The following is a 115,343-nucleotide window of genomic DNA, read 5'->3' as shown; positions in this document are numbered from 1 at the left end:
GAGGATGGCGTTGATGCCGGTCAGTTGGTTGAACATGGCCAGCAGGATGGCGAAGATTATTGGCTTCTTGTGCTGCGCCCACGACAGCCTGGCTGAGGTCTTGGCGTCGGCAGCAGTGAATTCCGCGACGGCCGCCGAGGCATCGGCGACGCCTAGCTGGGTCAGGCTGGCAACGGCCTCTTCGATGCGGTTCTTGGCGGCCAGCCAGCGTGCGCTTTGCGGAATGGCGAAGAGCAGGATCAGGAAAAGGGAGGAGGGGGCTGCGGCGATGCCGAGCTTCCAGCGCCATACATCGTCGCCGCCGATCAGCGACGCGACGGCGAAGTTGCTGACATAGGCCATCAGGATGCCGAAGACGATGTTGAACTGAAACAGCCCGACCAATGCGCCGCGCCGGTTTGCCGGCACGATCTCGGCGATATAGACCGGCGCCAGGACGGAGGATCCGCCGACCGCCAGGCCCAGGACGAAGCGTGAGATGACAAAGGTGTTGAGATCGGGCGCCAGTGCGCAACCGAGCGATGACACGACATACATCAGGCCGATGATGCGTAAGGCATCGCGGCCGCCAATGGCGTCGCCCAGCCGCCCCATGAACAGGGCGCCGACAAAGGTCCCCCACAGCGCCACCGATACCGCCCAGCCTAACCCTTGCGCATCGAGTGCAAAGACGGTGCGGAGCGAATCGGTGACGCCGGAAATGACGGCGGTATCGAAGCCGAACAGGAGTCCGGCCAGGGACGCAATCGTAACGCTCTTAAGGTTGACCTGAGCCATATGTTTCTTCCCGTGCTTATTTCTTATATTTGGAAGAAGTATTCGGCTCAGATCGCCCTAAAGTCAAATCGCGGGTTCTCGCAAAGCGCGCGCGGCCTCCACCATGTTGACGAGCGCCGGTTTGACCTCGTCCCATTTGCGGGTTTTCAGGCCGCAGTCAGGATTGATCCATAGCTGCACGTCGTCCAGCCGCTGGCGCGCCAGCGACATCAGTTCCACCATTTCGCTGACGTCCGGCACACGCGGGCTGTGGATGTCGTAGACGCCAGGCCCGATCTCGTTCGGATACTTTTTCGACTTGAAGACGTCGAGCAGTTCCATTTTCGAGCGCGAGGTCTCGATGGAAATGACGTCGGCGTCGAGCGCCGCGATCGAATCCATGATGTCGTTGAATTCCGAGTAGCACATGTGGGTGTGGATCTGGGTTTCGTCGGCGACACCTGAAGCGGTGAGGCGGAACGCGTCCCCCGACCAATCGAGATAGTGCTGCCAGTCGCGGCGGCGCAGGGGCAGGCCTTCGCGCAGTGCGGCTTCGTCGATCTGGATCATCTTGGCGCCGGCGGCTTCCAGGTCCTCAACCTCGTCGCGGATGGCGAGCGCAATCTGGCGGCAGCTTTCCGAACGCGGTTGGTCGTCACGGACGAACGACCAGTTGAGGATGGTCACGGGACCAGTCAGCATGCCCTTTACCGGCCTGTCCGTCAGGGATTGCGCATATTTCCACCATTCCACCGTCATGGCCCTGGGGCGCGACACGTCGCCGAACAGGACCGGCGGGCGGACATAGCGCGAGCCATAGGATTGCACCCAGCCGTGCTTGGTGAAGGTGAAGCCCGACAGCTGCTCGCCGAAGTATTGCACCATGTCGTTGCGTTCGAATTCGCCGTGCACCAGCACGTCGAGCCCGACCTCTTCCTGCCAGCGGATGGCGCGCTCGGTTTCTTCGCGCAGGAAGATTTCATAGCTGGCATCGTCGATCTGGCCCTTGGCGTGGGAAGAGCGCGCCTGGCGGACCTCAGCTGTCTGCGGGAAGGAACCGATGGTCGTCGTCGGGAAGGCCGGCAGGTTGAAGCGCTGACGCTGGACGGCGGCGCGGGCGGCAAAGGCGCTCTTGCGTTGGGTGTGCTCAGCTGTGACAGCCTTCAGGCGGTTGTCGACGGCGCGGTCGTGGACCTTGCGGGAGTTCCTGCGCGCGGCGGCGGCCGAGGTCGATTGGTCGAGCGTGTCCCGCACGCTTTGGCGTCCTTCGGCCAGGGCCTTCGACAGGGTGTTGAGTTCGCTCATCTTCTGGACCGAGAAGGCCAGCCACGAACGGACATCGCCATCGAGCGCGTCTTCCTGGTCGAGGTCGATCGGCGTATGTAGCAGCGAGCACGACGGCGCCAATTGGAAACGCCCTGCGCCATGAGCAGCGATGACGGGTTCCAGCGCGTCGAGGATTTTCGCGAGGTCGGCGCGCCAGATGTTGCGGCCGTCGATGACGCCCAACGACAGGACGAGGTCTTTTGGCGCCTTGGCGAGGACGGGTGCCAACTGCTCGGGGGCGCGGACGAGGTCGATATGCAGTCCGGCGACGGGCAGGGCGACGGCGACATCGAGGTTTTCCTCCAAGGCGCCGAAATAGCTGGCGACGAGGATTTTCAAACCCGGTACGTCGCGGGCAAAGGCGGCATAGGCCTTTTGCAGCGCGGCCGCGGTGGCGACATTGCCGTCGAGCACAAGGGCGGGCTCATCGATCTGGACCCACTCGGCACCGGCGTTCTTAAGACCCTTCAGAATCTGGACATAGACCGGGATCAACTGATCAATTAGCGACAGTGGATTAAAGCCTTCCGGCCCCTTGCCGAGACGCAGGAAGGTCACCGGCCCGACCAGGACCGGACGCGTATTGTGGCCCAGTGCCCTGGCTTCGAGGAACTCATCGACCGGCTTGAAGGATTTCAGGCTGAAGGTCTGATCGGCCGTGAATTCCGGCACCATGTAGTGGTAATTGGTGTCGAACCACTTGGTCATTTCCTGGGCAGGGACGCCATGACCGGAATGGTGGACGTGGCCGTGCGCGCAGGTTTCGGCGTGGCCTTTCTGCGATCCTCTGGCCATGGTGAAATAGGTGTCGAGATCGGCCTTATCGCCGTAAATGGCCGGGATGGCACCGACCATCAGCGACGTATCGAGCACGTGGTCGTAGAGCGAGAAGTCGTTCGACGGAATCATATCGACGCCGTGCGCTTCCTGACGCGCCCAGTTGAGCGCCCGCAGGCGCTTGGCTTCGGCCAGCAAGGCTGCCTGATCGGACTTGCCCGACCAATAGCTTTCGAGCGCGAATTTCAGTTCGCGCTTCAGGCCGATGCGCGGTGTCCCCAGTGCAGCGACTGGAAATTGTGATTTTGACACGATGGTCCCCGTAGGATGATCGGCCGGGGAGCACGGACACACGTCAACGGTCGCGCCCCGGAAATGAGGCGCGTGAGAACGCACGCCCGTGGCCCTCCGCCCGGGATGGATATTTGTCTGCGGCAGGTCTCCTGGCTTACGGGTCATAGCGTCTATCCGCCTTCTCAGGAGGAACCGTGTCAGGGTTCCGCCCAATGGCATTATGGATATTGGCTCACCGCTCACAGTTGCGGGGGCAGCGCCGGTCTTGAACCGGCTTCCCTCTTAGCTCTCCGCCAAGCGACGGACAGAACCACGGACACGATAGTGATAGGTTATGCGTTACTGCCCGTCAAGCATCATATAAAGATATCTTTATATGATTATATGTATGTGTTTATCGCATGAGGCCGGTCATATCAGATCCTCCAGATGGAGTGCGGCGAGGCCGGCTTTATTCCGGCGGCGGGTCAAGGTGATGCCGACATCGGCGAAGCGTCCACCGATCGGAGCATGGGGCTTGTGAACGGTTACCTTGACAATCTCGATCGCCTCAAAGCGCGTGAGCAGGGTGGTCGTCAGGTGTGAGGCCAGGGTTTCGATCAGCGACCACGGCTTGCCGGTAATGATGGCGCTGACGCACTCGTGCAACTGTTTGTAACAGACCGTGGCGTCTATCCGATCCGACGTGACAGCGGCCATGGTGTCGAGCCACCAATCGACGTCAACGACGAAAAGCTGTCCGTCGCGGCGCTCGAAGTCGAGGACACCGTGATGCCCGTGGGCTTCGATACCGTGCAGGAAGACGTGATCTAAGGTCATGCATGGACCTTAGACCTCAAAATATCGAGTCGTCAATAATGATATAAAGATATCTTTATATCATTATGTGGTGCGGGCATTTCCTCTTCAAATTCGATAGATGCGTTCCGCGGTGGTAGCGAACAGGGCGGCGCGATCGGACGCGCTGAAGCCGGCAGTGATGTCGTCATAGGCGCGCAAGGCGTACGAATAGGAATTGAACAGCTTGTCGGTCGGGAAGTCGCTGGCAAAGGCGCAGCGCTCCGGGCCGAAGCGATCGATGGTTTCTAGCACCGGGCCGCGCATCGACTGTGCTGTCCAGCCACGATCGACAAAGCCAAGGCCGGAAATCTTAACGGCGGCGTGCGGCAGTTCGGCCAGCTTGCTCATGCCTTCCCGCCACTGCGTCAGGTCGGCGTCGACCGGCATGCCCATATGGTTGAGGATGACCGGCGTGTCGGGGTGTTGTTTGGCCAGTTCATAGGCCTGGATCAGCTGGCCGGGATAGATCTGCAGGTCGAAGGACAGCTTGTAACGTGACAGCAACGTATACCCGCGCGCAAATGCCGGGTCGTCCAGCAGGTTGCGCGGCGTATAGGTGCGCTTCGGGTTTTCGTGCCAGTTGATGATGTGGCGGATGCCGCGGACATTGCGGCTTTCGACGTGCTGGGCCAGCAGTGGCTCGACGTCCGGATCATTCAGTGCGGCAAAGGCGACGATGGCGTTGGGAAAGCCCGTCTCATCGGCAAGCGATTGCAGCCAGCGCGTTTCGTTGAGGGCGTCAGACGCGGCCGCGCCGGCGTCGATATGGACGACCTTGTCGATCTTGAAACCTTCAGCGTCGGCAAAGTAGTCGCTGAGGACATAGTCTTTCGCGATCGGCTCGACGCTGCCGTTCGGGCCATCATCAGAAAAGGGTGGGGTCAGCCAGGCATAGGACAGACGGTTCAGTTGCCACAGATGGATGTGAGCATCGACAAAGCGCTGGATAGCCATGGGGTTTCCTCTTTTTCTTCCCTGGATAGTGGAAGGCCGGAAGAGGGGATCGGCGTTTTGGGTGACGTGTTTTTGCCCCTCACCCGGCCCGATGGGCCACCCTCTCCCTGCAAGCAGGGAGAGGGGACTTGTTTAGCAGGTCGTCCGGCCGCCACAGCCCTCAAGCAGCGAAGCGGTAGGGCGAACAAAAAATGTCTGGTGGACGACGACTAATAAGTCGTCCGTCCTCCAGACGTGTCGAACACAGAGGCCGTCGTAAACGAGCACTCTTCCGACGCCATGAAGGTGACCATGGTCGCCGATTCATCGACAACGCCCAGACGGCCCATCGGGATCTTGGAGCGCATATAGTCGACCTGGCTTTGCGGCAGTTGCGCCAGGATCGGCGACTCGAAGGTCGCCGGCGTCAGCGCATTGACGATGACGCCCTTGGTCGCCAGTTCCTTGCCCAGCGACTTGGTGAAACCGATCACGCCCGCCTTCGATGCCGAATAGGCCGAGGCGTTCGGATTGCCTTCCTTGCCGGCGACGCTGGCAACGTTAACGATCCGGCCATAGCCGTTTTCCAGCATGTACGGGATAATCTCACGGTTGCAGTAGAACAGGCCGTTGAGATTGATATCCATGACCTTCAGCCACGAATCGACCGGGAACTCCCACACCGGCACGGTGGCGCCGGTGATGCCCGCCGAAGCGATCAGGATGTCGATCTTGCCGAGGATCTCTGCCGACGTTTTGGCAGCGGCAGTGACCTCTTCAATCTTCGACACGTCCAGCGCCACAAAACCGGTGGCGCCGACGTCGCTGGCTGCGGCTTCCACCGCCTCGGCGTTCAGGTCCCACAGGACGACCTCGCCACCTTCGGCGATGATGCGCGCGGCCGCAGCCTTGCCCAGTCCACCTGCGCCGCCGGTGATGACGGCGCAGCGATTATCAAAACGACCTGCGTAAGCCATTAGCCCAGGATCTCCTGGCCTTCGAGGCTGAACGGCACCACGGTCTGGCGCTGTTCGCCCAGCTTCGAAATACCGAGATGCATGGTGTCGCCGGCATTCAGGTAGATCGGGTTCGGCTTCTTGCCTTCGCCGACGCCCGGAGGCGTGCCGGTGATGACCAGGTCACCCGGTTGCAGGGTGATGAAGCGCGAAATGTAGCTGATACAGTGCGCGACGTTGAAGATCAGCGTCTTGGTGTTGCCGGTCTGCATGCGCTGACCATTGACGTCCAGGAACATGTCGAGGTTATGGACATCGCCGACTTCGTCGGGCGTGACCAGCCACGGGCCGGTCGGAGCAAACGTGTCGCAGCCCTTGCCCTTGACCCACTGTGTGCCGCGTTCCTTCTGGAAGGCACGTTCCGACACGTCGTTGACCAGCACGTAGCCGGCAACGTGGCTGAGGGCTTCGGATTCTTCGACATAGCGGCAGGTCTTGCCGATGATCAGGCCCAGCTCGACTTCCCAGTCCATCTTGGTCGCGTCGCGCGGCTTCATGACCTCATCGTTCGGGCCGGTCAGTGAGGTGACGGCCTTGGTGAAGAAGATCGGCTCGGGCGGAACCGGCAGGTTCGATTCGGCAGCGTGATCGGCATAGTTCAGGCCGACGGCGATGATCTTGCCGATATTGTTGACCGGCACGCCATAACGCGGCTGGCCTTCGACGACCGGCAGGGCGCTGATGTCAGTGGCGGTCAGCTTGGCCAGCTGCGACAGACGCACGGTATCCGGCGTCAGGTCGGAGACGACGCCCGACAGGTCACGGATGCGGCCGTCGCTGTCGACGACGCCTGGCTTTTCCTGGCCCTTGGGGCCAAAACGGCAGAACTTCATGGGGAGGGTCCTTTGGATAGTGCTGCACCGGAGGCGACAGGCGCTTCCGGTGCAGAAAATGATTAGTGCGTGTACGGGCGGTGAAGCTTCACGTCGGGGTTCAGTTCCACACCGAAGCCCGGCTTGTCCAGCTTGTTAACGTTCAACCGGCCATTTTCCGGCACCGGTTCCCCCAGCAGCTGCGGGTGGAACATGGGTGCTACGTGATCGGCCTTGGGCGCCATCATCAGGAATTCGGCAAACGGCGAATTGTGACGGGTGATGACGAAGTGATACGAATAGACCGATGAGCCATGCGGCACGACCATGACGCCGCGCGTGTCGGCCAGGGCCGAGATCTTGAGCAGCTCAGTCACGCCGCCGCACCAGCCGACATCGGGCTGGATGATGTCGCAGCACTCCATTTCCAGCAGCATGCGGAAGCCCCAGCGCGTCGCTTCGTGCTCGCCGGTGGTGACCAGCATGCCGGGGGGCACATTCTTCTTCAGTTGCTGATAGCCCCAGTAGTCGTCCGGCGAAATAGCCTCTTCGATCCATTTCAGGCCGTACTCATGGCACTTGTGCGCCAGCTTCGTCGCATAGTTGACGTCGAGCGCCATCCAGCAGTCGTACATCAGCCAGAAGTCTTCGCCGCACTTGGACCGCATGTCGGCGATCAGTTCGACATTCTTCTTCAGGCCTTCATCGCCTTCGATCGGACCGTGATAGAGCGGCAGCTTGCCGCCGATAAAGCCCATCTGCTTGGCTAGGTCGGGACGGGCGCCGGTGGCGTAGAATTGCAGCTCGTTGCGCACCGCGCCGCCCAGCAGCTGATGCACAGGTTCCTGACGCAGCTTGCCCATCAGGTCCCACAGTGCGAGATCGACTCCCGAGATTGCGTTCACAACCAGGCCCTTGCGGCCATAATATTGCGAGCCGAAGTACATCTGGTCCCAGATTTTCTCGTACTCGAACGGGTTGCGGCCTTCCAGGAAGCGCGCGAAGTGCTTTTCCACCATATAGGCCGCCGGTTCGCCGCCGGTCGTCACCGCGAAACCCGTGGTGCCGTCTTCGCATTCGATTTCAACGACCAGGGTGCCCAGAACGTTGATGCCAAAGGACTTTCGGCTTTGGCGATATTCAGGATAGCGGCCCATCGAGGTGGCGATGTGGTTGTCGATCCAGTGGCCTTCGCCCTGATCGTGATAGTCGGCGCCACCGCCGCCTTCGCCTCCCTTGATAACAGACGCTCTGACTTCTCTGATCTTGGGATTTTTCATGACGGGCCTTACGGTCTTTATGACTTCGAATGATCGATAGTGATTGGTATTTTGATTGTCAATGATCTAAATTCGTTATATAGCCTGATTATACGGCGAATCCACGCCGTAAATTACGCGAAATCGCAATTTCGCGCAAAGATTAATCCCAAATTTCGGACCTTCGTCGCGTATAATGGCAATCAGACAATCGGCCCTGCATCCACTGCGGCGCACCGCCGGGGAAGGTTCCCTTGCCGGGGCGCAAACCCTGTTGCGCGGCCTCGACATTATCAAGGCCGTATCTCAAACCGGCATGAACCTGCCGCAGCTGTCAGAAGCTGTAGGCCTTACGCGGTCGACGACGCACCGTCTGGCCGCGACCCTGGTCGAGCAGCGCTTTCTGAACTTTACGCCGCGCGTCGGTTATAGCCTGGGGCCAAAGCTGCTGGAGCTCGGCCATCTTGCGGCGCGCCAGATCAGCCTGCCGCGCTTGGCGCACGATCATCTGGTCCATCTGGCGCAACAGTCGGGCGACACGGTCCATCTCGGCATCCTCGATGGCGACCGCGCGCTCTACTTAGATAAGGTCACCGGCCGCCGCCGCATCGAAATCAGCTCGCATATCGGTGAGCGCCAGCCGCTGCGCTCGACCGGCCTCGGCAAGGCGCTGCTGCTAGACGAACCCGACAGCGCGCTGCGCGAAATCTATGCGCGTGAAGCGCCCGACTGGCCGAACTATGGCGTCAGTGAAGCCATCTGGATGGAGCGCATGCGCCACTACCGCCAAGCCGGCTATGCCTTCGATCTCGAAGAAAACGAAGACCGCATCCGCTGCGTCGCGGCGCCCATACGCGATGCTGCGGGGACCATTATCGGCTCGATCAGCGTATCGAGCGCAGCCCAATATATGGACGATGCCCGCATGAACGGGCTCGCCACTCAGGTACTCGATACCGCACACGCGATTTCCGCCGAATTCGGCTGGACCAAGACAACAGACTAAAAAGGGAAGACGGAAACCATGCTGCTCGAAGGACAGAAGGTATTGATCACGGGGGCGTCGCGCGGCATCGGCCGGGCGACGGCGATCGAATGCGCAAAGCATGGCGCCGATGTCGCGCTCAACGTCTTTAATGACGATGAGATGGCGCAGTCGCTGGTCAGGGAGATCGAAGCGCTAGGCCGCAAGGCGGTGGTATTTGATGGCGATGTCGCCGACCCGGCGTCGGCGCCGGCCTTTGTCGCGGCTGCGGTCGCGGGCCTGGGCCGAGTCGATGCCTTTGTCTCGAACGCGGGCATCTGCCCGTTCCACAGCTTCCTCGACATGCCGCAGGATGTGTTTTCGCGCACGCTGAACGTCAACTATACCGGCGCCTATTTCATGTGCCAGGCCGCAGCCCAGCAGATGGTCAGGCAGGGCAAGGACGCTCAGGGCCGCGGCGGCGCGATTATCGCCATTTCGTCGATTTCGGCGCTGGTTGGAGGGGAACTGCAAACCCACTACACGCCGACCAAGGCCGGGGTGCACTCGCTGATGCAGTCGACGGCGATTGCACTGGGTAAGCACGGCATCCGCTGCAACTCCGTCATGCCCGGCACTGTCGCCACCGACATCAACAAGGACGACCTCGCCGACCCGGCCAAGCGCGCCTACATGGAAACGCGCATCCCGCTTGGCCGCCTGGGCCGTCCGGATGATATCGCCAAGGTCGTCGTCTTCCTGGCTTCGGACCTGTCGGGTTACGTCACGGGCGCTTCGGTTCTCACGGACGGCGGCTTGTTTGTGAATCTGCAATAGATCTGTAACCTGAGCACATAACAAAATAGAGGGGAGGACAGAATGACACCTAATCCGTTGATCGGCGTACTGTTTCACTGGCTGGGGGGCCTCGCTTCGGCCAGCTTCTACGTGCCCTATAAGCGCATCCGCCTGTGGTCGTGGGAAATCTTCTGGCTGACCGGCGGCATCTTTTCCTGGGTGTTCGCACCCTGGCTGTTCGCCTCGATCCAGACCAAGGACCTTTTGGGGGTTCTGGGCTCCGCTTCGCCTGACGTGCTGTGGGCCTGTATCGGCTGCGGGGCGCTTTGGGGCATGGGCGGCCTGACCTTTGGTCTCACCATGCGCTATCTCGGCCTCAGCCTCGGCATGGCTGTTGCACTCGGCCTGACGACGGTCATCGGTACGCTTGGGCCACCGCTGTTCAATGGCACATTAGGTGATGTCGCCTCCAAACCCGGCGCCGTCTATACCTTTATCGGCATCGCCGTCGTGCTCATCGCCATCGTCGTTGTCGCCATGGCAGGTCATCGCAAGGAGATCGAACTGCCCGGCGAAAAGGAAGGTTTGAGCGAATTCAACCTCTCCAAAGGCCTGCTTGTCGCGGTTTTCTGCGGCGTCATGTCCTCCTTCTTTGCCTTCGGTCTTGAGCGCGGCACGCCGATCAAGGACGCCAGCCTGGCCGCTGGCACCGGCCCGCTGTGGGCCGGCCTGCCGGTGCTGTGCGTGGTGCTGATCGGTGGCTTCCTGACCAACCTGATCTGGTCCGGCTATCTGATCATCAAGAACAAGAGTGCCGGCGAGTGGGTAGGCCGAGCCAAGGAGCCAGGCACGAAGATCCCGCTGCTGCTCAACTATGGTCTTGCAGCGCTGGGCGGCACGCTGTGGTACTTCCAGTTCTTCTTCTACACCATGGGCGAAAGCCAGATGGGCGCCTACGGCTTCTCGTCGTGGACACTGCACATGGCCTCGATCATCCTGTTCTCGACGCTCTGGGGCTTCGCGCTCAAGGAGTGGAAGGGGACGTCGGTCAAGACCAAGGCCTTTGTGTGGACAGGTATCCTGGCCCTGGTGGCGTCCACCGTCATCATCGGCTATGGCAATATGCTGGCGGGCTAATCCCTATTTCTCCTCCCTGTCGCGAAGCGATGGGGAGGGGGACCGCCAGCATAGCGCAGCGGTGGAGGGGATGCCTCTGTCCGTAGTACCCCCTCCGGCCTATACAAGTTACGACCCAAATGATCATTGCCTCCCCGACTGACTATCGCGAAGCCGCCCGGCGCAAGTTGCCGCCCTTCCTGTTCCACTATCTCGACGGTGGTTCCGGCGCGGAGCAGACGCTGAGCGCCAATGTCGCCGACCTGAACAAGGTGGCCCTGCGCCAGCGCGTGCTGAAGGGCTCCGAGACGCTCGATCTGAGCACCGAATGGTTTGGGCAAAAATATAACCTGCCGATCTGCCTGGCACCGGTCGGCCTGACCGGCATGTACGCCCGGCGCGGCGAGGTCCAGGCAGCCAAGGCGGCCACGGGTAAGAACATCCCCTTCATTCAGTCGACCGTCTCGGTCTGCTCGCTGAAGGAAGTCGCCAGCCAGGTCAACAAGCCGATCTGGTTCCAGCTCTATGTGCTGAAAGATCGCGGCTTCATGCGCGATGTCCTGCAACGCGCTAAGGACCTCGGCGCAGCTGCGCTGGTCTTCACCGTCGACATGCCGGTTCCGGGCTCGCGCTATCGCGATCCGCATGCGGGCATGAGCGGTCCCAATGCGGAAATCCGCCGCATGATCCAGGCGGTCATGCACCCGGAATGGGCCTGGGATGTCGGTCTGCACGGCACGCCACACGACCTTGGCAATATCTCGACCTATCTGGGCAAGGCGACGGGCCTGGCCGACTATATCGGCTGGCTGGGCAATAATTTCGACCCGGGCATTTCGTGGAAGGACCTGCAATGGATCCGCGACGAATGGAACGGCCCGATGATCATCAAGGGCATTCTCGACGTCGAGGACGCCCGTGACGCCAAAAGCTTCGGCGCTGACGGCATCGTCGTGTCGAACCACGGCGGCCGTCAACTCGACGGCGCCCTGTCGTCGGCGCGCGCCTTGCCGGCCATTGCTGCGGCAGTGAAAGGCGACCTGACCCTCTTTGCCGATGGCGGCGTGCGCACCGGCCTTGATGTCATGCGTATGCTGGCGCTCGGCGCCGATGGCGTGCTCCTGGGCCGCGCTTTTGTCTATGCGCTGGCAACGGCTGGCCAGAAGGGCGTCGAGAACCTGCTGGCCCTGCTGGAAAAGGACATGCGCACGACCATGGTGCTGACTGGCACCCAGTCCCTGCGCGAAGTCGATTCCTCGATCCTCGCCGATGCTCGCTGATATCCGCGATTTCGGCGCGACGGGAAATGGCACGGTCGATACCGATGCCATTCGCGCCGCCATCGCCGCTTCCGACAAGATCATCTTTCCAGCCGGCCGGTATTTGAGCTTCTCTGTGCCTCTGCGCAGCGGCGTCCATATCCACCTGGCCGAAGGCTGCGTCTGGGAAGCCGCCGATCCGGCCATCCACGGCGGCGTCTACGACGAAGCCGAACCCAATCCGCACGATCTGTGGCAGGACTTCGGCCACAGCCATTGGCGCAACAGCCTGATTTCGGCTGTCGATGTCGAGAACATCCGCATAGATGGCCCGGGCCTGATCGACGGGCGCGGTTTGACCCGCGAAGGGCCGGGCTCGCGTTGGCGCAAGCAGGCGGGCGAGTTTCCGCTCAGTATGCGCCACCTGTCGGCCGAGGAAATGGCTATCCTGTCGCCTGAGGTCTCGGCCATGGCGGGGCTTGGCAACAAGACGATTGGGCTGTGCCGGGCACGCAATGTCACTTTGCGCGACTTCACTATCCTCAACGGTGGCCACTTTGCCGTGCTGGCGACCGGCGTCGACGACCTGACGATCGAGAACCTGTTTATCGACACCAATCGCGACGGGCTGGATATCGATGGCTGCCGACGCGTGACGGTGCGCGGCTGCAAGGTCAACACGCCCAATGACGACGCGATTGTGCTGAAGGCCGGGCATTCCTTAGGTCAGCCGCATCCGACCGAGGATGTGCTGATCGCCGACTGTTTCGTCAGTGGCTTTGACGAGGGCACGCTTTACGATGGTACGCGCGGCCGCACCCAGCAGCTTGCGCCCGATCAGGATCGCGTCACGGGCCGTATCAAGCTAGGCACCGAATCGGCTGGCGATTTCCGCCGCATCCGTATCTACGATTGCACCTTTGAACGTTCACGCGGCTTGGCGATCGAAACCGTCGATGGCGGCACCATCGAGGACGTTGTGGCCGAGCGCCTGACGCTCAACGAAATCACCACGGCGCCGGTCTTCCTGCGCGTCGGTGCCCGCCTGCGCGCGCCCGAAGGCGCGACACCAGGAGCCATCCGCAATGTCACCATCCGCGATGTGACGGCCGAGGGCATCTTGGCCGACTACAGTGCCCTGATCATGGGCCTGCCCGGCCACGAAATCGAAAACGTGCGGCTGGAAAACATCCACCTCAGCTATGCCGGCGGCGGCACTGACGAAGACGCCGTGCGCGATCCCGGTGACCTCCCTGAATCCTACCCCGAACCTTCGATGTTCGGCCGCACACCGGCATACGGCCTCTGGACGCGACATGTGCGCGGATTGTCGCTGTATAATGTCGAGATGACGACAGTGACACCAGATGTGCGCCCTGTGGTCGTTCATCAGAACACAAGCTTCAAGGACTAAGCGCAGATTGTTCGTGTTCGTTCGTGCGGTTCGTGATTTTAAGATTTGACCACGAACCACACGAACAGACACGAACAACATATGAAAACGGCGGAGCATCGAATGCCCCGCCGTTTTTGTTTTTAGGCCTTCTTGGGCTTGCGCCCCCAGAGGTATTCCCACTTCCAGCCGGTCAGGTCCTCGACGATCTTTTTCGATTCTTCCGACTCGGGTTCGGTTTCACCGGCACGAAGGCGTTCGACCTCATGGACCAGCACGGCGTGGGTCCTGGCGTTGAGCTTGAAGTTCCACGACGCCCAGGCGCCCAGCACCATCATCAGGACCGGGCCGCCGACGAGAACCAGCACGATCGCCTGGATGGCTTGCGGTGTCTGGACGATGAAATCGGTGGCTTCCTTGGGCGTGGCGACGTAACCGCCGGCGCTAATGGCCCAGCCGGTGGCGATCAGGGCCAGCGATTGGGCGGCCTTGCGCGTGAAGGTCATGACGCCGGCAAAGATACCTTCGCGGCGCTGGGCGGTCACCGCCTCATCGACGTCAGGCAGATAGTTATAGACCGACCATGGCACGAAGTTGAGCGTGCCCCGGCCAAGACCGGCCAGGACGATCGGCACGAACAACCAGAACAGGACGCCGAAGTTCGATTGGCTGAACGACAGTACCAGGTCACCGTTGAGCGGCGCCAGGCCGTCGGCGAAGCCCGCTGGCTGCGTGAGGTAGAAGCCAGCAAACAGCAGGACCGAAGCGATGACGAAGCCGATCGCAATCCGGTAAGCCATGGTCGGCCCCGTGCGGATGACGACCTGGATGGCGACCATAACCGAAATCAGTTGGGCAATGTACATAGTAGTCATCATGCCGGCGATCATGGACGTCGTATCGTCCTTGGTCATTGCTGCGCCGGCCGCCAGGACCGTGGCGACGAAGATCGGGAAGGCAGTGTTGAAGATATCCTGCGACAGGTAGCCGCCGAGATAGATGCTGAGGTGCTGGCGGAAGGCCTTCAGACGCAGGGTCGAGAACAGATCGCCGAACATCTTGAACGGAATGAGCAGGGCGGTCTTCAGCGACAGGCGCTCGCCCTTATGGGCCAGTTCGTCGTCGGTATAGGGCCGTTCCCACGAAAACAGCACGACGAGAATGACGACAATCGAGAACAGCACGCCGAATATGGACGCCATGATCAGGAAGGTGTCGGGCGAATTCTTTCCGCCCATATTGTCGATGATCAGTTTCGGCAGGTAGGAGGCCAGGATGGCCGACGACTGCGCGATGATCATCCGGGCGCCGGCGAACTTGGCCTTCTGCTTGTAATCCTTGGTCATTTCCGCGGCCAGGGTTTCCCATGGAATGAGGAACATGGTGTAGACGAATTCGAAGAAGATGAAGGTCAGCAGGTAGTACCAGAAGGTCTGGCCGGTCACGAAGATCAGGGCGAACGACGGCAGGAGCGGGATGGTGATCATCAGGAAGATTTTGCGACGCCCGATCTTCCGTCCAATCCAGGTGTGGCGCAGATTGTCCGAAATATAGCCGATCAGCGGACAGGTGATGGCTTCCAGCAGGCGCGGCAGGCCCAGGATCAGGCCGGCTTCGACGGCCGAAAGGTCGCAGAAGGTCGTGAAGAAGTAGAACAGCCAGCCGGTAATGACGGCTTGCGCGCCCGCACCCAGCATATCACCGGAGCCCCAGCCCCAGTGATTGACCCAACTGATTTTACGCTCCGCCACTGGCGTTACTCCCCTTTATGATTTCTCCTCCGCACACGGTGGGGAGGTGGCGCGCTTGTCGCGCCGGAGGGGGTATGACTGAAAGCGGATACCCCTCCACCGCTTCGCGGTCCCCCTCCCCACCCTGTGGGGAGGAGAGGGAACGACGAACCTCCCCATCGTGAGCGACGGGGAGGGGAGATTTAGATAAACCGGTACATGAACTCCGTCATGGTCAGCAGCGCCATGGCCTGGCCGAACGGCATGCTGGTCAGCGGGATGTCCTTGTATTCCTGGATCGAGTTGAACACCGGTGTGCCGAACGACACCTGGGTCAGTTCCCCGGCGTCTGAGATATGCGCACGGACAGCGCGGGCGCCCTTCAGGCCAATCTCTTCGTAGTCGCGCGAGATGTAGCCTTTGCGGACGGCCTTGAGGATGCCATAGGCGAAACCAGCGGACGCTGCGGCTTCTTCGTAAGACGTTTCGTCATCGAGGATGGTGCGCCACAGGCCCGACGGCGCCTGGACCTTCGCCAAGGCCGCGACCTGGGCTTCCAGTGTGTCGATCAGGAACTGGCGCACGGCGTCGTCCTTCGGCAGATCCAGCAGCTCGATGAATTCCGGGATGACGATCGTCACCCACGAATTGCCGCGGCCCCACAGGGCGTTGGCGAAGTTATGCCGGCCATCGAACGTCCAGCCGTGGTACCACAGGCCGGTCTTGCGATCGGTCAGGTACTTGATGTGGATCAGGAACTGACGCTTGGCCTCTTCGACATAGTGCGGGCGGTTGAGCAGCAGGCCGATCTTGGCCAGCGGCATGACCGACATCATCAGCGTGTCGTCCCAAAGCTGCTGATTGTTCACCGAGTTGTAGACGATGTGCTGGAAGCCGCCTTCTTCGGTACGCGGCAGGTCGTTCATCACCCATTCCGCCCAGACGTCGAGATAGGGCAGGTAGCGGCGGTCGCCAGTGCGCTCATAGAGGTAGGCGAGCGTCAGGAAGGGCGCGACCGTATTGATGTTGCGCGACGGCATGCCTTCCTTGAAGCGGTCTTCGAACCAGTTGACCATGATGTCCCAGGTCGCCTGGTCGCCGGTCAGCTCCCACACCTTGTACATGCCATAAAGGCCGACGCCGTGGGTCCACTCGAAGCCGTGCCAGCTCTTGGTGTCGATCACCCGTCCGTCTTCGAGACGCAGCAGGAACTGGCCGTTTTCGTCGCGGATATTAACCAGATTGTCGATCAGCCGGTGCGAGGCATCGAGGATATCGTTGCGATCGGCGCCCAGCGTTGCCGTCTGGTGACGCAGCAACGGATGGATGCGGTCCGGATGGGGCGGGGTGAGGATCTGGTTATTCATCTGCGTCTTGGGGAAGGGGACGTTCATGAGAGTACTCAAGCAGGATTAGCGTTGCAAATTGGTAGGCGAGGGCACGATTTCGAGCGGCACACCGCCGCGCACGGCGTTCATGACGACCAGCTTGATCGGCTCAAGCGCATTTTCGGGCTTGCCGTCCGAGGTGACAGCCAGGGCGATCGTGTTCTTGCCGTTCGGGTTGAGGATGCCGGCCGGCAGGACGAAGGTGCGCTGCGGGCCGATGTGCGAGATAAAATTGCCCATGTTCCAGCCATTGATAAAGATCAGGGCGCGCATGTGCGGGGCGGACTGCGGCTTTGACGGATCGCCAAATTGCAGGCCCAGCTGGATGTCGTGGCCCTTGGGCAGGTCAAGCGGCAGTTCGGTCTTCAGCCAGTAGGTGCCGGCTTGGGGCGGGGCATCGGTCGGCTTGGCCGGCGTCCAGCCGGTGGTGTCGGGCTTTGCGCCATAGGGCAGGTGCCAGCCGACGCGTTCGCCATAAAGACCGCCATTGTTCATCGGGCCGCGCACCAGGTCGGCGATGCGCTCGCCGCCCTTGTTGCCCTGGATCTTCCAGGCGATGGGCGTCTTGGGCACCGGATTAGCGACGGGCGAACCGCTGAGGATCGCACTGATCAGGCCGCGTGCCTCCTTGTGCTCATCGTCGGCTGCCAGATCCCAGTTGTGCGAATTGTTGCGCACCATGACCGACAGGACGTGGTTGCCCGGCTTGAGATTGGCGGGCAGGGTGAACTGCGCCTTAGCCGTGGTTTCCGGGCGCGGTTTGCCCGAAGGCACTTCCGACTGGCCGATAAACTGGCCGTCGAGCCAGACCTGCAGGATACCCGACCCGCCGCCGCCGTAGTGGACGTCGAGCGTCTGCGGGACTGTGTGGGCGGTTTTCTTGCCGGCCTTGACCTCGAAGCGGCCGCGATACCAGACGTCGCCGTGGTGGAAGCCATACTGGCTCATGTCGAGCACGGGCTCACCGGCCGGCGGGGCGGTGTTCTTGGTGGCGGTCGTGGTCGTCAGGTCGGCCTTGCGCCAGTCGCTGTCGTCGAAATCGGGCTTGGCTTCGGGCGAGTCTTCGCGGCGTAGCCACTGCGCCTGCATCAGGTCGGGCAGGTTTACGGCTTCCGGACCCGGCACAGCCGCCGACGTAATGCTGCCGTCAGGATTGGCTGTGAAGGCCAGAGCCTGGCCGTTGAAGGTCAGGGCCGTAAAGGCTTTCGGCGACCAGATGTCGATCGTGCTGTCGGCCGAGGTATCGCCGGTAAGCGCCAGGGTCGTGCCTTTGAACTCGGCTTCGCGGATCAGCGCGTTGGTGCGTTGCAGAACCGCGCCCTCGGGCGTCTTCTGCTGCCAGAACTTTTCCGCCGAGGCGTCATCGCCCAGGAAAAGCAGGAGATCGGGCTTGCCACCGCCGGAGATGCGCAGACGGATCAACCCCGATTGCTTATAGTTCAGGCGCAGGTCGCCTGACTTCTTGTCGTAGACAGTGGTCGCCGCACCCGCCAGAATCTCGACCTTGGGCTTTTTCGCATAGCGCAGGACCGTTTCGCCGTCTTCGCCGGGACGGCCGGTAAAGATGGCGATGTCGCGCTTGCCCTGTTGCAGGTGGGTTTGCAGGTCCGAGGTCGAATAGACCAGGTGCTGACGTTCCAGCGCATAGGCCGCCACCATCATGCGGGCGTCCTGGCCGACAAGGCGCAGGTTTCCGGCCTGTGGCAGCTTATAGGTGCCGTCGTTGGTGGTCAGGGTGAAGCCGAAATCATCGGTCGTCACGGCATTCGATGGATTGTGGACGGCAAAGACCAGATGGCCTTCGCCACCGGCGCCGACGCTGTGCACCAGTTGGACATTCGGGTTGGTCGAGGCGATGTCAGGCCCCTTGTCGAGGTGCGTAATCAAGGGCGCCGCGGCCTGGGCGAACTGGCCCATCTGCTTGAGCTGCCAGGCCTTGGGGCGCAGGGCGCGGGCTTCGGTGATGCCTGAGCCGTAGTCATACGACGTAAAGACGACGCTGGCCGGCAGCCAGCCCCATGAGGTACCGCCTGCGGCCATATAGACGTTGTGGATGGTCAGACCGTTGACCAGGCTGGAGCCGTAAAACAGCCGCTGATATTCGGTTCCGATGCGCTTGGCGGTGCACTCATAGGTGCCGACACTGCCCCAGTAGTCGAACCATCCGCTGCCGATTTCGGCGGCAAAGCCCGGTGTCTTGGGCGAAGACAGGGCGCCGACCTTGGTGATGCCATCGGCCGCAGGCTTGGGCACGCCATGGATGCCCCAGTTGGGCACGATGTTCGGCTTGCCGACCTCGCCCTTGTCGGTGCAGCTTCCGCCCGGATAGCCGTCGAACGCATAGAGGTCGGTCGGTCCTTGGACTGCCCACGGTGCGGTCGATTCCGGCGGCGTCCAGTTGGGCAGGCGGCCTGCGGAGTTGTGGAACAGCGGCACGGTAATGCCGTCGGCGCGCGCCTTGTCGGCCAGGTACTGCATGTAGCGCTTGCGGGCATCGGACGTGTCGCCCAGCTCGTTTTCCAACTGGAAGGCAATGACATTGCCATTGCCTTCGGTCAGCTGGTGGCGCGCGACGATGGCGTTGATCTGGGTCTGCCATTCGTCGACGGCGGCGATATAGTCCGGGTGATCGGTACGCGCCAGTTCCGGCTGACGGTTGAGCCAGCCCGGGAAGCCGCCGCGCGTCAGTTCCGCGTTCACGTACGGACCCGAACGGATCATGATGTAGAGGCCTTCTTCCTCGGCCATTGTAATCACGCGTTCCATGTCGCGGATGCCGGTGAAGTCGTAGGAACCCTTTTCGCCGGTGTGATACCCCCAGTCGAAATAGAGGGCGACGCCGTTATAGCCGGTCGCTTTCAGCTTTTGCAGCAAGTCGCGCCATAGCGACGGCGAGGGCAGGCGGAAGGGGTGGATTTCGCCCGACCAGACGATGATGCGCTCGCCATCGACCTTCAGCGAATACTTGTCCCAGGTGATTGTCTTGCCGGCCTTGGGCGCGATGATCTGGTCGATGCGCGCGGTCGGCTCATTGATGACGGTGAAGTGGCGGACGGCGCCTGAAACGCCGCCTAATTTTTGCTTGGCTGTCCAGGTCTTCAGGCCGTCGAAGCTGTCGGAATACCAGTAGTCCTTGGTGCGGTATTCGTCGAAATAGATGCGCCAGCCGTCCTTGCCGTCTTTCTTGATCGGCGTCAGGGCCGGGCCTTCGATCCAGTCGCCCCAGCCGGCCCAGTTGCCGGTTTTCTCGATCGTCCACGGACCGGTCAGCGAGGTTGCTGTCGCCAGCTCGAGCGTCTTGTCGGTCTCGTTCTTGGTGATGGCGACGTATTTGCCGCCGTCCTTGATCGTAAAGGTGTCGATGTGGTTGTTCTCAAGGCCCTGCATCGGCTGCGCAGCCGTAAAGCTGGTCAGGGTCGCGTCGGTAGCCGTCAGGACGTGCGGGGCAAACGGCCCCTTGGTGCCGCCTTTCGAGAGCGAGACGACGATATGCACCTTGCCATCCGTGTCCTTGAACCATTCCGGCGCCCAGACATTCGTCAGGCCGGGCAGGTCTAGGTGTACGTCCTTCAAGTGTTCCCACGACCGCAGGTCCTTGCTGCGGGCGATGCCGAAGGTCTGGCCGTCCCAGCCGGTGGTGTAGACTATATAGTATTGGCCGTCGTCGGCGCGCAGGATCGACGGATCGCGCAGCAAACCCTTGGCCGGCTTGTAGGTTTCGACAGCCAGGGTGGTGAAGGTCGCGCCATCGTTCGAAGTGAACAGGCTGAGCGAATTCTGTGACGTCGCGTTGAACGCCGACATCAGATAGGTCGTCTCGCCCTTCGTCGACACCACGGGGATGCGGCCGCCCGGTACCGCGGCGCCGGCCTTTTGCTGGTTGGTCAGGCCCAGCGTGTCCATGAAGGCATCGCCACTTTGCGTGCCGTCTTGCGAGCTTTGGGTGAGGGCAGGCGTTGCCGTCAGGCACAGAACCGCAGCCAGGGTTATAAGTCCCGCACGCGTATTGCCCAGACTTTTCATCCGCATCCCTGCCTCACCTGATTTCGTTAATTGAATTTGACATTGACAGTGTGGGATATCAATGAAAAATATCAACATCAATCACAAATATCGCGATTTGCGCATATAAAGGCCCCTAAATCGATCATGTTCGATCAAAAATCTATGGTCGCGTTGGCGGCACTCTTAATCGCGGCGACGGGCGCTTCCGCGCAAACCGTCACGGATCCGGCCTTTGTTACGCCGGTTGCGCCTGCTTCGGCCGCGTCGGCAAATTCAAAGCCCGCTGCCCCCGGCGACTATGAAGTCACTGTGGCCCTGCGTGGCACCGGCGGCAAAGCTGCTATCTGGGCCGAGGATCGGCGCTTGATGCTTGCGCCCGTGGCGCTCAAGGCAGGCGAAACGAAGAGCGTCAAAGTCATCGTCAATGTTCGCAATCCCTACCTGGCCCAGGCCGAACAGGACGCAGCCAAGGGGCCGAAGGTCGGCCTGCGCGGCACCGAAGACAAGGACTTCAACTGGGATGATCAGTTGACGGTGCGGGTAACCGGCGCCGAACTGACCGGTTTCGAACTGGCGCCTGTGAGTGCCCGCCGCATCCTGTTGGCCGGCGACAGCACCGTCACCGATCAGAACGGCAGCGACTACGCCTCGTGGGGCCAGATGCTCCCGCGCTTCCTCGATGCTAGGCTGTCAGTCGCCAACCATGCCCGCAGCGGCGAAACGATGAAGTCTTTTGTCACTTCGCTGCGCTGGGACAAGCTGCTGAGCGAACTGCGCACCGGCGACGTGGTGCTGATCCAGTTTGGCCACAACGACGAAAAGAAGCAGTGGCCGCGCACCTATGCCGCTGCTGATGGCGCCTATCCGGCCTGGCTGACGGCCTTTGTTGCCGATGTCCGCCAGCGCGGTGGCCAGCCGGTTCTGGTAACGCCGGTCGCACGGCGTGCCTTCAAGGACGGCAAGATCGAGAATACCCATGCTGGTTACGATGCAGCTGTGCGCGCAACGGCGAAGCAGTTGAATGTGCCGCTGATCGACCTGACCGAAAAGACGACGCGGATGTATGAGGCCTTGGGGCCGGACGTGTCGCCGCTGGCGTTTGGCAATAAGGGCGCCGACAAGACGCACCACAACGGCTATGGCGCCTATACCATCGCCTGCTATGTGGCGAAGGAACTGACGGGGTTCAAAGAGCTGAACGTCGGCGCGGCTGCCGATGTGCCGGCCTGTTCGCCCGACAAGCCGCAGTATCCAAAGACCTTTCCGATTACACTGCCTTGAGGTTACCCATGCAGACCCATGCCTTTACCATGCAACTGAAGCCCGGCTTCGAAGCTGAGTACCAGCGCCGTCACGACGAGATCTGGCCGGAGCTGTCGGACCTGCTGCATGAGGCGGGGGTGTCGGACTATTCGATCTTCCTCGATGAAAAGTCGTTGGTGTTGTTCGGCGTTTTGAAGCGGACGGACAATCATACGATGGACGATCTGCCAAATACGCCGCTTATGAAGAAATGGTGGGCCTATATGGCCGACGTCATGGACACCAATCCGGACAATTCACCGGTCGCGGTGGCGCTGAAGCCGGTGTTTTATATGGCTTAAGTAGCCCCTCGCCCCTTTTAATGGGGGAGGGTGGGCCAGCTTGCCGGACCGAGTGAGGGGTAATTGGACGAAGATGCGCGTGCGGAAAGCGTTGTAACCCCTCATCCGGTCAAGCAAGCTTGACCACCTTCTCCCCTCAGGTGGGGAGAAGGGATTAGGTCGCAATCTCAGATATTTAGATTTAAGCTGCGGCGGCCTGATCAGCCTTCACAATCCGCACGTCGATATCGTGCGCCTTCAGCCAGCGCACAGCGTCCTGCGAAATACCATCGTCAGTAATCACCACGTCGATCTGCGACAACGGACACACCGATAGTGAGGCCGGGGCGTCGATCTTGCTCGAATCGGCCAGGACCACCACTTCCGAAGCGCGCTCCATCAGCCGGCGCTCGGATTGGACCAGCAATGTATCCGTCTGCATCAGGCCATTCTTGGTCAACGCCTGACAACCAATAAACATACGGGCGGCCGCAAAGTGCTGCAGGATGCCGTCTTCGTACGGGTTCAAAATAATCCCCTGGTCGCGGAACAGCTCACCGCCCGGCAGGGTCACTTTTACCCGCGACCGTTCCAGCAGGCATTGCAGGATCGGCACGGACGTCGTCAGCACATTGTAGGCTTCGTCGTTCATCATCGACGCCATCATCCAGGTCGTCGTGCCGCCATCAATGATCATCGACAGGCCGGGCGTGATGTAGTCGAGCGCGGCTTTTGCGATGGCGCGCTTGGCGGCGGAATTGGCGATGACGCTGTCCGAGAAGCTCGATTGGCCGCGCAGGCCTTCCGAGCGGCGTTCTTCACGGCCACTATAGAGCTTGCCTTCGGAACGCATGGCGCCACCGCGCACACGCAGCAGATGTCCCAGCTCATGCAGTTCGTTGAGATCGCGGCGAATAGTGGCCGGCGATACGCCCAACCGTTCCGTCAGTTCGTCTACCGAGGTTACGCGCTCACTGCTGAGTTCGTCGATGATGCGCTTCCAGCGGTCCTGAAGATGCATGAATTACCCTATTGTTCGTCCTCAATCACACGAAAACGCTTCCATGTGATTGCTCTTGATCGAATCTTATAATGTGGAATTTATCGGCTGTCGATAGCCCTATATTCACAAGCAATCAAGCGGCAACGGGCGTGCCGCAGGCTTGCAGCCAAAGATCGCGATAGGCGCGAAATTCGCTGGACAACAAAGGATGGACCTGACGCAGGCGCAGGCGCGGCAAGGGCACTTCGTCACGGAACGCCAGTGCCGAAGCGCCGAGCGTCACAGCCGAAACCGAAGCCGTACACACGACCGGGCCATCGTGCAGGGCGGCGATCAGCCGGCACAGCAGGGGATTGCCCGCGGCCATGCCTTCGATGACCAGGGCGCGGCCCGACTGGATCATGCTGAGGCAGGTGATGCTGAGCAGCGCCTGATACATGATGCCAAGCGCCGCGCGCGCCTGGGGGGTATCGTCCCGCAGGCCGCGGATTTCGCCGCGCATGTGCGGGAAGGGGCCGCCGGCCTCGAGAAAGCTTGGCAAGGCCAAAGCCGATTCGCGCATGATCGCATCGAGCACGCTGGCGTCGACCTGTTCGTTGGCGCCATTGGTGATCGTCTGGTAGGCGCGGCCGCCCATGAAGCGGGCGCAGGGCACCGGACGGCCGAAAACGTCAACGGCGCCCATGCAGTCGCGATCGGCCTGAAGATTGTCTAGGCGGCCGTCGGGCGCCATGGCGATAAACCAGGTACCGGTCGACAGCATGGCCGGCGGCTCGTCATTGTGCCAGCCTGACAAAAGCGCGGCCAGGGCCGAATTGCTATCGTGGACGCCGACGCAGACGCGAGTGCCTGCGGCCAGGCCGGTGGCGCGGGCGACCTGAGGCCGGAGCATTCCTGCCGTTTCCCACGCACCGCGCATGGCCGGAAAGCGTTCGGCCCAGCCTTCGTTGCGCGCCAGGGACGAAAAGCCACCGGTCGTCGGCGACCACAGGTCGGTATGACACCCCAGCGTGCTGATCTCGCTGACCAGCGCGCCGCTCAGGCGCCACGTCCAGTATTGTGCGTAAGGCAGGATCCAGCGCACGCGGGCAAACTGCGCCGGATCGCGGCGGCTGTGCCAGTAAAGCTGCGCACCAAGGTTCATGCCCTTGGGCAGGCGCGGCGACAGAGTTTCATTGAACAGCGGACGCGCCAGCTCATAGGCGGTGACCATGGCGGGGGGGATGGCTGCTTCGTAGTCCTGGATCGGCATCACCAGGGCTTCGTTTTCATCCAGAAATGCGCAGGCGGCGCCGTGCGCCACCGGCATGATGCGATCGATCCTGTAGTCGGACAGGCTTTTCAGCTGCGTCAGCAGCCACTCGAACAGGGTGTCGGTGTCAAAGGCGTCATAAAGGGATGTGCGCAGTGTCGGCGTTGCGGTGCGGCGATCTACCAGAATCTCGCCGCCGGGCGTGACAACGCTCAGCTTGGCAAAGCTTTTACCGATATCGAAGACAGCACAATTGCCCTGCCCCGTGTCCTTAACGTTTCCCATCTCCGCGACCCTTCGAGTCTTGGCGATTAATCAGCACTGTTGTTTTGACCGATAATGATTGAAAGTTGTCGATAATCGCTGTATCGTCGTTTCCAAGCATCAGGACTGTTGTTCCAAAGATACTACAATAGGCAGTGGGGTTATTCAATGAGCTTGTCGCAGGAGGCGTTGATCGGTCGGATCGAATCCGGACCGAAGTCCCGCGCACCGATTCTGTACAGGCCTGCGAACCGCTGGGACGATGCTGTCGCGCAAAATATGGGCGAAGCGGAGCTGCTGCTGTACCGCTCGAACCTTCTCGGTTCGGATCTGTCGGTGACCAATTTCGGCGGGGGCAATACCTCTGCCAAGGTGGCGGGCGTTGATCCGCTGACCGGCGAAGCTGTCGAGGTCCTGTGGGTCAAGGGCTCGGGCGGCGATCTCGGCTCGATGAGCGCCGACGGGTTTGCCACGCTTTATCTTGATCGCGTGCGCGGGCTTGAGCGGCTCTATCGCGGCCTGGCCTATGAAGATGAGATGGTCGGCCTGCTGCCGCACTGTACCTTCGGGCTTAACCCGCGTCCGGCCAGCATCGATACGCCTCTGCATGCCTTCATCCCCTTCAGGCACGTCGATCATCTCCATCCCGATGCGGTCGTGGCAATAGCAGCGACAGTCGAATCGGAAGCCCTGACCCAAGAGATTTACAAGGGCGAGGTGGGCTGGCTCGGCTGGCAGCGTCCGGGCTTCGACCTCGGCCTGCGTATAGGTGAAGCGGTCCGCGCGCATCCGCACTGGCGCGGCCTGGTGCTGGAAGGCCATGGCCTGTTCTGCTGGGGGGATACGGCGCGCGATTGCTACGACACCAGCATTGAGCTGATCGGCATCGCCGCCGACGCCATCAATGCCCGTGCCCAGGCTGTAGCGCCGGCGATCCCCGACCAAGACTTAGTGCTTAAGGCGATCACAGCATTGCGCGTCGAGCTCAGCCGTACGCAGCTCAAGGTTTGCGAGATTATCAGCGGCGCCGATATCCAGGCGTTTTTGTCGTCGCCAACCCTTCTGGCCGAGGCCGCCAAGGGCGCAGCCTGTCCTGACCATTTCCTGCGCACCAAGCCATGGCCGCTGATCCTCGATCCTGAACGGCTGCTGGGCGAAGGCGCGGAGGACTATCTGACAGGCGCCGTCGAGGCCTATCGTGATCGTTACCGCGCCTATCACGCCCGGTGCCGTCACCCGGATAGCCCGGCCGTGCGCGATCCCGATCCGGTCGTCGTGCTGATCCGCGACACTTGCGCGCTTGCCTTTGCGCCTGACCGGACGGCCGCCCGCATCGCCGGCGAATATGTCCGCAATGCTGCCAATGTCGTGCGTGGCGCGATGGCGCTCGGCCGCTATCAGGCGCTTGAAGACCAGGAGATGTTCGATATCGAATACTGGCTTCTCGAAGAAGCCAAGCTGAAACGCCAGCCCAACCCCGGTCCTTTCGTCGGTCAGGTCGCCTATATCACCGGCGGCGCCGGCGGCATTGGGCGCGCTGTCGCCGAGCAAATTCTCAAGGGCGGCGGCTGCGTCATGCTGACCGATATCGACGAGGTGCGGCTGGAGGCGGTGCGCGCCGACCTGACGCGCAGCCATCGCGCCGACCTGATCCGCACCTTTGTCAACGACGTCGCCGACGAAGCCGCGGTGCGCGCCTCGTTCGATGCCTGCGTCCTGGCGTTTGGCGGCATTGACATCCTGGTCGCCAATGCCGGCATCGCCTCGGCGGCACCGATCGCCGACACTTCGCTCGACCTGTGGCAGGCCAATTTCCGCGTCCTGGCCGAAGGCTATTTCTTGCCGAGCCGCGAGGCCTTCCGGTTGATGAAGCCTCTGGGCGGCGCCATTGTCTTTGTCGCGTCGAAGAACGCCCTGGCGGCCTCGGCCAATACAGCGGCCTATTCGGCAGCCAAGGCAGCCGAGCTGCAACTGGCCCGCGTTCTCGCACTGGAAGGCGCGCCGCACGGTATCCGCGTCAATGTCGTCAACCCGGATGCTGTGCTTCAGGGCTCGTCGATCTGGACTGGTGAGTGGCGTCAGCAGCGCGCCGCCGCCTATAATCTGAGGGACGACGAGCTTGAAGAATTCTACCGCCTGCGCAGCCTGCTGAAGCGCTCGGTCCTGCCGCAGGATGTCGCCGAAGCTGTCGTCTTCCTGGCCGGAGCCGGAGCCGCCAAATCGACCGGTAATATCCTTAATGTCGACGCGGGTAACGCCGCCGCGTTTACGCGGTAACACCAAGCCGCACTAAACCTTTGGTGATTTGACTAAATCCCTGAGCCGTGGCCAAGTATGGCCTTAAGGTCCATAAGAGACCGAGTAGGGTATGTTAAGGGAGCAGGGCAGATGGGTTACGTCGCCATCGACCAGACGGCGCTGGGTATTCCGCGGGATGTGATCGACAAGGACAATGCGCGCCTGATGGATGCGCACCTGGCTGATTATGACGCCCTGGCGGTACGGCTTGCGCGTTCCGGCATCGATATCGAGGACATCGTCCAGAAGCTGTTGACCCTCGAAGTCGGCCTGCCGAGCTGGGGTATGACGTCCGGCGGTACGCGCTTTGCCCGTTTTCCGCTGGCCGGTGAACCCAACGACGTCTACGAGAAGATCGAGGACTGCTCCGTCGTGCAGCAACTGACCGGCCTGACGCCGCGCGTGTCGCTGCATTTTCCGTGGGATACGACCGAAGATTACGTCGCGCTGCGACAGTTCGGCGAAGCGCACGGCGTAGGTTTCGATGCCATCAACTCCAACACCTTCCAGGACCAGGCCGGCCAGAAGCGGTCCTACAAGTTTGGTTCGCTCAGCCACGCCAACCCGCAGACGCGCCAGCAGGCCATCGACCACAATCTGCAATGCATCGATATCGGCCGTAAACTGGGCTCGAAGGCGTTGACCGTGTGGATCGGCGATGGCTCGAACTTCCCGGGCCAGTGCGAATTTACCGATACGTTGGAACGCTATCTCGAATCCCTGCGGTTTGTGTACGGTGAGCTGCCGCACGACTGGCGGCTGCTGATCGAGCACAAGATGTACGAGCCCGCGCTCTATTCGACCGTCGTCCAGGACTGGGGCACCAGCATCCTGTGCGCTCAGGCTTTGGGCGAAAAGGCGCAGTGCCTGGTCGATCTCGGCCACCACGGTCCGAATGTGAATATCGAGATGATCGTGGCGCGCCTGGCCCAGTTCGGCAAGCTGGGCGGCTTCCATTTCAACGACTCGAAATACGGCGACGACGATCTCGACTCGGGCTCGATCAACCCGTTCCAGCTGTTCCTGGTGTTCAACGAGCTCGTCTCGGCCGAGCGCCGCGCCAAGGGCGGATACAATCCGTCCTACATGATGGATCAGTCGCACAATGTCACCGATCCGATCGAGAGCCTGCTCAATTCGGCGCGCGCCATCGCCGGCGCTTACGTGAAGGCGCTGATCGTCGACCGTGAGGCACTGAAGGGTTATCAGGCCGACAATGATGTCATCATGGCGCACAATTCCTTGCGCCTGGCGTTCGAGACCGACGTCCGTCCAGCCCTGGCCACGGCGCGGATGCGCAGGGGCGGGGCCATCGATCCGATTGCCTGCTACCGTGCGGCCTCTTATCGTGCGCTCAAGGCGGAAACGCGGGTGTTCAATCCGAATCTCGGCGGCGGGATCGTGTAGGGATTTCCTCGAAATCCCCTCTCCCCGCTTGAGGGGAGAGGGTTAGGGTGAGGGGTTTACGAACGATGACGCGCAAGCTACCAGCTTGGGTAACCCCTCATCCGGCTCAGCAAGCTGAGCCACCTTCTCCCCTCACGTGGGGAGAAGGGAAGTAAGGCGACCTCATGATGCTCGACCGACGTGAAATGATCGCTGCCACGCTTTGCGCTGGAATGGCGGCAAGTTTGCCCGTTCGCGCAGCCGGCGATATAATCTACCGCAACCCGCTCGCGACACCGGCCGACATCAAGGATTTCCAGCTCGAAGGCGAAGCCCTCGTCGATTTCGAACTCGGCCGCATGCGCCTGCGCAACAAGCTGTCGGCCGACCAGGGCCAGGCGTCCAACTTTGTCTTCTGGTGCCCGGAAGTTTTCCCGGACAATGTCGAGATCAGCTGGAATTTCTGGCCGATCGAGGAGCCTGGCCTGTGCATTCTGTTCTTTGCGGCGCGGGGCTTGCTGGCCGGCGGCGGAGATGCGCACGTGCTCGACAAGCGGCTGAAGGCCCGCTCCGGCGTCTATGACCAATACACCCAGTCGGACGTGTCGGCGCTTCAGATCGCCTATTTCCGCCGGCGTTGGCCGGAAGAACGCGCTTTCCACCTTTCCAACCTGCGCCGTGCGCCGGGGTTTGAGCTTCTGGCGCAAGGTCCCGATCCCCTACCTGACGTCAAGGACGCCACGCCGCCTTACCGTATTCGCGTGCGCAAATCGCCGCGTGGCGTGCGCTTTCTGATCAACGATCTGCCGGTCGTATCCTGGGACGCCAAGCCGGGTGAAGCCGTTCCGGGGCAGGGGAGCATTGGCTTCCGCCAGATGGCGCCGCTGATCGCCGCTTATTCCGACCTTGAAGTCCGCAAGCTCGGCTGATCAATAATGCGCTAATTTGATTGATTTTGCGGCGGCCTGTCGTAAGGTTGGGTTCAGCACGTCTAAGACTGTGCGTCAGCGAGGAACCTATGAAGGTCGCAATGTCGTTTATCGGCGCCTGCCTGGCGCTGACCGCAACCAGTGTCCTTGCGCAGGAACGCCCGCTCCTCCACCCCTTGTTCCAGGACCATGCTGTTCTGCAGCGCGACCGGCCGTTGAAAATCCACGGCTGGGGTGCGCCCAAGACGCAGATGACCGTGACCTTTGCCGGCAAGCCTTATAGCGCCAAGGCAGGTAAGGACGGCGCCTGGTCGGTGACCCTGCCCGCCATGCCTGCCGGCGGTCCCTACGATCTTTCGGTCAAGGCGACGGACGGCCAGGCGGCTGATCTGCACGACCTGCTGATTGGTGACGTCTTCCTGTGTTCCGGCCAGTCGAATATGCAGTTCGCCGTCGCCCAGTCGCGCAACGCCGCCGACGAGATCAGCAAGGCCGACACACCGAATATCCGTCACCTGCACGTCGATCGCCGCGGATCACCGCGCCTGCTCGATCTGCCGCTGACGCCAATCAAATGGGTGACCGCCAGCCGTCAGACCGCTCCGGACTTTTCCGCCGTCTGCTACTTCTTCGGCCGCGAGATCGAGAAAATCCAGAACGTGCCCGTCGGCTTGGTCCATTCCAGCTGGGGCGGGTCGATGATCCAGGACTGGCTGCCGTCCGAGGCACTCAAAAAGGTCGGCGGATTCGATGAGAACCTGAAGCTGCTCGACGCCTATGCCAGAGACCCCAAGTCGGCGGAACAAACCGTCTTTGCCGGGACTGCGATGTGGGCCGAAGCCAACGATCCCGGCACGAAAGGTAAGTGGCATGCGGCAGATCTCGATGACAACAGCTGGGGCGATGTCTGGCTGCCGCGCATCTGGGAAGACCAGGGCCGCGACGACCTGAATGAGCTCGATGGCGCCGTCTGGTTCCGCAAACATGTGACGCTGACGGCCGAACAGGCGGGATCGACCGCGACGCTCAATCTGGCCACGGTCGATGAGCGCGACTTGACCTTTGTCAATGGCGTCAAGGTCGGTGAAACGCTTGGCCCCGCGATCAAGCGCGCCTACGCTATCCCTGCAGGCGTGCTGAAGGCTGGCGACAATGTCATCGCCGTGCGCGCCATCGATGAAAGCGGCGGCGGCGGTCTGCGATCGACGCCCGAAGAGGTTTTCCTGGCGCTGGGCGCGGACAGGCTGCCCATGGCCGGGACGTGGAAATACAAGGTCGCAGTCGATTTCCGCAACGGTACTGCGCACCCACCGTTTGTGCCGTGGGTGCCGACGCGCGGCAATGCCAACCTCTATAATGCCATGATCGGCCCGGTGGAGACCTATGGCTATAAGGGCGTCCTGTGGTTCCAGGGCGAACAGAATATTGCTCAGGCCCCGCTCTACGCGAAACTGCTGCCGGAGATGATCAAGGGCTGGCGCCAGCGTACCGGTCAGCCCCTGCCGTTCCTGATCACGCAACTGACCGGCTATGGCGCCATGACGGCCGAGCCCGGCCAATCGGGGTTTGCCGAAATCCGCGAGGTCCAGCGCCTGACCGCAAAGGCTCTGCCGCAGACCGGGCTGGCTGTGACGATCGACCTCGGCAATCCGCGCGACATCCACTCGCCGGAAAAGCAGGAAGTGGCACGCCGCTTAGTGCTGGAAGCCAACCGTGTCATCTACGGCCAGACCGGACCGGCTTCTCCGTTGCCGCTGTCGGCGACGCGCGAAGGCGGAGCAATCCGAATCCGATTTGAAAATATCGGCAAGGGACTGATCAGCTATTCAGGTGCGGCGGTGCTCGGTTTCGAAGCGTGCAATGAAACCTGCGCCTTTGTGCCTGCGAAAATCGACGGCGACACCGTCGTGCTGGATGCGCCCGTTGACACCGCGCGCGTCCGTTATGCTTGGGCGGGAACGCCCATCATCAATCTTTATAACCGGGACGGGCTGCCGGCGAGTCCGTTCGAACTCTCAGTAAAATAAGGAAACGTCCATGAACAAACGCGACTTTCTGTTAAGTGCCGCCGCCTTGGGCGCCATCGCCGCCATGCCCGCTGCCGCCGCCGAACCGGCAAGGCCGCTGCCCAGGGATTTGGCCAAAGACTGGATAGACAAGGATACCGGTCATCGCATCGTGCGTATCTCGGAAGAGGACGATTCCAAGTCGCTCTATTTCCACGACAACGCCTTTACCGCCGACGGCAAGTGGATGGTCTATGATTCACCGTCGGGCATCATGAAGGTCGATCTCGGCACCTGGAAGAGCACGATCCTGGCGCCCGGCAAGGCGTGGCGGACGCTGATGGTGTCACGCATCAAGTCGATACTCTATGCCCGCAAGTTTTCGTTGAGCGCCGACGGCAAACCTTCCGGCCAGGAGATTGCCGCGATCGACATGAACACCGGCAAGGTTACGACCATCGCCAAGGACATCAAGGGCGGCATAACGACCGTCAATGCCGATGACACCCTGCTGGCCGGCACCTGGGCCGAGCGCAATTACGACCTTCAACCTGGGCCCAAGGTCGCCGGCACCGACGGCGGCTATAATGCGGTAGGTCCCGACGGCAAGCCTTTGAGTTTCGCCGCCGCCAAGGAGGTCCGCATGGCCGACCGCCTGGCGCAAAACATCCCCATGGAGGTGTTCACGCTGAATATCCAGACCGGTGAGCGCAGGGTGGTAACGGCCTCGACCGACTGGCTGAACCATGTCCAGTTCTCGCCGGCCGATCCACACCAACTGATGTATTGCCACGAAGGGCCGTGGCACAGTGTCGACCGCGTCTGGACGATCCGCACCGACGGCTCGAATAAGCAGAACGTCCACAAGCGCTCCATGAACATGGAAATCGCCGGGCATGAGTTCTTCAGCTTCGACGGCCAGCACGTTATCTACGACCTCCAGACGCCGCGCGGCGAAGACTTCTGGCTGGCGACCTATGACCTCAAGACTCACAAGCGCATCTGGTATCACATGGATCGCGACGAATGGTCGGTGCACTTCCAGATTAGCCGCGACGGCAAGCTTTATGCCGGCGACGGCGGCGACGAGGAGATGGTCGCCAAGGCGAAGAACGGCAAATGGATCTATCTCTTCCGGCCGGAAATCATCGAGGACCTGGGCGTTTCGGCGCCAAATGCCGCCGACCTTGTCCGGCCGGGCGTACTGCGCGCCGAGAAGCTGGTCAATATGAAGACCCACGACTACCGCACCGAGCCCAATCTACAGTTCACACCAGACGGCAGATGGCTGATATTCCGGTCCAATATGCACGGACCGATCCATACCTATGCCGTGGCCATCGATAAGACGGCTTGATTGATATTAATCAATTTCGATCATCCGGTCGACTTCGGGGCCGTCACAATTGACCGCTGTTTGTCCAGCAATTGGGCAGACGGCGGTCATTTGCATTAAAGATATTGAGTTTCCTATTAGATTTTTAAAATTTGAATTAAATCAGCAATTTGCCAATTTATCTCATTATTTGAAATGGTTGGCATTGTTTGCGGTAAGTCATTGCTGTGGCGCGAAATTTGGCAAAGTCGTGTCATTTGTGTGATTTTTTTACTACGGACGCGGCGTGAAATGATCAAAAGTCGCAGTGTGCATGCGCAAAAAGTCACCGTTCTGATTGACTTGTCATTATCAATCACGCAAGCATAATCATCAAAGTCCACCGGTATCCCGGTTTCCTGGCCGTAGTCCGTTCATGTAACGGCCACGTACGGGAACGGGGACGGCGTTCGAACCAGAAATAAGGCCTTAAGGCCGCTTCAGGAGGAGTATCAAAGTGATCAGGGGTTCTAACAAAAATTATTTTGCTAAGTATCTGCAGGGCACAACGGCCCTGGTGGCGCTTAGCCTCGTTGCGTTCCCGGCCGTGTCGTTCGCTCAGGACGCAGCGCCGGCTGACCCGGCCGCCAGTAATGACGACGCCGTTGTCATCGTCGGTACGCGTGCGTCCCAGCGTTCATCGATCGATCGTAAGAAGCGCGCCAAGACGGCGACCGACTCGATCGTCGCGGAAGACGTCGGCAAGTTCCCGGACAGTAACATCGGTGAAGCCATTTCGCGTATCGCCGGTGTGGCGCTGAACCGCGGCGAATTCAACGAAGGCGTCGATGTCTCGTTGCGCGGCAATTCGTCAGACGTGACCAACGTCGAGATCGACGGCCTGGGCGTCTTGGAAAACTCGACCACGGGCGGCCTGTGGGCCGGCGGTAGCGGCCGCAGCAAGAACTTCCAGGAGTTCCCGGCGGACATGATCAAGAGCGTCGATGTCGTCAAGGGCTCGACTGCAGCCATGACCGAAGGCGGTCTGGGCGGATCAATCATCATCAAGACTCGTACGGGGCTCGATTTCAAGAAGCCTTACGTCTCGTTGAGCGTGCGTGAGTCGATGAGCTCGATCAACGAGCGCTGGACGCCGTCGATCAACTTCGTCGCCGCCCGCAAGTTCATGAATGACCGCCTGGGCATCCTCGTCAACTATTCCCAGTCGACCGTCCAGAATGATGGCCACTCGATCGAAAACTCGACCAGCACCAATGCCGGCCTGTTCCGTCTTGCTGACTTCGACAATTCGCCGGAAAAGACCTTCACGTTCAACAAGGATCTGGTCCAGCACTCTTCGGCCAACACCACCTTCGCCAACAGCTCCGCCTTCACCAGCGGCCCCTTCTCCGGTCAGGCCAAGACGCCGACAACACTGGTTGGCGCCTCGGGCGCGGCCCAGACCAAGGCGGACTGTTATGCCTGGTTCCCGGCGATTGACGGCAACACGACCTCATCTGCGCAACGCGTTCAGGAACTGCAGACCTGCCTGAATCAGTGGAACGACTATACGCCGTCGCTGGTTCGCTATCTGGTCAAGCGCGACACCGAGCATCGTACGGCACTCGATCTCCGGGCTGACTATCGCCTGACTGACAACATGACGATCTTCGGCAAGGTGACCTACACCCGCCGCGACGTCGACAATCACCAGCTGACCTACACACGCGGCACGGTGAACGTAAATCCGACGACGGTTACAACGCCTAGCTACAACGGCCGGACCTTCACGGACACGACGACATTCCCGCGCCAGCGTTCGGCCGTCGCCGGATCCGGCTACTACCTCTATGACGGCGTCAGCCAGGGTACTGTCCTGTCCAACGCGACCAACACCGCGGAAGGCAGCCGTTATGTCCGCGGCCAGGTTGTTAACATCAATCCGGCCAGCATCACGGTCGACGCCAGCCACCACCTGACCAAGTTCGACATCTCCGACGGTGTGGCGGGCATGGATCAGATCCAGAATACCAACGACTGGAAAACCATGATGCTGTCGGGCGGCGGCAACTATAAAGGTGAAAAGCTGAACGTCGACTTCGTTGTTGGCCGCAGCCACACCGAATACAGCCGCTACGACCGTCGCATGGGCTTCTCGTATAGCTATGGTCCGGCCACCTTTGAACTGAATCCGGGTACCGGCCTGTGGAACATCACTCCATCCGTTTCTTATGACAGCACGGATCCGTCGCTATACGTCAAGATGAACGCCCAGACGACGGGTCAAACTGCAGTTCCAGCGGGCGGTGCTGTTACCTTTAACAGCGCTGGTACGGTGTTGACTGCCGGGCCTTCGGGCTTGAATCCTAACGCGCTGGCTAACTACACAGCCGCGCAGCGTCCGTGGGTCAGCCCGACCATCGGCTTGCAGTACTCGCCGAAACTCCAGGAATCGAATGAAACGACGATCCGTCTGGACGCTGATTACGATGTTGCGGACAGCCTGCCCCTGATTACCAAGGTGTATGCCGGCTTCAATATGCGTGAGTTCGACCAGAAGGCCTGGGCCGGTGGTGCTTATACCGTGTCGCCTGCGATCAACCGCAACTCGGCGGGACAGGCGCTGGCTTATACGGACCCCGCCTACGTTAAGCCGATCGTCGTGCCGGACTCGACCTTCCGCGGCACGATCCGCGCCTGTGACGATACCCGGTATGGTACGGGCGCTACGGCGGCTCCTGCCGGCGCCGAGTCCTGTAATTACGGCTATGTTCCGTTCAATGACCTGGCCAACAATCAGGAAGGTGTATACACCCTGACCCAGGGCGATCTGACCGGCATTATCGGTCAGGTGCTGGTCGATCCGTGGAACCAGTTCTACAACAGCTATCCTGACCGTGGAAACCTGCTTGACGGCTGGACCCAGATCGATGTTGAGAAGTTCTTCAGCCTGATCTCGGAATCGTCCACGGGTAGCCGTTACGCGGCGGGCGGCGATCCGCTGGGCAAGTACAATTTCGATTGCCTGAAGGTTTGTACCGGCAGCGACGGCAAAGAATACACCATGCCGTATTCATTTGCCTGGGAACGTAACACGGCCGCCTACTTCATGGCGGATTTCGAAGTCAACCTGCCGTGGACCATGCGTTTTGACGGTAACGGCGGTTACCGTTATATCCGGACCGATACCCGCGGCAACGGCTTCATGACCTTTACGGCCATTCGCAAGACGACGGCCTTCAATTCTGCCGACCCGAACAACGCTGCTGGCATCGTTTCGGCCAGCGTCACCAAGCAGGTGGCGATGGAAGGCACGACTGAAGACTGGACGCCAAGCCTGAACCTGAACCTGTGGGGCTTCAACGACAAGGTCGTCGCCCGCTACAACTGGGGTGAAGTCATTGCGCGTCCGCCTCTGAACCGTCTGCTGCCGTCGGGCACCTGTACCTGGGACCAGCGTGACATCGACAACGGCGTCACCAACGACTGTACGACGATCGGTAATCCGGAACTGCTGCCGTACGAGTCGCTGAACCAGAACTACAGCGTCGAGTACTACCCGAACCGCGACACCATGTTCTCACTGGCCTACTTCAAGAACAAGATCATTCGCGGCGCCCCTGTAAGCCAGAGCGCCACGGGCAAGATTCTTGAAGGCACGGGTGCGGTCGATCCGCAAACCGGCGCGTCGCTGGAAGACGTGAATTTCGTGTACCCGACCTGGGTCAATGGTCAGGGCCTGAGCCGCAAGGGTCTCGAGGCTACGGCTAAAATCGCCTTCACCTTCCTGCCGTGGCGCCTGAAGTACCTTGGCTTCGACGGCAACTACGCCAAGATCGAGTCGTCGCTGACCAAGTCCGGTTGGTACGACCTGCTGACGGGGGCATCTCTGCCGCCGCAGAACGAGCCGTCCTACTATTATAATGCCTCTCTGTGGTATGACGATGGTACGACGACCGCGCGTATCGCCATTCAGGGCCGCGATCAGATCTTCGACTGTATCGCCAGCGGCGCCTGTGGTACCAGCAACAACAACTTCCCGAACCCATCGGAAGGCCGCATTACGGTCCTGCCGTATAACCCCGGCTCGCCCAACTTTACGGAAAAGCAGACCTATATTGACTTCAAGATCACGCACAAGGCCACCAAGGAACTTGAGCTGTTCTTCGAAGCCCGTAACGTCAACAATGAGCTGATTGTTCAGTCCCAGGGCGAGTTCAACAACTACTCCGACGGCACGAAGAGCGTTCTCGCCAACAAGTGGCCGGGTTACCGGATCACTACCGGTGTCACCTTCCGCCGCTAATCGCAGCGAAAGGCCATGGCTTGAAGACCGCCGTCCGGGAGACCGGGCGGCGGTTTTTTCTTGAAGTGGTGTGATCGAAATTGGCCAACTGTGATTAAAGTTGAAAAGTTTTTGCGCCGGGTTCAGACTGCTTCTGCGTTCAAAGCGTATCAGGTTCAGGGAGGCGATCAGCCATGACTTCCACCATAAACGCGACCCGCCGGGGCATACTTGCGGCCGGTTCGGCGCTAGGCGCGTTGTCGGTAACCACCACTGCCAATGCCGCAAAGCCTGCGGTGTCGCCTCCGGTGACCGAGGCCGTCTGGCTCGATGGAGCAGCGCCCGCTCATATTGATGGTGTGACCTTCGGCGTGCCGTGGCCGCAGGGCGCGGTCAAGGCCAATGCGACCTTTGCGCTCGGCGATCTGGCCGTCCAGTCGTGGCCACTGGCAACCTGGCCCGACGGTTCGCTGAAGTGGTCGGGGCATGCGGTCGCCGCGACCGAAGCGCCGGCGAAATCCTACACGCTTTCGGCTGGCAAACCGGCCGCAGCGAAAACGCCGCTGACCGTCACCGAGAACGGTGATGCTTTTACCATCACTTCCGGGGACGTCGCCTGGACCGTGCCGAAAACGGGCAAGGCGCTGATTTCCGGCGCCACGCGCGGCGGAAAATCCGTCATGGGTGCGGTGACGCTGGCCGCGCTCGCTCAGGACGCGGCATCGCTGGAAGACAAGCCGAGCCTGACTCAGACGGCCTATGAGGGTGTCACCAAGACGGCGGTGCTTGAGCAAAGGGGGCCGGTGCGCAGCGTTATAAAAATCGATGGTGTTCACTCGGGCAATAGCCGCGAGTGGCTTCCGTTCAGCGTCCGTCTCTACTTCTATGCCGGCTCACCGTCGGTACGTATCGTCCATAGCTTCATCTTCGACGGCGATCCGCAGAAAGATTTCATTCGTGGGCTGTCGGTGCGCGCGGGCGTGCCTATGACGGACGAGATGTACAATCGCCATGTCCGCTTCTCAGGGCAGGAAGATGGCATCTGGGGCGAGGCCGTACGCTCGCTGACCGGCCTGCGCCGCGACGCCGGCAAGACCGCCAAGGACAACCAGATCGCCGGCAGGGCGGTCAACGCTGCCGATATCAGCCCGCCGGTCACCAAGGGGCTGAAGTGGATTCCGGCTTGGAGCGACTTCACGCTGTCGCAGGCGACCGCCGATGGCTACACCATCCGCAAACGCACGCTGGAAGGTCACGCCTGGGTGCCCGCGGCCGGCGACAACCGCGCCACGGGGCTCGCTTATGTCGGTGGAGCAGGGGGCGGCGTCGCCCTTGGCATGAAGGACTTCTGGCAGCGTTGCCCGTCGCGTCTCGACATCCGTGATGCCGCCAGCGACGAAGCTTCGGTCACAGCCTGGATGTGGTCGCCGGATGCGCCGGCCATGGACATCCGTCCCTTCCGCCCGGTCTGGGGCATGGAGGCCTATGCCGCCCAGAACGAAGGCCTCGACATCACCTATGAGGACTACGAACCCGGCTGGGACCAGTCCTACGGCATTGCCAGGACGACCGAGTTCACCCTGTGGGCGCTGGACGCCACGCCGGCCCGCGACCGCTTCGCCGCCATGGCGCGTAACGTGTCGCAAAGCCCGTTCATAACCGTGTCGCCCGAGCGCTTGCACCAGGCCGGTGTCTTCGGCGAATGGAGTCTGCCGGATTCTTCAACACCGGTGAAGGCGGCCATTGAGGCAAAGCTGACCCATCTGCTTGACTACTACATCGCCCAAATCGACCTCCACCGCTGGTACGGCTTCTGGGACTATGGCGATGTCATGCACACCTATGACGCAGACCGCCACGTCTGGCGCTACGACATCGGCGGCTTTGCCTGGGACAATTCCGAGCTGTCGACCGACATGATGTTCTGGATGGCTTACCTGCGCTCTGGCCGCGCCGACGTCTTCCGGCTGGCGGAGGCGATGACGCGCCACACCGGCGAGGTCGACGTCTACCATATCGGACCCTATCGCGGTTACGGCACGCGTCATGGCGTCCAGCATTTCAGCGATTCGTCCAAACAGGCGCGCGTCAGCCAGGCAGCTTTCCGCCGCTACTATTATTACCTGGCCGCGGATGAGCGCTGCGGCGACCTGATGCGCGTCCTGGCCTATTCCGATGACGCCCTGACGCGCGTCGATGTCGCGCGCAAGACCGGCCGGGTCGCGCCCCAGGATCCGGAAAAGATGAAGCTGACGCCGCATTGCAGCTTCGGCACCGACTGGGGATCGTTCACTGCCGCCTGGCTGACGGAGTGGGAGCGTACGGGTGAGACCAAGTGGCGCGATCGCATCGCCAACGGCATGCGGTCGATTTCGAAAATGAAGAATGGCTGGTTCACTGGTGGCGCGCCTTTTGACGTCAAGACCGGCACCTTCATCGATCCGGGCGACAAGATTGCCTTGTCGCACCTGAACGGTGTGTTCGGCGTCTTCGAAATCCACATGGAGCTTCTGAAGCTGATCGACATCCCGGCCTACAAGGCGGTGTGGATCGACTACTGCAAGTACTACAACGCCCCCGAAGCCGAACTGACGGCACGCCTCGGCCGTCCGCCCGGGCCGCGTAACCTGCGCGACGCCCATTCCCGCTTCACGGCGTACGCCGCGCGCGAGCTGAAGGATCCGAAACTGGCTGCGCGCGCCTGGGAGGAGTTCCTCGACGGCTGGCGCGGGCGATCGAGCACCGAGTTCACCACGCAGACCATCAAAGGTCCGAATGTCCTGCACGAAACGGTTGAAGACGTCAGTGTTTCGACCAATGCCACGGCGCAGTGGGGGCTGGCGGCGATCGAAAACCTGGCCATTAATGGCGAAATTGTGGAGACAGCCGGAGCTAAATATCTTAAGAGGTAAATGTCCGACAATTATAATATGGGAGTTTACATGCTTAAAACGCTGACCGCCGCCGCGGTTTCGGTTTTGCTGTTTGCCGCCTCTGCCGCATCCGCAGCCACTCTGAACGCTGAAGCCACGCTCAAGGCCGACCAGCCCGGCCCCAAGATCGACAAGTACGTCTATGGCCAGTTTTCCGAACACCTCGGCGCCGGCATCTATGGCGGCGTCTGGGTGGGAGAAGACTCCAAGATCCCGAACGTGCGCGGCATCCGCACCGACGTCGTCAATGCGCTCAAGGATATCAAGGTCCCGCTGATTCGCTGGCCGGGCGGCTGCTTCGCCGACGAATATCACTGGCGTGACGGCATCGGCCCACGCAATCAGCGTCCGTCGCGCAAGAACAACTGGTGGGGCGGCTCGCCCGAAAGCAATCAGTTCGGCACGCATGAATTCTTCGACTTCGCCGAACAGGTCGGCGCTGACGCCTATCTCTCGATCAATGTCGGTTCGGGTGACCCGACCGAGATGCGCGAGTGGATCGAATACATGACCTCGCCGGGCGACGATACGCTTGCCCAGGAACGCCGCAAGAACGGCCGTGACAAGCCGTTCAAGGTGCCGGTGATCGGTATCGGCAACGAGACCTGGGGCTGTGGTGGCGGCATGACGCCGGAATATTATTCCAACGAATACCGCCGCTTCAATGAATTCTTCCACAAGGGCACGGACAATCCGGCGCTGCGTATCGCCGTCGGCCCCAGCGGCGGCGACGAAAACTGGACCGAAGTGGTCATGAAGCAGATCGGCAACCGCCGTATGGAAGGCCTGTCGCTGCACTACTACACCCTGCCGACCGGCAATTGGGACAAGAAGGGCGCCTCGATCAACTTCGACAAGCAGGCCTGGGCTGATACTTTTGCCCAGACGCTGAAGATGGAAGATTTCATCGTCAAGCACAGCGCCGTCATGGACAAGTACGACCCTGAGAAAAAGGTCGCGCTTTACGTCGACGAATGGGGCACCTGGTACGATGTCGAACCGGGCACCAATCCGGGCCACCTCTATCAGCTCAATACCCTGCGTGACGGCGTCCTGGCGGCGGTCAACTTCAACTTCTTCCATAAGCACGCCGACCGCGTGAAGATGACGGCGGTTGCCCAGACGATCAACGTCCTCCAGGCCATGATCCTGACCAAGGACGACAAGATCCTGCTGACCCCGACCTACTATGCGTTCAAGATGTACGTGCCCTTCCAGGACTCGACATCGCTGCCGCTGGAGGTCAACGCGCCAACCTTTACTTCGGGCAACAAGACCCTGCCGGCGATCAATGCATCGGCAGCCAAGGGTAAGGACGGCAAGACCTATATCGGCCTGGCCAATATGAACCCGGACGACGAGGTCAAGCTCACCGTCGACCTCGGCACACTCAAGGCCACCAAGGTCTCGGGTGAGGTCCTGACCGCACCGAAGATGGACGCACGCAACGAAATGGGCGTACCGGCTACCGTCGTGCCGGTCAGCTACAAGGGCGGCAAGATCGCCGGCAACAAGCTGACCCTCAGCCTGCCGGCCAAGTCGGTCGTTGTTGTGAAGCTGGACTAAGATGAGAGTGTGGGCGAGCCTTGCCGTATCCTTCGCCATCGTTTCCGCCATGCCCTCGGGTGCGGCGGAAACGATCGATGCCAAAATCGTCGTGCATACCGATCAACCGGGTGCGAAAATTGACCGCAATATCTACGGTCACTTCGTCGAACACCTGGGGCGCGGCGTCTACGAAGGCATCTGGGTCGGCGAAGACTCGCCCATTCCCAACACGCGCGGCATCCGCAAGGATGTTGTCGCGGCGTTGAAACAGCTGAACCCGCCGGTCGTGCGCTGGCCGGGCGGCTGTTTCGCCGATAGCTACCACTGGCGCGATGGTATTGGCCCGCGCGACAAACGCCCCGCCTCGATCAATGGCTCATGGGGCAATGTGCCGGAAAGCAATGCCTTCGGCACCCACGAATTCATGGACTTTGCCGAACAGATCGGCGCAAAACCTTTTGTCTCTATCAATGTCGGCTCGGGCACGGTCCAGGAAGCCGACAGCTGGATGCAGTATATGACTGCGCCAGCCGATACGCCGCCGGGCCGGGAACGCGCCAGGAATGGCCGCACCGAGCCGTGGAATGTGCCTTATGTCGGTGTTGGCAACGAGACGTGGGGCTGCGGCGGCAATATGTTTGCCGACACCTATGCCGATGAGTTCCGCAAATACGCCGCCTTTGTGCGCACCTGGTCGGGTCCGCGCGGCCAACTGATCGCGGTCGGCGCCGATACCGACGAATATGCCTGGACAGAGGCGATGATGAAGCGCGCCATGCTGTTCCGGCCTGAGCCGTCGCCTATGGCGTATAATGTCGAGCGGCCGCTGATGTCCCTGCTGTCTCTGCATTTCTACAGCTTCGCCGGCACCTGGCAGAAGAAGGGGGCATCCACGGGTTTCGGTGAGGATGGCTGGAAGGCCGGCCTCAAGCGCGCCTACGTCATGGATGAGCTGATCCGCAAGCACGGCGCCATCATGGACCGCTACGATCCCGAAAAGAAGGTCGGCCTGGCGGTCGACGAATGGGGTACGTGGTGGGACGGCACCCCGGGCGCTTCGGCGCTTTATCAGGAAAACACGCTGCGCGACGCCGTCATCGCCGGCATGACGCTCAACATCTTCCAGGATCACGCCGACCGCGTGCGCATGGCCAATATCGCCCAGACGATCAACGTCCTTCAGGCCATGGTGCTGACCAAGGGCGAAAAGATGATTGTCACCCCGACCTGGCACGTCTTTGAAATGTACAAGGTCCACCAGGACGCGACGCGTCTGCCGGTCGATGTGACGGCGCCCGCCTATGGCGACCTGCCGTCCTTGAGCGTTTCGGCATCGCGCGATGCGAAAGGTCTGGTCCATGTTTCGATCGTCAATCTCGATCCGGTGAAGGCCGCGCGCATCGACCTGAGCGGTGTCGGCAAGGTCACCGAAAGCCGCATGCTGACGGCCGAGACAACAGATGCGCATCCGGCCTTTGATAAGGCCGATCCGTTTGTGCCGGTCGCGCTCAAAACCATCAAGGCCCAAGGTAAGTCACTATGGCTGGAAGTCCCGTCGAAGTCGGTCACCGTGCTGACAGTGCAGTGACGGCGTCGCCGACGCGCGTGATTGCCTTGTCCGAGGGGGCCGACAATGCGCTCGGCGGACAGTGGCCTGACCGCGTCTTCACGGCTGTCAACCGCGCCGAACTGCATGCTTTCGAAGTGCCAAACGCCAGGGGCTCGGCTGTCGTTTGCGGAGGCGGCGGCTATCTGCAACTCGTCTATGACCGCGAAGGGACAGACATCGCGAAGTGGCTGAGCGGCCTCGGCTATAACGCCTATGTGCTGGTCCATCGCCTGCCGGGGGCTGACAACGGCCAGGGCGGCGTCCATCCGAAAGACATCGCCCTGACCGATGCCGTGGCGGGCCTAACCCATATTGCACGTGATGTGCCGCTGTTCGTGGTCGGGCTGTCGTCGGGCGGGCACCTGGCCGGAACGATTGCCTGTCAGCCGGGCGTGGATGCGAAAGGCGTCATCATCGCCTATGCACCGATCAACGCCAACCATTCAAGATACAAGGCGCCGGCCGGCAAGCCCGACTATCCGCCGGCGGAAAAGCAAGCCTTCTATGACGACTGGGCGATCGGCATTACGACTGAACCGCACGGCATCCCGCAATGCCCGGTCTTCCTGGCCTATGCCCTGCATGACCAGGCCGTGCCGGTCGAACACGCGCTGAACCTGATCAAGACGGTACGTGATGCTGGAGGGCGGGTTGACGCCCATATCTTCGCCGATGCGCCACATGGCTTTGCCCTGCGCGACCGCAGCGGCACGCACTCAGCGTGGGCGGGCCTGGCCGAAGATTGGTTGAAAAGCTAGAGCGATATGCCAAAAAGTGTGCAGCGGTTTTTGGCTAAATATCGCGACAAAACAAAAACCTAGAGCATGATGATGGTTGGACCTAAACGCATCATGCTCTAGGCGTTACGCTTCCACACAACATCCGTCTTTTCGTAGTGACGCATTTCGGCGATCTCGGAGACGAACGGCCGGATAAGCGCCAGGAAAGGCGGGAAATTCGGTCCGCGCCGGAACCCTTCCATATGCGCTTCGGCCGACAGCCAGTCGATGCGCAGGATAAATTGCGTCGCATCCTGGGCGCATTGGGTCAGCTCAAAGCCTGCGCACTCCGGTGCGTTTGTCAGGTGCGCCGAGGCAGACGCGTAGGCGGCAACCAGTTCATCCGGGCGGTGGTCGCTCAGCGCATAGCGGATATATTCGACGATCATAAGGCTACCTTGCTGGTGGCGAGTGTGATGTTCATGGGCTCGGCGGTCGCCTGGCCCCAGTCGTAAAGCGCCTGAAGCACGGGCCCGAGCGTGCGACCGCGATCGCTCAAGGCGTAGGTGCCGACGGTCGGATGTTTTTCGACGAGACCCGTCGTTTGCAACTCCTGAAGCCGCTCGTTCAGCACCTTGTCTGACATGGGGCGCACACGCGCTCTAAGGTCGGCATAGCGCAGGGGGCCGCCTTTCAGATGGGCCAGTATAACAGTCTTCCATTTACCGCCCAGGCAGTCGAGGGCGAACTCGACCGGGCAGCCATAGTCTCTGCGTAATGCTTTCATGTATCTCCGCTGGAAACCCGTTGTTCAGCCTGCGATGCACAGTTAGGGCGTCGGGGCGACGGCTTCAACGCACCAGTTGGTGTGCTTATTCGACGCCGAAGCTGAAGGTCGTTTGTGAGGTGAAGGTCTCACCCGGCCGCAATACGGTCGACGGAAAGCCCGGGCGATTGGGCGCGTCGGGGTGATGCTGGGTTTCCAGCGCCACGCCCGTGCCCCGGACCAGCGGCCGGCCTTCGGAATCCTTGAGCGATCCATCGAAGCTGTTGGCGGTGTAGACGACGACGGCGGGCTCTGTCGTGGTGACAGTCAAGGTCCGGCCCGACGCCGCGTCGCTGAGCCTCGCTGCGGGTTGGCCTGTCAGGACAAAAGTGTGGTCCAGCCCCTTGGCCATTTTTATCGAAGCGTCCTTGGCATTGGCAACATCGCCGAGGCGCGCGCCGGGACGCAGGTAGAGTGCGCCGTTGACAGGCAGGATGTCGCCGGTCGGCACGCGTTTGTCGTCGGTCGGCAACCACTTGTCTGCGGCGATTTGCAGGCGGTGATCAAAGACGTCGGGGTGTTCAGACAGGTTGAAATAGACGTGGTGCGTCAGGTTGACGACGGTCGGCCTGGTCGTAGTGGCGCTGTATTTCAGTGTAAGGGCCGAGCCTTTCACCGTGTAAAGGGTGCGGACCGTGACCGCGCCGGGGAAACCATTATCGCCGTCCGGGCTTTCCAGCGACAACTCAACGCCGCAACCCTTGTGCTTGACTGCCCAGACGCGGCTGCCAAAGCTCTTGGGGCCGCCATGGCTGATCACGCCGTCGGGGCGGCCCTTCAACTCGAAGCGCTGGCCATCGAGTGTAAAGCCGCCGCCGGAAATTCGCCCGGCATAACGGCCGATCAGGCTCGAAAAGTTGTCGCGCTTTTCGTAGGTCGCCAGGCTGTCGAGGTTGCGCACCACATTGATTGTCTTACCGGTACGATCGGGCGCGTCGATGCGATAGAGGATGCCTCCGAGGCTCAGCACGGTCACGCTCAGGCCCTTGTCGCGGATCGTCCAGGCATCGACCGCCTGGCCCGAGGACAGTGTGCCGTAAGGGGCCTTTTCGACATGACACCCCGCGTTTGCCAGGGTTGGCGCTGCAAGCATCAGGAAGGGTATCAAAACCTGCTTCATATGGGCCTCCGGTCTGACTGTAATGTACCCAAATGTCTGCACAAAAAAAGAGGCCGTTTCGCATCAACGAAACGGCCGAAATATATCTGCCCTCAGGGAGGTGTGGGGAGATAGGTGACACAATTAGGGAATGTCGAAGCCTATATTGTCAGACTAATTTGAGACGTCAAGCGATTTTGATCGAACATGATCTATTTGTCACAATCGATCATAAGCTCTTGGCGTTCCAAAAGAAGCGTTAGAACCATAGTCTATGCAGCGGTTCGGCCTTCAGGCCCGTTTGGGCAACCATATTGGGCCGCTACTTCTCCGTCAGGATGGCATAGCAGCGATTTTTCACCTGACACGCGAAAACGATTTCAGGTCTTATGGCCGGGCGGGGGCAATGGCATCGCCAATTTATTTCCACCGGTTCAAGCTTTACGCCCCATGGCTCAGCCGCAGTGCGGGCCGGAAAAGCATTTGAACCAGGAGTAAACCCATGAAGATCAAGACAATTCTGACAGCAACCGCCGCCGTATCGCTCGTCGCCTTTTCGGCGCAGGCGCAACTTTTGGGCGGGCAGGCCGGTGGGGGCCTTACGGGCGGCGTGACCGCGCCGGTTGGCGAGGTTACCGGGCAGGTCCAGGGTGACACGCAGGTCAATCCAGGCTCGGCGATTTCGACGACTGAAGGCGCGGTGCGCGATACCACAACGCGTTCGCGTGGTGTTGTCGAAGCGACCGGCAAGGACGCGCGCTCCGTCGGCGACGCCGCCAAGGATGTCGATGTTGCCGGCGGCGTCACGGGCGATGGCCAGGTATCAAAGGATGGCGTTGCGGGCCACGCAGGCGCCAATGCCGGTGTTTCGGGTGTTGACGGCGTGACCTCGGCAACCAAGGATGCAGCTAAGAATACTGGCCAGCGCGCCAAGGATACAGCAAAGGGCGTGGCATCCACGCCGCTACCGGACGTGCCCGTCAGTGGCTCGGCCTCGGGCAATGCTTCGGTCAAGACCGACGCACAATAATAGACAGCAAAGGCTCCTTCGGGAGCCTTTCGCTTATGCGGGTTGGTTGTCCTTCGCCAATGCACCCAGCGTCTCAAGATACTGGCGGTGCGTCGGCATGGTATCGGTCAGGCCGCGCAGGTGGTCTTGCATCCGGTTAAAGCCGGTGCGCAAGGCACCGAGGTCTTCATAGGCCAGCAGCGGGTCGTAGCCCTCAGGCATAACGCCCTGGCCCATCATCACCGCCAGCCACGAGGTTGGGGTGAACATCTCTTCTGTGGCATTAGCAAAGGTGCCCCGCTCACGGAAGACGGCCACCTTGTGCGCTAGGGTGTCGGGGATGTCCATCGTCCGGACATAATTCCACAAGGCGCCGCTACGCCGGTTGGCGTGATAATGCAGAATGATGAAGTCGCGGATGCGCTCATAATCGAGATGCTGGCGGCGGTTATAGGCGTCGATATTGGCCGCCGCGAATGTCCGGTCCGGGAAGTGCTGCAACAGCTTGTTGATGCCCGACTGGACAAGATGGATGCTGGTCGATTCCAATGGCTCGATAAAGCCGGACGCCAGGCCGAGCGCCACGACGTTCTTGTTCCAGAATTTTTTGCGCCGCCCGGTGACGAATTTGAGCCGGTTGGCGGGCGCGAGTGCTTCGCCTTCGAGGCTGCCGCGCAAGGTGATTTCGGCGTCGTCGTCGTCGATAAAGCGGCTAGAATAGACATAGCCGTTGCCGACGCGGTGCTGCAAAGGGATATGCCATTGCCACCCGGCCTCGCGTGCGGTTGAGGTCGTGAAGGGGCGGATGACAGGGTTGCCATCGGCATCGTGCGTCCCGTGCGCGCAAGGCATGGCGACGGCGCGGTCCATGGGCAGCCAGTGCGACCAGTCCTCATAGCCGGTCGACAGGGCCTGTTCGATCAGCAGGCCGCGAAAGCCCGAGCAGTCGATGAAGAGGTCGCCGCCGATTTGGCGGCCGTCGGCCAGGGTCACGCCGGTGACAAAGCCGGTTTCGGCGTGCGGGTTGACCTCGGCGATACGGCCTTCGATGCGGGTGACGCCACGTTTTTCTGAATAGGCGCGCAGGTAACGGGCATAGAGGCCGGCGTCGAAATGGTAGGCGGAGCCGAAATTGGCCATGACGTCGCGGTCGTCATTCGACTGCTTGCCCATGCGTCCGGCCTTGGCCGCCAGGGTGCACAGCGAATAGTCTTCGATGCTCGATATCTCGCCCGCGGCGTTCATACGCAGCCAGAATTGCAGGAAATGCCCAAGATCGGTCTTCAGGCCGTAGACGCCGAAGGGGTGGAAATAGCGCTGACCTTCCTCGAGCCAGCCCTTGAATTCGATGCCGAGTTTGTAGGTGCCTTTGGTCTCGCGCATGAACTCGGCCTCATCCAGGCCCAGCATGGCATTGAACAGCTTGATCGGCGGAATGGTCGCTTCGCCGACGCCAACCGTGCCGATCTCTTCGGATTCGATCAGCGAGATCTTGAGATGTCTTCCCAGGTTGCGCGCGAATGCTGCCGCCGCCATCCATCCGGCGGTGCCGCCGCCGACGATGGTGATCTGCTGGATAGGATCGGGATGTGCGACCATAGAAAGGCACCAACAAAAAAGGACCGGCTCTTAGGGATTAGGAGCCGGCCAAGGTTATGGGAGACAAAAGGCGGGTCAAGTGCACTCAACCCGCCTCCGTCAATTTCGGTAAGGCTTACTTACCGAAGGTGTACCGCAGGCCGACGACGATACGACGTTCGCCGGTCGCGTAGCGGAAGGGCAGTTGGTCGAACTGCAGGTAACGGCTGGTGGCTTCTTCCGTCAGGTTGATGCCTTCCAGCGTGACCTTCAGGCTCGGCGTGATCGCATAACCGATCTGTGCGTCGAGTTGACCATAGGCGCGTTCCCAGGTGCCGGCCGTGATCGTACCGCCGGCGGCCGCGCCCGAAGAGAAGGCGAAGTTGCCGTAATAGGCCTTGTCGCGCCAGGCGTAGGAGACGCGGGCTTCGAGGCCGTTGTTCTCGTAGAAGGCCTGGACGTTATAGGCGTGCTTGGACACGCCGGGGATCGGCAGGTTGTCTTCGAAATCGTTGAAGTTCGAAGATTTGGAGTCGGAGTAGGTGTAGTTCGCCTGGAAGCCGAAGCCGGCGTCGAAGACGTACTGGCCGGCGACTTCGAAACCCTTGATCGAACCACCTTCGCCGTTCACAGGCGCCGCGAACGGGCCCGAGGTACAGCCGGCGACCGATTGGTCGGCGACGCAGACATTAATGGTGTCGGTCTGGATGAAGCTATCGACGCTCTTGTAGAAGTAGGCGCCCGAGATGAAGCCCTTCGAGCCGAGATAGCGCTCATAGGCGACGTCGAGCTGCGAGGCCCGGTACGGATCAAGCTCGGGATTTCCGCCCGAACCGGAGGTGTACAGGAACTTGTCGAAGTTCGGACCGGCGGTCGAGGACCGCGTGAAGTCGTAGCTCGAGCCCTGACCCAGTTGGAACAGGTTCTGGCGCGACACGACGCGGGCGGCCGAGGCGCGCAGCTTGTCGGTATCGTTGACGTCGAACACGGCCGAGGCGGACGGCAGGACGTCGGTGTATTCACGGACGGTCTTTTCGGCGTCCGGGTTCTTCAGGATGCCGTTCCAGCTGTCGGTACCCCACCACAGCGGAGTCACGGGGGTGCCGGAGGCTTCGACGGTGAGTTCGGTCGAGACGATGCGCACGCCGGCATTGAGATGGAAGCGGTCGCCACGCTCGCCGACGTCGGCCATCAGGTAGCCGGTCTTGGTTTTTTCTTGGACGTTGAAGGATTCCAACGGGTCACGGAAGAAGGTGAACGGCGTGTTCGGATACAGGGCCTGGATCCAGGCGGCTGCATCCGTCATGCCCGAGGCCTTGTTCACGATGGCGTTGATGCCATGGATATTGACGGTCTCGAAGCGGCCTGGATTGGAGGCGGCGGTATCGTACGGGTTAGTCGCGTCGCGGAAGGCGGTGGCCTTCGAATCGCCGAAACGGCCGCACGGGGAACCAGCGCCGTCGCAGTACTTCAGGCCGATCGCGCCGTCCATGAAGTAGCCGTATGGCGTCCAGTTGATGAAGGTCGAACCTGGTGTGTTGGTCGATGAGACGACCGGATTGCCGGCAGCGAAGGTCAGGTACTTGCCCTGGGCCGAAGCCGGCAGTTCGCCGCGGCTGGTCAGGTCGGCGAGGTAACGGCCATATTCGGAATCGACTTCGCGGTCGGCATAGCGGGCGCCGAAGCTGATGACGAGACCGGCGTCCTGACCGAAGTCAGGCGTCCACTTGAAGTCGGCCGACAGTGCCGTGTTGTTGATTTCGGTGTTTTCACCGAAAGCCCAGTGCGACTTGGCGAAGACCATAGCCGGATTGGTAAGGGCGGCGGCATTCGGGCCCGACGGCGTAATGGTCGGCAGTTCGCCATTGGCGTAGGAGAAGGTGAAGGTCGCCGGAGCGGTGGCGTTCGGCGTGATACCAGCGCCGCCATTGACGGCGCGGACACCGTATTGGGTGTAACGCACGTCGGCATTGGCCGATGCGCTTTCGTACTCGGCCTTGGACATGGCCAGCTTGACGACGCCCGACAGGTTGCCGCCATTGTCCCACTTGGCTGCGACCTGGAAGTTGTCGGTCGAGACTTCACCGTTTTGTACGAAGGTAATCGACTCGGCCGAATTGGCAGTGACGGTGCCCGATTGCAGGACCTTGTCGCCGTCGATGCTCAGGCCGGAAGCGGCATAGGTCGCGCCTTCGTTGGCGAAGGGGAATTTCAGCGAGGCTTCGTCGGTCAGGATCGACAGGTCGGAATGGAACCAGTCGGCGGTCAGCGACAGGTGCTCGGAGACGCGATAGTCGGCGCTCAGCGAGAAGCCGATACGCTCACGTTCCTGGTTGCGGCTGGTGGCGTAGCGGTATTCCGGCGAATAGACGGTCGTCGTGCCCGTCGAGGTCGGACGTTCAAGCAGCCGCCAGCCACCACGGTTTTCACCGCCCAGCACGTCGGTATGGATGTCCGTGCGGTCATAGGAAATGGTCGCCAGGATGCCGAAGTCATCGCTGAACTTCTTGCCGAAGACCAGCGAGCCGACCGGGGTCGCGTCGCCTTCACCGCCCTTGTTCAGGCGGATGTCGCCCGAGAACAGGGTGTCGCGGATCGCGCGCGGCGAACGGGTCTTGAGGTTGACGATACCGCCCAGGCCGCCTTCCAGCAGCGAAGCGTCCGGCGACTTGTAGACATCGACGCCGCCAATCAGCTCCGACGGAATGCCTTCCAGCGAGCTGTCTTGACGGATATTGCCTTCGCCGAGGCGGAAGATTTCCATGCCGGAAACGAAGATGTCGTTGTTCAGGACAGTAACGTTTTGGTCGAGGCCGCGGATGCGGACCTTGGTGCCCTGGCCGTTTTCACGGTCGATCTGCACGCCCGGCAGGCGCTGCAGCGACTCGGCGATGTTCTGGTCCGGGAACTTGCCCATGTCCTCGGCGGTGACCGACTCGATGATCAGGTTCGAGTTCTTCTTGGTGTTCAGGCTGTTCTGCAGCGAGGCGCGGAAGCCGCGAACGACAACGACGTCGTCTTCGGCAGGGGCGGCGGCCGCTGCCTGGTCCTGCGCATGGGCGACGGTTGCCGCCGTCATGGCAAGAAGCGAGACGGCCGCCATCAGCGCCGCCCGCGGGTGCGTAATCTTATTCACTTGTGGTCTCCCCAACTGGTTGATTGCACGAACTGTTACGCGTTCGCTGCTGTACTTTTTCGTCTTGTTATGATAGCGCTGTCAATCAGGGTATAACAATGATATCGATGGCATAAAATCAAATTGGATTAATTAAATTTCAGATGCGCATAACTAATTGATATTTAAGTAAAAATATTTAACAATGCACGCGACGTTGTGGCTAATTGGTAACAGGTAAATTATGGTATCGCTACCGCAACTGTAACAGTTTTATGCATCGAAGAGATAGCGCTAACACAGGGGCGCTACTCCAAGCCAGGGCAAGGTTTGCCCGTTTTGCTTGTGTGCAGCAGTCACGGCGCGGAACGACGAAGCCCGCCCTTCTGTCCGCGTAATGTGGGAGAATTTGTCCAGTGGACAAAATGCATTCAGCCCTGCGGTTCATGCTTATTGCTACATAGATACGCATGGCACAGTGTCCTCCCGCGCTCTTAACTTGGCTTTGAGGTACTTGTGACATGGTCGGGCGCATGAAATACCGGGGCTTGGGATTGATTGTCTGTGCGTTCGCCGTCTTTATCAGCGGCTGCGATACATCGAAGGACCGGCAACGGCGCGATGATGCGAGGGCGCGGGCGGGGTGGGAAGTCCAGCAGGACATGCCGCTTGCCGGCAAGCTTGACCTGTCAAGGCCGGCCTTCCTGGAAGAATATCCAGGGGACATTCCTAAAGACTGGCCCGTTCCGGCATGCAACGGATATTGTCTCAGATTGCTGTATTCCGGAGAGGCGAATGTGGTCCTGTCGGGCTATTTTCCCAGCAGTGCCAATTTGGCTCGTTTCATCGAGGCAGAGGACGCCGGGCCCGATGTCCATATTAGCGCCGCCAACCTCTACGCCTACCATCTGGAAAAGCGCGAGGTTTGCCCCGAGACCGCCTATCACGAAAGCCATAACCCCGACGGGACTAGCTTTGCGGGGCAGGATGGCCGCCTGCAAATGGACCGTCTTGTCTCCTTGCAACTGGCTGCGGGGCATTGCCTGATTGGGATGCCGGCGAAGCTCAGCGATGCAAGCGCAATCCTTGCGGTCGCGTCGAGCAGTGTCTGGCGGGATGACACGTCGGTCTCGACCCGCAGTCTTACAGCCTATGTCCTTACAGACGAGGGAGTGGAGCGGCGCTATCGCAAGGCCGAGGCCCAATCCTGGTATAAGCGTGAACGCTTCCCGAACTGGCTGGCGCCATCGCCGGTCACTATCGAGCGACTTGATGTGCTGGACCGGCTACGTCAGGATGTGGGTTTCGCGTTGAAGGATGTGCCTGCCGCCAATGTCGATTTTGACACCACGATCGCAAAGATGCTAGCCGACAAGACGATCGATGCTAAATCCGCCCGATGGAAGATATTGCCTGAGTACTTTGAGAGTTTGTCACGAGCCAAGTCGCTGACGCAGAACGATATCGACAGGGTGGTTCAGGTCGTGACGGATATCCGTACGGCGCGCCATCTGTCAGGCCTGTCCTATATTGCGCTGCGGCATAAGGCGCAGGCGGCGCCGCTGGCGGCTCCAATGCTAAGCATCATGGCGGCAACCGAGCGTTACGGCGATCCATCCGATCCTTCGCTGGCTGCTGAGACCCAGCGCTTTTACGTCCTGGCGAGCACTGTCAATAATTTGCCGGGCGAAGCCATTGCGGCCAACGAGGATCTGATGGTGCAGGTCGTTTCCGATCCGATGCGTATAAGGGAGACGGAATATCTCCTGGCCCGGCTCGACGCAATTGATCCACGCGAGGCGTCGCCTGTGCTTGTCCAGTATATTGGTGGCGATAGTACGTCTGAAGCGGCAAGCGCCGCGATGCTGGCTGCCTGCCGGCTCGGCCAAAGGGCGCCGCAGTTGCGGCCTGCGGTCGCAAGCTGGATCGCAAAACATCCCAAAACCGCCCATGAGCGGCGCTATCGCAGCGCGCCCGTTCGTCAGAATGCGGAGATCTACTTGTCGGGTAAGGACAGGGAATGCCGGCGGTTATGATGGCAAATCTGCCGGCGGGACGCCGTTTGAAAGCGGGCTTCCAGTCAACCTGACAAAATCTCGCCTGGTCTCTTGCATTGGCATCTCGACTGTATATACTGTGTATATGAAATACGGTTTCGTGTTTTCGCAGACGGACACGCGTCCCATGTATCAGCAGATCATGGAGCAGATTACCCAGCGGATTGCTGTCGGGGACTGGCCGCCCCACACGCCGTTGCCGTCCGTCCGCGAGCTGGCGGCAGACACAAAAGTCAGCGTCATCACCATCAAGCGCGCCTATCTCGAGCTGGGCCGCGAAGGAATAATTGTGACCCATCAGGGCAAGGGCAGCTTCGTCAGCGAAGCGCTCGACCTGAAATCGGTCCAGCGCGGGGAGCTGCTTGTGCATCTGGAGCAGGCCGCCCGGCTGGCCAGGTCACTCGGCATCTCGCCCGACAAGGCGGCGGAGATGCTCAAACAATATATGGAATAGGGGAGTTGAGGGATGAACCTGCCTCTGGCAATAGAGTGCACCGGCGTGAGCAAACGCTATGCCCATTTCAACCTGCGCAATGTCGACCTGTCGTTCGAACAGGGGACAGTCATGGGGCTGGTCGGGCCGAACGGCGCCGGCAAATCGACCCTCATGCGCATGATCATGGGGCTGATTGGCCCGGATGGCGGCCAGATCCGCGTGCTGGGCCACGCCATGCCCGCTCAGCAGATCGCCGCCAAGCGCAATATCGGCTTCGTCTCCGATGACATGCGTCTCTATGAAGGTCAGACCCTGGCCTTTCACATGGACTTCGTCAAATCGATCTTCGACACCTGGGACGACGCCTACGCCCAGACCCTGTTGCGCAGTTTCGACCTGAACGCCAAACAGAAGGTCAAGGGCATGTCCCACGGCCAGCGGGTCAAGTCGACCCTGCTGCTGGCCCTGGCGCGCCGCCCGAGCCTCCTGGTCTTCGACGAGCCGACCACCGGCCTCGATCCCGTCGTCCGCCGCGAAGTGCTGGACGAGATGATGAACGCCCTGGCCGATGAGACGCGCTCGATCCTGTTCTCGTCGCACAACACGCTCGATGTCGAACAGATCTCGGACTACATCACCTTTATCTATGGCGGCCGCGTCGTCGAGTCGCTCAACAAGGAAGACTTCCTCGATGGCTGGCGGCGCATTCGCTTGACTGGCAGCGGTCCCTTGCCGAAGTTGGCCAATATTCGTGACGTGCAGACAAGCGGTTCGCTGTGGACAGTGACGGTGTCCGGTTATGACGACGGCGTGCCCGCGCAGTTCAGCCAGGCCGGCTTCGCCGTCACCGCCGTTGAGCGCCTGACCCTCGAAGAAATCTTTCTCAGCATCGTCCAGTCCGCCCGGGCTGCTACCAAAACGGACCTCGCCGCATGAGCCCCTCGATCGTTTCAAAGCTCGTCGCCAAGGATTTCGTCATGATGCGCAGGACGATTGCCGTCTTTGCCCTGATCAGCCTGGCCTCGGCAGGCGCCCTGGGCGCGCTTCATGGCCGGGTACCCGACTGGGTGCTGATGAATATGGCTTTTGTCTTCCTGTTCGGGCCCATGGTCACCTGCGGCATTGTCATGGTGATGCGGACCAATGTCATGGAGAAGGAAAAGGCGACGCAGGCCTTTATCATGAGCCTGCCGCTGACGGTCAGGGAGTTCACGACGGCCAAGATCCTGGTCAACCTGCCGGTCTTTACCGTCTTCTGGCTGGCTGTCTCCGCCTTCGGCTACTACTTCGCCTTTGGATTGGGTCTGCTGCCCCTCGGCGCCGTTCCGTTCGTCACCATGATCTTCCTTGGCAGTTTCCTCGCCTATAGCGGCATCCTGTCGGTCAGCCTGCTGTCGCAGTCCCTGCCGGTGACTGTCCTGTCTATCCCGCTGTGTGAAATGGGCACCTCGGCTTACCTCTGGACCGTCGTCTTCCTGGAGCCCATTCAGCGCAACATCCACGGCCCGGTTATCGTCTGGGATGCGACGGCGATCACCGTTGTGGCGGCGCAGGTCGTGGCCGCGGCCTGTGTGCTGCTGCTTACGGCGCGCATCCAGACCACCAAACGCGACTTCCTCTGAGACGGACCAAGAGGGGGCACGTCATGACAAAAGCGATTATCTGGCTCATCCGGACGGTTGCGGCGGCCGCCACTATCGTCAGCCTGGCGATCTTCGTGCCGTGGGACTGGGCCTATGCAGCGCTGGCGCCGTTGCCGCCGACCGTACAGCAACAGGTCGAAGACGCGACCCGTAAGCACGGCTTTGACGGCATCGTCGTCTATGTCCATCGCAAGGGCGAGCCGCCGGCGTTCTACGCCTCAGGCTGGAAGGACCGGACGGCGAAGGTCCCGGCCGATCCACACGCCCTGTTCAAGATCGCCAGCATCAGCAAGCTGTACATCGCCGTCGCCGCCACCAAGCTGGTCGCCGCGGACCGGCTGTCGCTCGACGACACTCTTGCGCAGCTTTTGCCCGAACTGCGCGTCCGCATTCCCTATGCTGAAAGGATAACGTTACGCATGCTGTTGCAGCACCGGAGCGGTATTCGCAACTTTACCGATGAGCCGGGGCACGACTGGGGTCGGCCGGGTGATTCCGACGCCATGCTGGCGCTGATTCTGAACAAATCCGCAGAGTTCAAGCCCGGCACGCATTACGGCTATTCGAACAGCAACTATCTGCTGATTGCCCGCATTCTCGACAAGACGCTGGGCTACAGCCACCGCGACTATATCAAGGCCGAAATTCTGACGCCGCTGCACCTGACCCATACCTACGGCCTGATGAGCGAGGTGAACCCGGACGATATCATGAGCGGCTACGTGGCAGGCTATCCCGACGACGCGAAACCGCTGAATTTCGTGGTGCCAGGCGAGTCGATGGTCGCCTCGGCCCAGGATGTTGGCATCTTCCTCAGGGCGCTAAACGACGGATCATTGCTGAGCGGCGAGGCGCAGGCGATCTACACGTCGGTCTATCCTTATGAGCACACTGGCCTGTTACCGGGCTACCAGAGCATAGCGCGCTATCACAAGGATATCGATACGGTGGTGGTCCAATTCACCAGCACCAGCGGCAAGAATTCCTGGATGAATTCGGAAGCGGTCTACAACCGCGTCGTCCGCATCCTGCGCAAAGGCTAGCGATTACCGGCAAGGGGGCGTCGATGAGGGGGGCGGCCTACCTTGGCATGTTGCTCCAGCATGTTGACAGGCTGTCCGGCAAGGGCTTGACGGGACCTCTCGCGGAAAAGGACAGGTCATGGGCATTTCGGTTGCGATGGTAGATGTGTTTGGGGCAGAAGCCTTCTCCGGCAACCCGCTGGCGGTCGTCGCGGGCGCGGGCGACCTCTCGACCGAGGACATGCTGCGGATCACGCGCTGGTTCAATCTGTCAGAGACGACCTTCCTGCTGCCGCCGGAGGATCCACAGGCGGATTATCGTGTGCGGATATTCACTCTGGACCGGGAGCTGCCGTTTGCCGGCCATCCGACGCTCGGTACCTGCCACGCCTGGCTCGAAGCCGGCGGCGTGCCGAAGAACGGATCGGAGATCGTGCAGGAATGCGGAGCGGGTTTGGTGAGAATCCGTCGCGACGGCGGTCGGCTGGCTTTCGCGGCGCCACCGCTGCTGCGTTCAGGCCCGCCGTCGGCCGGAGAACTAGCGGATGCGTTGCGATTTCTTGGGATTGCGGCGGGCGAGGTCGCAGACGCCGCCTGGGTTGATAATGGACCGGGCTGGCTAGGCATCCGATTGGCGTCGGCGGAGAAGGTGTTGTCGCTCACGCCGGCACGAAGCTGGCCGACACGGGTCGATATCGGTGTGGTCGGACCGCACGCGTCGGGAGATGTCGCCTTTGAGGTGCGCGCCTTCTTTGGCGACCATACGGGCGCTATCCTCGAAGATCCGGTGACAGGCAGTCTGAATGCGTCGCTGGCGCAATGGCTGTTCGAGAGCGGTTTGGTGAAGGGGGACTATGTCGCAGCTCAGGGCGCGTGTCTCGACCGAAAGGGGCGGGTTTATGCCAGTCTTGATGGCGGCGGACAGGTGTGGATCGGCGGCGAGAGTCGGACGCATGTTGCGGGTCGGATGCAGTTATAGAGCCTGCGTCTTCTACGGCAGGCGGACAGAGAGGGATTGGCTCCGCTACGCTTCGCCGAACCTGCGCATCTGTGATGCTCCGGTTACGAACCCTCTCTATTTGCTTATCGAGGGTTCGAAGCCGTCGGTTTGCCATCCCAAAGAAAAAGCCCCGCAAGGAGGCTCTGTCTTTGGGATGGCGGACAGAGAGTCCGCCTAACCTTTGTAAATAGCTGTGAATAGTTCGTTTCGGACCCACTCTGACATCCTTATCGCACAACGTTTTTTCCTTCCGAATGGAAATAGGTGTAAACCTGCGAAAATGACCATTACTATAAAAAGTATGGGTCAAAGTATGGGGCGGAGCAAGTGACAGACGATCAGGCAGTCAAGACGGGATCCGGGCGCGGGGCCAACCTCAGCGCCATAACGCGGGGCAAGAAGCCACGCCGGAAGGCTGGCGAGCGCCTGATGGAAACCACCGTCGATCAGATCACAAAGCCCGGTTACCACAACGACGGGAACGGCCTTTACCTCTCCGTTACTGCCAGGGGGTCTAAATCTTGGGTGTTCCGGTTCAGGTGGGAAGGCAAGCTCAAGGAAATGGGCTTAGGCCCGTACCCGTCTATTAGTCTGGACACGGCGAGAGCCGACCGTGACAAGTGGCGCAGGGTCTATCAGGTCGAAGGACGTAACTATATTGACGCTCGCCGGGAGCAGGAAGCCGCCGAAAAGGACGAGCAAGGCCGCGAGGAACGGGAACTAGCCGAGGCCGAGGCCAGACGCACCATCGCCACTTTTGCAGCCTGTGCGACTGCCTAGGATTTTGACGTGCGGAGCGGCATCTTAGCCTGTTTCAGCGCACGATTTGTCCCAAGGACCCAGTAAAATGCATATTCCGGTACGCGTGACGAACTTTTCGCGGGATTTCATGTGGCGCATCGCGTTGGTGGGGGCGTTGCTCACGCGTCGGCCATATCCCAAACGGCCGGCGAAACGCGTCCGTCTCAAGCGCTTTGATTACCATCAGAATTGATCCTTCCCGCTGTTACAATGGAGGCAAAGGTAAGCTCTCCGAGCCCTATCCTTCTAATTGCGGGCGAGATATCGGCACGAGTAACATCCTTTCCGCGTGTATGAGAAATTCGGATTGTTTGCTGATCGCATTGCCTTGCATGACGAAAAGGGCGGACTAAGGGAGGGTCAGGCCCACGTAAAATGACAAACTGCGTGTGGCGCATATGCCATTTCCAGATTGCGAAAAGGATGGTCTACTGCCTGCGCGACCCACGGAGAGCCACCATGATCAAACCACGGAATGTGGCCCGGCTACTTGCGACTACACTCTTACTTCTTTCTGAGACCACGGCTTCCGGACAGCCTGCAAAGGCCAAGCCGTCAGGGTGCCGCCCGAGACGAGGTCATGGCTAAGTCACGCCGTTCTTTAGGACTTTCCGCTACAAAAGACCCCATCGGTAGGACAGGGCTGACATTTGGGCGTTGCGTCCACCCGCCCATAACGTCGCGAGCGTCGATATAGGTCAACCGCTCGGGCAATAGCCTGGGCAGTCGCTGCCATAAATTTTCAATCGCTGACTTAATGTCCGTAAGGTCTATGCCTGCGAAATCGGCGTAATCATATTCCCACCAACGCATCTCCATGAGTTCCGAAACATACTCGTCCTTGAACCGCATCTTCTTGATAACGCCAGGATTGCCTACCACCACAGCATATGGCGGAACATCCTTTGTAACCACGGCGCCACGTCCGATAATGGCACCGGTACCGATTGTAACCCCATCCTTAATGTAAGCGCCGTGGCCAATCCAAACGTCATTCCCGATCACTATCTGCCGGTCGTCCCCTTTGTTTGACCATGGATCTAACTGGAAGCCGGTCTTCCGATCGCGTAAGTGCCGTTCGAAGATGAAACTTCCATCGTATGTGAAAGGCGAGGTACTAAGACGGTCAATCGGATGCTCGACATCGCCCATGGCAATTCCAGCTGCAAATGAACAATAACGTCCGACACTGCGCAAATGGGGCGATATTGGTGACCATGAGTAGCTGTACGAGCCGAGGGTTAGTGGCCTGTCAGCATGAATTGGGCCATACCAGCATGACGAGGGAGCTATATTGGTTTCGGGATGCGCGCCCAGAAAACCAGAATGGATCTCGATGTTATGCGCGTGAAGAATGGCCTTGCCGTCTTCTGAAACAGGGGTAACCATATTACTGCTCGCTCACTTTACTCGGTCGTTCAATATTGACCGAGTATCAGCAAGGGCGCGATATATGCCCGGGCCCTGGTAAATTATGAAACACAACGTCAAGCGCGAGGTCGGCCGGAATTTCGCCGTGATATCCTTGAGGAACGGGTCTCTGGGTCAGTACCTGACTGCAATATCAACTTGCACTTTGCCTCGTCGAGCACCTCTTGCGGCCCCTGGATTTCTTTGTTTCCGATGTTTGTGGCGCAGGTTGACGGCCACATCACAAGCTGTCCAATAGCTCGCCTAGCGACGGGCCGATGACCTGATGCTTATCGACCCCGCTCCCTCGTCAGTACAGGTTTTGACAGTTCTCTGTGCAGATCAATCAAACGAGGCCAGCAGGCTTATCGCCCTCACGTACAGCGACGGGTGATGCTGACGCACGAGGCTGATGATCCGCGGCCCTCATACCAGAACGATAGATTGTCGGAGCGGCGCTCGCGATCTAACACAACTGAAATGGCGAGGCCGCGCATCAAATCGGTCAATTCTGAGACAGCTGTCACCGAATCACTATTTAGGATAGGCCGCCACGGCCTGTCCTTTTCGCCTTGTGTGGAAATGTCTACTTCGAAGCGGTCAAGGTCGAAACTACTAGCTGTTGAATCAGGGCGGCGTTATCGCAGTGCTCATCAAAGACGATTGGTATTGCCTTGAAGGCTTCATCCGCACGAACATAGCCGGCCGGTACGACCTCTAAACCACCCATTGCGACACCACGCCACCCTAAGGAGCGCGCGGGAAGCTGCCGGGTGTGGGGCAGTTTGTCGGATGGCCGTCCAATCCCGCGCGAATCAGTGACCGCCGAGGCGAAACGCGTGAACAAAGATAGTACGGGCGTGAATCGCCGTCCGTAGTGGGAAACTAACGAAAATAGCCGTAAAGTATGGGCTAAAGTATGGGGTTGGCCGCCATGTGGCGGAAATTCGCTTAATTTTCAGTGAGATGTGGCGGACAGAGAGGGATTCGAACCCTCGATAGAGTTGCCCCTATACACGCGTTCCAGGCGTGCGCCTTCAACCACTCGGCCACCTGTCCATCCAGTTCGTAACAAAGCCCAAAGGCCGTCACGTGGAAGGCGGCCTTTATAACCACGCCGCGCCACTTCGCAAGCGAATCCTGCCCTTAACATTGGCTTTTTTTGTAACCATATCGAAGGCCAGCGCGTATAAGCCGTGTAACGAAAGGTTCGAAGCATATGTTCGGTCTCAAATCCCAGATGATTTCCCAGAGCCAGGCCCTGCCGGGCCGGCCCGATTCCATCCCCACCGACGATATTCACGTGGTCCTGAATACGCCGCTCAAAGGTCCGTATCCGGAAGGATCAGAGAGCGTCGTCTTCGCCATGGGCTGCTTCTGGGGCGTCGAGCGCCTGTTCTGGAAACAGCCGGGCGTCTTCACGACGGCGGCCGGCTATATCGGCGGCTACACGCCCAATCCGACCTACAAAGAAGTCTGCTCCGGCCAGACCGGCCATACCGAAGGCGTGCTTGTCGTCTATGATCCCAAGGTGATCAGCTTCCAGCAGTTGCTGAAGATCTTCTGGGAGAACCACGACCCGACCCAAGGCAACCGTCAGGGCAATGATGTCGGCACGCAGTACCGCTCGGCCATCATCCCGGCGACTTCTGAGCAATATACCCTGGCCATGACCAGTCGCGACGCCTTCGCCACCCAGATGAAGCTGTTGGGCAAGGGCGCCATCACGACCGAGGTCTTCCAGCCGTCCGATACGACCGGGGCAGATGCCGCCACGCCCTTCTACTTTGCCGAGGATTACCACCAGGGTTATCTCGACAAGAATCCGGGGGGCTACTGCGGCCTCAAGGGCACGGGCGCGACCTGTATCATTTAAAATCTGACAGAAGCCGGGGAAGCTGGATTTCCAGATCCTCGGCGATCAGGCCGATACCGAAGCAGCGGGCGGCCTCGGCGTGCAGCCAGGCGGCCGCGCACGCCGCATCGAATGTCGTCATGCCCTGAGCCATCAGGCCCGTCGCCATGCCGGCCAACACGTCGCCCGTGCCGGCGGTCGCAAGTTGTGGCGGGGCATCGCGGTTGATGACCGTGCGGCCATCCGACGCGGCAATGACCGTGTCACGGCCTTTTAGCAGCACCACAGCGCCGGAAGTCTTGGCTGCTTTCTGCGCGTCGGCCGTGCGGTCGCTGACCGGGCCGAAAAGGCGGGCAAATTCGCCTTCGTGCGGCGTCATCAGAGTGGTGGCGGAGGTGGCCCGAAACAGGGCTGCCGGAACCTTTTTGAACACGGTCAGGGCGTCGGCGTCGAGGACGCACGGCCCCGAGGCAAGCGCCGCCATGGCGAATTCGCAGGTTCGGGAGGAAAGGCCCGCACCGGGGCCGATAAGGACGGCGGTGATGCGCTTGTCTTCGAGCAGGTGCGAAAACGCGGCGGCATCCTTTGCGACCTTGGTCATGATGGCTTCGAGGGCCACCGCATAGACAGGAAGGGCGGTTTCGTCGCACACCACCGACACCAGGCCGGCGCCGATCCGCAAAGCCGCGCGTGCCGCCAACCGCGCTGCACCGGTCGACTGGATCGGGCCGCCGACGACCAGGGCGTGGCCGCGATTATACTTGCTGCCGTCGGATTTCAGGCGGGGCAGGGCGTCGCACCACAGGGTGGGGCTGTTGTCGACAGTCATGACGGGTCTCCGACAAAGGGCAGCAGGCGGGTCAGGTCCTCCGATGCAATATCTTTGCCATACCGTAGCGGCAAGCCGTGGCGCAGGCGTACCCAATCCTCCATCATCGCCGCCTGCTGTTCATAGCCGTAGTCGGCGTAGGGTTTTCCCGGAATAAGTTGGTAGGCATAGCGTCCGCGATGGCCGATGACGTCGCGGACAAAGTAGCTGAGGAGCGTCATGCCGGTGCGGTACTGCCAGACATGGACCAGTTCGTGCGCCAGTACAGACAGCAGGACGGGGTTGTGGCTCATGTCGCGAGGAAGGTTTGGCCAGAAGATGGTCCTGCCGCGCACCAGGATAACGGCATAACCCCGGAGCCAGCGCGATATATGCGACAGGGGGTGGGGCTTGCCCCTAAGCACGACGTTATCGGGCATTTCCGCCAGCAACCGTGGAGGCAATGCCGCGCGCTCGGCGACGGTGAGTGGGCGCCTATATGCTCCCTCTCCCTGCTTGCGGGGAGAGGGTTGGGGTGAGGGGCTCTTGAGGAGCTCAAATATGTTCATCGCAAGTAAGCTTAGGCGCGAACAGTGATTGCGGCAACCTGGCAGCTTATTCTGTGATTTCAGAGAAATTTGCGCCGTTCATAAGCCCCTCCGGCTCGCCGCCCGACGCCTACCCTCTCCCCGCTTGCGGGGAGAGGGAACTACAGAATAGAGTGCGCGGCAAATCAAGAGGAAGCACTCATGACCCTGGCCTTCGCGCCCCTGGCCACGACAATCGTGCCCGTTACGACGGGCGAAGGCTTTCCGGTGCGCAGGGTCTTCTGCATCGGCCGCAACTACGCTGCCCACGCGCGCGAGATGGGATCGGACCCGGACCGGGAACCGCCTTTCTTCTTTACCAAATGGGCCGAAGCCGTCGTGCCCTCTGGTACGCAAATTTCCTATCCGTCGGAAACTTCAAACTACCACTATGAGGCCGAACTGGTTGTCGCTATTGGCAAGGTCGGTCGCAATATCGCGCCGGACAACGCGCTTGACCACGTCTTCGGTTATGCCTGCGGGCTGGATATGACACGCCGCGACCTGCAGAACGACGCCAAGGGCAAGGGGCGGCCGTGGGACATCGGCAAGAATGTCGAACAATCTGCGCCCATCGGTTCAATCTGTCCCGCTGACGCCTATATGCGCAGCGAGGCGGCGCAAGGCGGAGGCATTACACTCACGCGCAATGGTGAGGTCAAACAGTCCGGCCACCTGGGCGACATGATCTGGTCCATCGCTGATGTCATCGCCTACATTTCGCGTTTTTATGAATTACAGCCCGGCGACCTGATCTATACTGGTACGCCGGAAGGCGTCGGTCCTGTCACCGTTGGTGATGCGCTCGTCGTCCATATCGACGGGCTCGAGGACCTCACCATTACCGTCGGGCCGGCCGCGTGAGTACGTCCCTGCAAACACAAAAGCCCTTCTGGTCGCTGCTCTACGTCCAGGTCCTGGCCGGCATTGTCATAGGTGCGGCCATCGGCCTGATCTGGCCCAATGTCGCGGCACAACCTTGGATGAAGGCTATTGGCGACGGTTTCGTCAACGCACTGAAGATGATGATCGCCGTGCTGATTTTCTGCACGGTGGTGTCGGGCATTGGCCATATGAAGGCGGCGGGCCAGGTCGGCCGCGTCGGCATCAAGGCCATCGTCTATTTCGAGATCATGTCGACCCTGGCCCTGGTTATCGGATTGGTCGTCGGCAATCTGGCGCATCCGGGCGCGGGCCTGAACGCAGCGGGCGATGCCGCGGCCATCGCCAAATACGTCTCGCCGGAAACGCATGAAACGCTGTCCGACTACCTGCTGCACCTGATCCCGAAAAGCTTCTTTTCCGGTTTTGCGGAAGGAAACATCCTGCAGGTCCTGTTGCTGGCCATCCTGACCGGCTTTGCCCTGATGCGGCTGGGCGATCGCGTTGTTCACGTGCGCACCCTGATCGATGAAGCGACCCACGTCATTTTCGACATCGTCAACATGGTGATGAAGGCCGCGCCTTTGGGCGCCGGTGCGGCCATGGCCTTCACATTGGGCAAGTACGGTCCGGCGGTTATCGGCAATCTCGTAGCCCTGATCGGCGTCTTCTACCTGACCGCGGCGATCTTTATCTTCGTCGTGCTGGGCGCGGTTGCCTGGGGCTTCGGCTTCTCGATCTTCCGTCTGATCCGCTATGTCCGGGATGAATTGCTGATCATCCTCGGCACATCGTCGTCCGAAAGCGCGCTGCCCGGCCTGATGGAAAAGATGGAGCGGCTGGGCTGTTCGAAGCCGGTGGTCGGCCTGGTTATCCCGACCGGCTACAGCTTCAATCTCGACGGCACCAACATCTATATGACCCTGGCGACGCTGTTCATCGCCCAGGCCATGAATGTCCACCTGTCGATCGCAGATCAGGTCACCTTGTTGGTCGTGGCCATGCTGACTTCAAAGGGCGCGAGTGGCGTGACCGGGGCAGGCTTCATTACGCTCGGTGCGACCCTGGCCGTCATCAATCCGGCGCTGGTTCCGGGGATGGCGATCGTGCTCGGCATCGACAAGTTCATGAGCGAGTGCCGTGCCCTGACCAACTTTATCGGCAACAGCGTCGCGTGCGTGGTGGTGTCGCGCTGGGAAGGCGAGTTGGATAAAGATGCGCTGAAACGCGGCCTTTCGGCCAGGACTGAGCCGGTATTGCCGCCTACTTAGGGGCGATGGTCGACGCTGACACACTGGTCATGCCAGGCATTTCAACTGGGGGCAGTTCCGGCTCATAGCTCTTCGGCGTCGTCGAGACATTCTGCGCCGAGAATTCATCGGCCATTTCACTGCCGGTGACGGTGGTGCGCTCGCCTTCCGGATTGCAGGCGGCGACCGCAATGGCCAGCAGGGCGGCGGCAACGGGAAGGATCTTGGCGGCGGGACTGCGCATCGCATAACTCCATGAAGGTTTCACAGTCCTACGCCGGAGCCACGTCGGAATGCTTCGCGTTTGCCATGCCCTGTTGATAAAATGTCGGTAAGCGCTTTTCGTCTGACCACGACGTGGTAAGGTCTGACCAAAAATATTGGGAGACGACAGATGAAAACCGCCCTCGCCTTGATCCTTGCGCTACTTGCGACACCTGCCGTGGCGCAAATGACGACCGAACAGGATCACCGCCAGATGCTCGATCAGTTGAGTATCAAGACGATTCGGTCAGGGCCAAGCGGCGACCCGTCTGCTCCCAATGCCGCCAATACCGACGAAGCCAAGGCCAATCCCACGCCCGACTGGCCCGAACTGCTGACGCTGAAAAACGGCAAGCCGGTCACCACGGCCGATCAATGGCGCACACACCGCCGGCCGGAAATCGCCGCCGACTTCGAACGCGAGATCGTCGGCCGCATCCCGGCCAATGTTCCGAAGGTGACCTGGTCGGTGGTTGCCAGCGAGATGGAATTTATCAATTTTAAGCCGGTGATGGCGACGCGGCTTAAAGGCGTGGCTGACAATTCCGCGTTTCCGGAACTGGACGTCAGCATTGACGCCATGCTCATCCTGCCCGCCGACGCCACCAAAAAGCCGGTGCCGGTGTTGGTCATGTTCAACTGGGGCGCCACGAAGTTCCCGGCGCCGCAACAGCCCGCGCCCGAAGACCTTGCGCGTATCAATGCCGCGCTGAAGGCCGAGCTGACGGCGCGCGACCCTCAGCTGGCCGAGGTCTTCGCCAAATATCCGGCCTATGACTTGGCGACGGCCGCGCCATTCCCGCCACCGCCCGGCTCAGGCCCCGAAGAGCGTATCCAGCAACTGGTCGCAGACGGCTGGGGCATCGTCATCGTCAATCCGACCAGCTACCAGGCCGACAATGGTGCTGGCCTGACGCGCGGCATTATCGGACTGACCAATAAAGGCCAGCCGCGCAAGCCTGATGACTGGGGCGCATTGCGCGCCTGGGGCTGGGGCGCCAGCCGTGTCCTCGACTATCTCGAAACCCGGCCTGAAGTGGATGCAAAGCACGTCGGCATCGAAGGCGTATCGCGCTACGGCAAGGCCGCGCTCGTCACCATGGCGTTCGATGAGCGCTTTACGCTCGGCCTGATTGGCTCGGCCGGCGAGGGCGGTGTCAGTCCTTATCGCCGCAACTTCGGTGAACAGGTCGAAAGCCTGGCGGGTTCGGGCGAGTATCACTGGATGGCCGGCAACTTTCTGAAATATGCCGGGCCGAAGACAGCGGCGGACATGCCGATTGATTCTCATAGCCTGATCGCCCTGGCCGCGCCGCGTCTGACCTTTATCTCTTATGGTGTACCGGAAATGGGCGATGCCCTGTGGCTCGATCAGCAAGGCAGTTTCATGGCGACGGTCGCGGCGGGCTCGGTGTGGAAGCTGCTCGGCGCAAAGGATCTGGGCGTCGGCAATGCCTACAGGACTGCGAAATTGCCGCCGCCCGAAACCGATCTGCTCGACGGCGAACTGGCCTGGCGCCAGCACACCGGCGGTCACACGGACGCGCCAAACATGCGCCATTTCCTCAAATGGGCCGATGGCAAGATCGGCCGGACTTCGCTGCTCAAGTAGTGCGGTAACCCCTGCCAGCCCGGGACTTCGCCAAACGGTTTATTTCCCTGTTAATCGCTTGCCGCCTCGTGTTAGGTTTCGTCGAATCTCGTGGCGGGGGCTGCGAAAGGGAGTGAATGACCGACACGACCGGCCTGCCTTTTCCCGCCGATCGCGGACCCATGGCCGAAAAGGTACGGAACTTCGATTGGGCTTCAACGCCGCTGGGGCCGATCAGCGATTGGTCTCCGGCGTTGAAGATCGTCGTGGATCTGATGATGGCGTCGAAGTTTCCGAAGTGCCTGTTCTGGGGCCCGGACCTCGTCGCCATCTTCAACGACGCCTATGTGCCGCTGCTGGGCGAGACCAAGGTCAACTCGCTGGGGGAGCCTTATCGCGTCACCTGGGCCGAGGTCTGGGACGACATGAAGCCGATCATCGACAAGGCGATGGACGGCGAGGCGGTGTTCATCGAGGATCACCACATTCCGGTTGCCCGCTATGGCGCGCCCGAAGACGCCTATTTCACCTTCTGCTACAGCCCTGTCCGCGACGAGAACGGCAAGATTGCCGGCATCATGGACACAGTCGTCGAAACGACCGGCAAGGTGCATAATGCCCGCGAATTGAAGGGCGAGCGCGAGCGCCTGCTGCAATTGTTCGAGCAGGCACCCAGCTTCATGACCGTGCTGCGCGGGCCGGAACACGTCTTTGAATATATCAATCCGCAGTACGCCAAGCTGATCTCAGGCCGCAACGTCCTGGGCCTGCCTCTGGCGCAAGGCCTGCCGGAAGTCGTCGAACAAGGATTTGGGAAGCTGCTGGACCGCGTCTATGGCAGCGGCGAGCCTTACACCGCCTACGCGGCCAAGGTCGCCCTCCTGCAGGATGACGGCGCCATCGAAGAGCGTTTCCTTGACTTCGTCTATCAGCCGATCCGCGACGCCTCGGGCGAGGTCACCGGCATCTTTGTCGAAGGTTCCGACGTCACCGAGCGTCATCAAGCCGAACGCGCGGTCCGCGACCGTGAGGAGATGCTGCGCGAACTGAACGAGACGCTGGAAATCCAGGTCGCTGAACGTACGGCCCAACTCGACCGCGTCTGGCGCAAGGCGCGAGACGTCCAGGTGGTGTTGGGCCTCGACGGCATACTCCACGCCATCAGCCCGGCCTGGGAGGCCATACTCGGCCGCAACCCTGCCGATGCGACGGGCCGGCATTTTAGCGAATTCATCTGGCACGAGGACCTGGGGCGCACCCAGGACAATCTCGACCTGGCCCTGACCCGGGGAGACCTGAACGGGTTCGAAAACCGCTATACCCACGCTGATGGTACAGCGCGCTGGCTGTCGTGGCGGACGACGACCGAAGGCGACCGCATCTATGCCTATGGCCGCGACATCACGGCGGAAAAGGACCAGACCATCGCTCTGGCTGCCGCCGAGGATGCGCTGCGCCAGGCGCACAAGATGGAGGCTGTCGGCCAGCTGACCGGCGGCGTGGCGCACGATTTCAACAACATGCTGGCCGTTATCATGGGGTCGCTCGATCTGCTGACCCGCCGCGTTGGCGTCGAAGACCCGCGTTCGAAGCGCTATCTCGACGCCGCCATGGACGGCGCCAAGCGCGCCGCTGCCCTGACCCAGCGCCTGCTCGCCTTTTCGCGCCAGCAGCCGCTCAGGCCCGAAGCCATCAATGTCAACCGGCTGGTATCCGGCATGTCCGACCTGCTCAGGCATTCGATCGGCGCCGGCATCCGGCTGGAAACCGTGCTGGCTGGCGGGCTGTGGAGCGTCAATGCCGACCCGAACCAGCTCGAAAACGTCATCCTCAACCTGGGCGTCAACGCGCGCGACGCCATGCCCAAGGGCGGCCGGCTGACCATTGAGACCCAGAACGCCCATCTCGATGCCCGCTATGTCGCCGCCCAGCCTGGCCTGCCCGAAGGCCAGTACGTGCTGATCGCCGTCACCGATACCGGCGAGGGCATGACGGCCGAGGTCATCGCCAAGGCTTTCGATCCCTTCTTCACCACCAAGGAGACCGGCAAGGGCACGGGACTGGGGCTCAGCCAGGTCTACGGCTTCGTCAAACAGTCTGGCGGGCACGTGAAGATCTATTCCGAGCCGGGCGAAGGCACGACGGTTAAGATCTACCTGCCGCGCGTCAATGCCGCCGCGAAGACCGACGACGAAGGTGCGGACTACGGCCGGCCGACGGGTGAGGCGCAGGAGGTTGTTCTGGTCGTCGACGACGAGGCAGCGGTGCGCCAGTTCAGCATCGACGCCCTGACCGAGCTTGGCTACCGCGTACTGGAAGCCGACGGCTATGCCGCTGCCTTGCGGATGATCAAACAGTATCCGGATATCGCCCTCTTGTTCACCGACATCGTCATGCCCGACGGCAATGGCCGTAAGCTGGCCGACGATGCGCAGGCGCTGCGGCCGGACCTGAGGGTGCTCTATACGTCGGGCTATACGCGCAACGCCGTCGTCCACAATGGTGTCGTCGATCCCGGCGTAGAACTGATCGGCAAGCCATTTACCGTCGACGACCTGGCCGCCAAGGTCCGTGAAATCCTCGATCAGCCAAGTTAAGTGTGCGCAATCATGATCGATCGCGATTGACGCTGAGCAACCCCTGACTTATCCTTGTACTATAAATACCAAGGGAGGGGACTATGGTTGTATCCGGACGGCGTATGCGCACGGCTCTGAGCGTAATCCTGTGTTTGACGGTCGCGTCGCCGGCGTGGAGCCAGGCGGCGCCGGCAAAAACGGAAGCCCCTAAGGCCGAGGCGACCGAAGTTCCTTCCGGCGATACCCTGACCATCTTCGGCCGTAAGCGTAACGGCAACGACCCTAACGTCATCCGCATCGATCCGTCGCGCGCCTCGTCCTGTGCTTTCATGGAAGACTACGACCCGGCCTACGATCCGGTTGTCCAGGGCTATCTCGATGACTTCAATGTCCGCCGCGAGGAAGACGACAAGAATTTCAGCGACAATTCACCGGGTGGCAATGCTCGCTCCGGGCAGCGTTCCGGCCTGCCGGGGATGGAAGGCGAGTTGGCGCCTGGCCAGCAGGGCCCTGCCTGTAACCCGTCCGACCGAAATTTTGCCGCTGCGCGCAGCCAGATCGCCCGCCGGGACAAGTCACTGCGCGAAGCCTTTGCGGCCTTTGATGAGAAGAAGTACGAGGAGGCGCTGGACCTGTTCCGCAAGTCCTACGTCAAGATGGGCTATGATTCCGCCGCCCTGATGGAAGGCAAGATGTACCTGCTGGGGCTGGGCACCAGGCCCGACAGCAAGGAAGCCATCATGTGGCTAACCAAGGTGGCCGAGGCGCCGTTCGACCCGACCAAGGACGTGCAGAAGTGGGGGGAGGACGATCCCACCTATATGAGCACGCGCTCGGATGCGGCCATGCTGCTGGGGCGCATCTACCTGACCGGCTGGGGTATCGACAAGGACGCGAAGGCGGCGCGCAAGTGGTACATCAAGGCGGATACGTTCGGCTTCGTCCCGGCCGCCCACATCGCCGGCCGGATGTTCGAGAGCGGCATGGGCGGCGAAGTCGATATGAAGGGCGCCGTCAAATACTATACCCGCGCAGGTACCGCAGGCTACGCGCCGTCGCAATACGCGATGGGCGTCATCCTCTATGACGGCGCCGATGGCGTGCTTGCCGATCGCAAGCTGGCGGCCGAATGGTGGTCGCACGCCGCCAAGCGCGGCCATCCGGACGCACTCTATGAGATGGGCCGGCTCTACGATCTCGGCGAAGTCGTCGCCGCCGATCAGCAAAAGGCGCTCGTCTACTATAAGGAAGCCGCCCTGGCGGGCCAGGCCGACGCGCAGGTGGCCATCGGCACCTTCTTCTATACCGGCGAAATCGTCGGCCAGGACCTGGTCATCGCGCGCAAATGGTTCATGGCGGCCGCCCAGCAGGGCAATCCCGACGGCATGTTCAACATCGGCGTCATGCTGTCAAAAGGCGAGGGTGGCGATGCCGACCGCGCCGTGGCCTTGATCTGGTTCCGCCTGGCCGAACAGGAAGGCCTGGAAAAGGCCGGCAAGGCAGCCAACGCGCTCGAGCCCAAGCTGACGGACAAGGAAAAGGCGCGCGCCAGCAGCGTGCTCAAGGAACTTAAGGCCGCCGGGTAACATAATCCCGGTGAAAACCGTGGACTGACGAAAACGTGCATTGACGTATGGGTTTGCTCGCCTCACAACGGCTTTCGCTTTTGAGGAGTAAGAGTATGCGTTTGTATATCACGGCGTGGGTGCAGCTGGATGGGCATGACCAGCCTTTTCAGGTCGTCAAGGATCGCAGCAATGCGGCCGTGTTCAATGTCGGCGAATGGCAGTACGACATCGACGCCCGGCCCATGCGGACCTCTCCGGATGCCCCGCGCATCGTCAAGATCCTGAGCCTTCAGGACGCGCGCGAACTTGGCCTGCGCCAGGACTATAACCGCGACATCTCGATCGGGATATAACCACCTCTCCCTGTTTACGGGGGAGGACGAGAGCCGAGCGCAAGCGACGGCGATCGGGTGAGGGGCTTCGTCCTGCTTTAACCTGGAAAGCGCGGAAAGCTTCGCTGACACACTGCGCCTAAATCAAGTTGTCACACGTGACGGCGATTATATCGCTTATGGGAAATAGTAGCGAAGTTGGGCCGCACCTTAGTTCAGAGCTTGAGTAAGACTCCCCAGCCCCACCTGATCGTTAATTACAGTCTAAATGTGAACTTTTTTTACGAAAGACCTGAGCTGTTCTAATCGTGGATCGGAAAGTGGAATTGTAGCAAGGAGCTTTGTGACAAACTTGGGTCCATGCAAACCAATTTCCTTACAGAAGTTTTCAGCCTCTCCAGTTGGAATTACGTATATTCCGATTTCTTCCAGATAATTTTGAAGTTTATTGAATTCCTTTTGAGCATGCCCGCCAGGGATTGCTGCCGTGCCATATCGTTTAATATCAGCCCAAGGCGAACCTTGTTTTAGAGCCTCAGTTATGTCGCCCTTTGGAAGGGAGTTAGCGTCCGATTTCTCAATTATGCTAACAATATCGTTTTTTATTTCTTGATTTGTTTTTGGCTTTTTCCCATTCCGAACTGCTGCGTCAATACGTAACCATATTGCTTCGCATTGCTGCCAATCCCCTCCAAATGCCGCAACTGTTTCGGCTACCAAGTTGCGCTCAGATAGAAAGTCAATGTCAAATACGGCCTTAGTTGGCACGCCAATCAACCTAAGTATCTTCGCTACTTTGGGAATGCCATGCTTTCCGCCTGTTGGAACGTACGCAGTGTCAGGCCAAGATTCTTTATCCTGAAGTGAAATATAATCTGCAACTGAATTCATTAATCTACAGTCACTGTCATCTTCGCATATTATAACCTGTTCGTGAAACAATCCCTCTAAAGCATTAGAATATCTAAGATCAGGTTTTTCCCAGAGCTCCTTTATCGTCTGACTTGATGCCTCTGTGACTATATTCCTTTCTTTGTCTCGTTTAATTCTTAAAATTCTAATGTTCCCTTTTGTTCCTTCCAAAAAACCTCTTAAAATGTCACTGCTATGAGTTGCTACGAATAGTTGACCCTTTACTTCAGACGAAAGTGTCTCTCCAAGCCGCCTCATCTGGGGTGGGTGTAGAAAGGCCTCGGGTTCATCTATAAGTACAATGTCTAAGTTTGAAACGATTGCTTCAAATAATATTCCGGCATAACTTTTCATCCCATCGCCCTGTTGATCTAGCAAGGGATTTTTAATAATGGCTTCAACATATTGGTCGCTGACGCGATCATATTTCTTTTGTATTTTTGGGGTATCTCCGACGTGTATCGGAATTTTGCTTCCACCTCGAAAATTAAACATTAATTCTTGGCCGAATGCTTTCTTGAAAAGGTTACTGATGTGGGCCATGAGGTTGTCGTTATCATAGAGCACATGTTGTGGCTTTGCTTTCGGGTCCGACGGGGAAATACTTAATTGTTGTTCGCAAATACTAAGTCGTTCGTTTGCAGTTATATTTTTTATAAATCCGGTTGATATCTCGTTTACAAGATTTTCTAATTTCCAAAATTGAATGTGATTTGATTGTAAATTCCAATTATTATATCTGTATTGGCCGTTTATATATGATGCTTCTTTTTCTAAAAAAGTTTCTAATTCTTTTTCTGTCCCAATTTTATTTACGGTTATAGATTCCAATACAACTGATCTTACTTTTTTATTTGTCTTTGATAGCGATAAAATTTCCCTCAATGTCTGAGATTTTCCACTATTGTTTGCGCCGACAATGATTATTTTCTCTTTCTCGGTAAAATTGAAAGTATCTCCCCCCGAAAAGGAAATGCTCGATATTGATGCTGAGGGTTTGAACACCAAGTTGCCTCTCCTTATAACGCATCCAATGGGCCAGCGCAGAATCGCTGAGTAACGATATTATAGAATGATAGTGCGTGATATCGAGACGTTGCGCGTTCCCCAATAGTGCGACTCCCTCTCGCAGTTCTTCGCACCCGCGAAAATAGTTGCGCGGGTGCTATGGCCTTTTGGCGCATTTTCGGTTATATGCGCCGCAAATCAGAACAAACATCCCGTTATCAGGCGCCTCGCGACAAACGATATGAGGCGCTTTTGTCGTATGCAAAGGCCTACATGAACCTGCGTAACATCGCCATCATCGCTCACGTTGACCACGGTAAGACGACCCTGGTTGACGCCCTCCTGGCCCAGTCGGGCGTCTTCCGCGCTAACGAAGCGACGGTCGAACGCGCCATGGACTCGAACGACCAGGAACGCGAGCGCGGCATCACCATCCTCGCCAAGTGCACCAGCGTTCTGTGGAACGGCAAGGCCGGCGAAACCCGCATCAACATCATCGACACGCCGGGCCACGCCGACTTCGGCGGCGAAGTCGAACGTATCCTGGGCATGGTTGACGGCTGCGTCATCCTGATCGACGCCGAGGAAGGCGTCATGCCGCAAACCAAGTTCGTACTGGGCAAGGCGCTGAAGCTGGGCCTGCGTCCGATCCTGTGCATCAACAAGGTCGACCGCCCGCACGCCGATCCGGACCGCGTCCACAACGAAGCCTTCGACCTGTTCGCCGCCATGGGCGCGACGGACGAACAACTGGACTTCCCGCACATCTATGCGTCGGGCAAGAACGGCTGGGCGACCATGGACATCAACACGCCGTCCGATTCGCTGGCGCCCTTGTTCGACCTGATTGTCGAGCACGTGCCGTCGCCGGCCGCCCAGAAGCGCACTGCCGAGCCCTTCCAGATGCTGAGCGTCCTGATCGAATCCGATCCGTTCCTCGGCCGCATCCTGACCGGCCAGATCGCTTCGGGCAAGGCCGTCCCTGGCCTGGCCATCAAGGCGCTGGACCGCAACGGCAATGAAATCGAACGCGGCCGCATCACCAAGGTCCTGGCCTTCCGCGGTCTGAAGCGTCAGCCGCTGGACGAAGGTTCGGAAGCGGGTGACATCGTCGCCATCGCCGGCCTGTCGAAGGCCACCGTTGCCGATACGCTGTGCGACATGTCGCTCAGCGAAGCGCTGCCGGCCCAGCCGATCGATCCGCCGACCATCTCCATGACCGTGTCGGTCAATGACAGCCCGCTGGCTGGCAAGGAAGGCACCAAGGTCCAGTCGCGCGTTATTCGTGAGCGCCTGCTGCGTGAAGCCGAATCGAACGTCGCCATCCGCGTCACCGAAACGGAAGAAAAGGACGCCTTTGAAGTCGCCGGCCGCGGCGAACTGCAACTGGGCGTGCTGATCGAAAACATGCGCCGCGAAGGTTTCGAAGTCGCTATTTCGCGTCCGCGCGTGGTCTTCCAGACCGACGAAGCGACCGGCGAAAAGCTGGAGCCGATCGAAGACGTCCTGATCGACGTCGACGATGAATATACCGGCGTCGTCATCGAAAAGCTCAGCGCCCGCAAGGCCGAGCTGAAGGACATGGGCCCGTCGGGCGCCGGCAAGACGCGCATCACGCTGAAGGCGCCGTCGCGTTCGCTGATCGGCTACCAGGGCGAATTCCTGACCGACACGCGCGGTTCGGGCGTGCTGAACCGCGTGTTCTCGCACTACGAAGCCTATAAGGGCTATATCGACCAGAACCGTAAGGGCGTGCTGATTTCCAACGGCGACGGCGAGACCTCGGCCTTCGCGCTGTGGAAGCTGGAAGAGCGCGGTACGATGTTCGTCGGTGGCGGTGAGAAGACCTATATGGGTATGATCATCGGCGAAAATTCGCGTATCGACGATCTCGACGTCAACCCGATGAAGACCAAGCAACTGACCAACATCCGCGCTTCGGGCACGGACGAAGCCATCCGCCTGACGCCGCCGCGCCGTCCGACCCTGGAACAGGCCATTGCCTACATCCTGGACGACGAGCTGGTGGAAGTAACGCCGAAGTCGATCCGCCTGCGCAAGTCGGTGCTGAACCCGAGCTTCCGCAAGAAGCGCGTCAAGGAAGAAGCATAATCAAATCATGGGGGAAAATGCTTTTCCTCCATGTGCTTCCTTTGAATGAGTTTGAAGCGGCCCTGCGATCACGCGGGGCCGTTTTTCTTTAGGCTAATCAGTAGACCCTCTTCGCCCTCCCCATGAATGGAGAGGGCGAAGCAATGTGGAGCCTAGCAGTTTAAATGCTTTGGTAGTTCACAACCTCGCCGCCGGCCAACACAGCACGCAAGCTCTTGCCAGCCAATGCCACATTATCGACGTCGCGCGCCTTGTCATCGTAATTGACCGTGATCTGGCTGCCGTCCGCAAAGGTCGTGCGCTGGATAAGCTTGTCGTCGCTCAAGTACGCAAAGCCTGTCAACGCCTGCAATGCCAAGGCCTCATGCAGCTTGCGGAACACGCCATACTGCCGCTGGATAATCGGTATCCGTTCGCTCAGACTTCCGGCGCTTAAGTGATAGGTTGGCGCCACATTGTGCAGCAACTGAGTCAGCTCGCGGTCCTGCGCTACATCGCTCAGTTTCAGATTGTCGTACGTCCAGTGGTGCGACGTGATGATCGCGCCGTGGAAGACTGTCTGATACAGCGGCACCACGGCGCCCGGCGCGAAATGCAGCGTCCGGTACTTCGGCTTGGTTTTTGCCGGCGCAAAGAACTTGCCTGGCTGCTCCGGTGGGAACCAGTTGCCGGTGTAATAGGGCGATGACTGATCGGTGGCGAGGTCCGGATCGCCCCAGCCGATGACCGGCGTCTCGGTGCCCTGCGCAAAGGCTATGCCCTGGCTGGTCACCGCATTGCCGACTTCCGAGCCCAGCGGCACCTGGGTCGTCTCGGACCACCAGCGCTGGATGGCATTGTTCGCGGCGGCGTGCTGTCCCTGAGTCATCTCGTGGCCGGTGCGATAGTCGTCGAAGACCATGCCGGTGGCGCTGACATCGCTGAACCAGCTGTTATAGCCGGCTGCCGCTTTGAGCGCCGTCACCCTGCCTTTCAAAGATGGCGTCACGCAGATCGGGTTGGCATAAAAGCCCGTGCCCATGAATCCCTTGCGCGGCTGGCCATTGGCCAGGATGATCGGACAGGTCTCGTACAGTTTCCGTCCCTGCTGCGAGGTTGCCCAGTCGGGACGATCGCCGGGGGCGATCACGCCCATATAGTCGTCATAGGGGGCGATAAGATAGCCGGCATCGGCGGCGGCGCGGACGACTTCCGGGTGCCACAGACCGCCGTCGAAACCATCACCCAGGCCGATCCATAGCCGGTCGAAACCTGCCTCTTTCAAAGCGGTGATCGTGCGCTTCGACAGGCCTTCGCCCCAGGTCGCGGGATCGGGCGCGAGAGACGCCTTGAATGCGGCCTGGAATTGCTGCCGCAACTCCGGATAGATGCCGGTCAGTCGCCCAAGGTCGATCTCTTCCTGCTGCCATGCGCCCCGCGCCAACGACAACACGACCTGATTGACATGACGCACGACGACGCGGCGCTCATAGGGCGCCGGCGTGGCGGGGAACGCTCTGAGTTGATCGAGCGCTTCGGCGTCAAGCGCCCCACGCAGACGCGTCGCGAACGGCTCGCTCCCGCGCAAGGTCGTCATGAAAACGGCCCAGTCGCGGACGTCGGGCACGCCGATCAGGCCATTGCCCCACAGATAGATTTGCGGCGCGCCGATCAGCTTTTCGGTACCTGGGGTAATGCGGATTTTGTCGGCCAGGGTCTGGTATTGGCCGGTTTCGACAATGCGCTGCTTGTAACATTGTGCGCCTGACAGCAGCGTGTCGCCGAAATGCAGTGTCATTGTCATCGGTGTTGTCGGTGACAGGCGCGTGAATTCGTGGCTCAGCTTGAGCTCCAGCCCCCCCGCGGCCTCAGAAAAACTCAGCTGGTTGTTGAACGGATTGCCGAGCAGCCAGTGCAGCGTAAAGGCGCCGTGGTCCATACCCCAGAGCGGCAGGGTCAGGTCTTCAGTCGTGTTGATATCGTTGTGGGCATTGAGCAGGTCGGCGCGCCATTCGGGGCTGTCCGAGGGCGCGTAACGCCCTTCGGCCAGCGGCAGGATGAGGCCACGTCCCATGGCGGCTGCCGGCTGACGCAGCAGTTCCAGCGTCTCAGGCGCTTCTACGGTGAAGGACAGGTTCAGGTCGCGGCCGGAGAGGGCGGCGGTGACGCGGACTGTGCCCCAGCGCCATTGCGCGGCGTCAGGTGTCTGTTTGAGATCGGCGACGGCGCGCGCCGGAAAGCCGTCAGATACCGTCAGCGCCGGCTGGTTCCTGGGCGTGACGCTGATCGCCAGCGTCGCCGGATCGATTCGCACCTGCCAGTCGTCATTGCTGAATGCAACGGCTGTTGTTGCCGCGCGCGCAAGGGGCGCCAGGGCGACTGAGGCCAAGGTTGTGCACAGAAAGTCGCGGCGGCGCATGGGCATCCTCATGGTGACAGATGCGGACTGTCCTTCAAGCGCCGCCTTTTGTCGAGTTGCGTCGCTTAAATCATCGCACGCTGCTGACAAACCCGGGCAACCCCGTGCATGATGCTCAAGCAGACACGCGAAGGAGCCTTCATGACCCAGCCCGACTACGGTTCAATCCTCATCCGCGGTGCGCGCGAGAATAATCTCAAAAACGTCTCGGTCGATATCCCGAAACGGCGGATTACCGTCTTCACCGGCGTGTCGGGTTCGGGCAAGTCGTCGCTGGTCTTTGGCACCATTGCCGCCGAAAGCCAGAGGCTGATCAACGAAACCTATCCGGCCTTCGTCCAGCAGTTCATGCCGCACTACGGCCAGCCCGAAGCGGATCTGCTGGAAAACATCTCGGCCGCCATCATCGTCGATCAGCAGCGCCTGGGCGGCAACTCGCGCTCGACCGTTGCGACCGTCACCGATGCGGCCCAGATGCTGCGCGTCCTGTTCGCGCGCGTGGCTGAACCCCGTCTGCCGGCGCCGGGCTACTATTCCTACAACGACCCGCGCGGCATGTGTGGCGAATGTGAAGGCATCGGCCAGGTGGCCGCCATGGATATGACCGCCGTTATCGATGAGACGAAGTCGCTGAACAGCGGTGCGCTGTTGCCCAAGGACTATTCGCGCGACACCTGGTACTGGGAAATCTACAACAATTCCGGTCTGTTCGACATGGATAAGCCGATCAAGGACTATAGCGACGAGGAGCGGCACAACCTCCTGCACCTCGATGACGGCCGCAAGATCAAGGTCGGCAAGATCGGCCTGACCTTTGAGGGCGTCGTCACCAAGCTCAAGAAGGGCCTGGGGGCCAAGGATCCGGAAACCCTGCAACCGCATGTCCTGCGCGAATACGAGAAGATCTTCACCCGCGCCACCTGTCCTGCGTGCCAGGGCGCGCGCCTGAAGGCCGAAGTGCTGGCCAGCAAGGTGGCTGACAAGAACGTCGCTGAACTTTCGGCCATGCAGGTCAGCGATCTGGCGGAGTGGGTGCGGGCGATCCAGGCGCCGCAGGTCGGGCCGATGTTGCAGGCCCTGTCGGCGCGGTTGGACAATCTGGTGACGATTGGGCTTGGCTATCTCAGCCTCGACCGCGAAAGCTCCAGCCTGTCGGGCGGTGAGAGCCAGCGGGTCAAGATGGTGCGGCATCTGGGTTCATCGCTGACCGACATGACCTATGTCTTCGATGAGCCGTCGGTGGGCCTGCATCCGCACGATGTCGGCCGGCTGGCCGGGCTGATGCAGCAGTTGCGCGACAAGGGCAATACGGTGCTGATCGTCGAGCACAAGCCCGACATGATCGCCATTGCCGATCATGTCGTCGACATGGGGCCGTTCGCCGGCAGCCGGGGCGGGGAGATCGTCTATGAGGGCGACTATGCCGGCTTGCTAACCTCGGGGACGCTGACTGGCAACCATATGAAAAAGCACCAGCCGATCAAGGACAAGGTGCGCAAGGGAGATGGCGAGCTGCGTATCGAAAGCGCCAGCCTGAACAACCTGAAAAACGTCTCGGTTTCGATCCCGAAAGGCGTGCTGACCGTGGTCTCGGGCGTGGCGGGCTCGGGCAAGTCGTCGCTGATCCAGGGCTGTTTGCCGAAGGCCTATCCCGACACAGTCATCATCGACCAAAATTTGGCTCGCGGCTCCAGACGATCAAACACCGCCACCTATACCGGCATCCTCGATGCGGTGCGCAAGGCATTTGCCAAGGCCAATGGCGTCGATGCCGCGCTGTTCTCGGCCAATTCCAAAGGCGCCTGCCCGGACTGCAACGGGTTGGGGGTGACCTATACGGATCTGGCGCACCTGGATCCTGTGGCGGCAACGTGCGAAACCTGTAATGGCAAGCGTTTCCTGCCCGAGGTCCTGACGCACCATCTGCGTGGCAAGTCGATCAGCGACGTCTACGAGATGAGCGTCTCGGACGCAGTCAGCTTCTTCACCGAACCGGCGATCGCGCGGATTTTGAAGGGGCTGGATGATGTCGGCCTTGGCTATCTGACGCTCGGCCAGCCGTTATCGACCCTGTCGGGCGGTGAGCGCCAGCGGCTGAAACTGGCCGCCGAACTGGGCAAGGAGGGCAATATCTACGTGCTGGATGAGCCGACGACCGGGCTGCACATGAACGACGTCGATACGCTGATCGGGCTGTTCGACCGGCTGGTTGACGCGGGCTCGTCGGTCATCGTCATCGAGCACAATCTTGACGTCATTTCACGTGCCGACTGGGTGATCGACCTGGGACCAGGTGCCGGTCACGACGGGGGTATGATCCAATACGAAGGCGTGCCGTCTGGATTGGTGGCCTGTGAGGCGTCGTTGACGGGGCGGTATCTGGCGAAGCGGTGATCAAGCGTCCGCTGCGTGCCCGCGCGGAGAGGTCACATACATTGCTTGTTAATTCAAAGAGTCTTACGGTAGTTTGATAACGATTACAATTTCGGGGAAACACGCCGTGAAATCTGCCCTGCTTGCCGTTGCCATGCTGATAATGCCCGTGGCCGCGATGGCTGCCACGCCGGTCGAAACTCATGGCGCTCTGAGCGTTAAAGGCAACCGCGTCATCGACATGTCCGGTAAGCCGGTGGCCCTGGCCGGGGTCAGCTACTTCTGGTCCAATTCGGGTTGGGGGCAGGATCGATTTTATAACGCGGAAAGCGTAGCGACCTTTGCCAGGGACTGGAATGTCTCGCTGGTCCGCGCCGCCATGGGCATCGACGGTAAGGGTGGATACGCCGCTGACCCCGAGGCCAACCGCACCCGCGTCGAAGCGCTGGTCGACGCAGCTATCGCCAATGGCGTCTATGTCATTATCGACTGGCATTCGCACCGGGCCGAAAAGGACCCGGCCGCCTCGGTCGATTTCTTTACCGCCATGGCTAAGAAGTACGGCAACACGCCGAACGTCATCTACGAGATTTACAATGAGCCGCTGCGGGACGTCAGCTGGTCCACGGGCGTGAAGCCCTATTCCCAGACGGTGATCGATGCCATTCGCGCTGTCGATCCGGATAATCTTATCATTGTCGGCTCGCCCTCCTGGTCGCAGGATGCTGATGTCGCCGCCGCCGACCCGGTCAGGGGCGCGAATATCACCTATACCCTTCACTTCTACGCCGGCACCCATAAGGACGGCCTTCGCAAGAAGGCCAAGGCGGCGCTCGACAAAGGCGCGTCGGTCTTCGTGTCGGAGTGGGGGACGGTCAATGCCGACGGCAATGGCGGCGTCGATGTCAAGGAAACCGCCAAATGGCAGGCCTTCATGCGCAAGCACTGCCTGAGCCAGGCCAACTGGGCCGTCAGCGACAAGACAGAAGGGGCGTCCTTGTTCCAGCCGGGCGCATCCGCGACCGGACCCTGGAGCGATGCCGACCTGACGGACTCGGGCAAGCTGGTTCGAAACGTGCTGAAGGACTGGAATACCGTTTGTAACTAGATAGGCGCTGACACATAAACGTGAGCCGCCAAATTCGCGAAAATGAAAGCAAACGTTTGCATTCTCCGTCTGCTGTGACACTCTTACGTTCAGGGAAAGAAACGTAAAAAGAGTACGTGTAATGAGTATGCTTATCCTGGCCGCATTGCCGGTCATAGCCGTCGCCGGCATTGGATTGTCCTGCGAACTCCGCAAGCTGCGACGGAAATAACCTTCACATCTCAATCGAACGCGATGTCACGGCTTTGCCGGACACGGGCGATCCGCGGCAGGACTGAGCGGATCGACAGCTCGTGTATTTGCGCCGTTGTACTGGCGCACAGGTCCTCCAGCACGACCAGTTCGTAATTGCGCTCCCAGGCATCGCGCGCCGTCGATTCTACACCAAAATTGGTAGCAATGCCGCCGAGGACAATGGTGCGGATGCCACGACGGCGCAGCAGCAGGTCAAGGTCGGTGCCGTAGAAGGCGCCCCAGTTGCGCTTGCGGACGATGATATCGGTCTCGTACAGCAGGCCAGGGGCGAACTCGGCATAGTCCGGCGGCAGGCCGCCTTCGGGACGCGGCGTCGGTTCGTCAACCGGCTGTTTCAGGGCGTCTGTATAGTCCGGCACGAAATCGACATGGACCAGGAAAACCGGAGCTCCGGCGGCGCGAAAACGTTCGGCGACACGTATAGCTGCGGCCACGACATCCGCCCCCGAGCGGGGTTCACGCGGTGCGTTGACGATGCCGTTTTGCAGATCGATCAAGACCAGGGCGGTAGTCGTAGTGGAGAGTGTAAGGGGCATTGTCGTCTCGAGGAATAAATAAGCCCCACCACCCCTTCTCAGCTACTTGATCACCGCGCAGGCCAGGCGTGGACCGGCATTTCCGACCGGTTGGGAGCTATAGTCGTCCGGATTGCCGTGGATGACCACCGAGGCGCCGTCGTCATCAAGCAGCTTGGCGCCAGCCCCCTTCACGGTCACCAGCGTCGAATAGATCTCCGCCGTCGCCGTGCCGTCGGCTTGCGCGAAGATGTTGGGCAGGTCGCCAAAGTCCGTGGCGTCGGCGCGCAGCAGGCCGTGGATCACCGTGCCTTCACCGTGGACGTGCGAACCGGCTGAGGCGAACTTGTCATCGGTGCAGGCGCCCTTTTCATGGAAATGGATGGCGTGCCAGCCGGGCGTCAGCCCCTTGGCTTCGACCCTGAGAAGCACACCCTTTGGGGCGTCGACGACCGTCACCTTGCCAAGGTCCGCGCCGGTCGGCCCCTTCAGGGCGCCGGTATAGGTAGCAGGCGTTTGCGCCAATACCGGCGTAGCAATAGCGGCGATGAGGGCGGCGGCGGCGATGATGCGCATGCGAAATCCTTCGAGGCAGGGAAACGGCGGATGGGTAATGTGTTTTGCGCGAGTCGTTCGCAAGAATTCAAGACGAACGTGGCAAAGGCATGACATGTCACGCGAAAGTGAGTCTTATCGATACGGCATTTCCGGGAATCTGGAACTTCCATCGATGATAAATTTGGCCTTGCCCCGTTGCCACGGAAACGCCTTGCGCATAGGCTTTATGTCAAGAAAAGACCTTGTGGTGGAGTGAGCATGGTAGACCGGCGGTATGTAGTGGGCGCATTAGCGGCCTTGTTCGGCAGCGTCGCGGCTGAGGCCCTGGCGGCCCCCAAGAAGAAAAAGAAGGCATCCGCAAGCAAGAAGTCTTCGTCGAAGTCGAAGAAGGGCAGCAAGAAGTCGAAGTCCGCCAAGGGTAAGAAGGCCGCGCCGAAAAGGGTCGAGGCGCCCAAGCCCCCTCCGCCGCCGCCCGTACCCGCCGTAACCGCACCGGAAATCGCAGCCCAGCTCAACAATGCCTATGACCTGATCCTGCGCGAATGGTTCACCGCCTCGCCGGTGCAGGCGACCTCGGCCGGGCTCGACAAGGGCGCGTTCGCGGTCGCCAAGACCAAGCTCGACGACCGCTCCGAAGCGTCGAAGGCGTCGAACCTCGCCCGCCTGCGCCGCGCCGTTCAGGTGCTGAAGTCTATCGACCGCAATGACCTGTCGGCGGCTGACCGGCTGAACTACGACAGCGTCCTTTGGGACAATGAAAACCAGCTCGACCTGGCGCAGGGCTTTGCCTATGGCGACTACGGCATCTTTGCCGGCGGGTTCGCCGCACCCTATGTCGTCAGCCAGTTGACCGGCGCCTATCAGTTCGTGCCGGACTTCCTCGCAACCCAGCACGAAATCGCCAATAAGTCCGACGCCGAAGCCTACCTGATGCGCCTGAGCGATTTCGCCCGTGCGGTTGACCAGGAAAACGAACGTATCCGCGCCGATGCCGGCCGTGGCGTCGTTCCGCCTGACTTCGTTCTCAAGAAGGCGATGCAGCAGTTGACCGCGCTGCGCGATACCGATCCGGCCTACAGCCCGGTCGTCATGGCGCTCGATTCGAAAACCCAGGCGCTGGGCATCGCGGGCACGTGGCGCGACGATGCCTCAGCCCGCCTGACCGGCCCGGTGCGCGAAGCCCTGTCGCGTCAGATCGACATTTTGTCGGGGCTGGCCGGCCAGGCGAAACACGATGCCGGCGTGCGCAACCAGCCGAACGGCGAAGCCTTCTACGCGCAGTGCGTCAAGCTTTCGACCACCACCGACGACAGCGCCAAGGACATCCACGCGATTGGCCTGGACCAGGTGGCGCGCCTGAGCGCCGAACTCGATAGCCGCCTGCGCACGCTGGGGATGACGCAGGGGACACCGGGCGAACGCATGCACGCCATGTATACCGACCCGAAATACCTCTATCCCAATACCGACGATGGCAAGGCCAAGCTGCTCAACGACCTCAATGGCCTGGTGCACAAGGTCGAGGCGCGCTTGCCGAGCTATTTCGGCGTACTGCCCAAGTCGAAGGTGACGATCCGCCGTGTGCCGGTGGCGACCGAAGCCGGTGCGCCGGGCGGCTATTACAGCCCGGGTTCGCTCGACGGCTCGCGCGCCGGGGCCTACTACATCAACTTGCGCGACACGGGCAATAACCCCAGCTGGACCCTGCCGACGCTCACCTGTCACGAGGCTATCCCCGGCCATCACATGCAGCTGACGATCCAGAACGAAGCGCAGGGCATCCCCAACCTGCGCAAGCTGCTGGCATTCAATGCCAATGTCGAAGGCTGGGCGCTCTATTCCGAGCAGCTGGCGTCCGAGATGGGCATTTACAACGACGACGCGCCGGGCCGCATCGGTTACCTGCACGATGCGCTGTTCCGCGCGGTGCGGCTGGTGGTTGACACCGGCATGCACAATCTCGGCTGGAGCCGCGAGCAGGCCATCACCTATATGCGCGATACAATGGGTGACAGCGAAGGCGCCGTCACTGCTGAGATCGAGCGCTATGTCGTGTGGCCGGGTCAGGCGCTCGGCTACATGATGGGCAAGATTACCTGGCTGCGCCTGCGCGACGCGCAAAAGCGCAAGCAGGGCGGGGCGTTCGACATCAAGGCCTTCCACGATACGGGTATGCTGGCGGGGTCGGTGCCGTTGTCGGTGCTGGAGCAGCTGTATCGCGACAAGGGGCTGATTTAAACTTACGGGTTTGGGGCCTGCGGCCCCAAACCCGTAAGTTAAGTCCTCCGCCTCGTCCATGACATTTTCGTAACTTGACAGGTTGGTTGCGCTGGCAACCACTGGCTTCGCTGTTCATAGAGGGGCCACTCATGCTCGACCGCCGCCAATTGCTGATCACCGCTGCCGCCGTCGCCGGTACGGCCGCGCTGCCTGCCGCCGCTGCTTCGGCGCCGCAAAGCGATCCGGCCGCCGCCAAGACGCTCGCCGAAGCCTTCGATGCCATCTTCAAGGAGCGCATCGCCAATGCGCCGGAAAGCGCGACCTCGCTTGGGCTCGACAAGGGCGAACTGACGCACCTGAAATCCGAACTGACGCCCGCGACCGAAGCCGAAGACCTGGCCTCGCTGGCGCGCCTCGAAAAAAGCATCAAGACGCTGAAAGCCATTCCGCGCGCCAGATTGCAGGGCATGGACCGGATCAATTACGACACCATCCTGTGGCGCGCCGAGCTGTCAAAGGGCGGCGCCGACCGTTTCCGCTTTGGGTCTTGGGGCAGCGCCAATCCGTATGCCCTGAGCCAGCTCAACGGCGCCTATCGCTCGACGCCGGACTTCCTGGCCAACCAGCACACGATAGAGACCAAGGCGGACGCCGACGCCTTCCTGGCGCGCATGGACGCCTTTGCCGAGGTGATCGGCCAGCAGACCGAGCGCTTCAAGGCCGATGTGGCCAACGGCGTCCTGGCGCCCGATTTCGCGCTCGACAAGGCCCTGGTCCAGATGGAATCGATCCGCGCCATCAAGGGCGCTGACAGTCCCATGACCAGGGCGCTCGTCAGGAAGACGGCAGCCAAGGGCATTGCCGGCGACTGGGCGGCGGAGGCCACGAAGCGCGTCGAAGGCGGTATTGCTGCGGCGCTCGATGCCCAGATCGCAGCGGTAAAAGCCGCGCGCGGCAAGGCGGTCCATGACGCCGGCGTGTGGCGGCTGAAGGACGGCGACGCCTATTATGCTTTTGCGGCCAAGGTTGGCACCACGACCAGTATGACGCCGGATGAGATTCACAAGGTCGGCCTCGACCTCGTCAAGGAGATCAGCGCCGAGGCCGACGTTAAGCTGAAGGCGCTGGGCTATTCGACGGGCACGGTTGGCGAACGGATGCGCGCCCTGTCGGAGGACCCGAAGTATGTCTACGCCAATACCGACGAAGCCAAGGAAAAGCTGATCGCCGACCTCAATGTCCAGATCCAGTCGGTCCAGGCCAAGCTGCCGCAATGGTTCGGCATCCTGCCCAAGGCAGCGTGCGAGGTCCGGCGCGTGCCCAAGGAAATCGAAGCCGGCGCGCCGGGGGGCTACTATCAGGGGCCGAACCTCGATGGCACCCGGCCGGGTGCATACTACATCAATCTGCGCGACACGGCGGAATGGCCGTCCTGGTCGTTGCCGACCCTGACCTACCACGAGGCTATTCCGGGCCACCATCTGCAGATTGCGCTACAGATCGAGGCGCAAGGGTTACCGATGTTGCGCAAGACCGGCGGCTTTTCGGCCTATTCGGAAGGCTGGGCGCTGTATGCGGAGCTGCTGGCCGGCGAAATGGGCATGTATGACAACGATCCGCAGGGCTATGTCGGCTACCTGCAATCGTCGCTGTTCCGGGCGATCCGGCTGGTCGTCGACACCGGCATGCACGCCAAGCGCTGGAGCCGCGAACAGGCGGTGAAGTACTTTGTCGAGATCAATGGTGACCAGGAATCTTCGGCGATTACCGAGATCGAGCGTTATTGCGTGTGGCCGGGGCAGGCCCTGAGCTACATGGTCGGCAAGCTGCAATGGATGAGACTGCGCGATGCCATGAAGGCGAAGCAGGGCGCGAAGTTTGATATTCGCACCTTCCACGACACGGGGCTGCAGGCGGGCGCCGTGCCGCTGGCGGTATTGGAGCAGGTGTATAAGGACAAGGGCCTGATCTAGCCGCGCGGAACTAAAAGCCCCGGCCTTCTGACGCGATGAAGGCCGCTTCCTCGGGCGTTGAGGCGCGGGCAAGGATATCATTCCGGTGCGGAAAGCGGCCAAAACGCGCAACGATGGCGGCGTGGCCGGTGGCGAAACCCAGCAGCCCCTCGGCTTCCTGTTTCAGCCCTTCGAACAGCGCCACGCACCGGTCCTGAAGCGCGGAATCTTCGGCGTGCATCAAGGGCATGTAGAAGAACTGGCGTTCGGAAAAGGTCAGGCTCTTGTCCAGGCCCGAAGCGATACCGTCGAGTGTCAGCCCTTGCGCCTTGGGATCGCCGGCGAAGCTCTCACCCGAGCCGCGATGAATATTGCGCGAGAACTGATCGAGCACGATGATCAGGGCCAGCCGTCCGCGTGGTGAATCCGCCCAGTCATCCAGCCCGCCGTTACGCGCCTGCGCCAGCATGTCGTCGAAACGTCGGCGGATCAAATCGTCGAGGTCGGGATCGTCGCCTTGAAACCACTGATCGGGCGTCAGTTCCCGGAACCAGAAATCGATGACATCTGTCTGTTGCGCGTTCATGGTGGGCTCCGTGTGTCCAATCGCGGTCAGTCATACACGGAATGGTCTAGGCTTCATACTGGGCGAGGAGCCGCCTGAGCCGTTCGCCTTCAGGTTTGAGCACGCGGAAATAGCGAAGGGCGTGGATGGTCGCCGACAGCAGAAGCGCGCCGCCAAACATGACCGAACCCTGGACGACGTGTCGCCACTCCATCTTGCCGACCGTGTAGAGCTGGCCGACCGATAACGCCAGGACGGCGGCAAAGACCACAAAGGCTATCCCCATCATGCGCGTACGCGCCCTGGCCGTGCGGTTCTCGTCAATGAGGGCGCCAAGCGCCTCAGGCATGGACACTGTGGCATCCGGCCACGCCTGCAAATGCCGCTGCTGCTGGGCCTGGGCGCGCAGGAAGGCGAGCCAGGACACGGCCAGCAGGGCGACAATCCCCCATTCCCGCGTGATATCGGTGATCTTGCCCGCCACGACGGCGTAGATAATGGCGCCCGTCCAGACGAGAAGCGCCAGGCCGATCAGCCCCATGCCGGTCGAAAAGGCGCCGTGGCGTTGCCTGAGTGTTTTCAACGTGGTCTCCAGGACGTAGGTTTCAGCGATGGTGGCTTGATCATTGGCTTCGGATCGCCACAGGTTTTCCAGGGTTTCAAAGTCCATCGGATATCTCTCCAATGATGGCCATAAGCCTCGCCCGGGCGCGGGTCAGGCGGGTGCCAATGGTGTTTTCGCTCAACCCATGCAGGGCGGACATATCGGCATAGGAAACGCCATCTAGCGACAATAGCATCAGCGAACGGTCGATTGGCGGCAACTGGCGGATGGCGGCGTAAAGTGTCTCGAGGCGGTCATCCGGGGCAGGCTCGGGAACGTCGGGGACGTCCCCCTGCAACATCGGGAACCTTAGCCAGCGCAGGCCTTCGCGCCGCTTCCAGGTCAGGGCGCGGTTGTGGGCGACGCGATAGACGAAGGTAGACGCGGCGGCATCGCCGCGAAAAGACGGGCGCGCCTTCCAGACGGCGATCAGCAGTTCCTGCATGAGGTCGTGCTGGTCGGCCAGTGGGGCAAAGGCACGGCTGATCCGCGCCAGCCGGCCGACGTGCGGCGCGATCCACTCGCGGAAATCGTCGTTCCCAGCCGCCATTCGTTTAAGGCGCGACCTGTCCGGCCGCGGCTTCGCGCTTCAGCCGCAGGGCGTCGCGATTATTGCTCTCAAATGCGCCGTTGGACATGCCTGCGACAATGCCGATCAGGGCGATTGCCAGGACGGCGGCCAGTACGGGCCCGACGTGTTCGCGCTTCAGAAACAGACCCAGCATGACAAATCTCCTTATGGTGTGGTCGGGAGATTAGACGTCTCTGGGCTTCGAAACCTTACAAGACGCTACACAAAAATATCGAGCACCAGTACCGACGCCAGGCCGACTACGCCGACAAGGCCCTCCATCAGGGTCCAGGTTCGCAGCGTATCCTTGATCGACAGGCCGAAATATTCCTTGAACATCCAGAAGCCGGAATCGTTGACATGACTGAACATCAGCGAACCAGCGCCGATCGCCAGCACCATCAGGTTCGGATTGACGCCCGATGTCGCCACGAGCGACGCGACCAGGCCCGCTGCAGTCAGGCCTGCCACGGTCGCCGAGCCCAGCGAGACGCGGATAATGCCGGCGATCAGCCAGCCCAGGACCAGCGGCGGCACCGGAACAGCCTGCAGCAAAGTGCCCATCTGGGCGCTGACGCCGCTGTCGATGAAGACCTGCTTGAGCGCGCCGGCGCCGGCGATGATCAGCAGGATGGGCGCGATTTCGCGCAATGCGCCGCCTGAGCTTTCCATCAGCTTGCGGAAGCCGGTGCCGCGCGCTGTCCCCAGGCTGACGCTGGCGACGATGAGAGCGATCAGCAGGACCAGGATCGGGTGGCTGATAAAGGTGACCAGCGCCTTATAGTTTGCCGGAACGGTACCAGAGAAGTTGAGTGCCGTTGCGCCCGCCAGCAGCACCACCGGCAGGAGCGCGGTCGCAAAGGCGTTGAAGGCGCTCGGCAGTTCGTCGTCGGTCTTGGGCGGCGCCAGGAACAGGTCGGGCGGATTGGCGGTGACACCCTTGACCGTCATGGCGAAGACCGGACCGGCGATCAGCAGGGTCGGTATGCCGACGATAAGGCCATAGATCAGGGTCAGGCCCATATCGGCGCCGAACATCGGCACAATGGCCGTGGGCGAGGGGTGGGGCGGCAGGAAGCCGTGGGCGATCGACAGGCCGGCCATCAGGGGCACGGCCAGCCAGACCAGTGACTTGCCTGACTGGCGCATCAGCGAAAAGATGAGCGGCACCATCAGCACGAAGCCGACATTGTAGAACAGGGGGATGCCGACGATAAAGCCGGTCAGCGCCAGGGCCAGGCTCATGCGCGAGGCGCCGAACAGCTTGATCAGGACGGCAGCAATCTTTTGCGCCGCGCCGGAATCGGCGATCAGCCGGCCGAATATGGCGCCCAGCGCCAAAAGGACGGCCAACGAGCCCAGCATGTCGCCGATGCCCTTTTCGACCGACTTCGGGATGGCGTCGAGCGGCATGCCCAACATGAGCGCGGCGGCGATAGACGCGATGACAAAGGCCAGCAGGGGCTGGACCTTGCCCCAGGCGATCATGACGACCAGGCCAAGAACGGATATGGCGACGGCGGTCAACGCCCAGGTGGGATCGGTGGCGGAAAGCTCCGGCATGGTCTCAGTCCTCCCTCATGCGGGTCTTTATATACCGCCCGGCATTTTTTTCAGATCGTGCATTTAGCCGAAAACCGCGGCACACTTTTCGGAATGCGCGCATTGCCATCAGCCTATGCGAGGACAATGGCTTGCGCAATGCCCGTAATGTGAGCGCTCACAACTCCTGAAAGAATAATATGGTGCACGGTCCGTTCACCCTTTTGTACTCTTGACATATTCCCCAATTGATTTTAGCTGGAGACGTTAAGTGAAGTGCATTCCAGTAGCTTTTCGTAAAAACAATCTCATAAAATTGTAGCAAAAAACTAGAATTGGTCAGCCCGATAGCGGGGACCGGTCCATTTGTTTCGTCTTTATTCCTGGTTCTGAACATTGGGTGCGTCGGTGATGACGTCCCGATAGCGTCTAATTGCGTCACGATCACAGATTTTACTTACGGATGACATGGCCGTTGCTGTGCCGTGTGGCGCCTTATTGCGTGCAATCCTCCTCAACAACGTTTTCCCCTAACAGGAGAGAAACATCATGGCTGTTTACAACGGCACGAACGCCAACAATTTCTATGGCGGCACCGCCGGCAACGACACCATCAACGGTAACGATGGCAATGACACCCTGTACGGCGCCGACGGCACCGACTCCATCACCGGCGGCAATGGTAACGACTTCATCAACGGTGGCGGCACCGGCAATGACACGCTCGACGGCGGTGCCGGTAACGATACGGTCACGGGGGCCAGCGGCAACAACCTGATCCTGGCCGGTGACGGCAACGATACGGTTATTATTTATCAGGGCGCGGCCACCATATCGGGCGGCAACGGCAATGACCTCTATGTCATCCAGGGTGCCAGCGCCAATATTGAAGACTTCCAGGGGCACGATACGGTCGACGCCTCTGGCGCAACCGGCAACACCTTCCTCGACCTGAGCCTTGCCAGTGCATCGACCGTTCAGGGCAAGACGGTCGTCTTCAACCCAGGAGGCACGACCTATGCGCCGCTCGACGTCCAGTTCCTGCAGGACCTGACCGGGTCCTTTGGCGACGATATTGCCAATGTCCGCACCCTGGTGCCGCAGATCGTCGATGCGCTTCAGGCCGTCCAGGGCAATATCGGTTTCGGCCTATCCAGCTTCCGCGACAAGCCTGTTTCTCCGTTTGGCTCAGCCGGCGACTACGTCTATAATCTCGACCTTGGCATCACCAACAGCGAAGCCGCTCTGGCCGCGGCCTACAATGCCGCGACCGCCGGCGGCGGCGGCGACGATCCCGAAGCGCAACTTGAAGCCTTGCTGCACCTGGCCCTGACGCCGGGCGAAGTTGGTTTCCGCGCTGGAACCGCACGCTTCGTCGTCCTGTTCTCCGACAACCTCTTCCACATTGCCGGTGACGGCGCTTCGGGCGGTATCTCGACACCGAATGATGGTGACGCAGTCCTTGAGAACGAAGACTATCCGGCTATCGCCCAACTCAAGGCCGCACTCGAAGCCGCCAACATCATTCCGATCTTCGCCGTCACTTCGGCGGTGACCGCTAGCTACCAGAGTCTGGTGTCGCAACTCGGCCGCGGCACGACCGTTGAGCTTTCGTCCGACAGCTCGAACATCGTGGCGGCGATCACAGCCGGCATCACCACGGTCACCTCGACCGTCATCGAAGACGGAATCGGAGGTGTCGGTAACGACACCCTTATCGGCAACGCAGTCGCCAACAACCTGGATGGCGGCGACGGCAATGACGTTCTGACCGGTAACGCGGGATATGATACCCTGACGGGCGGCAACGGCATCGACACGGCCAACTACAGCGGCGAAACGGCTCCCGTTTACGTCGAACTCGATCCCGTCTATGCGGGATTCCAGTACGGCATCACCTATGGCGATGGCACCTACGACCAGCTCTACAACATCGAAAACGCCAATGGTGGCGCGGGTAACGATACCCTGCGCGGCAATGCGGGCAGCAATGTGCTGAATGGCAATGCCGGCGATGACAACATCAATGGCTTCGCTGGCAACGATACTGTCAACGGCGGTGCAGGCAATGATTTCCTGAATGGCGGTGATGGGAACGACTGGCTCGATTCGTCGGCCGGCAGCGACACGGCGATCGGTGGTAACGGCGACGACACCTTCTCTATTCATGGCGCCGCTGTGGTCGTTGAAGACTTCCAGGGCCATGACAAGATCGACGCCAGCCTGGCGACGGGCAACTCCTATATTGACCTGACGGGCGCGAATACCTCGATCGTCCAGGGGCAGAACGTGACGCTCAACCCTGGTGGCACAACCTACGCCCCCTTGGATGTCCAGTTCCTGCAGGACCTGACCGGTTCCTTCAGCGATGACCTTACCAATGTCCGTACCCTGGTACCGCAGATCGTTGACGCGCTGCAGGGGGTCCAGCCGAATGTCGGCTTCGGCCTGTCGACTTTCCGCGACAAGCCCGTATCGCCTTTCGGTGTTAGCGGTGACTACGTCTATAATCTTGACCTCGGCATCACTACCAGCGAAGCGGCCTTAACCGCCGCCTACAATGCGGCCACAGCCGGCGGCGGCAGCGACCTGCCGGAATCGCAACTGGAAGCCCTGATGCACCTGGCCCTGACACCGGACGATGTTGGCTTCCGGGTCGGCACCGCGCGCTTCGTCGTGCTCTTCACGGATGCGGCTTTCCACGTCGCCGGTGACGGTGCCGCCGGTGGCATCACGACGCCGAACGACGGTGACGCGGTTCTCGAACTCGAGGACTACCCGGAAATCGCGCAGCTCAAGGCAGCTCTCGAAGCCGCAAACATCATCCCGATCTTCGCGGCAACGGCGGGCATTGAGCCCAGCTACCAAAGCCTGGTGACAGCCCTGGGCCGGGGTACAACCGTGACCCTGAATTCGGATAGCTCGAACATCGTGGCGGCCATCACCGCCGGCATTACCTCGGTGACCCAGACCATCATCGAAGACGTCACCGGTGGGGTCGGCAATGACACCCTGATTGGTAATGATGTCGCCAACACCATGCTGGGGCTTGCCGGTAACGACAGCATAACCGCAGGTGCGGGCAATGATACGCTTGATGGCGGTGCGGGCAACGACACGCTTATTGGTGGAACGGGCAACGATGTCTACTATGTCGACAGCACCAGCGATGTCGTAACGGAAGGCGCTTCTGCAGGAAATGACACGGTCTTCTCGTCGGCCAATTTCACGCTCGGCGCCAATCTCGAAGTCCTGACTCTGACCGGAGCCGCCAATATCACCGGCACGGGCAATGGTCTTAACAACCTGATCACCGGCAACAGCGGCCAAAACACGCTCCTGGGCGGTGCCGGCAATGATACAATCGATGGCGGCCTTGGCGCCGATTCGATCGACGGCGGCACCGGCAACGACTCGCTGGTCGGAGGTGAACGCTGGGATACCATCCTCGGCGGTGATGGCAACGACACCATCGACGGCGGCCTCAACAACGACCAGATGTACGGAGGCATCGGCAACGACACCTACTATGTCGACGACACAGGCGATCGCGTGAACGAAGGTGCCGCGGCGGGCATCGATACCGTCATCTCGTCGATCAACTTCTCGCTGGTGATCGATACCGAGAACCTCTACCTGATCGGCGCGGCCACGACCGGCACGGGCAACAGCCTGAGCAACGGCATCTTCGGCAACAGCAACAACAACACATTGAGCGGCGCCAACGGCAACGACACCATCTACGGCGGAGCGGGCCTTGACTCGATCAGCGCCGGTGAAGGCGCCGACTTCGTCTATGGCGAAGACGGCAACGACTCGATCACGGGTGACGCCGGCGCCGACAGCATCGAAGGCGGTGCCGGTAACGACACCATCCTGGGCGGCGAGCGCTGGGATACCATCGTTGGCGGCGCCGGTGACGACAGCATCAACGGCGGCACTGAAAACGACCAGATGTACGGTGGCCTCGGCAACGACATCTTCGTTGTCGACAATGCCGGTGATCGCACCTACGAAAACGTGGGTGAGGGGACCGATACCACCTATTCCTCTATCGACTGGTCGCTAATGGCCAACGTCGAAGCCCTGATCCTCACGGGTTCGGCGGTGACGGGCACGGGTAACGGCCTCAACAACACCATCACCGGCACGGGCGGCAACAACCGTCTGGTCGGCGGTGGCGGCAACGACACCCTGACCGGCGGTTCGGGCGCGGACGACTTCGTCTTCGGCGCAGCCGCCAGCACCGGCCGCGACACCATCACGGATTTCGTCCACGGCGTCGACCATCTGGTGTTCAAGGGCTCGGACTACGGCTTCGCGGCGGGTCATGTGCTTACCGGAGCACAGTTCACTGCCGGCACGACCGCGGTCGGCGCCTCGGCCCAGTTCATCTGGGACGCAGCCACCGGCAACCTCTACTGGGATGCCGATGGTACGGGCGCCGGTGCGCGTATCCACTTCGGCATTCTCAATACGACAGCGGGCCTTACCGCGGCAGACTTCGTGTTCACGGCCTGAGGTAGCGTTCTACAACGGTATGGAAAGGGCTCCGGTAACGGGCCCTTTCTGTTTTTGAGGCGCACATGTTCCAAATTTATTTATGAGAACATATTGCGAACTTGGAACAAATGAAGTACATATCATTTCCAACGACAAAAGCGAACGCGCTGCCCTTGCTCAAGGGAATCGTGACATAGGAAGGTTTGGATATGTCTCAAGCAATGTTGAAACTCGTGGCAAAAAACGACTCTGAAAAGCAACGCGCGCTCGAAGCCGCGCTGGCGCAAATCGACCGGGCCTTTGGTAAGGGCTCGGTGATGAAGCTTGGCGCGAATGGCGGCGTGGTACAGATCGAATCGGTATCGACCGGTTCGCTGGGCCTCGACATGGCGCTCGGCATTGGCGGCCTGCCCAAAGGCCGCGTCATTGAAATCTACGGACCGGAATCGTCGGGCAAGACCACCCTGGCTCTGCACGTCGTCGCGGAAATCCAGAAAATCGGTGGCAACGCCGCTTTCGTCGACGCCGAACACGCGCTCGATCCGGTTTATGCCCAGAAGCTGGGCGTCAATCTCGACGACCTGCTGGTCTCGCAGCCCGACAATGGTGAGCAGGCGCTGGAAATCACCGACACCCTGGTCCGTTCAGGCGCCGTCGATATCATCGTCATCGACTCGGTCGCGGCGCTGACGCCACGCGCGGAAATCGAAGGCGATATGGGCGACAGCCTGCCGGGCCTGCAAGCCCGCCTGATGTCCCAGGCGCTGCGCAAGCTTACCGGCTCGATCTCCAAGTCGAAGTGTATTGTCATCTTTATCAACCAGATCCGCATGAAGATCGGCGTCATGTACGGTTCGCCGGAAACGACGACGGGTGGCAATGCACTGAAGTTCTACGCTTCGGTCCGTCTCGACATCCGCCGCACGGGTTCGATCAAGGTGCGGGACGAAGTCATCGGCAACAATGTCAAGGTCAAGGTCGTCAAGAACAAGATCGCCCCGCCGTTCCGCGAAGTCGAATTCGACATCCTGTACGGTCAGGGCATCTCGAAGATCGGTGAAATCATCGACCTGGGTGTCAAGGCAGGCATCGTCGAAAAGGCCGGGTCCTGGTACTCGTTCAACTCGACCCGTATCGGTCAGGGCCGCGACAATGCGCGCGACTTCCTGAAGGCCAATCCGGATATGTGCGACGAGATCGAAAAAGGTATCCGCAACAAGTCCAAGGTCCTGGCCGAGGAACTGCTGGGGACGCCGGAGCCCGACGCCAATGAAGGCGACGAGTCGCTGTAGTATCTTCCAATAATCCTATTCGGCCGGGACGGGCGGTACCCACACCAAACCTCCGTCCGGACTGACCGAAGAAGGCGCTTCCTGGAAACAGGGGGCGCTTTTTTGTCATGCGGCCTTCAACGGCCTTTGCGCTGGCGGACACATAGCTATATAGGCTTCACAAATTTCCTTATTGCCGGAGCGGTTTTTATCCCATGCCGTCGTTGAACCAGATACGTCAGACCTTCCTCGATTATTTCGCGAAGCACGATCACGAGGTCGTCGCGTCCTCGGCGCTTGTGCCGCAGAACGATCCGACCCTGATGTTCACGAACGCGGGCATGGTGCAGTTCAAGAACGTCTTCACCGGCGCCGAAACACGGCCGTACAAGCGCGCGACCACCTCGCAGAAGGTCGTGCGCGCCGGCGGCAAGCACAACGACCTCGACAATGTCGGTTACACGGCGCGTCACCACACCTTCTTTGAGATGCTGGGCAACTTCTCGTTCGGCGACTATTTCAAGGAACAGGCGATCGAACACGCCTGGACCCTGATGACCAAGGACTACGGTCTTAACAAGGACCGCCTGCTGGCCACCGTCTATATCGATGACGATGAGGCTTTTGAGCTGTGGAAGAAGATCGCCGGCCTGCCGGAATCGAAGATTATCCGCATCGCCGGCAGCGATAATTTCTGGTCGATGGGCGACACCGGCCCGTGCGGCCCGTGCACCGAAATCTTCTATGACCACGGCGAACACATCTGGGGCGGCCCTCCGGGTTCGCCGGAAGAAGATGGCGACCGCTTTGTCGAAATCTGGAATCTGGTCTTCATGCAGTTCGACCAGCAGTCCGATGGCACGCGCGTCAGCCTGCCGAAGCCATCGATTGATACCGGCATGGGCTTGGAACGTGTTGCCGCCGTGCTTCAGGGCGTACACAACAATTACGATGTTGATCTGTTCAAGACGCTGATCGGCGCTTCGGTTGAAGCCACTGGCGTCAAGGCCGAGGGCGACAGCCTGCCGTCGCACCGCGTCATCGCCGACCATCTGCGTTCGACTTCCTTCCTGATCGCCGATGGCGTCACGCCGTCGAACGAAGGCCGCGGCTATGTCCTGCGCCGCATCATGCGCCGCGCCATGCGCCACGCCTATCTGCTGGGTGCGCAGGAACCGTTGCTGCACCGCCTGGCGCCGACCCTGGTGCAGGAAATGGGCGGGCACTATGGCGAGCTCAAGCGCGCCGAAGCAACGATCGTCGAGACCCTGCGCCAGGAGGAAGAACGCTTCCGCCGCACGCTCGGCCGCGGCATGACCCTGCTTGACGAAGCGACACGCGACCTGAAGGAAGGCGACATGCTGGAGGGCGAAACTGCCTTCAAGCTGTACGACACCTATGGTTTCCCGCTCGACCTGACCCAGGATGCCGTGCGCGCCAAGGGTCTGACCGTCAATGTCGCCGGGTTCGAATCGGCGATGGAAGAACAGAAGGCGCGCGGCCGCGAAAACTGGGCGGGTTCGGGCGAGAAAGCGACCTCCGCTGAATGGTTCGCCATCAAGGACAAGGTCGGTGCGACGGGCTTCACCGGCTATGACGACCTGAGCGTCGACGGCAAGCTGCTGGCCCTCATCCACGATGGCGCACGCACCGATACTGCCCTGGCCGGCGATACGGTCCAGGCCGTGTTCGACCACACCTCTTTCTACGCCGAAGGCGGCGGCCAGGCCGGTGATACCGGTGAGATCACCTTTGCCGGTGGCAAGGGCCGCGTCCTCGATACGCAAAAGCAGGCCGGCGAACTGTATGTTCACCGCATCGAACTCATCGAAGGCACACTGAAGGTTGGCGATACGGTCACGCTCACGGTCGATGCCGAAAAGCGCCGCACGACGCGTTCCAACCACTCGGCCGCCCACCTGGTGCACGCCGCGCTGAAGAACGTCCTTGGCCCGCATGTTGCGCAAAAAGGCCAACTGGTCGACGCTGAACGTATGCGCTTCGACTTCAGCCACGGCGGTCCACTGTCGGCCGATGAGCTCAAGCGCATCGAGACCGAAGTCAACGCGGTCATCCTGCAGAACGAACAGGCACGGACCGAGCTGATGGCGCCGGAAGAGGCCATCAATGCTGGAGCCGTGGCGCTGTTCGGCGAAAAATACGGCGACGAAGTCCGCGTCCTGACGCTGGGCCATGGCCTGGACGGCAGCGAACGTTACTCGGTCGAACTGTGCGGCGGCACTCACGTCGCGCGCACCGGCGATATCGCCCTGTTCAAGATCGTCTCGGAAACCGGCATCGCCGCCGGTGTTCGCCGCGTCGAAGCCCTGACCGGCGAAGCGGCGCGTCAGTACCTGCTCGACGAAGCCAATGTCGCCGAGTCGCTGGCCGCCCAGTTCAAAGTGCCGGTGGCGCAGGTCGAAGCCCGAGTCGAAGCCCTGGTGGCCGAGCGCAAGCGCCTCGAAAAGGAACTGGCCGAAGCCAAGCGCGCCCTCGCGGTGGGGGGGGGCGGTGCGGCGGCTGGTCCGGAAGAGATCAACGGCGTCAAGGTTCTGGCCCGCGTGCTCGAAGGTGTTGGCGGCAAGGACCTGCGTCCTCTGGCTGAAGACTTCAAGAAGCAGCTGGGCAGCGGCATTATCGCCCTGGTTGGCAAGCTCGATGGCAAGGCGGCGGTCACGGTTGTGGTTTCGCCGGACCTGACGTCGCGTTTCAACGCAGCCGAACTGGCGAAGGCCGCAGTCATCGCCATGGGCGGTGCAGGTGCGGGCGGCAAGCCCGACTTCGCGCAAGGCGGCGCGCCGGATGATACGAAGGCCGACGAGGGTATCGCTGCGGTCAAGGCTCTGATCTAGCTTTTAGCAGGAAACACCATGGGACGATTGCAAGATAAGGTCGCGGTCGTCACCGGCGGTGCCAGCGGCATTGGCGCGGCCATGGTCCGCGCCTTTGCGGCCGAAGGCGCGCATGTCGTCATTACTGACATTCACCGCGACACCGGCAAAGCCCTGGCGGACGAACTGGGCGCCTCGGCGTCCTTCCTGACGCTCGATGTGGCGGACGAAGCCCAATGGGTGGCGGTGATGGACGCCGTCGTCACCACCCATGGCCGTTTGGATGTGATCGTCAATAATGCCGGCATCACCGGCACCGAAGGCGGCGCCAATCACGATCCCGAACATACGCAGCTTGGTGACTGGCAGCGCGTGATGCGCATCAATCTCGATGGCGTCTTCCTGGGTTGCAAACACGCCATCATCGCCATGCGTAAAACCGGCTCGGCGGGATCGATCATCAACATGTCGTCGCGTTCGGGCCTGGTTGGTATTCCGCACGCCGCCGCCTATGCCGCGTCGAAAGCGGCGATCCGCAATCATTCCAAGACAGTGGCGCTCTACTGCGCCGAACAGAATCTCGGCATCCGCTGCAATTCGCTGTACCCCGCATCGATTCGCACGCCGATGTGGGACGCTATGATCGACAGCGCCGCCGACGAAAAAGCCATGCTGCAAAGCATGCCGCTGCATCGATTCGGCAGGCCGGAGGAGGTCGCGGCCGTCGCTATCCTGCTCGCTTCGGACGAAGCGACCTATATTACCGGGTCGGAATTCAATATCGATGGCGGCATTCTTGCGGGCACGGCGACGTCACCCAAATAATCAGGCGTGCGTCAGCAGGATCGCCAGAGCCGACAGAGTCAGCAAACTGATAACCGTGCCTTGTGCCACCGTGCGGGCGGCGCCTTCGTACCATGTGCCGTACATCCTGGTCTGGATGAAGACACTGACGGCGGTCGGCGTGGCACTTAAGAAAACACAAACCTTGAAAGTTGCCGGATCGACGCGCAGCAACGTCATGACGATGGCGACCAGGGCGGGCGCCAGCAAAATTTTGCCGGCGATGGCGAGGCTGCTTACGGGTTCCGGCCGCACGACCATGCGCATATCCATCAGGCCCAGCATCCCGCCGAGTGCGACCAGCGCAACGGGCGGCCCGGATTTGCCCAGGATATCCAGGGCATTTTCCACAGGCGGCAGGAACTGAAAGCCAATAGCCATCATGATGACGCCAATCAGACCGCCGATAACGGTTGGATTGCGCGCCGTATGCATCAGGGCTTCGCGGTAGGTGTGGCCCGACGCCTTGGCGAGGCCGGCGCAACCCAGGCTGAACAGAATGAGGAAATCGGCGGCGACGATCACCGGGCCGGTGTGAATGGCTTCGCTGCCGAACAGGCTAAGTGCGATGGGAATGCCTAAAAAGGCAGAATTGTTGATAAAGCTCGCCATGCCGGCAGCGGTCGCGGCATCGGGCGGCGCCTTTATCAGCCGCGCCACCAGCATGACCGCGACGGCGGCGGTAATCATGGCGGCGATATAGCCGCCGATCGTGCCGGCCATGGTCGAATCGATGGCGGGCAACCGCGCGAAGCTGACCATCAGCCAGCTTGGGAAACCGATCCAGTAGAAATAGGCACTCAGACCATCCAGACCCTGGGCGTTCAGCCGCTTGAAGCGGACCAGCAGAACGCCCAGGCCGATAAACGCAAAAAAGACGAGGACGCGGATAAGAGTATCGAGCATCCTCGTCTTCTAACTTTGAACTGAAGAGTTACAAGCCTTAATGCGCCGGCGCGGACTCGGCAGATATCGATGCGGCGGCTTCCGCAGCCTTTTCGGCCTCGATCTCGCCTGGCTTGGGCAGGCCGACATGGGTCACTTCCCAGCTCATCAGGCCCTTGCGTTCAAAGGTAAAGATGGTCGTGCCGCGCTCGGCGTCCTTGACCGTCAGGCGCGAGCGGTCGAGGCTGAAGAAGGCAATGCTCGGCATGGGCGGCTTGGCGACGGCGGCGGTATCAAACGTCGGCGCGTCCTTGCCGGCACCATAGGTCAGAGCCAGTATAGCGCTGGGCTTGAGATATGACTCGACATCGACCGGAGGCTTGAACGGCGTTTTAGGGGCCTTGGGATTGACCAGGCCATCCCAGGCCTTGCCGATGCTCTTGGCGACGTCGTTGACGGCCTTGCCGGCAGCACCCGCCGGATCGTCAATAGCTGAAGGCGGAGGTGCAGACACGCCCTTGTCCCCGGCTTCAAGCTGGGCCTTAAGGCTGGTGCGGACCGAGGTGAAGTTGATCAGCTTGGCCAGGGCCTCGACGTCTTCGGCGCGGGCGGAACTGCGCACGTCGTAGAAGGCAATGAGCGGTGAGGCGTAGAACAGGCCTGCGCCACCGACCAGAACAATAGCCAGGAAAATCCCTAAAACACGCCCCACGTCAGAACCCCTCGAACATTTCGTTAACCAATCCTAACACGACCCATCTCATTTGCGTAGAGGCGAATCTAGTTCCCCTGCCACAGCTCCGGACGGGCGGAGATGTAGTCGATGTACATCTTTGCGATCGCCGCATCGTCACGCGTATTGGGGTGATAGCAACTGCCTTCCTTGCTGGGCGGGATGGTGGCGTAGCCGATGCGCGTATCGCCTGACGCCTTGATCGCTTCATAGACCTCGCGCGTGCCATCGGTATAGTCGCCGCGGCCGCCTTCCACCGCTACAACCAGGAAAGCCTGAGGATTGTCGACACGCAGATGTTTGACGAAGGCTGTGTAGGTTTTGACGTAATCGGCCTTGAGTTCTGCCTGGCTCTTCCATGGTTCGCCGGCTTTCACAGGCGTTGAGAAGTCGTTGCCGCCTATGCCGGTGATAATTATCTGCGGCTTCCACGGCGACGGGTCGGCCTCGGACTTGTCATATATGGCGCGTGGGTAAAGCATCGGCATGCGGTACTTGGGATGCTCGACGCCGTCATAATTACGCACCATGCCAAGCCCCGAAAACGCATTGACGCGATAGGCGGCTTTGAAATGCTTGGCGACGATCGGTCCGAAACCCTGTTGGGCGTCGGTCGTCTCGAACACCTCTTCCGGTGTACAGTCGTTGTAGGCAGAGGTGTTGCCGTATCCAACGGTCAGTGAATCGCCGATGAACTCGATCTGCCGCGCATAATTGGGCGCGGGCAGGGCGGCCGACCTGGCCGGAACGAAGAAGCCTTCGAAGCGGCCGGTGGCGTATTGCGTTTCCGAGCGCTTTTCCAGTCGGATCGTGTGTTCGCCGGCGCCCAGATGGTCGAGGCGGTATTCCGTCTTGCCAGGCTTTTTCAGAATGGCATGGATGCGGCCGTCGACCACGACATTGAGATTATTGCTGGGATCGTCGAACTTGAGCGTGACGGTGTCGCCGCGAAAACGGCCCTCAAAATAGACGGCCGGCCATTGGTAGCTCCAGCCCGTGGCGTCCTTCAAAGTCCGCCCGCCGACGTACATGTTGAGCCGCGTATCGGCAATGGCGGGTGAAGCGACGACGGCGGCAAGCGCGATGAATTTCCACATGGCGGGACTCCCTGTTTTGAGAGGGATGTAAGCGGTAACCGTGCACGAAGACAAGCCCTGGGAGCTAGACCTGGCGTGTCAACAGCCCGTGCACGTATTTCAGTTTTGCCTGGATGGCAGGGGTAAGGATGAAGGGGTACAGGTCGCGTTCGCCCATCGAATGGTGGATCGAATTGAGCGCCACGCTTAAGGGTATCCACACCTCAGCGATCTGGTCGAAGTCGAGAATGGTGTAAGGATCGAACGCCGCGTGCGTTCTTAGTTCCGAATGGCTGGGCGGTGCCAGGGCGATGCCGTAGATATGCGCCGTTTCCAGCGAATCGACGATGTGAAGCACGTGGGCGAAGCATTCGGCGAAATCTTCCCACGGATGCGTGGTCGCGTAATAACTGATGTAGGTTTCGCCCCATAAAGGCGGGGGGCCTTCCCTGTAGTGCCTTTCCAGCGCCTCACCGTAATCAGCTCGCTCATCACCGAACACAGCGCGAAAGCCGTCGAGCTTGCCGGCGTCACGCACCATCTTGTTCCAGATGAAGTGTCCGCACTCGTGGCGGAAATGGCCGAGCAGCGTGCGATAGGGCTCATTCATCATGGCGCGCTGCTGTTCGCGCGTCGGATCATCAGCCTCGGCGGTGCGGATGACAACCTGTCCCTCGTCATGGCCGATCAGCACCGGCTGGCACGAGCCGTCGGGCAGGATTTCGTCGTCCTTGAGATCGAAGATCAGCCCGCCATTGGGATCCTCGGCACGTGTCGGATGTGGCAGGTTCCAGCGCAGGAAGGAGTAGAACAGCAAGCGCTGAGCGTCGGCCATTCGCCGCCAGCGGTTGAGACCGACATCGGTCGTCGGATCCGGCACCAGCCCATTGTGCCGGCAGGCGAGGCAATAATCGTCCGCCCCTTCGGCGGGAACCATCCAGTTGCACAGGTCCCACTTTTCGTTGGCGCAGAAGCGATAGACGAACTGCTGCTGATCCATTCGGCGCCAGCGCTTGCCGTCGGCGTCCAGCTGCACCGTATGCACGGCCAGGGCTTCGGGGATGAATGCCAGGCGGAACCCGCAACTGACGCACGACCGGTTTTCAAAATAGACGGCGTTGCCGCAGTTGTCACATCGGAAAAGGCGCATGAGGTCCCTGCTTTGCCAAGATCGCGCATCAGCAATGGCGTGTGGGCCAGTAAGGAATCGATGCGTAGCAGGCATTCACCCGCTAAAGGATAGGCCCCCAATCGATATCGCGATTGTGCGGCCTGTATAGCTGGTCCCGATAGAACTTATCTTCCGGCTTGACCATCTGCAGCAGCTTTCCACCTATGCCGCGATGCCCCTTGACCAGGGTCCACTGCTGAATATGAACGCCGCCTGGCGGAAAGAATCTCTGCTCCGATTCCAGGCCGGCGAGAATTCGGTCACGACGCGCGATCTTGTCCATGTATTCGGCGGGCGTCGGCATCTTGCCGTCCGGCCACGCCAATGAATAGCGAAAGTCAATCTCGTCAAAGGTCGGAAGGCGGTCCAACTGGTAGACGTACGCCCCTTTCGCCAAGGAAAGGGGAGGCAACCCGAGAGCGCGCTCGATCTGGAAGGGTTGCATGCCCAATATTGGCTTGGCCACTCCGAAATAGCCGTAAACGGTGACGGTCTTCAGATTGCCCCTTTTGACCTGGTTCGCCGATTCTTCGTTCATGACCTTGATGAGCGCATTCTTGCCCGAGCGGCCCCAATGTTTCATGGACGATGCTTGAAATCCTTCAGCCATTGTCGCCATTGTTAGGTCCTTATTCGCTTGAGCAGAACTGCGGATATGCTTACTTGCCTTGCCAGATATCCGGCTGGCCATCGAGGAAACGGATCAGGCTGGCGGACACCTTGCGGTCGTCGGCAAGTGAAGGGTGCCAGTCACAGCCTTCGAAGGCCAGCCCGTTCATTGGGATAAAGGCAATACGCGTTTCGCCGCCGGCCTTGAGCCCGCCGAGCACCTTTGCGACCTGAGCCTGGATTTCGCCATTGGCCTGGTCGGTCGCCATCAGGATGAAATAGGCGTTCGGATTGGCGGTGCGCAAATCCTGGACAAAGGCGATATAGGTCGCGACATAGTCCTTCTGCAGTTCGTCGCGTGTCTTCCACTTTTCGCCCGGATTGAGCGGAGTCGAAAAGTCGTTGGTGCCAAGGCCGATGACCACAATCTGCGGCGCCCAGTCGTCGGAGGCGGCGTTCGCGTCGGGAATCGTACCGTTGTCGACATTGACGATGTTCGGATAGGCCTGGGGCAGGTGCAGACCTGCGCTGCCATTATAGTTGCGGACGATGCCGCGGCCGGAAATGGCATTGACGCGATAGTCGGCGTCGAAATGCTTGGCAGTCAACGGTCCGAAGGCCAACTGGGTCTGTGTTGTCGCCCATACGCCGTCGCCAGGACATTCGCGCCTTGGGGAGGTGTTGCCGTAACCGACCGTGTACGAATCACCGATGAACTCGATCTGGCGGGCGCGCGGCTTGACGCTCAGCACTTCGGCTGTGTCGGGCACGAAGATGCCGCTGAACTGTGCCGAGGTCCACGCGGCCTCGGTACGCTTTTCGACGCGGATGCTGTGTTCACTGTCGGCCAGACTTCCGAATTCGACCTGGCCATCACCGGGCTTGGAGATGGTGCGTGTCAGCTGACCGTCAATAAAGATGTCGAGGATGTTTGCGCTGTCCTTGACGCGGACGGCGGCGCCGGTGCCGCGGAACCGGCCTTCGAAATAGGTGCCGGGCCATTGATGGACGTAGCCCTTGCCAACTTCGGCCGGTGCGACTCGGCCTCCGACATGCAGTGGCAGGGCCTTTTCCGCGAAGGCGGGAGAAGCGGCGGCGAACGCAGCCAGCATCAGAAAAAGCGAAGTACGCAAGACTATTTATCCCCTGGGTTGTGCTTCACTATCCCAGCGAACCCGCCATCGGTCAATGTCGGAAGTGTGACAGTTTATTCGCCCTGCCATAGGTCCGGGTGGGCGGTGAAATACCCGGTCAGCTGCTCGAAAATGCGCTTGTGGTCGTTGCTGTCCAGATGCCAGTCGCAGCCGTTGAGGGCAAAGCCGTCAAGACCGATCGTATCGACCCGTGTTTCGCCCTGCGCCTTAAGCTGCGCAGCGACCTTTTCGACCTCATCGGCGACCGTTGGGCCTTCGTACTTGGTCAGCAGGAAGAAGGCTTCTGGGTTTTGGGCCCGCAAGGTTTTGACGAAGGTGACGAACGAGGCCTCATAATCGGCCTTGAGTGCGGCCTCGTCTTTCCACTTTTCGCCAGGCTTTACCGGCGTCGAAAAGTCGTTACCGCCTAGGCCGATGACGATGATCTGCGGATTCCATCGGTCGTCCTTGTATTCCGCCTGCTTGTCGAACAGGCTGTAGGGATAGAGGCCGGGCAGGGTATCACCGGCAAAGCCGTCATAGTTGCGCACGATGCCACGGCCGGAAAAAGCGTTGATCTGATAATCGGCCTTGAACGCCTTGGCTGTCAGCGGGCCATAGGCCTGCTGGGTGTTGGTGGTGGCCCAAAGTTCGTCCGGGCTGCACTGGCGGCTGGTCGAGGTATTGCCATAGCCGACCGTATACGAGTCACCGATGAACTCGATCTGGCGCGCGCGGGGCTGAATCGTCAGGCTTTTGCCCTTGGGTGCAAAGAAGCCGATAAAGGTGCCCTTGGTGCCTTGCGTTTCCGTCAGGCGTTCCAGGCGGATGACGTGCTGGCCCTTGCCCAGTCCTTTGTAGGTCTTGACCACGGCGCCGGGCTTTTTCAACGTGTCCTTCAACTGGCCGTCGATCGCAACGGTCAGGATATTGGTGCTGTCGTCCAGCCGGATGGACACTTCATCGCCTCCGAAGGCGGCGGTGAAATAGGTGCCGGGCCATTGATAGGTTGCTGTCGTGGTGATGATGGCTGAGCCGGCCGAGGTCCGCGTCAAGGCGGTGCCGTACTGGACGCGGCCGACAGTGTGCGGAACGATGAGGACCTGATCGCCCGGCAATGTTACGATGGGGGCGGCGACGGCGGGCGCGCAGACGGCGATCAGGCTCAGGGCAAGGGCGGCGGTGCGCATTGGTATTCTTCCCGGTGTTATGTTGGTTGCAGCAACTATCGTCATGAATGCCGTAGTCGTCAACGGTAACAAAAAAGCCGCCCGCGAACGGACGGCTTTTTCAGACTCTTTGAGAGGGGCTCTTAAGCGAGCGCCTTGGTCAGGTTCTCGCTGATCTTGTCGAGGAAGCCCTCGGTCGTCAGCCAGCCCTGCGACGGACCAACCAGCAGCGCCAGGTCCTTGGTCATGAAGCCGGCTTCGACGGTGTCGATACAGACCTTTTCCAGCGTCTCGGCAAACTTGGCCAGTTCGGCATTGTCGTCCAGCTTAGCGCGGTGCGCCAGGCCCTGCGTCCAGGCGAAGATCGAGGCCAGCGAGTTGGTCGAGGTCGACTCGCCCTTCTGGTGCTGGCGGTAGTGGCGGGTGACGGTGCCGTGGGCGGCTTCGGCTTCCATGACCTTGCCGTCCGGGGTGACCAGGGCGGAGGTCATCAGGCCCAGCGAGCCATAGCCTTGCGCGACCGTGTCCGACTGGACGTCGCCGTCGTAGTTCTTGCAGGCCCAGACGAAACCGCCGGACCACTTCAGCGCCGAAGCGACCATGTCGTCGATCAGGCGGTGTTCGTAGGTCAGGCCCAGTTCCTTGAACTTCGCGGCGTATTCGGCGTCGAAGATGTCCTGGAAGATGTCCTTGAAGCGGCCGTCATAGGCCTTCAGGATGGTGTTCTTGGTCGACAGGTAGACCGGATAGTTGCGCTTGATGCCGTATTCGAACGAAGCGCGGGCGAAGTCGCGGATCGATTCGTCGAGGTTGTACATCGCCATGGCGACGCCGGCGCCGGGCGCCTTGAAGACTTCGTGCTCGATGACCGTGCCGTCGTCGCCGACGAACTTGATGGTCAGTGTGCCCTTGCCCGGCATCAGGAAGTCGGTGGCCTTGTACTGGTCACCGAAGGCGTGGCGGCCGACGACGATCGGCTGGGTCCAGCCCGGAACCAGGCGCGGGACGTTCTTGCAGATGATCGGCTCACGGAACACGACGCCGCCCAGGATGTTGCGGATGGTGCCGTTCGGCGACTTCCACATCTTCTTGAGATTGAATTCCTTCACGCGCGCTTCGTCCGGCGTGATGGTGGCGCACTTGACGCCGACGCCGCAGGCCTTGATGGCATTGGCTGCATCGATCGTGACCTGGTCGTCGGTGGCGTCGCGGTGTTCCATGCCGAGGTCGAAATACTGCAGCTCGACGTCGAGGTAGGGGTGGATCAGCTTGTCCTTGATAAGCTGCCAGATGATGCGGGTCATTTCATCGCCGTCGATGTCGACGACGGGGTTTGCCACCTTGATCTTGGCCATTCGAGTGTCCTCTCTCAAAAGCGCATTCCGAAAAGTGCAAAGCGGCTTTCGGATAATATGCGCGGTCAACAAAGCGCACGGGACGCAGACGCACAGGGTCTGTGTGGGCGCTGACGGTGACCGCTATAGACGAAATGACATCGGGCGCAAACTGGATTAATTCTTCCATCGGGCGGGGTGCGAGGAGGGGATGGATGAACGGTGAAATTGCCCAGCTTGTTGCGTTGACCTGTTACGGTAATGCCATGCTGCGCGGAACGTCCGCGCCACCATTCTTTCCGGACAATTCGACGTGCCGGTTTGCCGAATATATCAAATTCCGGGATTTCAAACGACGTGTCGAGCTGGCAGCGACACCGGACCGGTGGTTCGAGGGTCTGCTGTCGCAAGGGACAAAAGGGCTTGTGCTGCGTCACGCGCCTTCAGGACGGGAGTTGGATGACCGGATGACGGCGGGCTTTGCCGGTGGTGGCGCGACCTGGGCGCTGGAGGCGGTTAAAGCCGATGGAACAAGCGACTTCTGGACTGCGGAATGGGATGTCGGTGATCAGGCTGCGCCGGACGACCGGATATGGCGCGTCGACTATTTCCGGCATCCCGGCGGCGCGACTACGCCACATGGCCTGCGTACTCTGTCCGCCGTCCAGGCGGATTTCGTGACGGCCCTGCGCGACATCCGCGCCTTTTCGGTCAGGTTTTCAGGGAATGAGGGATTTACGAGCTGTTTCGACAGCGGGCTTGAAGCCTTGCGGGCTTCGGATGCCCAGTCGGGTTATCACCGGGACCTCTATCCGTCCCACACGCTCCCGCAAACGGCGCGAAGCCTGCTGAGTGCTGCCACGGTCGCCTGGGTCTTCGGCGGCATGGGCTCATGGAACGATCAGGGCTTTGATGAGGAGCAGGCAGAGTATGAGCGCGTATCCGCGGCGCTCTACACGATTATCAATGAGGCGATTGCCGTGGCTGCCTCCAGTTCCTGGCCGGGCAGCGGGATCGCCGACTAGGTTTCATCCAGAATCTGGCCCAGCGCATCCAGCCGTTTCTGCCACAGCGGCCGGCGAGCTTTCGACCAGGCATCCAGACTATCGAAGCCACTGGTGTCTAATCGGCAGGATCGGACGCGGCCGATCTTCTCGGTTTTGACCAGGCCGGCGGCTTCGAGAATGGCGATGTGTTGGGCGACGGCCGTCAGGGTCATGTCGTAGGGCTGGGCGAGCGCCGAGACCGACATGGCCGTGTCGGTCAGGCGCTCGACCATGTCGCGCCGCGTGGCATCGCCTAAGGCTTGAAGAACCTTATGTGCATCTGTCATCGGTTGTCATTGAGCGCGGCTTCAAGCTGGCCCAGCAACTGCTGCCATCCGGCCTTGCGCATTTCCGGGCCGTCTGAGTTTTCGAAATAGGCGCCATTGTGCGTGCAGATCAGCCGCGTGCCATCGCCGTCCGCCTCGAACTCGAACGTCATGAGCGAGGCCGAAAACGGCCTGCCGTTCATCATCATGTTCGATCCCGAGACAATTCGGCTGTGCGGGACGATGTCGAGATAGAGCGCTTCTGACGTGATCACCGCGCCCGGAAATGGCGTCGAGGCGTCCATGACCCAGCGCGTGCGCTCCATGCCGCCCAGCCGGAAGTCGTTCTGATAATCGCCGCTGTCCTGAGGCGCGTGGGTTAGCCAGCGCATCTTGATGGCGCTGTCGGAAAAGGCGGCGAAGACCTTGGCGACGGGGTGAGGATATGTGGTTTCGCTGACGAAGGTGGCGTGAACGACGGGCATGGAATTCTTCCTTACAATGGTGAAGTTTAAAATTCAGTATCATAGCGAGTGAGATAGTCAAGTTTAAACTTGAGTGTTATTCATCTCTCCCTGCTGCGGGAAGAGGGGACGAATGTGCGATCTTTCCGCAGCCTCTTCCCTGCCTGACTCGCTTCCCGTATAAGCCGCGCCATGAAAGATGCCCGTCCCGCGCCGCCGCGCGACCCGAACCTGACCCTGCCGTGTGTGATCCTCGACCGGCCGCAACTGGCTGACAATATCGGCGCCGTCGCACGCGTCATGGCCAATTTTGGCTTGCACGAACTGCGGCTGGTGGCGCCACGCGACGGCTGGCCACAGGACCGGGCGTGGGCAATGTCGTCGGGGGCCAACTGGCCGCTGGATGGCGCGCAGGTCTTCCCGACCGTGGCCGACGCTGTTGCCGATCTGAAGACCGTCTACGCTACGACGGCACGGCCGCGTGAAACCCACCTGCCGATCATCACACCGCGCCAGTGCGCCGACCAGGCCTACGTCGAGGCGCAGAGCCATATGAGGGCAGGGCTGTTGTTCGGCGCCGAGCGGGCAGGGCTGGAAACCAGCGACATCGCGCTCAGCCACGCCATTGTCACCATCCCGGTCGACCCGCACTTCCAATCGCTCAACCTGGCCCAGGCCGTGAACATCGTCCTTTATGAGTGGCGCCTGAAGGTCATGGACGCGCCCAAGGCCGCCTTCACCCAGAATATGGACGAGCCCGCAGACCTCAAGCATCTGCACGGGCTTTACGGCCACCTCGAGGATGAGCTCGAAAAGGCCGGCTTCTTCTTCCCGCCGGAAAAGAAGGAGTCGATGGTGCGTAATCTGCGCGTGGCGCTCAACCGCGCGCGCATGACCGAGCAGGAGATCCGCACCTGGCGCGGCGTCGTCACGGCCCTGACCAAGGGCCGTGGCCGCGTCCTGGCCAGACGGGCCAAGGAGCAGGGCGAGGGGGAAGATTAGGCGAATCTTCTCCTCCCCATGACAATGGGGAGGTGCCGCAGCTTGTCTGCGGCGGAGGGGTATATCTGTCGGCGCCGCCACCTCCGTCACCTTCGCTTCGCTCTCCGGCACTTCCCCCGTCGCTATGCGACAGGGAGGAGGGAGGTTAAAACGCCAACGCCTTCAGATCCGGCTCAACCCATTCGCGGCGGGCTTGCGGCGTAAACAGGCTGTCCTTCGACCAATAGCTGAGCAGCCATTCCGACCGGCCCAGCTCCGACGCCATCAGCCGGTTGGTCAGATCAAACAGAGGGTGATCTGGGGCGAACCCGCTCGCAAATGCCCGTGCGGCGAGGATCGACGCCTGGGTGATCGTCTCATGATAGCCGGCCGTGTCGGTATTTTGGCCACCCCTCGCGACATTATAGGCGCGGATAATATCGGGCATGATCGCGGGCACATCTTCGCGGTGCCTGAGCAGCCACAGGGCCAGGGCAAAATGCGCGGCATGCGTCCATTCCGCTTTCGGCAGGCTCAAGTCCAGTACGCCTGAGGCGATGCGGTCGATTTCGGTGTCGGTGGTAAAGGTCATAAGGGTCTCCATGGGATAACCCGGACGGCACAAGAAAAAACCCCGCCGGCCGGGCGGGGTTGCAAAAAGCGGTTGAAGTGATCCTTCAGCCAGCCGCGCACGCCCACGCCGGAAATTGGCGGGTTAGCTGCTGCTGGATAAGGATGATCGTCATGCGCATGTACCGAGGCTTAAAGTCCGGCGCATGCACTGTCAATGTCAGGCGATCTGTTGCGCCTGCCTGAGACCTGCGATCTGCGCCACGGCAAGACCCGCGACGGCTATGCCTTGAGCGCCGACAAACGCCATGCCCCAGACGTTCGGGCTGACAAAGGTGGTAAACAACAGGCCGAAGCTGTCGATAACCCAGAGCGCGTTAAGTGCCACGACCAGCCAGGCCAGCGGCCGCGATATCTGTGGCCGTGTGCCGATCCAGGCAACGCCCAGTCCGTACGGGATCAGGAACAGGCCGGCATAGAGCAGCAGGGCCTGGGGCATATTGAAGAAACCGGAAAGAAGGCCGGCGCCTCCCGCCAGCAACAGCCCCATGGCGGCGCTGGCCACGGCATCGGCGAGCAGGGCGAATTTCAACAGGTTGGACGCGAACATGAGCACATCTCCTTTGGCTCGTTGAGGATGGCCGATGATCCCGCACCTGTGGCGGCGTGTCGATTAAGTGGGAGGTAATTGAAACGCGCGCACAGGCGCTCTAAGCGTGAGCTCCGGAGGACATCATGACCGCGATCCATGCATTCGGTGAACTGTTGAAGGACTGGCGGGCGCGCCGCCGCATGAGCCAGCTCGACCTGGCGCTGGATGCCGAAATCTCGCAGAAGCACCTGAGCTTCATCGAGACGGGGCGCTCGGTCCCCAGCCGCGACATGGTCATACGCCTGTCGGAAGTGCTCGACATGCCGCTGCGCGAACGCAACCGGCTGCTCAATGCTGCGGGTTACGCCGCCATGTATCTGGCGCGCGGCCTCGACGATCCGTCCCTGGCGGCGGCACGCGCGGCGATCGATCAGTTGCTCAGCGCTCACGATCCTTATCCCGCCCTGGCCATAGATCCGCACTGGACACTGATCGCCGCCAACCGGAGCCTGCAAAGCCTTTTGATTGTGGTGGCGGACAAGGCCCTGTTGGAACCGCCGGTCAATGTCCTGAAGCTGTCGCTGCATCCCGGCGGCTTCGCGCCCTTCATCATCAATCTGGCGCAGTGGCGGACACATATATTGCTGCGGCTGCGCCATCAGATGCAGGCCTCGGGCAATGGCGCGCTACAGGGACTGCTCGCCGACCTCGAAGCGCTACCGGCGCCGGATGACGATACTACCCACGGCGACTTCGGCGACGTCTATGTACCGCTCAGGCTGCGAATGCCGATGGGCGAGTTGTCCTTTTTCTCGACCACGACGGTGTTTGGTGCGCCGTTCGACGTCACCCTGTCGGAAATTGCCATCGAAGCCTTCTTCCCGGCCGACGCCGCGACACAGATGCTATTGCGCAGCACAGACGCTTAAGCCGGGCTTGCCAGTCGCCATTAACTATGGAAACCTCCGGTGCGCAAAGGGGGCAGCATGGCGGGCACAGACCTTTATTCGCCGGGACCGTATCGACGAACCTGGGCGCTCCTGACCATTCCTCTGGTCTGGCTGTGTATCTATGCCGGCGTGTGGGTATCTGGCCAGATCGCGGGTATCTTCGGTCTTTATGTCTCTGCGGCCAGCGGACGCTGGCAGGACAATCTGGCGGCGCTGTTCGCGTCCGTACCCGTACTGCTGCTGTTCTGGCTGTGGCTGCGCTTTTTTGAGGGGCGGCCTTTGGCGTCGGTTGGGCTTGGGGCGTGGCAAGGCAAACGCTTCGGCATGGGCTTTCTGTCGGGCTTTCTGGTGGTCGTCCTGGCGGTGGTTCAGATCGGGTTGATCGCACAGTATGAAATCACGGGTCTTGGGGCGTGGTACGATCACCTGACGCCGACCTGGCTGTTCGCCAGCGCCCTGGCCATTGTCGGAACCATCCTCCAGGCCACGGTGACCGAAGCCCTGTTCCGCGGCTGGATGCTGCAAAATGCCGTCGGGCGCTGGGGCAGCGTTCTGGCCATCGCTTTCAATATAGCAGCGTGCCTGTTGATCCAGGGCGGCCCGGGTGCATTGCGTTCGCCTGAGACCATGCTCGGCGTCATCAATATCGCCATCTTAAGCTGGTACATGTGCCTGCGCGCCATGCGCGACCAGAGCCTGTGGGGTGTCTGCGGCTTTCATGCTGCCTGGAACCTGACCATGGGCTGGGGACTGGGGCTTACCGTCGACGGCGGCCGGCTGAACATCACACCCGCCCTGCTTAAGATCGAGGCGCCGGTCGAAGACACCTGGCTATGGTCGGGCGGCGACTTCGGTCCCAATGCCAGCATCATCATGACCGGGATCGCGATCGTGCTGGTCGGGACGTGCTTCACTGGTAAAAAGCGCGGGCCAAAGCCGGCCGCGCCGTCGCGCGAAAGTTATGAGACGATTATTGATCACTAGACGGGGAACTATCCCCTTGTCTTGCCTCCGCTTCGTGCCACTATGGCGGAAACATCCGTGTAGCCGCAGGGCAGGGGACTAAAGATGGCCGGTATCGAACTCTACGCGCCGAGGCTGGCGAAGCATCGCCGGACCTGGAGCCTGGCAATCGTCGGACTGGGGATCGTCTTCCTGGCGCTGCAGATTCTGTTGCTGCCGGTTTTTCTGATGACGGCCATCGGTCTAGCCGGCATCAAGATCGATCCCCAAAACCTCCAGGCCTCTTTGCTGGCGGCCCTGCCGGAGTGGCCGGTATTTGCCTCGTCCCTGTTTGCGTGTGGCGTAACGTCCATAGCGATCTTCCTGTGGGTCCATCTGTTCGAGCGGCGCAGCTTTCCGGCAATCGGATTTAACGGCCAAGGGCTAAAGCGTTTCGGGCGGGGCTTCCTGATCGGACTGGGCTTTCTGAGCGCGGTTGTCGGCGGACTTGCGCTTTTGGGGGGATACCGGATCGAATCGCCGGGCATCTGGGCAGCGCCTTCGCTGGCCGCCTTCGTCCCGATCGTGGTGCTGCTGGTCGGTTTCTGCATCCAGGGCAGCGGCGAGGAGATACTGATGCGCGGGTGGTTGATGCAGCTTATCGCTTCGCGCCATGGCCTCTACTGGGGCATCGGTATCAATTCCGTCATCTTCTCTCTTATGCACGCCCTGAATACGCCGCCGACCCCGGAATTGGCGCTCGGCTTGCTGAACATCCTGCTGGTTGGCGTTTTCTTCAGCCTGTACGCCATTCGGGAGCAATCGATATGGGGTGTTTGCGGCTGGCACGCAGCGTGGAACTGGATGCTCAGCGGCGGTGTCGGCCTGGAGGTCAGTGGAATGTCCGTCAAGGTCGCGCCACTTATCGACCTGGCAGGCACCGCCGGCGCGCCATGGTGGCTGACCGGTGGCAGCTTTGGTCCGGAGGGAAGTGTGGTCGCGACTGCCGTCCTGCTGACGGGTACGATCTGGCTGGCGTGGCAACTGCGCCGTAACCCGCCGAAAGGCTTTCCTGTAGTCGCTGAATAAGGTCATTTCAGCGTAACGCAATTATATAAGAAATCGGCAAAAAGGTCGTTGACTCCCAAGGGTGGTCTAACTAGAAGCACCACTCCCGGCGACGGCGCTTCCAAGCGGTTTCGGCGGGGCCGCTTCGAGCGAAACTTTTTCGAAAGAATCGCTTGACGCAAAAACTGGAGCGACTATATACGCCGCTCCGCTGACGACGCCTTCGGGTTTCTGAAGCGCTCCGGATTAAAAAATTCTTTTTAAAAAGAATTGCTTGACACGGAAAATTAAAGCGGTATAAGCGCCGCTCCGCTGACGAAACCTTCGGGGTTCTGAAGCAAACCGAAGAAAAGAAATTCTTTTAAAAAGAATTACTTGACACGGAAAATCTAAGCGGTATAAGCGCCGCTCTCTTCGATAACGAGATAAGGTTGTCGCTCTGGACGGTTTAACCGCCGTTTGGTGATAGAAATTTTTGTGCCGCTCGGCGGTGCATTTTCGGTCTTTGACATTGTATATATTGGAAAGAGAAACGCAGGCGGCGGTGTTCTTGCGGACATGTTGAGATACATGTCTACACGACTACCAAAGATGTTTGCGGTCTCTTTATAGACAACCATTTGATATGGACTTCGGTTTGTATCATGTGGGAACTCGTTAATGAACGTAAACTTACGCAGTGATTTAGATTACTGAGTATTGGAG

Annotated in this window: 88 protein-coding genes, 1 tRNA gene and 1 riboswitch (1 of these 90 running past the window's edge); of the genes, 46 read left to right on the top strand and 43 right to left on the bottom strand. The window is 60.7% G+C overall.

Going from position 1 to position 115,343, the window contains the following annotated elements; genetic code table 11:
* The 7 genes from AC1DON_RS10450 to rhmD all read right to left on the bottom strand — a co-directional run.
* Positions 1-777, bottom strand: the 5' portion of a protein-coding gene (locus tag AC1DON_RS10450; RefSeq protein WP_476934740.1) for a sugar porter family MFS transporter. Its footprint begins 525 nt before the window's first position; only the first 777 of its 1,302 coding nucleotides appear in the window; it begins with the start codon at positions 775-777; its stop codon lies beyond the left edge, outside the window.
* Between the two features lie 63 nt (positions 778-840).
* The gene (gene metE, locus AC1DON_RS10445; protein ID WP_476934739.1) at positions 841-3,171 is read right to left on the bottom strand and encodes a 5-methyltetrahydropteroyltriglutamate--homocysteine S-methyltransferase; all 2,331 of its coding nucleotides are present in this window, start codon (positions 3,169-3,171) and stop codon (positions 841-843) included.
* Between the two features lie 104 nt (positions 3,172-3,275).
* Positions 3,276-3,483, bottom strand: a riboswitch (cobalamin riboswitch).
* A gap of 81 nt (positions 3,484-3,564) precedes the next feature.
* Positions 3,565-3,972, bottom strand: a complete 408-nt coding sequence (gene folB, locus AC1DON_RS10440; protein ID WP_476934738.1) for a dihydroneopterin aldolase — start codon at positions 3,970-3,972, stop codon at positions 3,565-3,567.
* Between the two features lie 87 nt (positions 3,973-4,059).
* Positions 4,060-4,947 (bottom strand): amidohydrolase family protein, encoded by an 888-nt coding sequence (locus AC1DON_RS10435; protein ID WP_476934737.1) that lies wholly within the window; start codon positions 4,945-4,947, stop codon positions 4,060-4,062.
* Positions 4,948-5,156: 209 nt separating this feature from the next.
* Positions 5,157-5,903: an SDR family NAD(P)-dependent oxidoreductase gene (locus AC1DON_RS10430; protein ID WP_476934736.1), complete on the bottom strand. Its 747-nt coding sequence runs from the start codon at positions 5,901-5,903 to the stop codon at positions 5,157-5,159.
* The gene (locus tag AC1DON_RS10425; RefSeq protein ID WP_476934735.1) at positions 5,903-6,775 is read right to left on the bottom strand and encodes a 2,4-didehydro-3-deoxy-L-rhamnonate hydrolase; all 873 of its coding nucleotides are present in this window, start codon (positions 6,773-6,775) and stop codon (positions 5,903-5,905) included. Before AC1DON_RS10425 ends, AC1DON_RS10430 begins: the two co-directional genes overlap by 1 nt.
* Before the next feature lie 62 nt (positions 6,776-6,837).
* Positions 6,838-8,034 (bottom strand): L-rhamnonate dehydratase, encoded by a 1,197-nt coding sequence (rhmD, locus tag AC1DON_RS10420; RefSeq protein ID WP_476934734.1) that lies wholly within the window; start codon positions 8,032-8,034, stop codon positions 6,838-6,840.
* Between the two features lie 175 nt (positions 8,035-8,209).
* Here rhmD and AC1DON_RS10415 point away from each other — a divergent pair, with 175 nt between their 5' ends.
* The 5 genes from AC1DON_RS10415 (at position 8,210) to AC1DON_RS10395 (ending at position 13,564) form a co-directional block, all read left to right on the top strand.
* A complete protein-coding gene (locus tag AC1DON_RS10415; protein WP_476934733.1) occupies positions 8,210-9,019 on the top strand; it encodes an IclR family transcriptional regulator in 810 nt (269 codons plus the stop codon).
* Positions 9,020-9,037: 18 nt separating this feature from the next.
* Positions 9,038-9,814 (top strand): SDR family NAD(P)-dependent oxidoreductase, encoded by a 777-nt coding sequence (locus AC1DON_RS10410; protein ID WP_476934732.1) that lies wholly within the window; start codon positions 9,038-9,040, stop codon positions 9,812-9,814.
* Between the two features lie 42 nt (positions 9,815-9,856).
* Positions 9,857-10,912 carry an L-rhamnose/proton symporter RhaT gene (gene rhaT, locus AC1DON_RS10405; RefSeq protein WP_476934731.1) on the top strand — a complete coding sequence of 352 codons (1,056 nt, stop codon included), beginning with the start codon at positions 9,857-9,859 and terminating at the stop codon, positions 10,910-10,912.
* Between the two features lie 119 nt (positions 10,913-11,031).
* Positions 11,032-12,171: an FMN-dependent L-lactate dehydrogenase LldD gene (gene lldD, locus AC1DON_RS10400; protein WP_476934730.1), complete on the top strand. Its 1,140-nt coding sequence runs from the start codon at positions 11,032-11,034 to the stop codon at positions 12,169-12,171.
* Positions 12,161-13,564: a rhamnogalacturonidase gene (locus tag AC1DON_RS10395; protein ID WP_476934729.1), complete on the top strand. Its 1,404-nt coding sequence runs from the start codon at positions 12,161-12,163 to the stop codon at positions 13,562-13,564. Before lldD ends, AC1DON_RS10395 begins: the two co-directional genes overlap by 11 nt.
* 122 nt (positions 13,565-13,686) lie before the next feature.
* Here the strand turns inward: AC1DON_RS10395 and AC1DON_RS10390 are convergent, their stop codons facing one another.
* The 3 genes from AC1DON_RS10390 to AC1DON_RS10380 all read right to left on the bottom strand — a co-directional run bounded on the left by AC1DON_RS10390 (position 13,687) and on the right by AC1DON_RS10380 (position 20,690).
* On the bottom strand, positions 13,687-15,294 hold the full coding sequence (locus tag AC1DON_RS10390) for an MFS transporter (protein WP_476934728.1): 1,608 nt from the start codon (positions 15,292-15,294) through the stop codon (positions 13,687-13,689).
* A gap of 182 nt (positions 15,295-15,476) precedes the next feature.
* Positions 15,477-16,667, bottom strand: a complete 1,191-nt coding sequence (gene bglB, locus AC1DON_RS10385) for a beta-galactosidase BglB (protein ID WP_476934727.1) — start codon at positions 16,665-16,667, stop codon at positions 15,477-15,479.
* An 18-nt stretch (positions 16,668-16,685) separates the two neighbouring features.
* Positions 16,686-20,690, bottom strand: a complete 4,005-nt coding sequence (locus AC1DON_RS10380; RefSeq protein ID WP_476934726.1) for a beta-galactosidase — start codon at positions 20,688-20,690, stop codon at positions 16,686-16,688.
* 120 nt (positions 20,691-20,810) lie between these two features.
* Between AC1DON_RS10380 and AC1DON_RS10375 the strand changes: the two genes are divergently transcribed.
* On the top strand, positions 20,811-21,947 hold the full coding sequence (locus tag AC1DON_RS10375; protein ID WP_476934725.1) for a rhamnogalacturonan acetylesterase: 1,137 nt from the start codon (positions 20,811-20,813) through the stop codon (positions 21,945-21,947).
* 8 nt (positions 21,948-21,955) lie between these two features.
* Positions 21,956-22,270: an L-rhamnose mutarotase gene (rhaM, locus tag AC1DON_RS10370; protein ID WP_476934724.1), complete on the top strand. Its 315-nt coding sequence runs from the start codon at positions 21,956-21,958 to the stop codon at positions 22,268-22,270.
* Between the two features lie 181 nt (positions 22,271-22,451).
* Here the strand turns inward: rhaM and AC1DON_RS10365 are convergent, their stop codons facing one another.
* Both AC1DON_RS10365 and AC1DON_RS10360 read right to left on the bottom strand, forming a co-directional pair.
* Entirely contained in the window at positions 22,452-23,270 is an 819-nt protein-coding gene (locus AC1DON_RS10365; protein WP_476934723.1) for a DeoR/GlpR family DNA-binding transcription regulator, read from the bottom strand.
* A gap of 115 nt (positions 23,271-23,385) precedes the next feature.
* The gene (locus AC1DON_RS10360) at positions 23,386-24,789 is read right to left on the bottom strand and encodes an FGGY-family carbohydrate kinase (protein WP_476934722.1); all 1,404 of its coding nucleotides are present in this window, start codon (positions 24,787-24,789) and stop codon (positions 23,386-23,388) included.
* A 147-nt stretch (positions 24,790-24,936) separates the two neighbouring features.
* Between AC1DON_RS10360 and AC1DON_RS10355 the strand changes: the two genes are divergently transcribed.
* The 10 genes from AC1DON_RS10355 to AC1DON_RS10310 all read left to right on the top strand — a co-directional run bounded on the left by AC1DON_RS10355 (position 24,937) and on the right by AC1DON_RS10310 (position 43,835).
* A complete protein-coding gene (locus AC1DON_RS10355; protein WP_476934721.1) occupies positions 24,937-27,045 on the top strand; it encodes a bifunctional rhamnulose-1-phosphate aldolase/short-chain dehydrogenase in 2,109 nt (702 codons plus the stop codon).
* Between the two features lie 111 nt (positions 27,046-27,156).
* Positions 27,157-28,473: an L-rhamnose catabolism isomerase gene (gene rhaI, locus AC1DON_RS10350; RefSeq protein ID WP_476934720.1), complete on the top strand. Its 1,317-nt coding sequence runs from the start codon at positions 27,157-27,159 to the stop codon at positions 28,471-28,473.
* A 164-nt stretch (positions 28,474-28,637) separates the two neighbouring features.
* Positions 28,638-29,381, top strand: a complete 744-nt coding sequence (locus AC1DON_RS10345) for a DUF1961 family protein (protein WP_476934719.1) — start codon at positions 28,638-28,640, stop codon at positions 29,379-29,381.
* Positions 29,382-29,470: 89 nt separating this feature from the next.
* A complete protein-coding gene (locus tag AC1DON_RS10340) occupies positions 29,471-31,408 on the top strand; it encodes a sialate O-acetylesterase (protein ID WP_476934718.1) in 1,938 nt (645 codons plus the stop codon).
* Positions 31,409-31,418: 10 nt separating this feature from the next.
* Positions 31,419-32,744: an oligogalacturonate lyase family protein gene (locus AC1DON_RS10335; protein WP_476934717.1), complete on the top strand. Its 1,326-nt coding sequence runs from the start codon at positions 31,419-31,421 to the stop codon at positions 32,742-32,744.
* 475 nt (positions 32,745-33,219) lie between these two features.
* Complete coding sequence (locus AC1DON_RS10330) at positions 33,220-37,008, top strand: TonB-dependent receptor (protein WP_476934716.1); 3,789 nt, start codon at positions 33,220-33,222, stop codon at positions 37,006-37,008.
* Between the two features lie 173 nt (positions 37,009-37,181).
* Entirely contained in the window at positions 37,182-39,899 is a 2,718-nt protein-coding gene (locus AC1DON_RS10325) for an exo-rhamnogalacturonan lyase family protein (protein ID WP_476934715.1), read from the top strand.
* 30 nt (positions 39,900-39,929) lie between these two features.
* Positions 39,930-41,486, top strand: coding sequence for an alpha-N-arabinofuranosidase (locus AC1DON_RS10320; protein ID WP_476934714.1), 1,557 nt, complete (start codon positions 39,930-39,932; stop codon positions 41,484-41,486).
* A 1-nt stretch (position 41,487) separates the two neighbouring features.
* Positions 41,488-43,056 carry an alpha-N-arabinofuranosidase gene (locus AC1DON_RS10315; RefSeq protein ID WP_476934713.1) on the top strand — a complete coding sequence of 523 codons (1,569 nt, stop codon included), beginning with the start codon at positions 41,488-41,490 and terminating at the stop codon, positions 43,054-43,056.
* On the top strand, positions 43,008-43,835 hold the full coding sequence (locus AC1DON_RS10310; RefSeq protein WP_476934712.1) for an alpha/beta hydrolase: 828 nt from the start codon (positions 43,008-43,010) through the stop codon (positions 43,833-43,835). Before AC1DON_RS10315 ends, AC1DON_RS10310 begins: the two co-directional genes overlap by 49 nt.
* 98 nt (positions 43,836-43,933) lie before the next feature.
* Here the strand turns inward: AC1DON_RS10310 and AC1DON_RS10305 are convergent, their stop codons facing one another.
* The 3 genes from AC1DON_RS10305 to AC1DON_RS10295 all read right to left on the bottom strand — a co-directional run bounded on the left by AC1DON_RS10305 (position 43,934) and on the right by AC1DON_RS10295 (position 45,742).
* Positions 43,934-44,245 (bottom strand): putative quinol monooxygenase, encoded by a 312-nt coding sequence (locus AC1DON_RS10305; protein WP_476934711.1) that lies wholly within the window; start codon positions 44,243-44,245, stop codon positions 43,934-43,936.
* The gene (locus tag AC1DON_RS10300; RefSeq protein WP_476934710.1) at positions 44,242-44,583 is read right to left on the bottom strand and encodes a winged helix-turn-helix transcriptional regulator; all 342 of its coding nucleotides are present in this window, start codon (positions 44,581-44,583) and stop codon (positions 44,242-44,244) included. The genes AC1DON_RS10305 and AC1DON_RS10300 overlap by 4 nt, the downstream gene beginning before the upstream one ends.
* Before the next feature lie 85 nt (positions 44,584-44,668).
* Positions 44,669-45,742 (bottom strand): aldose epimerase family protein, encoded by a 1,074-nt coding sequence (locus AC1DON_RS10295; protein ID WP_476934709.1) that lies wholly within the window; start codon positions 45,740-45,742, stop codon positions 44,669-44,671.
* A gap of 481 nt (positions 45,743-46,223) precedes the next feature.
* Here AC1DON_RS10295 and AC1DON_RS10290 point away from each other — a divergent pair, with 481 nt between their 5' ends.
* Complete coding sequence (locus AC1DON_RS10290) at positions 46,224-46,751, top strand: hypothetical protein (protein ID WP_476934708.1); 528 nt, start codon at positions 46,224-46,226, stop codon at positions 46,749-46,751.
* Between the two features lie 33 nt (positions 46,752-46,784).
* Here the strand turns inward: AC1DON_RS10290 and AC1DON_RS10285 are convergent, their stop codons facing one another.
* Positions 46,785-48,329, bottom strand: coding sequence for a tryptophan halogenase family protein (locus AC1DON_RS10285; protein ID WP_476934707.1), 1,545 nt, complete (start codon positions 48,327-48,329; stop codon positions 46,785-46,787).
* A 115-nt stretch (positions 48,330-48,444) separates the two neighbouring features.
* Positions 48,445-51,444, bottom strand: a complete 3,000-nt coding sequence (locus tag AC1DON_RS10280; protein ID WP_476934706.1) for a TonB-dependent receptor — start codon at positions 51,442-51,444, stop codon at positions 48,445-48,447.
* A gap of 500 nt (positions 51,445-51,944) precedes the next feature.
* Between AC1DON_RS10280 and AC1DON_RS10275 the strand changes: the two genes are divergently transcribed.
* The 7 genes from AC1DON_RS10275 (at position 51,945) to AC1DON_RS10245 (ending at position 58,361) form a co-directional block, all read left to right on the top strand.
* Complete coding sequence (locus AC1DON_RS10275; RefSeq protein ID WP_476934705.1) at positions 51,945-53,459, top strand: hypothetical protein; 1,515 nt, start codon at positions 51,945-51,947, stop codon at positions 53,457-53,459.
* A 148-nt stretch (positions 53,460-53,607) separates the two neighbouring features.
* On the top strand, positions 53,608-53,934 hold the full coding sequence (locus tag AC1DON_RS10270) for a GntR family transcriptional regulator (RefSeq protein WP_476934704.1): 327 nt from the start codon (positions 53,608-53,610) through the stop codon (positions 53,932-53,934).
* Positions 53,935-53,946: 12 nt separating this feature from the next.
* Complete coding sequence (locus AC1DON_RS10265) at positions 53,947-54,852, top strand: ABC transporter ATP-binding protein (protein WP_476934703.1); 906 nt, start codon at positions 53,947-53,949, stop codon at positions 54,850-54,852.
* On the top strand, positions 54,849-55,538 hold the full coding sequence (locus AC1DON_RS10260) for a hypothetical protein (RefSeq protein ID WP_476934702.1): 690 nt from the start codon (positions 54,849-54,851) through the stop codon (positions 55,536-55,538). Before AC1DON_RS10265 ends, AC1DON_RS10260 begins: the two co-directional genes overlap by 4 nt.
* Before the next feature lie 23 nt (positions 55,539-55,561).
* A complete protein-coding gene (locus AC1DON_RS10255) occupies positions 55,562-56,602 on the top strand; it encodes a serine hydrolase domain-containing protein (RefSeq protein WP_476934701.1) in 1,041 nt (346 codons plus the stop codon).
* Positions 56,603-56,720: 118 nt separating this feature from the next.
* The gene (locus AC1DON_RS10250; protein WP_476934700.1) at positions 56,721-57,560 is read left to right on the top strand and encodes a PhzF family phenazine biosynthesis protein; all 840 of its coding nucleotides are present in this window, start codon (positions 56,721-56,723) and stop codon (positions 57,558-57,560) included.
* Between the two features lie 450 nt (positions 57,561-58,010).
* Positions 58,011-58,361: an Arm DNA-binding domain-containing protein gene (locus AC1DON_RS10245; protein ID WP_476934699.1), complete on the top strand. Its 351-nt coding sequence runs from the start codon at positions 58,011-58,013 to the stop codon at positions 58,359-58,361.
* 576 nt (positions 58,362-58,937) lie between these two features.
* Here AC1DON_RS10245 and AC1DON_RS10240 read toward each other — a convergent pair.
* Positions 58,938-59,771 (bottom strand): CatB-related O-acetyltransferase, encoded by an 834-nt coding sequence (locus AC1DON_RS10240; RefSeq protein ID WP_476934698.1) that lies wholly within the window; start codon positions 59,769-59,771, stop codon positions 58,938-58,940.
* A 990-nt stretch (positions 59,772-60,761) separates the two neighbouring features.
* A tRNA-Ser gene (locus tag AC1DON_RS10235) sits at positions 60,762-60,851 on the bottom strand.
* 160 nt (positions 60,852-61,011) lie between these two features.
* Here AC1DON_RS10235 and msrA point away from each other — a divergent pair.
* On the top strand, positions 61,012-61,668 hold the full coding sequence (gene msrA / locus AC1DON_RS10230) for a peptide-methionine (S)-S-oxide reductase MsrA (protein ID WP_476934697.1): 657 nt from the start codon (positions 61,012-61,014) through the stop codon (positions 61,666-61,668).
* On the opposite strand, the gene AC1DON_RS10225 is transcribed toward msrA, so the two are convergent.
* On the bottom strand, positions 61,661-62,476 hold the full coding sequence (locus tag AC1DON_RS10225; RefSeq protein WP_476934696.1) for an NAD(P)H-hydrate dehydratase: 816 nt from the start codon (positions 62,474-62,476) through the stop codon (positions 61,661-61,663). The two genes, msrA and AC1DON_RS10225, sit on opposite strands and share 8 nt — an antisense overlap.
* Positions 62,473-62,895, bottom strand: a complete 423-nt coding sequence (locus AC1DON_RS10220; RefSeq protein ID WP_476934695.1) for a hypothetical protein — start codon at positions 62,893-62,895, stop codon at positions 62,473-62,475. The genes AC1DON_RS10225 and AC1DON_RS10220 overlap by 4 nt, the downstream gene beginning before the upstream one ends.
* A 309-nt stretch (positions 62,896-63,204) precedes the next feature.
* Here AC1DON_RS10220 and AC1DON_RS10215 point away from each other — a divergent pair, with 309 nt between their 5' ends.
* A complete protein-coding gene (locus AC1DON_RS10215) occupies positions 63,205-63,906 on the top strand; it encodes a fumarylacetoacetate hydrolase family protein (protein ID WP_476934694.1) in 702 nt (233 codons plus the stop codon).
* A complete protein-coding gene (dctA, locus tag AC1DON_RS10210; RefSeq protein ID WP_476934693.1) occupies positions 63,903-65,195 on the top strand; it encodes a C4-dicarboxylate transporter DctA in 1,293 nt (430 codons plus the stop codon). Before AC1DON_RS10215 ends, dctA begins: the two co-directional genes overlap by 4 nt.
* Here the strand turns inward: dctA and AC1DON_RS10205 are convergent.
* Positions 65,188-65,418, bottom strand: coding sequence for a hypothetical protein (locus AC1DON_RS10205; protein ID WP_476934692.1), 231 nt, complete (start codon positions 65,416-65,418; stop codon positions 65,188-65,190). The two genes, dctA and AC1DON_RS10205, sit on opposite strands and share 8 nt — an antisense overlap.
* Before the next feature lie 150 nt (positions 65,419-65,568).
* Between AC1DON_RS10205 and AC1DON_RS10200 the strand changes: the two genes are divergently transcribed.
* The 4 genes from AC1DON_RS10200 (at position 65,569) to AC1DON_RS10185 (ending at position 71,529) form a co-directional block, all read left to right on the top strand.
* On the top strand, positions 65,569-67,050 hold the full coding sequence (locus tag AC1DON_RS10200; RefSeq protein WP_476934691.1) for an alpha/beta hydrolase family protein: 1,482 nt from the start codon (positions 65,569-65,571) through the stop codon (positions 67,048-67,050).
* Positions 67,051-67,166: 116 nt separating this feature from the next.
* Positions 67,167-69,626: a PAS domain-containing protein gene (locus tag AC1DON_RS10195; RefSeq protein ID WP_476934690.1), complete on the top strand. Its 2,460-nt coding sequence runs from the start codon at positions 67,167-67,169 to the stop codon at positions 69,624-69,626.
* A gap of 83 nt (positions 69,627-69,709) precedes the next feature.
* On the top strand, positions 69,710-71,194 hold the full coding sequence (locus AC1DON_RS10190) for a tetratricopeptide repeat protein (protein WP_476934689.1): 1,485 nt from the start codon (positions 69,710-69,712) through the stop codon (positions 71,192-71,194).
* A gap of 95 nt (positions 71,195-71,289) precedes the next feature.
* Entirely contained in the window at positions 71,290-71,529 is a 240-nt protein-coding gene (locus tag AC1DON_RS10185) for a hypothetical protein (protein ID WP_476934688.1), read from the top strand.
* 243 nt (positions 71,530-71,772) lie between these two features.
* Here AC1DON_RS10185 and AC1DON_RS10180 read toward each other — a convergent pair whose 3' ends face one another.
* On the bottom strand, positions 71,773-73,425 hold the full coding sequence (locus AC1DON_RS10180; protein ID WP_476934965.1) for an ATP-dependent nuclease: 1,653 nt from the start codon (positions 73,423-73,425) through the stop codon (positions 71,773-71,775).
* 276 nt (positions 73,426-73,701) lie between these two features.
* Between AC1DON_RS10180 and typA the strand changes: the two genes are divergently transcribed.
* On the top strand, positions 73,702-75,540 hold the full coding sequence (gene typA / locus AC1DON_RS10175) for a translational GTPase TypA (protein ID WP_476934687.1): 1,839 nt from the start codon (positions 73,702-73,704) through the stop codon (positions 75,538-75,540).
* A gap of 160 nt (positions 75,541-75,700) precedes the next feature.
* Here typA and AC1DON_RS10170 read toward each other — a convergent pair whose 3' ends face one another.
* Complete coding sequence (locus AC1DON_RS10170; RefSeq protein WP_476934686.1) at positions 75,701-77,938, bottom strand: glycoside hydrolase; 2,238 nt, start codon at positions 77,936-77,938, stop codon at positions 75,701-75,703.
* A 141-nt stretch (positions 77,939-78,079) separates the two neighbouring features.
* On the opposite strand from AC1DON_RS10170, the gene AC1DON_RS10165 reads away from it, so the two are divergent.
* A complete protein-coding gene (locus AC1DON_RS10165; protein WP_476934685.1) occupies positions 78,080-80,332 on the top strand; it encodes an ATP-binding cassette domain-containing protein in 2,253 nt (750 codons plus the stop codon).
* 106 nt (positions 80,333-80,438) lie between these two features.
* Positions 80,439-81,419, top strand: coding sequence for a glycoside hydrolase family 5 protein (locus tag AC1DON_RS10160; RefSeq protein WP_476934684.1), 981 nt, complete (start codon positions 80,439-80,441; stop codon positions 81,417-81,419).
* Positions 81,420-81,640: 221 nt separating this feature from the next.
* Here AC1DON_RS10160 and AC1DON_RS10155 read toward each other — a convergent pair whose 3' ends face one another.
* Together AC1DON_RS10155 and AC1DON_RS10150 are read right to left on the bottom strand one after the other, a co-directional pair.
* The gene (locus tag AC1DON_RS10155; protein WP_476934683.1) at positions 81,641-82,210 is read right to left on the bottom strand and encodes a hydrolase; all 570 of its coding nucleotides are present in this window, start codon (positions 82,208-82,210) and stop codon (positions 81,641-81,643) included.
* 42 nt (positions 82,211-82,252) lie between these two features.
* The gene (locus AC1DON_RS10150; protein ID WP_476934682.1) at positions 82,253-82,765 is read right to left on the bottom strand and encodes a superoxide dismutase family protein; all 513 of its coding nucleotides are present in this window, start codon (positions 82,763-82,765) and stop codon (positions 82,253-82,255) included.
* Positions 82,766-83,005: 240 nt separating this feature from the next.
* On the opposite strand from AC1DON_RS10150, the gene AC1DON_RS10145 reads away from it, so the two are divergent.
* Complete coding sequence (locus tag AC1DON_RS10145; protein WP_476934681.1) at positions 83,006-84,985, top strand: DUF885 domain-containing protein; 1,980 nt, start codon at positions 83,006-83,008, stop codon at positions 84,983-84,985.
* A gap of 131 nt (positions 84,986-85,116) precedes the next feature.
* Positions 85,117-86,940: a DUF885 domain-containing protein gene (locus AC1DON_RS10140; protein WP_476934680.1), complete on the top strand. Its 1,824-nt coding sequence runs from the start codon at positions 85,117-85,119 to the stop codon at positions 86,938-86,940.
* 10 nt (positions 86,941-86,950) lie between these two features.
* Here AC1DON_RS10140 and AC1DON_RS10135 read toward each other — a convergent pair whose 3' ends face one another.
* The 5 genes from AC1DON_RS10135 to AC1DON_RS10115 form a co-directional block, all read right to left on the bottom strand.
* Complete coding sequence (locus AC1DON_RS10135) at positions 86,951-87,505, bottom strand: DUF924 family protein (protein ID WP_476934679.1); 555 nt, start codon at positions 87,503-87,505, stop codon at positions 86,951-86,953.
* Between the two features lie 46 nt (positions 87,506-87,551).
* Entirely contained in the window at positions 87,552-88,154 is a 603-nt protein-coding gene (locus tag AC1DON_RS10130; protein WP_476934678.1) for a hypothetical protein, read from the bottom strand.
* A complete protein-coding gene (locus tag AC1DON_RS10125; protein WP_476934677.1) occupies positions 88,144-88,638 on the bottom strand; it encodes an RNA polymerase sigma factor in 495 nt (164 codons plus the stop codon). Before AC1DON_RS10125 ends, AC1DON_RS10130 begins: the two co-directional genes overlap by 11 nt.
* Positions 88,639-88,642: 4 nt before the next feature.
* Positions 88,643-88,813, bottom strand: coding sequence for a hypothetical protein (locus AC1DON_RS10120; protein WP_476934676.1), 171 nt, complete (start codon positions 88,811-88,813; stop codon positions 88,643-88,645).
* Positions 88,814-88,878: 65 nt separating this feature from the next.
* Positions 88,879-90,222: a GntT/GntP/DsdX family permease gene (locus AC1DON_RS10115; RefSeq protein WP_476934675.1), complete on the bottom strand. Its 1,344-nt coding sequence runs from the start codon at positions 90,220-90,222 to the stop codon at positions 88,879-88,881.
* A gap of 528 nt (positions 90,223-90,750) precedes the next feature.
* Here AC1DON_RS10115 and AC1DON_RS10110 point away from each other — a divergent pair.
* The 4 genes from AC1DON_RS10110 (at position 90,751) to AC1DON_RS10095 (ending at position 99,631) form a co-directional block, all read left to right on the top strand.
* Positions 90,751-94,722, top strand: coding sequence for a hypothetical protein (locus AC1DON_RS10110; protein ID WP_476934674.1), 3,972 nt, complete (start codon positions 90,751-90,753; stop codon positions 94,720-94,722).
* A gap of 191 nt (positions 94,723-94,913) precedes the next feature.
* On the top strand, positions 94,914-95,996 hold the full coding sequence (recA, locus tag AC1DON_RS10105) for a recombinase RecA (RefSeq protein WP_476934673.1): 1,083 nt from the start codon (positions 94,914-94,916) through the stop codon (positions 95,994-95,996).
* A gap of 194 nt (positions 95,997-96,190) precedes the next feature.
* A complete protein-coding gene (alaS, locus tag AC1DON_RS10100; RefSeq protein ID WP_476934672.1) occupies positions 96,191-98,827 on the top strand; it encodes an alanine--tRNA ligase in 2,637 nt (878 codons plus the stop codon).
* A gap of 18 nt (positions 98,828-98,845) precedes the next feature.
* Positions 98,846-99,631 carry a glucose 1-dehydrogenase gene (locus tag AC1DON_RS10095; protein WP_476934671.1) on the top strand — a complete coding sequence of 262 codons (786 nt, stop codon included), beginning with the start codon at positions 98,846-98,848 and terminating at the stop codon, positions 99,629-99,631.
* On the opposite strand, the gene AC1DON_RS10090 is transcribed toward AC1DON_RS10095, so the two are convergent.
* From AC1DON_RS10090 to AC1DON_RS10055, 8 genes are all read right to left on the bottom strand, one after another.
* A complete protein-coding gene (locus AC1DON_RS10090; protein WP_476934670.1) occupies positions 99,632-100,555 on the bottom strand; it encodes an AEC family transporter in 924 nt (307 codons plus the stop codon).
* A 37-nt stretch (positions 100,556-100,592) separates the two neighbouring features.
* Entirely contained in the window at positions 100,593-101,246 is a 654-nt protein-coding gene (locus AC1DON_RS10085; protein WP_476934669.1) for a DUF2939 domain-containing protein, read from the bottom strand.
* 68 nt (positions 101,247-101,314) lie between these two features.
* Complete coding sequence (locus AC1DON_RS10080; protein WP_476934668.1) at positions 101,315-102,364, bottom strand: GDSL-type esterase/lipase family protein; 1,050 nt, start codon at positions 102,362-102,364, stop codon at positions 101,315-101,317.
* Positions 102,365-102,428: 64 nt separating this feature from the next.
* Positions 102,429-103,493, bottom strand: a complete 1,065-nt coding sequence (locus tag AC1DON_RS10075; RefSeq protein ID WP_476934667.1) for a zinc-binding metallopeptidase family protein — start codon at positions 103,491-103,493, stop codon at positions 102,429-102,431.
* 82 nt (positions 103,494-103,575) lie between these two features.
* Positions 103,576-104,133, bottom strand: coding sequence for a hypothetical protein (locus tag AC1DON_RS10070; protein WP_476934666.1), 558 nt, complete (start codon positions 104,131-104,133; stop codon positions 103,576-103,578).
* A gap of 40 nt (positions 104,134-104,173) precedes the next feature.
* On the bottom strand, positions 104,174-105,256 hold the full coding sequence (locus tag AC1DON_RS10065; RefSeq protein ID WP_476934665.1) for an SGNH/GDSL hydrolase family protein: 1,083 nt from the start codon (positions 105,254-105,256) through the stop codon (positions 104,174-104,176).
* Between the two features lie 74 nt (positions 105,257-105,330).
* On the bottom strand, positions 105,331-106,446 hold the full coding sequence (locus tag AC1DON_RS10060; RefSeq protein WP_476934664.1) for an SGNH/GDSL hydrolase family protein: 1,116 nt from the start codon (positions 106,444-106,446) through the stop codon (positions 105,331-105,333).
* 122 nt (positions 106,447-106,568) lie between these two features.
* Positions 106,569-107,780, bottom strand: a complete 1,212-nt coding sequence (locus AC1DON_RS10055; RefSeq protein WP_476934663.1) for an NADP-dependent isocitrate dehydrogenase — start codon at positions 107,778-107,780, stop codon at positions 106,569-106,571.
* Positions 107,781-107,974: 194 nt separating this feature from the next.
* On the opposite strand from AC1DON_RS10055, the gene AC1DON_RS10050 reads away from it, so the two are divergent.
* Positions 107,975-108,784, top strand: a complete 810-nt coding sequence (locus AC1DON_RS10050) for a hypothetical protein (RefSeq protein WP_476934662.1) — start codon at positions 107,975-107,977, stop codon at positions 108,782-108,784.
* Here the strand turns inward: AC1DON_RS10050 and AC1DON_RS10045 are convergent.
* Together AC1DON_RS10045 and AC1DON_RS10040 are read right to left on the bottom strand one after the other, a co-directional pair.
* The gene (locus tag AC1DON_RS10045; RefSeq protein WP_476934661.1) at positions 108,781-109,092 is read right to left on the bottom strand and encodes an ArsR/SmtB family transcription factor; all 312 of its coding nucleotides are present in this window, start codon (positions 109,090-109,092) and stop codon (positions 108,781-108,783) included. The genes AC1DON_RS10050 and AC1DON_RS10045 overlap by 4 nt on opposite strands.
* Entirely contained in the window at positions 109,089-109,556 is a 468-nt protein-coding gene (locus AC1DON_RS10040; protein WP_476934660.1) for an SRPBCC domain-containing protein, read from the bottom strand. The genes AC1DON_RS10045 and AC1DON_RS10040 overlap by 4 nt, the downstream gene beginning before the upstream one ends.
* A gap of 171 nt (positions 109,557-109,727) precedes the next feature.
* Here AC1DON_RS10040 and AC1DON_RS10035 point away from each other — a divergent pair, with 171 nt between their 5' ends.
* Entirely contained in the window at positions 109,728-110,537 is an 810-nt protein-coding gene (locus AC1DON_RS10035; RefSeq protein ID WP_476934659.1) for an RNA methyltransferase, read from the top strand.
* A 145-nt stretch (positions 110,538-110,682) separates the two neighbouring features.
* Here the strand turns inward: AC1DON_RS10035 and AC1DON_RS10030 are convergent, their stop codons facing one another.
* Positions 110,683-111,108 (bottom strand): hypothetical protein, encoded by a 426-nt coding sequence (locus AC1DON_RS10030; protein WP_476934658.1) that lies wholly within the window; start codon positions 111,106-111,108, stop codon positions 110,683-110,685.
* Between the two features lie 198 nt (positions 111,109-111,306).
* The gene (locus tag AC1DON_RS10025; protein ID WP_476934657.1) at positions 111,307-111,696 is read right to left on the bottom strand and encodes a hypothetical protein; all 390 of its coding nucleotides are present in this window, start codon (positions 111,694-111,696) and stop codon (positions 111,307-111,309) included.
* Positions 111,697-111,821: 125 nt separating this feature from the next.
* On the opposite strand from AC1DON_RS10025, the gene AC1DON_RS10020 reads away from it, so the two are divergent.
* The 3 genes from AC1DON_RS10020 to AC1DON_RS10010 all read left to right on the top strand — a co-directional run bounded on the left by AC1DON_RS10020 (position 111,822) and on the right by AC1DON_RS10010 (position 114,659).
* The gene (locus AC1DON_RS10020; protein WP_476934656.1) at positions 111,822-112,607 is read left to right on the top strand and encodes a helix-turn-helix domain-containing protein; all 786 of its coding nucleotides are present in this window, start codon (positions 111,822-111,824) and stop codon (positions 112,605-112,607) included.
* A gap of 57 nt (positions 112,608-112,664) precedes the next feature.
* Entirely contained in the window at positions 112,665-113,612 is a 948-nt protein-coding gene (locus tag AC1DON_RS10015; RefSeq protein WP_476934655.1) for a CPBP family intramembrane glutamic endopeptidase, read from the top strand.
* Between the two features lie 84 nt (positions 113,613-113,696).
* Positions 113,697-114,659: a CPBP family intramembrane glutamic endopeptidase gene (locus AC1DON_RS10010; RefSeq protein WP_476934654.1), complete on the top strand. Its 963-nt coding sequence runs from the start codon at positions 113,697-113,699 to the stop codon at positions 114,657-114,659.
* Positions 114,660-115,343: the final 684 nt, after the last annotated feature.

The organism is Asticcacaulis sp. P4_H10 (assembly GCF_056400965.1).
The sequence above is the reverse complement of the archived record's forward strand: the minus strand, read 5'-3'. Positions and strand labels throughout refer to the sequence as shown.

Excerpts from the sequence above, each read along its gene's own strand:
- alaS (WP_476934672.1), top strand. The coding sequence starts at position 96,191 with ATGCCGTCGTTGAACCAGATACGTCAGACCTTCCTCGATTATTTCGCG.
- AC1DON_RS10315 (WP_476934713.1), top strand. The coding sequence starts at position 41,488 with ATGAGAGTGTGGGCGAGCCTTGCCGTATCCTTCGCCATCGTTTCCGCC.
- AC1DON_RS10295 (WP_476934709.1), bottom strand. The coding sequence starts at position 45,742 with ATGAAGCAGGTTTTGATACCCTTCCTGATGCTTGCAGCGCCAACCCTG.
- bglB (WP_476934727.1), bottom strand. The coding sequence starts at position 16,667 with ATGAACGTCCCCTTCCCCAAGACGCAGATGAATAACCAGATCCTCACC.
- recA (WP_476934673.1), top strand. The coding sequence starts at position 94,914 with ATGTCTCAAGCAATGTTGAAACTCGTGGCAAAAAACGACTCTGAAAAG.
- AC1DON_RS10190 (WP_476934689.1), top strand. The coding sequence starts at position 69,710 with ATGGTTGTATCCGGACGGCGTATGCGCACGGCTCTGAGCGTAATCCTG.
- AC1DON_RS10130 (WP_476934678.1), bottom strand. The coding sequence starts at position 88,154 with ATGGACTTTGAAACCCTGGAAAACCTGTGGCGATCCGAAGCCAATGAT.
- AC1DON_RS10310 (WP_476934712.1), top strand. The coding sequence starts at position 43,008 with ATGGCTGGAAGTCCCGTCGAAGTCGGTCACCGTGCTGACAGTGCAGTG.
- rhmD (WP_476934734.1), bottom strand. The coding sequence starts at position 8,034 with ATGAAAAATCCCAAGATCAGAGAAGTCAGAGCGTCTGTTATCAAGGGA.
- AC1DON_RS10300 (WP_476934710.1), bottom strand. The coding sequence starts at position 44,583 with ATGAAAGCATTACGCAGAGACTATGGCTGCCCGGTCGAGTTCGCCCTC.
- AC1DON_RS10325 (WP_476934715.1), top strand. The coding sequence starts at position 37,182 with ATGACTTCCACCATAAACGCGACCCGCCGGGGCATACTTGCGGCCGGT.
- AC1DON_RS10395 (WP_476934729.1), top strand. The coding sequence starts at position 12,161 with ATGCTCGCTGATATCCGCGATTTCGGCGCGACGGGAAATGGCACGGTC.
- AC1DON_RS10200 (WP_476934691.1), top strand. The coding sequence starts at position 65,569 with ATGAAAACCGCCCTCGCCTTGATCCTTGCGCTACTTGCGACACCTGCC.
- AC1DON_RS10135 (WP_476934679.1), bottom strand. The coding sequence starts at position 87,505 with ATGAACGCGCAACAGACAGATGTCATCGATTTCTGGTTCCGGGAACTG.
- AC1DON_RS10215 (WP_476934694.1), top strand. The coding sequence starts at position 63,205 with ATGACCCTGGCCTTCGCGCCCCTGGCCACGACAATCGTGCCCGTTACG.
- AC1DON_RS10050 (WP_476934662.1), top strand. The coding sequence starts at position 107,975 with ATGAACGGTGAAATTGCCCAGCTTGTTGCGTTGACCTGTTACGGTAAT.
- AC1DON_RS10110 (WP_476934674.1), top strand. The coding sequence starts at position 90,751 with ATGGCTGTTTACAACGGCACGAACGCCAACAATTTCTATGGCGGCACC.
- AC1DON_RS10035 (WP_476934659.1), top strand. The coding sequence starts at position 109,728 with ATGAAAGATGCCCGTCCCGCGCCGCCGCGCGACCCGAACCTGACCCTG.
- AC1DON_RS10435 (WP_476934737.1), bottom strand. The coding sequence starts at position 4,947 with ATGGCTATCCAGCGCTTTGTCGATGCTCACATCCATCTGTGGCAACTG.
- AC1DON_RS10195 (WP_476934690.1), top strand. The coding sequence starts at position 67,167 with ATGACCGACACGACCGGCCTGCCTTTTCCCGCCGATCGCGGACCCATG.
- AC1DON_RS10025 (WP_476934657.1), bottom strand. The coding sequence starts at position 111,696 with ATGTTCGCGTCCAACCTGTTGAAATTCGCCCTGCTCGCCGATGCCGTG.
- AC1DON_RS10415 (WP_476934733.1), top strand. The coding sequence starts at position 8,210 with ATGGCAATCAGACAATCGGCCCTGCATCCACTGCGGCGCACCGCCGGG.
- AC1DON_RS10030 (WP_476934658.1), bottom strand. The coding sequence starts at position 111,108 with ATGACCTTTACCACCGACACCGAAATCGACCGCATCGCCTCAGGCGTA.
- AC1DON_RS10290 (WP_476934708.1), top strand. The coding sequence starts at position 46,224 with ATGAAGATCAAGACAATTCTGACAGCAACCGCCGCCGTATCGCTCGTC.
- AC1DON_RS10095 (WP_476934671.1), top strand. The coding sequence starts at position 98,846 with ATGGGACGATTGCAAGATAAGGTCGCGGTCGTCACCGGCGGTGCCAGC.
- lldD (WP_476934730.1), top strand. The coding sequence starts at position 11,032 with ATGATCATTGCCTCCCCGACTGACTATCGCGAAGCCGCCCGGCGCAAG.
- folB (WP_476934738.1), bottom strand. The coding sequence starts at position 3,972 with ATGACCTTAGATCACGTCTTCCTGCACGGTATCGAAGCCCACGGGCAT.
- rhaI (WP_476934720.1), top strand. The coding sequence starts at position 27,157 with ATGGGTTACGTCGCCATCGACCAGACGGCGCTGGGTATTCCGCGGGAT.
- AC1DON_RS10225 (WP_476934696.1), bottom strand. The coding sequence starts at position 62,476 with ATGACTGTCGACAACAGCCCCACCCTGTGGTGCGACGCCCTGCCCCGC.
- AC1DON_RS10365 (WP_476934723.1), bottom strand. The coding sequence starts at position 23,270 with ATGCATCTTCAGGACCGCTGGAAGCGCATCATCGACGAACTCAGCAGT.
- rhaT (WP_476934731.1), top strand. The coding sequence starts at position 9,857 with ATGACACCTAATCCGTTGATCGGCGTACTGTTTCACTGGCTGGGGGGC.
- AC1DON_RS10335 (WP_476934717.1), top strand. The coding sequence starts at position 31,419 with ATGAACAAACGCGACTTTCTGTTAAGTGCCGCCGCCTTGGGCGCCATC.
- msrA (WP_476934697.1), top strand. The coding sequence starts at position 61,012 with ATGTTCGGTCTCAAATCCCAGATGATTTCCCAGAGCCAGGCCCTGCCG.
- AC1DON_RS10045 (WP_476934661.1), bottom strand. The coding sequence starts at position 109,092 with ATGACAGATGCACATAAGGTTCTTCAAGCCTTAGGCGATGCCACGCGG.
- AC1DON_RS10240 (WP_476934698.1), bottom strand. The coding sequence starts at position 59,771 with ATGGTTACCCCTGTTTCAGAAGACGGCAAGGCCATTCTTCACGCGCAT.
- AC1DON_RS10070 (WP_476934666.1), bottom strand. The coding sequence starts at position 104,133 with ATGGCGACAATGGCTGAAGGATTTCAAGCATCGTCCATGAAACATTGG.
- AC1DON_RS10090 (WP_476934670.1), bottom strand. The coding sequence starts at position 100,555 with ATGCTCGATACTCTTATCCGCGTCCTCGTCTTTTTTGCGTTTATCGGC.
- AC1DON_RS10155 (WP_476934683.1), bottom strand. The coding sequence starts at position 82,210 with ATGCCCCTTACACTCTCCACTACGACTACCGCCCTGGTCTTGATCGAT.
- AC1DON_RS10425 (WP_476934735.1), bottom strand. The coding sequence starts at position 6,775 with ATGAAGTTCTGCCGTTTTGGCCCCAAGGGCCAGGAAAAGCCAGGCGTC.
- AC1DON_RS10340 (WP_476934718.1), top strand. The coding sequence starts at position 29,471 with ATGAAGGTCGCAATGTCGTTTATCGGCGCCTGCCTGGCGCTGACCGCA.
- AC1DON_RS10145 (WP_476934681.1), top strand. The coding sequence starts at position 83,006 with ATGGTAGACCGGCGGTATGTAGTGGGCGCATTAGCGGCCTTGTTCGGC.
- AC1DON_RS10150 (WP_476934682.1), bottom strand. The coding sequence starts at position 82,765 with ATGCGCATCATCGCCGCCGCCGCCCTCATCGCCGCTATTGCTACGCCG.
- AC1DON_RS10410 (WP_476934732.1), top strand. The coding sequence starts at position 9,038 with ATGCTGCTCGAAGGACAGAAGGTATTGATCACGGGGGCGTCGCGCGGC.
- AC1DON_RS10205 (WP_476934692.1), bottom strand. The coding sequence starts at position 65,418 with ATGCGCAGTCCCGCCGCCAAGATCCTTCCCGTTGCCGCCGCCCTGCTG.
- AC1DON_RS10140 (WP_476934680.1), top strand. The coding sequence starts at position 85,117 with ATGCTCGACCGCCGCCAATTGCTGATCACCGCTGCCGCCGTCGCCGGT.
- AC1DON_RS10250 (WP_476934700.1), top strand. The coding sequence starts at position 56,721 with ATGGGCATTTCGGTTGCGATGGTAGATGTGTTTGGGGCAGAAGCCTTC.
- AC1DON_RS10275 (WP_476934705.1), top strand. The coding sequence starts at position 51,945 with ATGGTCGGGCGCATGAAATACCGGGGCTTGGGATTGATTGTCTGTGCG.
- AC1DON_RS10220 (WP_476934695.1), bottom strand. The coding sequence starts at position 62,895 with ATGCCCGATAACGTCGTGCTTAGGGGCAAGCCCCACCCCCTGTCGCAT.
- AC1DON_RS10270 (WP_476934704.1), top strand. The coding sequence starts at position 53,608 with ATGTATCAGCAGATCATGGAGCAGATTACCCAGCGGATTGCTGTCGGG.
- AC1DON_RS10345 (WP_476934719.1), top strand. The coding sequence starts at position 28,638 with ATGATGCTCGACCGACGTGAAATGATCGCTGCCACGCTTTGCGCTGGA.
- AC1DON_RS10120 (WP_476934676.1), bottom strand. The coding sequence starts at position 88,813 with ATGCTGGGTCTGTTTCTGAAGCGCGAACACGTCGGGCCCGTACTGGCC.
- AC1DON_RS10255 (WP_476934701.1), top strand. The coding sequence starts at position 55,562 with ATGACAAAAGCGATTATCTGGCTCATCCGGACGGTTGCGGCGGCCGCC.
- AC1DON_RS10055 (WP_476934663.1), bottom strand. The coding sequence starts at position 107,780 with ATGGCCAAGATCAAGGTGGCAAACCCCGTCGTCGACATCGACGGCGAT.
- AC1DON_RS10380 (WP_476934726.1), bottom strand. The coding sequence starts at position 20,690 with ATGCGGATGAAAAGTCTGGGCAATACGCGTGCGGGACTTATAACCCTG.
- rhaM (WP_476934724.1), top strand. The coding sequence starts at position 21,956 with ATGCAGACCCATGCCTTTACCATGCAACTGAAGCCCGGCTTCGAAGCT.
- AC1DON_RS10060 (WP_476934664.1), bottom strand. The coding sequence starts at position 106,446 with ATGCGCACCGCCGCCCTTGCCCTGAGCCTGATCGCCGTCTGCGCGCCC.
- typA (WP_476934687.1), top strand. The coding sequence starts at position 73,702 with ATGAACCTGCGTAACATCGCCATCATCGCTCACGTTGACCACGGTAAG.
- AC1DON_RS10360 (WP_476934722.1), bottom strand. The coding sequence starts at position 24,789 with ATGGGAAACGTTAAGGACACGGGGCAGGGCAATTGTGCTGTCTTCGAT.
- AC1DON_RS10010 (WP_476934654.1), top strand. The coding sequence starts at position 113,697 with ATGGCCGGTATCGAACTCTACGCGCCGAGGCTGGCGAAGCATCGCCGG.
- AC1DON_RS10260 (WP_476934702.1), top strand. The coding sequence starts at position 54,849 with ATGAGCCCCTCGATCGTTTCAAAGCTCGTCGCCAAGGATTTCGTCATG.
- AC1DON_RS10170 (WP_476934686.1), bottom strand. The coding sequence starts at position 77,938 with ATGCGCCGCCGCGACTTTCTGTGCACAACCTTGGCCTCAGTCGCCCTG.
- AC1DON_RS10040 (WP_476934660.1), bottom strand. The coding sequence starts at position 109,556 with ATGCCCGTCGTTCACGCCACCTTCGTCAGCGAAACCACATATCCTCAC.
- AC1DON_RS10430 (WP_476934736.1), bottom strand. The coding sequence starts at position 5,903 with ATGGCTTACGCAGGTCGTTTTGATAATCGCTGCGCCGTCATCACCGGC.
- AC1DON_RS10015 (WP_476934655.1), top strand. The coding sequence starts at position 112,665 with ATGGCGGGCACAGACCTTTATTCGCCGGGACCGTATCGACGAACCTGG.
- AC1DON_RS10185 (WP_476934688.1), top strand. The coding sequence starts at position 71,290 with ATGCGTTTGTATATCACGGCGTGGGTGCAGCTGGATGGGCATGACCAG.
- AC1DON_RS10165 (WP_476934685.1), top strand. The coding sequence starts at position 78,080 with ATGACCCAGCCCGACTACGGTTCAATCCTCATCCGCGGTGCGCGCGAG.
- AC1DON_RS10080 (WP_476934668.1), bottom strand. The coding sequence starts at position 102,364 with ATGTGGAAATTCATCGCGCTTGCCGCCGTCGTCGCTTCACCCGCCATT.
- AC1DON_RS10075 (WP_476934667.1), bottom strand. The coding sequence starts at position 103,493 with ATGCGCCTTTTCCGATGTGACAACTGCGGCAACGCCGTCTATTTTGAA.
- AC1DON_RS10020 (WP_476934656.1), top strand. The coding sequence starts at position 111,822 with ATGACCGCGATCCATGCATTCGGTGAACTGTTGAAGGACTGGCGGGCG.
- AC1DON_RS10115 (WP_476934675.1), bottom strand. The coding sequence starts at position 90,222 with ATGCCGGAGCTTTCCGCCACCGATCCCACCTGGGCGTTGACCGCCGTC.
- AC1DON_RS10265 (WP_476934703.1), top strand. The coding sequence starts at position 53,947 with ATGAACCTGCCTCTGGCAATAGAGTGCACCGGCGTGAGCAAACGCTAT.
- AC1DON_RS10320 (WP_476934714.1), top strand. The coding sequence starts at position 39,930 with ATGCTTAAAACGCTGACCGCCGCCGCGGTTTCGGTTTTGCTGTTTGCC.
- AC1DON_RS10285 (WP_476934707.1), bottom strand. The coding sequence starts at position 48,329 with ATGGTCGCACATCCCGATCCTATCCAGCAGATCACCATCGTCGGCGGC.
- AC1DON_RS10245 (WP_476934699.1), top strand. The coding sequence starts at position 58,011 with ATGGAAACCACCGTCGATCAGATCACAAAGCCCGGTTACCACAACGAC.
- AC1DON_RS10305 (WP_476934711.1), bottom strand. The coding sequence starts at position 44,245 with ATGATCGTCGAATATATCCGCTATGCGCTGAGCGACCACCGCCCGGAT.
- AC1DON_RS10125 (WP_476934677.1), bottom strand. The coding sequence starts at position 88,638 with ATGGCGGCTGGGAACGACGATTTCCGCGAGTGGATCGCGCCGCACGTC.
- AC1DON_RS10355 (WP_476934721.1), top strand. The coding sequence starts at position 24,937 with ATGAGCTTGTCGCAGGAGGCGTTGATCGGTCGGATCGAATCCGGACCG.
- AC1DON_RS10375 (WP_476934725.1), top strand. The coding sequence starts at position 20,811 with ATGTTCGATCAAAAATCTATGGTCGCGTTGGCGGCACTCTTAATCGCG.